At 59.4% G+C, this 104,332-nt stretch carries 96 protein-coding genes, 2 tRNA genes and 2 pseudogenes (2 of these 100 running past the window's edge); 66 read left to right on the top strand and 34 right to left on the bottom strand.

Annotated features, from left to right (window positions below):
* The 3 genes from DY252_RS21245 to DY252_RS21235 form a co-directional block, all read left to right on the top strand.
* Positions 1-3: transfer RNA gene (locus DY252_RS21245), tRNA-Met, on the top strand; it begins 74 nt to the left of the window's first position.
* 171 nt (positions 4-174) lie between these two features.
* A tRNA-Met gene (locus DY252_RS21240) sits at positions 175-251 on the top strand.
* Positions 252-643: 392 nt separating this feature from the next.
* The gene (locus DY252_RS21235) at positions 644-892 is read left to right on the top strand and encodes a hypothetical protein (protein WP_129542786.1); all 249 of its coding nucleotides are present in this window, start codon (positions 644-646) and stop codon (positions 890-892) included.
* A 68-nt stretch (positions 893-960) separates the two neighbouring features.
* On the opposite strand, the gene DY252_RS21230 is transcribed toward DY252_RS21235, so the two are convergent.
* Entirely contained in the window at positions 961-2,544 is a 1,584-nt protein-coding gene (locus DY252_RS21230) for a type IV secretory system conjugative DNA transfer family protein (protein WP_064790234.1), read from the bottom strand.
* A gap of 438 nt (positions 2,545-2,982) precedes the next feature.
* On the opposite strand from DY252_RS21230, the gene DY252_RS21225 reads away from it, so the two are divergent.
* The 5 genes from DY252_RS21225 to DY252_RS22625 all read left to right on the top strand — a co-directional run bounded on the left by DY252_RS21225 (position 2,983) and on the right by DY252_RS22625 (position 8,452).
* Positions 2,983-3,942 carry an ArdC family protein gene (locus DY252_RS21225; protein WP_064790238.1) on the top strand — a complete coding sequence of 320 codons (960 nt, stop codon included), beginning with the start codon at positions 2,983-2,985 and terminating at the stop codon, positions 3,940-3,942.
* A 106-nt stretch (positions 3,943-4,048) separates the two neighbouring features.
* Positions 4,049-5,572, top strand: coding sequence for a PIN domain-containing protein (locus DY252_RS21220; protein ID WP_064790240.1), 1,524 nt, complete (start codon positions 4,049-4,051; stop codon positions 5,570-5,572).
* A 132-nt stretch (positions 5,573-5,704) separates the two neighbouring features.
* Complete coding sequence (locus DY252_RS21215; protein WP_064790242.1) at positions 5,705-5,956, top strand: helix-turn-helix domain-containing protein; 252 nt, start codon at positions 5,705-5,707, stop codon at positions 5,954-5,956.
* Complete coding sequence (locus DY252_RS21210; RefSeq protein WP_064790244.1) at positions 5,956-7,296, top strand: type II toxin-antitoxin system HipA family toxin; 1,341 nt, start codon at positions 5,956-5,958, stop codon at positions 7,294-7,296. The genes DY252_RS21215 and DY252_RS21210 overlap by 1 nt, the downstream gene beginning before the upstream one ends.
* 1 nt (position 7,297) lies before the next feature.
* Entirely contained in the window at positions 7,298-8,452 is a 1,155-nt protein-coding gene (locus DY252_RS22625) for a hypothetical protein (protein ID WP_064790246.1), read from the top strand.
* 50 nt (positions 8,453-8,502) lie between these two features.
* Here the strand turns inward: DY252_RS22625 and DY252_RS21200 are convergent, their stop codons facing one another.
* The 4 genes from DY252_RS21200 to DY252_RS21185 are packed head-to-tail and all read right to left on the bottom strand — an operon-like array spanning position 8,503 to position 12,256.
* The gene (locus DY252_RS21200) at positions 8,503-9,144 is read right to left on the bottom strand and encodes a PIN domain-containing protein (protein ID WP_064790248.1); all 642 of its coding nucleotides are present in this window, start codon (positions 9,142-9,144) and stop codon (positions 8,503-8,505) included.
* Positions 9,119-10,309, bottom strand: a complete 1,191-nt coding sequence (locus DY252_RS21195; protein ID WP_064790250.1) for a helix-turn-helix domain-containing protein — start codon at positions 10,307-10,309, stop codon at positions 9,119-9,121. Before DY252_RS21195 ends, DY252_RS21200 begins: the two co-directional genes overlap by 26 nt.
* Positions 10,302-11,687 carry a 7-cyano-7-deazaguanine synthase gene (locus tag DY252_RS21190; protein ID WP_082923591.1) on the bottom strand — a complete coding sequence of 462 codons (1,386 nt, stop codon included), beginning with the start codon at positions 11,685-11,687 and terminating at the stop codon, positions 10,302-10,304. The genes DY252_RS21195 and DY252_RS21190 overlap by 8 nt, the downstream gene beginning before the upstream one ends.
* Positions 11,684-12,256 carry a hypothetical protein gene (locus DY252_RS21185; RefSeq protein WP_064790251.1) on the bottom strand — a complete coding sequence of 191 codons (573 nt, stop codon included), beginning with the start codon at positions 12,254-12,256 and terminating at the stop codon, positions 11,684-11,686. Before DY252_RS21185 ends, DY252_RS21190 begins: the two co-directional genes overlap by 4 nt.
* A gap of 642 nt (positions 12,257-12,898) precedes the next feature.
* Here DY252_RS21185 and DY252_RS21180 point away from each other — a divergent pair.
* The 3 genes from DY252_RS21180 to DY252_RS21170 all read left to right on the top strand — a co-directional run bounded on the left by DY252_RS21180 (position 12,899) and on the right by DY252_RS21170 (position 14,336).
* Complete coding sequence (locus tag DY252_RS21180; RefSeq protein ID WP_064790254.1) at positions 12,899-13,324, top strand: DUF2958 domain-containing protein; 426 nt, start codon at positions 12,899-12,901, stop codon at positions 13,322-13,324.
* Complete coding sequence (locus DY252_RS21175; protein ID WP_197482601.1) at positions 13,321-13,662, top strand: hypothetical protein; 342 nt, start codon at positions 13,321-13,323, stop codon at positions 13,660-13,662. Before DY252_RS21180 ends, DY252_RS21175 begins: the two co-directional genes overlap by 4 nt.
* A 428-nt stretch (positions 13,663-14,090) precedes the next feature.
* Positions 14,091-14,336 carry a hypothetical protein gene (locus tag DY252_RS21170; protein ID WP_064790256.1) on the top strand — a complete coding sequence of 82 codons (246 nt, stop codon included), beginning with the start codon at positions 14,091-14,093 and terminating at the stop codon, positions 14,334-14,336.
* 69 nt (positions 14,337-14,405) lie between these two features.
* Here DY252_RS21170 and DY252_RS21165 read toward each other — a convergent pair whose 3' ends face one another.
* Together DY252_RS21165 and DY252_RS21160 are read right to left on the bottom strand one after the other, a co-directional pair.
* The gene (locus DY252_RS21165) at positions 14,406-14,705 is read right to left on the bottom strand and encodes a hypothetical protein (protein WP_064790258.1); all 300 of its coding nucleotides are present in this window, start codon (positions 14,703-14,705) and stop codon (positions 14,406-14,408) included.
* 216 nt (positions 14,706-14,921) lie between these two features.
* The gene (locus DY252_RS21160; protein WP_064790265.1) at positions 14,922-15,197 is read right to left on the bottom strand and encodes a hypothetical protein; all 276 of its coding nucleotides are present in this window, start codon (positions 15,195-15,197) and stop codon (positions 14,922-14,924) included.
* A gap of 700 nt (positions 15,198-15,897) precedes the next feature.
* Between DY252_RS21160 and DY252_RS21155 the strand changes: the two genes are divergently transcribed.
* Positions 15,898-16,191: a DUF736 domain-containing protein gene (locus tag DY252_RS21155; protein WP_064790267.1), complete on the top strand. Its 294-nt coding sequence runs from the start codon at positions 15,898-15,900 to the stop codon at positions 16,189-16,191.
* A gap of 83 nt (positions 16,192-16,274) precedes the next feature.
* Entirely contained in the window at positions 16,275-16,763 is a 489-nt protein-coding gene (locus DY252_RS21150) for a hypothetical protein (protein ID WP_064790269.1), read from the top strand.
* Positions 16,764-16,826: 63 nt separating this feature from the next.
* On the opposite strand, the gene DY252_RS21145 is transcribed toward DY252_RS21150, so the two are convergent.
* The 3 genes from DY252_RS21145 to DY252_RS21135 all read right to left on the bottom strand — a co-directional run bounded on the left by DY252_RS21145 (position 16,827) and on the right by DY252_RS21135 (position 17,846).
* Positions 16,827-17,204 (bottom strand): hypothetical protein, encoded by a 378-nt coding sequence (locus tag DY252_RS21145; RefSeq protein WP_064790271.1) that lies wholly within the window; start codon positions 17,202-17,204, stop codon positions 16,827-16,829.
* Positions 17,205-17,260: 56 nt separating this feature from the next.
* On the bottom strand, positions 17,261-17,512 hold the full coding sequence (locus DY252_RS21140; RefSeq protein ID WP_064790273.1) for a hypothetical protein: 252 nt from the start codon (positions 17,510-17,512) through the stop codon (positions 17,261-17,263).
* 133 nt (positions 17,513-17,645) lie between these two features.
* Complete coding sequence (locus DY252_RS21135; protein ID WP_064790275.1) at positions 17,646-17,846, bottom strand: hypothetical protein; 201 nt, start codon at positions 17,844-17,846, stop codon at positions 17,646-17,648.
* 589 nt (positions 17,847-18,435) lie between these two features.
* Here DY252_RS21135 and DY252_RS21130 point away from each other — a divergent pair.
* Positions 18,436-18,954, top strand: coding sequence for a plasmid mobilization protein (locus DY252_RS21130; protein WP_129542785.1), 519 nt, complete (start codon positions 18,436-18,438; stop codon positions 18,952-18,954).
* A gap of 7 nt (positions 18,955-18,961) precedes the next feature.
* Positions 18,962-20,662, top strand: coding sequence for a relaxase/mobilization nuclease domain-containing protein (locus tag DY252_RS21125; protein WP_064790280.1), 1,701 nt, complete (start codon positions 18,962-18,964; stop codon positions 20,660-20,662).
* Between the two features lie 19 nt (positions 20,663-20,681).
* Here the strand turns inward: DY252_RS21125 and DY252_RS21120 are convergent, their stop codons facing one another.
* On the bottom strand, positions 20,682-20,990 hold the full coding sequence (locus DY252_RS21120; protein ID WP_129542784.1) for a hypothetical protein: 309 nt from the start codon (positions 20,988-20,990) through the stop codon (positions 20,682-20,684).
* A 181-nt stretch (positions 20,991-21,171) separates the two neighbouring features.
* Positions 21,172-22,722: a type IV secretory system conjugative DNA transfer family protein gene (locus DY252_RS21115; protein WP_064790282.1), complete on the bottom strand. Its 1,551-nt coding sequence runs from the start codon at positions 22,720-22,722 to the stop codon at positions 21,172-21,174.
* A 209-nt stretch (positions 22,723-22,931) separates the two neighbouring features.
* Here DY252_RS21115 and DY252_RS21110 point away from each other — a divergent pair, with 209 nt between their 5' ends.
* The 4 genes from DY252_RS21110 to DY252_RS21095 are packed head-to-tail and all read left to right on the top strand — an operon-like array spanning position 22,932 to position 32,529.
* On the top strand, positions 22,932-23,132 hold the full coding sequence (locus tag DY252_RS21110) for a helix-turn-helix domain-containing protein (protein ID WP_064790283.1): 201 nt from the start codon (positions 22,932-22,934) through the stop codon (positions 23,130-23,132).
* Positions 23,122-25,989 (top strand): SNF2-related protein, encoded by a 2,868-nt coding sequence (locus tag DY252_RS21105; RefSeq protein ID WP_064790284.1) that lies wholly within the window; start codon positions 23,122-23,124, stop codon positions 25,987-25,989. Before DY252_RS21110 ends, DY252_RS21105 begins: the two co-directional genes overlap by 11 nt.
* 12 nt (positions 25,990-26,001) lie before the next feature.
* Complete coding sequence (locus DY252_RS21100) at positions 26,002-29,268, top strand: DNA methyltransferase (RefSeq protein ID WP_064790285.1); 3,267 nt, start codon at positions 26,002-26,004, stop codon at positions 29,266-29,268.
* Positions 29,269-29,271: 3 nt separating this feature from the next.
* Positions 29,272-32,529 (top strand): DEAD/DEAH box helicase, encoded by a 3,258-nt coding sequence (locus DY252_RS21095; protein ID WP_064790286.1) that lies wholly within the window; start codon positions 29,272-29,274, stop codon positions 32,527-32,529.
* A 64-nt stretch (positions 32,530-32,593) separates the two neighbouring features.
* Here DY252_RS21095 and DY252_RS21090 read toward each other — a convergent pair whose 3' ends face one another.
* From DY252_RS21090 to DY252_RS21080, 3 genes are all read right to left on the bottom strand, one after another.
* Positions 32,594-32,809 carry a helix-turn-helix domain-containing protein gene (locus tag DY252_RS21090; protein ID WP_064790287.1) on the bottom strand — a complete coding sequence of 72 codons (216 nt, stop codon included), beginning with the start codon at positions 32,807-32,809 and terminating at the stop codon, positions 32,594-32,596.
* A gap of 106 nt (positions 32,810-32,915) precedes the next feature.
* Complete coding sequence (locus DY252_RS21085) at positions 32,916-34,037, bottom strand: tyrosine-type recombinase/integrase (protein WP_064790288.1); 1,122 nt, start codon at positions 34,035-34,037, stop codon at positions 32,916-32,918.
* A 211-nt stretch (positions 34,038-34,248) separates the two neighbouring features.
* On the bottom strand, positions 34,249-35,994 hold the full coding sequence (locus tag DY252_RS21080; RefSeq protein ID WP_064790289.1) for a recombinase family protein: 1,746 nt from the start codon (positions 35,992-35,994) through the stop codon (positions 34,249-34,251).
* 36 nt (positions 35,995-36,030) lie between these two features.
* Here DY252_RS21080 and DY252_RS22280 point away from each other — a divergent pair, with 36 nt between their 5' ends.
* The 6 genes from DY252_RS22280 to DY252_RS21050 all read left to right on the top strand — a co-directional run bounded on the left by DY252_RS22280 (position 36,031) and on the right by DY252_RS21050 (position 40,353).
* Entirely contained in the window at positions 36,031-36,267 is a 237-nt protein-coding gene (locus DY252_RS22280; protein ID WP_009573741.1) for a hypothetical protein, read from the top strand.
* 290 nt (positions 36,268-36,557) lie between these two features.
* The gene (locus tag DY252_RS21070; protein ID WP_009573742.1) at positions 36,558-36,860 is read left to right on the top strand and encodes a hypothetical protein; all 303 of its coding nucleotides are present in this window, start codon (positions 36,558-36,560) and stop codon (positions 36,858-36,860) included.
* Positions 36,857-37,288, top strand: a complete 432-nt coding sequence (locus DY252_RS21065; protein WP_009573743.1) for a PIN domain-containing protein — start codon at positions 36,857-36,859, stop codon at positions 37,286-37,288. Before DY252_RS21070 ends, DY252_RS21065 begins: the two co-directional genes overlap by 4 nt.
* A 36-nt stretch (positions 37,289-37,324) precedes the next feature.
* Complete coding sequence (locus tag DY252_RS21060) at positions 37,325-38,107, top strand: DUF5131 family protein (protein WP_064790352.1); 783 nt, start codon at positions 37,325-37,327, stop codon at positions 38,105-38,107.
* A gap of 27 nt (positions 38,108-38,134) precedes the next feature.
* The gene (locus DY252_RS21055) at positions 38,135-39,403 is read left to right on the top strand and encodes a three-Cys-motif partner protein TcmP (protein WP_009573745.1); all 1,269 of its coding nucleotides are present in this window, start codon (positions 38,135-38,137) and stop codon (positions 39,401-39,403) included.
* Positions 39,400-40,353, top strand: a complete 954-nt coding sequence (locus tag DY252_RS21050) for a restriction endonuclease (protein ID WP_064790290.1) — start codon at positions 39,400-39,402, stop codon at positions 40,351-40,353. Before DY252_RS21055 ends, DY252_RS21050 begins: the two co-directional genes overlap by 4 nt.
* 25 nt (positions 40,354-40,378) lie before the next feature.
* Here the strand turns inward: DY252_RS21050 and DY252_RS21045 are convergent, their stop codons facing one another.
* The 3 genes from DY252_RS21045 to DY252_RS21035 form a co-directional block, all read right to left on the bottom strand.
* Complete coding sequence (locus DY252_RS21045) at positions 40,379-43,879, bottom strand: DEAD/DEAH box helicase (RefSeq protein WP_064790291.1); 3,501 nt, start codon at positions 43,877-43,879, stop codon at positions 40,379-40,381.
* Positions 43,866-44,648: a HamA C-terminal domain-containing protein gene (locus tag DY252_RS21040; RefSeq protein ID WP_064790292.1), complete on the bottom strand. Its 783-nt coding sequence runs from the start codon at positions 44,646-44,648 to the stop codon at positions 43,866-43,868. Before DY252_RS21040 ends, DY252_RS21045 begins: the two co-directional genes overlap by 14 nt.
* Before the next feature lie 62 nt (positions 44,649-44,710).
* Positions 44,711-45,931 carry an ATP-binding protein gene (locus DY252_RS21035; RefSeq protein ID WP_064790293.1) on the bottom strand — a complete coding sequence of 407 codons (1,221 nt, stop codon included), beginning with the start codon at positions 45,929-45,931 and terminating at the stop codon, positions 44,711-44,713.
* A gap of 266 nt (positions 45,932-46,197) precedes the next feature.
* Between DY252_RS21035 and DY252_RS21030 the strand changes: the two genes are divergently transcribed.
* The 4 genes from DY252_RS21030 to DY252_RS21015 all read left to right on the top strand — a co-directional run bounded on the left by DY252_RS21030 (position 46,198) and on the right by DY252_RS21015 (position 50,398).
* Entirely contained in the window at positions 46,198-47,160 is a 963-nt protein-coding gene (locus DY252_RS21030) for an ArdC family protein (protein WP_064790294.1), read from the top strand.
* Positions 47,157-47,552: a DUF2958 domain-containing protein gene (locus DY252_RS21025; RefSeq protein WP_064790295.1), complete on the top strand. Its 396-nt coding sequence runs from the start codon at positions 47,157-47,159 to the stop codon at positions 47,550-47,552. The genes DY252_RS21030 and DY252_RS21025 overlap by 4 nt, the downstream gene beginning before the upstream one ends.
* 114 nt (positions 47,553-47,666) lie before the next feature.
* Positions 47,667-48,155 (top strand): JAB domain-containing protein, encoded by a 489-nt coding sequence (locus DY252_RS21020; protein WP_064790296.1) that lies wholly within the window; start codon positions 47,667-47,669, stop codon positions 48,153-48,155.
* 116 nt (positions 48,156-48,271) lie between these two features.
* Positions 48,272-50,398 carry a ParB/RepB/Spo0J family partition protein gene (locus DY252_RS21015; RefSeq protein WP_064790297.1) on the top strand — a complete coding sequence of 709 codons (2,127 nt, stop codon included), beginning with the start codon at positions 48,272-48,274 and terminating at the stop codon, positions 50,396-50,398.
* 143 nt (positions 50,399-50,541) lie between these two features.
* Here the strand turns inward: DY252_RS21015 and DY252_RS21010 are convergent, their stop codons facing one another.
* Complete coding sequence (locus tag DY252_RS21010) at positions 50,542-51,093, bottom strand: TetR/AcrR family transcriptional regulator (protein ID WP_064790298.1); 552 nt, start codon at positions 51,091-51,093, stop codon at positions 50,542-50,544.
* A 94-nt stretch (positions 51,094-51,187) separates the two neighbouring features.
* Between DY252_RS21010 and DY252_RS21005 the strand changes: the two genes are divergently transcribed.
* On the top strand, positions 51,188-52,066 hold the full coding sequence (locus DY252_RS21005; RefSeq protein WP_082923592.1) for an alpha/beta hydrolase family protein: 879 nt from the start codon (positions 51,188-51,190) through the stop codon (positions 52,064-52,066).
* Positions 52,063-52,533, top strand: a complete 471-nt coding sequence (locus tag DY252_RS21000) for a hypothetical protein (protein WP_082923593.1) — start codon at positions 52,063-52,065, stop codon at positions 52,531-52,533. Before DY252_RS21005 ends, DY252_RS21000 begins: the two co-directional genes overlap by 4 nt.
* A gap of 152 nt (positions 52,534-52,685) precedes the next feature.
* On the opposite strand, the gene DY252_RS20995 is transcribed toward DY252_RS21000, so the two are convergent.
* Together DY252_RS20995 and DY252_RS20990 are read right to left on the bottom strand one after the other, a co-directional pair.
* Positions 52,686-55,187, bottom strand: coding sequence for a S8 family peptidase (locus DY252_RS20995; protein WP_064790299.1), 2,502 nt, complete (start codon positions 55,185-55,187; stop codon positions 52,686-52,688).
* Positions 55,180-56,187 carry an AAA family ATPase gene (locus DY252_RS20990; protein WP_114090154.1) on the bottom strand — a complete coding sequence of 336 codons (1,008 nt, stop codon included), beginning with the start codon at positions 56,185-56,187 and terminating at the stop codon, positions 55,180-55,182. The genes DY252_RS20995 and DY252_RS20990 overlap by 8 nt, the downstream gene beginning before the upstream one ends.
* Positions 56,188-56,829: 642 nt before the next feature.
* On the opposite strand from DY252_RS20990, the gene DY252_RS20985 reads away from it, so the two are divergent.
* The 7 genes from DY252_RS20985 (at position 56,830) to DY252_RS20955 (ending at position 65,627) form a co-directional block, all read left to right on the top strand.
* The gene (locus DY252_RS20985) at positions 56,830-56,994 is read left to right on the top strand and encodes a hypothetical protein (RefSeq protein WP_165374935.1); all 165 of its coding nucleotides are present in this window, start codon (positions 56,830-56,832) and stop codon (positions 56,992-56,994) included.
* Positions 56,995-57,194: 200 nt separating this feature from the next.
* Complete coding sequence (locus DY252_RS20980; protein WP_064790355.1) at positions 57,195-57,743, top strand: hypothetical protein; 549 nt, start codon at positions 57,195-57,197, stop codon at positions 57,741-57,743.
* A 65-nt stretch (positions 57,744-57,808) separates the two neighbouring features.
* Positions 57,809-58,069, top strand: coding sequence for a hypothetical protein (locus tag DY252_RS22805; RefSeq protein WP_425451885.1), 261 nt, complete (start codon positions 57,809-57,811; stop codon positions 58,067-58,069).
* Between the two features lie 148 nt (positions 58,070-58,217).
* Positions 58,218-58,862 (top strand): hypothetical protein, encoded by a 645-nt coding sequence (locus tag DY252_RS20970; protein ID WP_064790302.1) that lies wholly within the window; start codon positions 58,218-58,220, stop codon positions 58,860-58,862.
* A gap of 160 nt (positions 58,863-59,022) precedes the next feature.
* On the top strand, positions 59,023-63,345 hold the full coding sequence (locus DY252_RS20965; RefSeq protein WP_064790303.1) for a strawberry notch family protein: 4,323 nt from the start codon (positions 59,023-59,025) through the stop codon (positions 63,343-63,345).
* On the top strand, positions 63,345-64,379 hold the full coding sequence (locus DY252_RS20960) for a DUF7146 domain-containing protein (protein ID WP_064790304.1): 1,035 nt from the start codon (positions 63,345-63,347) through the stop codon (positions 64,377-64,379). The genes DY252_RS20965 and DY252_RS20960 overlap by 1 nt, the downstream gene beginning before the upstream one ends.
* Before the next feature lie 321 nt (positions 64,380-64,700).
* Positions 64,701-65,627, top strand: coding sequence for a DUF2493 domain-containing protein (locus tag DY252_RS20955; protein WP_064790305.1), 927 nt, complete (start codon positions 64,701-64,703; stop codon positions 65,625-65,627).
* 222 nt (positions 65,628-65,849) lie between these two features.
* Here the strand turns inward: DY252_RS20955 and DY252_RS20950 are convergent, their stop codons facing one another.
* The 5 genes from DY252_RS20950 to DY252_RS20930 form a co-directional block, all read right to left on the bottom strand.
* On the bottom strand, positions 65,850-66,794 hold the full coding sequence (locus DY252_RS20950) for an aldo/keto reductase (RefSeq protein WP_064790306.1): 945 nt from the start codon (positions 66,792-66,794) through the stop codon (positions 65,850-65,852).
* 2 nt (positions 66,795-66,796) lie between these two features.
* A complete protein-coding gene (locus tag DY252_RS20945) occupies positions 66,797-67,384 on the bottom strand; it encodes an AAA family ATPase (RefSeq protein WP_064790307.1) in 588 nt (195 codons plus the stop codon).
* A complete protein-coding gene (locus DY252_RS20940) occupies positions 67,381-67,962 on the bottom strand; it encodes a 3'-5' exonuclease (protein ID WP_082923594.1) in 582 nt (193 codons plus the stop codon). The genes DY252_RS20945 and DY252_RS20940 overlap by 4 nt, the downstream gene beginning before the upstream one ends.
* Positions 67,959-69,095, bottom strand: coding sequence for a hypothetical protein (locus DY252_RS20935; protein ID WP_064790309.1), 1,137 nt, complete (start codon positions 69,093-69,095; stop codon positions 67,959-67,961). Before DY252_RS20935 ends, DY252_RS20940 begins: the two co-directional genes overlap by 4 nt.
* Before the next feature lie 68 nt (positions 69,096-69,163).
* Positions 69,164-70,312 carry a DUF3800 domain-containing protein gene (locus DY252_RS20930; RefSeq protein WP_064790310.1) on the bottom strand — a complete coding sequence of 383 codons (1,149 nt, stop codon included), beginning with the start codon at positions 70,310-70,312 and terminating at the stop codon, positions 69,164-69,166.
* A gap of 770 nt (positions 70,313-71,082) precedes the next feature.
* Between DY252_RS20930 and DY252_RS20920 the strand changes: the two genes are divergently transcribed.
* The 20 genes from DY252_RS20920 to DY252_RS22795 all read left to right on the top strand — a co-directional run bounded on the left by DY252_RS20920 (position 71,083) and on the right by DY252_RS22795 (position 86,863).
* Positions 71,083-71,406 carry a DUF736 domain-containing protein gene (locus DY252_RS20920; RefSeq protein WP_064790312.1) on the top strand — a complete coding sequence of 108 codons (324 nt, stop codon included), beginning with the start codon at positions 71,083-71,085 and terminating at the stop codon, positions 71,404-71,406.
* 194 nt (positions 71,407-71,600) lie between these two features.
* A complete protein-coding gene (locus tag DY252_RS20915) occupies positions 71,601-71,849 on the top strand; it encodes a helix-turn-helix domain-containing protein (RefSeq protein ID WP_009573769.1) in 249 nt (82 codons plus the stop codon).
* 105 nt (positions 71,850-71,954) lie between these two features.
* Positions 71,955-72,218 (top strand): DUF2285 domain-containing protein, encoded by a 264-nt coding sequence (locus DY252_RS20910; RefSeq protein WP_258549195.1) that lies wholly within the window; start codon positions 71,955-71,957, stop codon positions 72,216-72,218.
* Positions 72,219-72,324: 106 nt separating this feature from the next.
* The gene (locus DY252_RS22800; RefSeq protein WP_220151441.1) at positions 72,325-72,633 is read left to right on the top strand and encodes a transcriptional regulator domain-containing protein; all 309 of its coding nucleotides are present in this window, start codon (positions 72,325-72,327) and stop codon (positions 72,631-72,633) included.
* A complete protein-coding gene (locus tag DY252_RS20905; protein ID WP_197482602.1) occupies positions 72,593-73,099 on the top strand; it encodes a DUF2285 domain-containing protein in 507 nt (168 codons plus the stop codon). The genes DY252_RS22800 and DY252_RS20905 overlap by 41 nt, the downstream gene beginning before the upstream one ends.
* A gap of 137 nt (positions 73,100-73,236) precedes the next feature.
* The gene (locus tag DY252_RS20900) at positions 73,237-73,518 is read left to right on the top strand and encodes a helix-turn-helix transcriptional regulator (protein ID WP_064790316.1); all 282 of its coding nucleotides are present in this window, start codon (positions 73,237-73,239) and stop codon (positions 73,516-73,518) included.
* An 18-nt stretch (positions 73,519-73,536) separates the two neighbouring features.
* Positions 73,537-74,712, top strand: coding sequence for a replication initiator protein A (locus DY252_RS20895; RefSeq protein WP_064790317.1), 1,176 nt, complete (start codon positions 73,537-73,539; stop codon positions 74,710-74,712).
* A complete protein-coding gene (gene parA / locus DY252_RS20890) occupies positions 74,709-75,362 on the top strand; it encodes a ParA family partition ATPase (RefSeq protein WP_064790318.1) in 654 nt (217 codons plus the stop codon). The genes DY252_RS20895 and parA overlap by 4 nt, the downstream gene beginning before the upstream one ends.
* Positions 75,359-75,613 carry a ribbon-helix-helix protein gene (locus DY252_RS20885; protein WP_064790319.1) on the top strand — a complete coding sequence of 85 codons (255 nt, stop codon included), beginning with the start codon at positions 75,359-75,361 and terminating at the stop codon, positions 75,611-75,613. The genes parA and DY252_RS20885 overlap by 4 nt, the downstream gene beginning before the upstream one ends.
* The gene (locus DY252_RS20880; RefSeq protein WP_064790320.1) at positions 75,610-76,185 is read left to right on the top strand and encodes a DUF2840 domain-containing protein; all 576 of its coding nucleotides are present in this window, start codon (positions 75,610-75,612) and stop codon (positions 76,183-76,185) included. Before DY252_RS20885 ends, DY252_RS20880 begins: the two co-directional genes overlap by 4 nt.
* A complete protein-coding gene (locus tag DY252_RS20875; RefSeq protein ID WP_064790321.1) occupies positions 76,182-76,724 on the top strand; it encodes a S26 family signal peptidase in 543 nt (180 codons plus the stop codon). Before DY252_RS20880 ends, DY252_RS20875 begins: the two co-directional genes overlap by 4 nt.
* Positions 76,725-76,790: 66 nt before the next feature.
* Positions 76,791-77,126 carry a DUF736 domain-containing protein gene (locus tag DY252_RS20870; RefSeq protein ID WP_064790322.1) on the top strand — a complete coding sequence of 112 codons (336 nt, stop codon included), beginning with the start codon at positions 76,791-76,793 and terminating at the stop codon, positions 77,124-77,126.
* Between the two features lie 8 nt (positions 77,127-77,134).
* Complete coding sequence (locus tag DY252_RS20865; protein ID WP_309471288.1) at positions 77,135-77,893, top strand: lytic transglycosylase domain-containing protein; 759 nt, start codon at positions 77,135-77,137, stop codon at positions 77,891-77,893.
* 243 nt (positions 77,894-78,136) lie between these two features.
* Positions 78,137-79,891, top strand: coding sequence for a relaxase/mobilization nuclease domain-containing protein (locus tag DY252_RS20860; protein WP_064790324.1), 1,755 nt, complete (start codon positions 78,137-78,139; stop codon positions 79,889-79,891).
* 27 nt (positions 79,892-79,918) lie between these two features.
* On the top strand, positions 79,919-81,904 hold the full coding sequence (locus DY252_RS20855) for a conjugal transfer protein TraG (RefSeq protein ID WP_064790325.1): 1,986 nt from the start codon (positions 79,919-79,921) through the stop codon (positions 81,902-81,904).
* A 2-nt stretch (positions 81,905-81,906) separates the two neighbouring features.
* The gene (locus tag DY252_RS20850) at positions 81,907-82,335 is read left to right on the top strand and encodes a hypothetical protein (protein ID WP_064790326.1); all 429 of its coding nucleotides are present in this window, start codon (positions 81,907-81,909) and stop codon (positions 82,333-82,335) included.
* Positions 82,336-82,761: 426 nt separating this feature from the next.
* The gene (locus DY252_RS20845) at positions 82,762-83,985 is read left to right on the top strand and encodes an ABC-three component system protein (protein WP_064790327.1); all 1,224 of its coding nucleotides are present in this window, start codon (positions 82,762-82,764) and stop codon (positions 83,983-83,985) included.
* Positions 83,982-84,470 carry a three component ABC system middle component gene (locus DY252_RS20840; protein ID WP_064790328.1) on the top strand — a complete coding sequence of 163 codons (489 nt, stop codon included), beginning with the start codon at positions 83,982-83,984 and terminating at the stop codon, positions 84,468-84,470. The genes DY252_RS20845 and DY252_RS20840 overlap by 4 nt, the downstream gene beginning before the upstream one ends.
* A complete protein-coding gene (locus DY252_RS20835) occupies positions 84,467-86,422 on the top strand; it encodes a DUF3732 domain-containing protein (protein WP_064790329.1) in 1,956 nt (651 codons plus the stop codon). Before DY252_RS20840 ends, DY252_RS20835 begins: the two co-directional genes overlap by 4 nt.
* A 207-nt stretch (positions 86,423-86,629) precedes the next feature.
* Positions 86,630-86,863 carry a transposase gene (locus DY252_RS22795; protein ID WP_064790330.1) on the top strand — a complete coding sequence of 78 codons (234 nt, stop codon included), beginning with the start codon at positions 86,630-86,632 and terminating at the stop codon, positions 86,861-86,863.
* Between the two features lie 65 nt (positions 86,864-86,928).
* Here the strand turns inward: DY252_RS22795 and istA are convergent.
* The 6 genes and pseudogenes from istA to DY252_RS20800 all read right to left on the bottom strand — a co-directional run.
* Positions 86,929-87,837 (bottom strand): annotated as a pseudogene (istA, locus tag DY252_RS20825) (IS21 family transposase); the annotation flags it as partial.
* Between the two features lie 131 nt (positions 87,838-87,968).
* A complete protein-coding gene (locus DY252_RS20820) occupies positions 87,969-91,055 on the bottom strand; it encodes an efflux RND transporter permease subunit (RefSeq protein ID WP_064790331.1) in 3,087 nt (1,028 codons plus the stop codon).
* A 32-nt stretch (positions 91,056-91,087) separates the two neighbouring features.
* The gene (locus DY252_RS20815) at positions 91,088-92,236 is read right to left on the bottom strand and encodes an efflux RND transporter periplasmic adaptor subunit (RefSeq protein ID WP_197482603.1); all 1,149 of its coding nucleotides are present in this window, start codon (positions 92,234-92,236) and stop codon (positions 91,088-91,090) included.
* On the bottom strand, positions 92,223-92,765 hold the full coding sequence (locus DY252_RS20810) for a TetR/AcrR family transcriptional regulator (protein ID WP_064790333.1): 543 nt from the start codon (positions 92,763-92,765) through the stop codon (positions 92,223-92,225). Before DY252_RS20810 ends, DY252_RS20815 begins: the two co-directional genes overlap by 14 nt.
* Positions 92,766-92,920: 155 nt before the next feature.
* Complete coding sequence (locus DY252_RS22790) at positions 92,921-93,169, bottom strand: TetR/AcrR family transcriptional regulator C-terminal domain-containing protein (protein ID WP_366652678.1); 249 nt, start codon at positions 93,167-93,169, stop codon at positions 92,921-92,923.
* 135 nt (positions 93,170-93,304) lie between these two features.
* Positions 93,305-94,660, bottom strand: a complete 1,356-nt coding sequence (locus DY252_RS20800) for an IS1380-like element IS1247 family transposase (RefSeq protein WP_006473457.1) — start codon at positions 94,658-94,660, stop codon at positions 93,305-93,307.
* Positions 94,661-94,747: 87 nt separating this feature from the next.
* Between DY252_RS20800 and DY252_RS20795 the strand changes: the two genes are divergently transcribed.
* Positions 94,748-95,164 (top strand): hypothetical protein, encoded by a 417-nt coding sequence (locus DY252_RS20795; RefSeq protein ID WP_064790334.1) that lies wholly within the window; start codon positions 94,748-94,750, stop codon positions 95,162-95,164.
* 29 nt (positions 95,165-95,193) lie between these two features.
* Here the strand turns inward: DY252_RS20795 and DY252_RS20790 are convergent, their stop codons facing one another.
* Positions 95,194-96,009 carry a hypothetical protein gene (locus DY252_RS20790; protein ID WP_064790335.1) on the bottom strand — a complete coding sequence of 272 codons (816 nt, stop codon included), beginning with the start codon at positions 96,007-96,009 and terminating at the stop codon, positions 95,194-95,196.
* A 343-nt stretch (positions 96,010-96,352) separates the two neighbouring features.
* A pseudogene (locus DY252_RS20785) lies at positions 96,353-97,738 on the bottom strand (IS1182 family transposase).
* A gap of 332 nt (positions 97,739-98,070) precedes the next feature.
* On the opposite strand from DY252_RS20785, the gene trbB reads away from it, so the two are divergent.
* The 7 genes in view from trbB to trbL are tightly spaced (at most 17 nt apart) and all read left to right on the top strand, a layout consistent with a single transcriptional unit that may run on beyond the window.
* Complete coding sequence (gene trbB, locus DY252_RS20780) at positions 98,071-99,018, top strand: P-type conjugative transfer ATPase TrbB (RefSeq protein WP_404969428.1); 948 nt, start codon at positions 98,071-98,073, stop codon at positions 99,016-99,018.
* Positions 99,015-99,347, top strand: a complete 333-nt coding sequence (locus tag DY252_RS20775) for a TrbC/VirB2 family type IV secretion system protein (protein WP_064790337.1) — start codon at positions 99,015-99,017, stop codon at positions 99,345-99,347. Before trbB ends, DY252_RS20775 begins: the two co-directional genes overlap by 4 nt.
* Positions 99,347-99,628, top strand: coding sequence for a VirB3 family type IV secretion system protein (locus DY252_RS20770; protein WP_064790338.1), 282 nt, complete (start codon positions 99,347-99,349; stop codon positions 99,626-99,628). Before DY252_RS20775 ends, DY252_RS20770 begins: the two co-directional genes overlap by 1 nt.
* 6 nt (positions 99,629-99,634) lie before the next feature.
* Positions 99,635-102,145, top strand: a complete 2,511-nt coding sequence (gene trbE / locus DY252_RS20765; protein WP_064790339.1) for a conjugal transfer protein TrbE — start codon at positions 99,635-99,637, stop codon at positions 102,143-102,145.
* On the top strand, positions 102,142-102,924 hold the full coding sequence (gene trbJ / locus DY252_RS20760; RefSeq protein ID WP_064790340.1) for a P-type conjugative transfer protein TrbJ: 783 nt from the start codon (positions 102,142-102,144) through the stop codon (positions 102,922-102,924). The genes trbE and trbJ overlap by 4 nt, the downstream gene beginning before the upstream one ends.
* Positions 102,925-102,941: 17 nt before the next feature.
* Positions 102,942-103,229 (top strand): putative entry exclusion protein TrbK-alt, encoded by a 288-nt coding sequence (trbK-alt, locus tag DY252_RS20755; protein ID WP_064790341.1) that lies wholly within the window; start codon positions 102,942-102,944, stop codon positions 103,227-103,229.
* 3 nt (positions 103,230-103,232) lie between these two features.
* Positions 103,233-104,332: the 5' portion of a P-type conjugative transfer protein TrbL gene (gene trbL, locus DY252_RS20750; RefSeq protein WP_114089511.1), read on the top strand. It continues 253 nt past the right edge of the window; 1,100 of the gene's 1,353 nt are visible here — the first part of the coding sequence; it begins with the start codon at positions 103,233-103,235; its stop codon lies off the right edge, out of view.

Here is a 104,332-nt window from a genome sequence, read left to right as displayed (position 1 = left end):
CCAAATAAATCAAGGGGTTAGCTGATTAGCTAGCCCCTTGTTTTTTGTATTTGGCACAATTTTGGCACAGTAAGAAAAAAATTGGCACAGTTGCCGACAGCAAATCTCAACACGCAGCGGACGAGCTGAGGCGGTTGAAAATTTTGCAAAACCATCCCATATTTTTGTTGATGACGCGGGGTGGAGCAGTCCGGTAGCTCGACAGGCTCATAACCTGTAGGTCGCAGGTTCAAATCCTGCCCCCGCAACCAATTTCAAGGGCTTGGCCTCGCGGCCAGGCCCTTTCTGCGTGTGAGGCAACGTGACCGATGGAGCGGTCATATCTACCCGATTTGCTTCATCCATCGGTCATTCGAGGCGATCCTACGGATTGTACCGAGGGGCATTCGCGCAGAATCCACTTGCAGTCGCACAGCATCAAAAACTTGCAGGCGCGCAGATTGCTTGTCTTCAGACTAGCTGACATCCACCGTTGCAGTGCTCACGGGATTGCACAGGCATTCGCAGCAATCGACAGATGCCGCCATCCACAGTGAGCCCGTCCGTCCCACTGTAAGAACTTACAGGGTCAGGCCAAACTTTGGCGGATTTCTGCCGACCTCCATAAGACTAAGACCATTATGTCAAATGAAAGGGTCTGCTCATGGATGGAGAGAACATCCTGACAATCGACCAGCTGGTTTCGGCCTTTCCAGCCTTTGGCGAAAAGACTGTCCGCTGGTGGATTTACAACGGCAAGAGCAATGGTTTCGAGGCCTGTCTCATTCGTATCGGGTCCCGTATCTACATCGATCGGAACCGGTTCATCGAATGGATCAAGAGCCACCGCCCTGTTCGAGATGTCCCAGATGACTTCTCGAAGTCGGAGGAAGAGCTCGAAGCCATTGAATAGGCCTTCAGACAGAATGATTGGAAGCTGGACCGCATCGGTGGAGGTACCACCGATGCGGGATTCCACGCTCATCGATGGTAAGGGTTGGGATTATAGTGTGGCTGCCCGTTCTCGTCCTTGAACAAATCGTCGGTCAGATAATTGATCTTAGCCGCGCTCACCACCTGTTGCCCCTGAAAGAATAGCAACTGCGCATCCGAAGGCAGGCTCATGACTTCATTCGGCGTTACCAGTGGACGCTCGCCCGTGCCCGTTGCCAAGCTGGCTGGCTTGAACACGACACCGCTCTCGCTGGAATAGCTGATATGCGGGATCGTCGTTGACCCGCACATATGGCTCACCAGCTGTGCTGTCTCGAAGTCCGATACACCGAAGAACTGCTTGACCGTGCAATTCGCGATGATCGATTCCGCCTTGTCGCCATAGGTGGCAACCAGCTGCTTCAAATCCTGAGCGAACAGCCAGAAATTGATGCCGTATCCAGCCATGTAGGTGATACCGTCTTCGACGACTTTCATGCGTCCGAGGGCGGGGAACTCATCCAACATAAATTGGACCGGATAATCGCATTTTCCACTGTAGCCCGAGAAGTGCTTGATCAGCGTTCCCATGAACAACCGAATGACAGGTGCGTAGCTATCCAGTTTCCCAGGCGGGATTGAGAAATAGACGGTCATCGGCTCAAACAGCATCCTTGGGAGCCGGTAGCTGTTTTTCGACATCATGTGCTTCAGGCGCGGGCTGTCCCAGATCCCCATATGGGAATTGAGCGTACTCATGATGCCATCGCGCACCTTCACATCGGCGCGGAGAAACGTCGAAGCCGCGCGCTGAACCATCGCCTGATTGCTGGCGGCCATCTCCGCTAACAGCAGGTCGAATTCTTCCTGTTCCTGGGTCAGCAAATGACGCAACTGCCACATGGTCCGCTCTTCTTCGGGCAGCGTGTTCACCATGTGGAGAATCACCCCACTCAGAAGATTCTTTGCCTCACTGTTCCAGAATTCCTCATTCTGCGTCCGCTCTGGCAACAGCAGTTCGGCAAAGGTTCTTGCTTCCTCCCAAGCGTCTTCATCGTCTTCTTCGATGAAATCGAAGGGGTTCCAGAAATCCGTATCACTTTCAAAAGGTGCAAACCTGAGCACACGGTGTCCTAGTCGCCGACGCCAATCTGACGTCACAGCGTAGAGCTCCCCCTTCACGTCGTTCACGACCATCGAGCCTGTATAGGTCATGAGGTTCGGTATGACGGCCGACACACCCTTGCCCGATCGCGTCGGCGCAATCGTCAAAATGTGGCCATCCCTTTCAAGTACATTGACCGCGAACTTCCCGTTGAAGCCCGACAAACCCAGCAGCCGGAATGTCCTTTGCTCATCGGCAGCGACCCGTTGCTGGAAGGTTTCCCCCGACATGCCGATACCCGCAGCAATCATCTGCTCGGGGATCATGAAATAGGCCGAGCCGTAGGTCTGCTCCCACGGAGCGCCATACGGCTTCTTTCCTTCAGCAGCCTGCCGAGCGAGACCTTGCCGCTTCGCCTGATTGTAGCTGTCTTTATACACAGCGCCGAGGCTTCGAAAGTATGCGGGAGAGAGGAACACCAATGCGACAATCGCTGCGATGACGATCAGAACAATGAGCCCGTCCATCGTTCAACACGCCCGCGCCATTGAATAGTCTTCGCGGTGCAGTTTGCATTGGCACATTTACATTCTCCTCTAGCTTAAGCCGATGGCCTCTCTTTCTTGAAACGATGTCTCAGCTGAGCATCCGGCATAATCGTAAGCATTCCGTTGCGGTTGGCAAATCTTCGCCCATCCTTTGCCTGATGCCGTGCTTGGCGGCCTTTCCCTTGTGATGGCTGTCTAGCGTCCGGTTGACTTCCGGCGCGCAAAGGCGCGGCGGCAGTTTCTTCCCCGCCGTTCCAGAACGGCTCCTCGCGCCGCTTCGCTTCAAGAAACAGCCTTCTTGCCCTCGTTCGCTTCGCTGCCGCCCTTCGGGTGCGCGCAGCCAGCCCGTCCGCTTGGTCGAGCCTCACGAAAGGCCGCGATCAAGCGCGGCCTCCAACAGCAAAGGAGGCAAGACCAATGACAACCAAAACGAAATCACGTCGCTCACGACGCACCAATGTGGAACGCCGCGACGTTCATCAGCAGGTGACGGATAACATTATCGCCGCGATCGAAGCGGGCGCAGGTGAATGGCAGATGCCTTGGCACCGCTCAGGCAAAGGGCTCAATCGCCCGGTCAATATCGATACGCGCGCGCATTATCGGGGCGTCAATATCCTCAATCTCTGGGTCGCGGGCGAAGCCCGAGGCTATACCGAAGGCGTCTGGGGCACCTATCGCCAGTGGCAGAACCGTGGTTGCCAAGTCCGCAAGGGTGAGAAGGGCTCGCTTGTCGTTTTCTACAAGGAGCTGGAGTTCGAGGACCAAGATGCCGACACTGGCATGACCTCGACAGAAACCCGCCTGATGGCGCGGGCGTCTACCGTCTTCAACGCGGAACAGGTCGATGGCTATGAGCGTGAACCGCTCCCCATGCCGGAGAATCCCGCAACGCCGATTGAGCAGGCTGAAGCCTTTGTAGCTGCGAGCAAGGCTCTTGTGCGTCACGGCGGCGGACGTGCCTACTACAATCCCAATCAGGATTTCATCCAGATGCCCGAGCGTGAACGATTTCTCGGCACCGATACCAGCACGCCAACTGAGGCCTACTATGGAACGCTCCTTCACGAGCTGACCCACTGGACGGGGCACAAGAACCGCTGCGAACGGGAGTTCGGCAAACGCTTCGGTGACGAAGCCTATGCCATGGAAGAGCTGGTCGCTGAGCTGGGGGCGGCGTTCCTGTGCGCTGACATCGGAATTTCACCGCAGCCACGGCCCGACCATGCAGCCTATGTGGATCACTGGCTGAAGGTTCTGAAGGCTGACAAGAAGGCCATCTTCACTGCCGCGTCGCAGGCCTCGAAAGCCGCCGACTTTCTGGCTGGGCTTCGCGAAAAGGCTACTACAGCTGACCAGTTCGAGGCCGCCGCTTAGGCGGCCTCATTTCATGCTTTGAAACCCATCAGTCTCCCGTGAAACGTATGTCATTGTTCACTTTCTGTTCTTAAATGGGTATAATACAAAAAAGACGGGAGACTACATGAGGTCAGGATTGGCGGGGCACGTTACTTTCATTGTTGATACAAATCTGTTTTTAGAATGTCGCAATCTAAGCGATATTCCTTGGCACGAACTCGGCTTTGCCTCCATTGATCTGCTTGTTACTCCTACAGTCCAACAAGAAATTGACGCGCACAAAAAGAATAGAAACGGACGGACGTATAAAAAGGCTCTCGCTGCGGCGAAGCAAAATAGAGAATTGGCGATCAGCGGAGCTGAATTCCTTGTAATTCAGGAAGAAATGCCGCGCGTTTTGCTGAAGTTGATGCCATCCTCAGGGATTGATCCGGATTTGGCCCCAGAGCTTGATCGGAAGATGAACGATAACGTTATTATCCTGGGAATGCTGCAATTTTGCCGTGAGAACGCGGAGGCCGACGTTCGTCTCCTTACGCATGACACCGGACCAATGGTCACTGCTCGGAGCCATCGCCTCCCGTATTTGCCGATACCAGATACCTGGCTCTTGAATGAGCAGGACGATCCTGTCGTCCGAGATAATAAAAAGCTCCGAGCAGAAATTAAGCGGTTACAGTCTCAGGAGCCATGCATTCGAGTTGAAGCACAAGACGGAATGGGGGCGGTCGTCGATCGGATAGTCGATATTTTGGACTTCTACCCGCCGCTGACTGGTGGACAGGTTGATGCGCTGATGGATGAACTAGAGACTTTGTGTCCTGTTGAAACAGATTTTGGCTCCGCCGAAACCGTCCCAAAGCCAATTTATACGGGATTGTGTCATCAGTTTCTCGACACCGAATTCAAGCCCGCAGCAGAAAGCATAATTGAGGAATACTCCAAAGAGCTGTATCCTAAATGGCTTGCTGAGTGCCGGAATTTCCTTGATAAGCTGCATCTTAACCTAAACGGCAGAGCGAGCTTGCCGAACATCGCGTTTAAGGCTGAAAATACCGGGACCCGGCCAGCGGCGCGCTGTCTTATTCGGTTTACCGCTTCGGGCAACTTTGAGATCGAGGTTCCCTCACAAGAAGATGAAGAACCGTCGTGCAAATCGACTCGGGAACTCGCTCTTCCTAGGCCCCCCAAGCCCCCGCGCGGAGAATGGACTACGTCATGGGCGGGCGATGCTGTCAGAAGCCTAGCTACGATGATGGCGTGGAGTAATGACCCCTTTGGCCTAAATTCGCCTCATTCAAGTCTGGCAGACCGCTTGCATTTGGCGACCCAAGTCTCGGCACGAGATCCTGACGGCTTTTATTGGAAAGAGGGGAAACCCTTGATTCCGAAAAGCGAGATCGCGCTCACCTGTGAAAATTGGAGACACGGGCTTGAACCGGAGTTGTTTGATTTCCGCATCGTTCCAGCCGGTGATGAGAAGATAACAGGTGCTATCGAATGCGAAATTCATGCTGAAAACCTGACCGACCCCTTTCGTATTAAAATTCCTATTTCGATTGAATTGGTCGAACAATCTACACACGATGTAGCTCGCAACCTCTTGGGTCGCCTCCAGCCCCTCAGCTTCTCTGAAGACCGGAGTTAGGTCCGCAGAAGCTCACCAAGTGGTATATCACTCTATGCGCCACAGCGTATAAAATCACTTTATACGCTATAACGCATATTGACGCTGTATACGCTCTGACGTATAATTCTCAAAACAAGTGGGAATTATGCCATGGCGGAACTCGTCAGATCACCAAAGCAGTTAGGCGTCGCATTGCGGCGTTTTCGGCGCACGCACAACCTTACCCAGGCCGAACTGGCCAAGCGGGCAGGGGTGCGGCAGGGCACCATCTCTCAGGTGGAAACTGGGCTCGAAACGGTCAAGCTGACCACAGTCATGGACATACTGCGCGCGCTCGACCTTGAGGTCGTCATTCAGCCGCGCACCAAAGGCTCGCACAGCGACATTGAGGATATGTTCTAATGGCGCGCGCGCGCAAAAGTGCCCGCCTTTCGGTCGCTCTCAACGGGCGGCCTGTCGGCGTGCTCGACCGCGCAGCGAATGGCGCCATCTCGTTTGTCTATGACAAGGAGTGGCTCGCGGACGAACGCCGCGCCATTCCTGTCTCGCTTTCCCTCCCACTGCGGGAAGAACGCTATTCAGGGGCGGAGGTGTCGGCTTTCTTCGACAATCTCCTTCCTGACAACGACCAGATCCGGCGCAAAGTCGCCGAGAAGGTCGGGGCGGAAGGAACTGACGCCTTCAGTCTGCTCAACAAAATCGGCCGTGATTGTGTGGGCGCTCTACAGTTTGTGCCTGAAGGGGGCGAGATTACCCCACCAGGGCCACCGGAGTGCGCCCCTCTCAGTGATGCCGACGTGGCCGACATCATTCGCAACCTTGCCACGTCGCCGCTGGGCATTCGTCCCGATGGAGAGCGCGAGCTTCGTATCTCTATCGCGGGCGCTCAGGAGAAGACCGCGCTGCTCTGGGATAATGGCTGGTGTTTACCCAAGGGGACGACACCCACCACGCATATCCTAAAGCCCGAACTGGGCAAGCTGCCCAACGGGCTGGATATGACCCTCAGCGTTGAGAACGAGCATTTTTGCCTCACGCTCTGTCGGGAGCTTGGGCTCGATGTGGCGCAAAGCCAGATCGTCACTTTCGACGATGTGCGCGTGCTTGCCGTCGAGCGCTTCGATCGCTTGAAGGCCAGCGATGGCCGCTTGCTGCGCGTGCCGCAGGAAGACTTCTGTCAGGCGCTCTCCGTGCCGCCCACCATCAAGTACAATAGCGATGGCGGTCCTGGCATTCGGGAATGCCTCAACCTGCTCAACGGAAGTGACTATGCTGAAGAAGATCGCCTTGCTTTCCTCAAGGCGCAGGTCGCCTTCTGGTTGATTGGCGCACCCGACGGACATGCGAAAAATTTCAGCCTCTTCCTCACGCCCGGTGGGCGATACCGCATGACGCCGCTCTACGACATTATGTCCACGCAGCCGAACTACGCTGCAAAACAACTTCAGCGGAGGGAGTTTCGTCTCGCCATGGCCGTCGGCGACAAGCGCCATTATCACATCGACGAAATCATGCCGCGCCACTTCCTGCAAAACGCGAAGGCCGAAGGTGTGGCAGAAGAGAAAGTCGAGGCGCTCTTCGCGGAGTTGGCCAAGGAAACCGGCAACGCGATTGATCGCGCCATCTCACAAATGCCGAAGGGCTTTGCGCCCGATATTGTCGAACCCATCGCTGAGGGGGCTCACTCGCGGGTCAGTCGCATCGAGCAGCACCTTGAGCTTGCGAAAGAAGCGACCTCCTGACGTGGATATCGAAACTGTAAGAGCACGCGCCCAGAGGGCTATATCTCCTCTGAAAGCGGCGGATGCCAGCACATGCGCGCCGAAAGGATTTCTCTTCAACGCCAAGCGCACTGACGCCGGACGCACGCTGCCACCATACTATCTGGTCTACTTCCTTCTCGTCGATTTGCTGGGCTTCAAGAATCTCGGCCAATTCGAAAAGGTGGCCTGGTCCGTCCCCGTGGAATACGATGGTCAACCCTTCCTCGTGGAACACCGCAAATTTGGGCTGGGCGTGTTTGCAGCCAATGTGCCCGAGGACGAAGCGGCTGCGACCGAAATTGTCCGATTGATCCATAAGGCCACCAAAGCGGCCCAACCGTATTTTGATTGGAGGGCCGAACAGGCCGCAAAGGCCTCCAAACTCAATGTCGTCAACCGCTCGCCAGAGCTGTTTGAACGGCTGAATTTCTACCTCGATCTTTATGATGATCGGCAACGGGAAGCGGACGCACGGAAGGCCGAGAAGGTCGTCACTGATCTCAGCAAAATGAGCTACACGATCGCTTTTCCATCCGCCGAACTTTATCGCGAAGCCAAATGGCTTGGACTCTCTGCCATCGAGTGTTTCTTCAGTTGGACTGAGCACGTCTTCATCCACATCGCTATTCTTCGCGGTAGCTGCGCGACGGGTGAGGATGTCGCCAAGCTCGCAAAGGCGGAATGGTCCGAGAAATTCAAGGCAGCGCTGGATATTGCAGACCCCACCACGAAGCGATTTTACGATCAGCTCGCAATCGTACGGCGTCAGCTTCGCAACTTCGTTGCCCATGGGGCATTCGGGAAAGACGGCGAGGCGTTTCATTTCCATTCCACCGCCGGGGCTGTGCCGATGCTTTTACCCCATCGGCGTGATCGCTCGGCTTTGAAGTTTGGGCAGGGCGTTGATTTCGTGGCCGCCGAGGCCATCGCGCTCATCCGTGATTTCATTGACCATCTTTGGTCCGGCCCGCGTGAGCCTGCGAAAATCCACATTCAGGACTATGGACTGCCGCTCAACCTTACCAAGGTGGTCAATGGCGATTATGCGCGTGCCATGGCTTCAGTCGAGGCCATGGAGAGTTATGCGGATTACCAAGCGCACCTGAACGATCGCTACGCCAACATGGATTTTTGACGGGGACTAAAGCGGCGGCTGTCGCAATGCCTCCTTGCCGTGCAGCGCGTTCAGCTTTTGTCTGTTTGAGACCAGCGCCGCCAAATCTCCCTGCGCGCTTTGAACCCTGGCAGGCTCGTGCAGCATAACGCCCGTTCGGCACCGATGAGTCTTACGACGGCATCGCAGCGGGCTTCATCAATTCTCATTCGGCCTTCGCTCAACGCTCGATAGACCGCTTCGACGTATCCGCCGTTGGGCAATTCCGCCTGCACCTGGGGGTGCAGCAGAAGGTCAAGTGACCATGCAGCCGTGCTTTCGCGGACCAAGATCGCAGCGCTTTTTCGGCCTTTGCCATCGTCGATGACGGGGCGGAAGCCACTCGTGGCTGCTAGCGCAATCGTAGCCGCCTCACCGTCACCCAAAGACGGCGAGGCAGTCGTCAGCTTACCGAAAACCTCCCATCCGGCGTCGTCGAGAGACACAGCTCGCGCGACATTCTGCGCGAGGATGTCTTGGATGAACTGATGCTCGCCATTGGTCCGGCTCGTCTCGTGGCTTAACTCCCGCACCACAACGTCAGGGATGGCAATTTCGTTCGGAATAGCAGTGAGAATCCGCACGCCATGGGAGCAGGCGTGCAGGTTTATCAGTACGCTCGTATCAAGAACCAGCGGCGTTAAATCATCAGCGAGGGAGCTTGAACAGGTCATCCGTTTCGCTCTCCTCCAGTTCGAATTGATCGAGCAGGGCGCGCAAATCCAGACGCCGAATGTTCAACAGCTCCGCTAATTGCCCCTCCGACATAAGTTCGCGCTTCCAAGCAGCATATGCCATCAAGCCCATCCGATGCGACACCGGTTGGTCTGCGTCGTCCTTTATCGGGTCAGCTTTCGTGGCTGCATTGCCCAGCACATCGCGCGCCTGTGCATTAGTTATCCCGCCGTTGGCTTCAAACCACGCCCAAATGCCTTTTTTCACCAGCCCCAGTTCTTCCAGCCGGCGCACGCAGGCTTCGCGGGAAATGTTGTGCTGGTGGGCCAGCAAAATCACATGCCTTCGAGTGAGGGAGTCCGAACCAGCAATAAGCTGGCGAAACGCCTGCTCGAAACTCTTGCGGGGGGTCAGGAATGCTCGCCCAAATGCGTTCGCATACCGCTCTTCACGCGACAGGAATTGCTCGTTCTCTTCGAGAACTTCGGGGGCCTGCCGCGTGCCAATGAAATGTCCTAGCTCGTGTGCTGCTGACTGGACACGACGCTCCCACGGATGATTGGCATTCAAGAGAATGCACGCGCCCAAATTCTGGTCAAAAGTGAACAGCCCTGCGACTTTGGATTTAGATGACAGCCGTCGCTGGTACAGCCGGATGCCGAGATCCAGCTCCATCAGCGTGAAGATGTCCGCAATCGGACCTGAGCCCAAGCCAAGCCAGTCGCGCAGTCCTTGCGCATGGCTCTCGGCAAGCTCAATCACATCGCCGTCATTGATACCTCGTTCCGGCGGGTAATTTTTCGGACGCTCTATACCGAGTATGTTCTCGAGCTCGACTTCCGCTTTCACCAGATCGTTTAGAAGCTTCACGGCTTCGCCCGTGTGGTCTTCCTCGGTTTCGCGGAGGCGACGGAAGCGTGGCACAAGGTCGGTGTGCACCGCCTCTCGTCTGAGCAACGCATTGACCGAAACGCCGTAGTGGTTGGCTAACGCCTGAAGTTCTTGAATGCGAACCCGCCGGTCGCCCTTCTCGATGGAAACGAGAGTCGGGCGAGACATGCCAATCACCTTAGCCGCCTCGTCCTGACGTATTTTCACGTTTTCACGGGCAAGGCGAAGGCGACGACCGATTTCTTGTGCGGTCAGATCATTGAGATCAGCCATAACGGCCTCCCTTCGTCCATAGTGTTAGAAAACTCTCATCCCCCTGAGCTGCGACGAATGCTGCCCATTCCTCTGAGTGCCGGTTCAGCATGTCTCGGAGATTCGATTGAACGTCGACCATCGATGTTCCGAGAGCTTCCGCCAGCTCAAGCACGTAGGGCTTATGCTTCGCGTCCGGCTCTGCCGCGAAATCCGTAAGCTGTTGCAGGTGCCGCGTCCCCATAAATCCATACTCGTACAGGGTCGAAGTCGGCTGGAAACTGTTCTGCTTTGGTAGAGCACTCTCAAAGCGCGAGGCTTGAAGGTCAGAGACGCTGTACGCCGCTAGAGGCTCTTCGACGCCAGCGGCGTGCAAGCTCATGCGCCGAAGCTGGCAAGCGGCACATATACCACATTGGCGCGGCTTACCGCCACCGACACGGACATTGTGTCGTTGCTGCCAGCATGAACGAGTATTGATGACCTGTTCGGCGCTCACGCCCGGTTTTGCCAGAAATGCCGCTATCGTCTGACCTTTGGTATGCCACAGCCGAGGCTGCTCATAAGTTAGGTCAACACCCAGCAAGGCTTTGATGAACTTCTCCATGCGACGAAAGAAGGTGGGGTAATTGCGATAGTCGGGGTAGATATTCCGCAGCGGCAACAGCACGGGACCAAGCGCCCCTTGGCCACTTTCTGGCACGATGATGCGGCTGACCTTGGATAGGTGAGCCGCGATCGCGGTGATCGCTGCGAATTTGAAGCCGCGAGAACGGGCGCTGTCTTCCTGACTGGGCTTCACAGTCACGTTGAACGGCAGCCGGTCAAATGGCTGCTCGTCTTTGCGTCGTCGCGCCCGGTATTTCGAGACATGAACCCGCACCGCCACATCGTTTTCGTTGTAGAGCCCAGATACGCACCATGAGTCCAAGCCCTCGCTATAAGCGATGGCGAACTCTTTCCTCTGGTTCGGGAAGAGGGGCGGTTGACGGTCTTTGTCACTCGCGGGCGCTTCGTTTTGCACGAAGGTAAATCGCCAATCATCGCCGGTCAGATGCCGCAGGGTATCGCGGAGATGTTGCTGCACATTAGCATCAAGCCAGGTCGCAAGCTCTAACACCGGAATCGTTGCGTGTATTGGCCGCGACCACTGACGAGCGCTCCGCGCCCAGCGGCGGTCAGCATACTCGACCGCCGCGCAAACAATCAGCAAGTCGTGATGAATGTCTTTCCAGCCCTCATATGAGTAGCTGTCAAAGATATCCTTATCGCACTTTATCTCCGATCCTATGGTGGCGAAGACGCACTCTTTACGCCCGCGACGCGGCGCTTGCTTGCCAGTCTCAAGAATATGGAGATGGCGCTCCGAAACTTTCTGAAAATCACTAATCACATTCACAACTTGGGCCCTTCATCTAGACCTTCTTTTTTCTTAACGTCCTCTTTGAACGCGCCTCTGTTGCCCTCCTTGAGAGCCTCCAAAATTCGATTTCGGTCGATGCCTTGGAGAGCCTGATTGCTCCCCTCAACAAACCTATCGAACTGATCTTTTCGCATTTCGCCGCTTTGGTGAGCTTCTAGACAAGCCTCATGAGTACGGGTGCGAAACTCCCCGATACCGCTTTCAAGCGCCGCTCCGAGGCCGTTATCTATTGCCGCCTGCGATGCCTCTCCCTCGTGAAGTCGAAGTCCGATTTCACGTTGTAGGTGATCGCCAAACTCTGACTTCGGGCAGGCGTCGAATATTGCTTTGATCGACGCTTTTGGATCGAGGTCAAGCTGGCCATCTTGGCCGTATGCTCGGAGGGCCCGAATGAGCGCTTGGGTTTCGCGCAGAATACCACGCAGGATTGCGTCGTTCGCAAGGGCGCAACGGGTTTCGTGATCGACGGCGTCAGTCTGAACGGCTTCAGCGAACCGCTTAGAGCGGCTGTCGAGCTTTAGATTCTTGAATGGGCCGTCAGTCATTTGCACCCTCCTATGTTTACAATATGGGGGTATAAGCTGACAAAGTCAAGCTATATGATAAAAAAGCTGACATTATGCTTTTGCCGATGCCTTTTGGGGGTGGGGAACGCCTTCCCCTGCCTGCAACCGCCGCAAGCAGATTCTTGCGCCGTTTTCCGTCACCCCTTCGAGCGGGGAGACCCCGCAACGCCCCCGGTTTGTTACAGTGCCAATGGATTTCGACATCAAAACCGAAAATCGGTACAGCACTAAAGCCGAAAAATTATACAGGACGGGATGGTCGCAGCGCGAGCGCTGCGGCGTTCTTTGCTTGACCCTCACCTTCGAGCTTATGCCAGCCACGACCGCTTGCAAGGTCGCCGTCCGCCGCTGCCCGCGACTGTGATCGACTGGGTGGCTTAGGCCACCATTCGGGTGGCGGCGGATTTCACCCCTTCGAGCCAGCTTATGGCTGCCCCGTGCGGGGCGGTTTTCTTGCCGCTTATCGTTGGGCTGGCGCTCGCATCACCTTGGATACTGCTGTCACCGATTGTGACGCTCGCCGCTGGGCAGAGGGTCAGGCGCGATCGGCTTTGCCGATTGGGCGGGTCGGCATGGAGCCGACCTGTCTTTCGCCTTGAACCATCAAGGAGGACTGCCCCCATGAAATTAATTACTAAAGACCAACGGCTCGAGCTTTTAACGAACGGCCTGCTGAACGCACGACGCTTAGCTGAGGGCGAAGAAATCGTGCACGTCAAGCCTGTCGTGAGGCTCTTTGCACCTTGGAACGCAGCCACATGGCTGCTTTCCGAAATTGACCCTGAAGACGAAGACATCGCCTTCGGTCTGTGTGACCTCGGCATGGGCTGCCCCGAGCTTGGCTCGGTGCGCCTAAGTGAGCTGGAAAGCGTGCGCGGCCCTGCTGGGCTGCGCATCGAGCGCGACCGCCACTTCAAAGGCGAGGATTGCCTCTGGGTTTATGCGCGCGCGGCAACCGTCGCAGGGCGCATCACCGAGGACACGCGCGCGCTCAATGCCGCCCGCGACCAAGTCATGAACGACCTCAGAAAGGAGGCGCGGGCATGAGTAAGACCATGAGCACGACTAATCGAAGGGCGGTCGAAATCCATCAGATAGACTGGCAGGGGTATCGCATCGAGGTGCGCTACTGCCCCAGCTGGTCGCCATCCTACGAGGAAATCTACGGTGAGCGCATGGCGCACCTGGAAATCAGGGTGCTTGATGAGCCTCGCAGTCCGCTGCCCATGACCGAGACGGGGTATCGGTCTCATTTCATCCACGCCAAGGCCATCGAGCATGAAGGAGGCCCTGTCGCCTATGTGCGCGCTTGGCTGGAAGAGGAGGCGAAGTCGCCCAAGTGGAAGGAGCTGGAAGCTGCCTCGCGGCAAATGTCGCTTCTATAATAGCTTCCATGGCCTGAATTGCCCGTCTCAGCCCAATGCTGAGGCGGGCTTTTCTTTGTCGCAGAATGTGGAGGAGGGCGCGGCGAAGAGGTCGCATCATGGCTACCGTGTCCAAAACGCCGCTTTCCACGTCGGTTTTTGTCGGTGGGATGGCGTCTCTGAGGATCCTTTCGACTTCTGGCCGAAGTCGCCCTGGCCTTTACTTACTGGCACCCTTGCGGGGGCGGCGTCCGATGCAACGGTGCGCTCGCCAGTTTCTTCCCCGTCGCCTGACGGCGACTTCCTCGCGGAACAAGAAACAGTCCGCTTCCCGTCCTTCACTGCGTTTCGTCCCTTCGGGTGCATTCGTCCGCCTGAAGCCCCCGCCCTTTGGTTGCCAGAAAGGCCGAACGACCCCGGCCACAACCAAAATCGAAAGGACGAGACCAATGGCTTACACCAACGAAAAACACCTCGACATGAGCTGGGATGAATACACCTACGAAGTGGACATTATGCTGATTGCCGAATTCGGCGAACCCGCCACCCACGAACAGCTTTGCGACATTACCACCGCCTACAACAACGGCGTTGCACCGGGAGATGTGTTCTCAGCCATGGCCGAGGCTCAATATGGCAACGAATATGACGACCGTTTTGAAGGCTTCGGCACTTGGATTGGCGCAGCCGCTTAATCCGCACCGCTTTCAATAAAAAAACCGCCCCCATTTCTGGAGGCGGATTATCGAGAAGTGTGGCTCGGGCTACTTATCAAGGGGCAGGCCGTAGCCCATGATGGCCATGAAACCTGCGACGGGTAAGCCAACGACGATCAGAAACGGATCATCAAACCCATGGAGGAACGTCAGGTATGTCATGAAGCCAGCTGGTAGACCAAAGGCAGTCCCTACGAACCAGGCGTTCTTTTCGAGATAGGCGATAAACAGGGTCGCAAGAACTCCTGCGATGTAGAACGGTGCGTAGAACATCGTCTCGGTTGCTAGACCGGCGCAGAACCATAGCAACACCAACGGTGCGCTGAACCAATTATTGTCAATCGTCATAATAATTCCAGCCGTACTCTTTCCAAAGCAGGCTCTCCATAAGAAGAAAATATAGATTTCGGGAAAAGAGAAGAAGAAATAGTCTGAGTTAAATATATATTTTTATAATATAATTTCAACCATTTTTGCAGTTGTGAATTTTAATTCCATTCTTTTAGCGCACAGACGCATCAAATCCCTCTCAGGAATGAGAGGGCTTTTCTTTTGCTGGTGAGGTTAGCGGCGCATGGTCAGGATGAAGATGCAGCCTTTGGCAACCAGTGCAGCGAATGGTGCATCCGGCAGGATGTCGGGATGCAGGTAGACGACGAAGCAAGTGATGCCATCGCCGCTGGGGCGAGGCTCGGCATGGCCGACCGGCTGGCCGTCAATGCTGGCAATAAGAATGCCCTTGCTGTCAGACGCAAAGGTCAGGCGCGCCTGAGTGGTTGAAGTGCGAATGATGCCAGTCAGGCAATCACCGTCTTTGAGGAAAGTGCCGAGGATTGGCATGAGCTTACCCTTTCGTTCGTTGCTGCAACCTCCGCAGTGGCGGTCGCTCGCAAAGAAACAGGGATGGTCACTCAGTCATGCCACCGATGACACAATCAGCGGGGAACCCCTCCGCCGCCCGAATGGGCGAGCGGGACGGGGTTGGCGGGGCTGGGGGCTATCGCATATCTGCGACAGGCGATCCGTCAAATGTGGGAGGTTGGGAACGAGCAGGCGCAAAGCTCTTGTTACGCGGTGCGATCCGATGGTGTTGCGCTGGCTAGGGCACTCAGCACCAATCTCTCATCCGTTCTGATAACGACTATCAGAGCGAGGCTTGATTGCCTTTGGCGGGATGCGGGGGCGTCATGTCGGGATCGAAACTATCGCGGCTTCGCTCGATGGCCGTCACTGAGCTTTCAGATCGACGGGCGGTGCAGGGGTGTCTCTCAGGGGCGTTTTGTCCTGGCCGCATCCCATCGCTGCCTTTCCTCACATGGCCAGTCATTGATCCCGTCGCCAGTCGCCGCAACGGCGCACTTGCCAGTTTCTTCCCCTGACCTTCAGTCATTCCTCGCGAAACAAGAAACAGGCCGCTTGCCGTCCTCCACTGCGTTTCGGCCCTGCGGGTGCAGCGCCCGGCTGAGACGGTCTCTCATTTTGGCCATGGAAAGGCCCGCGACGGTCGCGGGCTTCCGAACCAAAACAGGAGACACATACCATGACCACCATCGCAACCTTTACCAAAACCGAGACCGGCTACATCGGCGAAATCCACACGCTGGCTCTGAAATCGAAGCTGACGCTGAGTCCCGCAGACAACACCAAGGGCAAGGCTCCCGACTTCCGCGTCATCGCTGAAGACGGCATCGAGATCGGCGGCGCTTGGAAGCGCAAGAGCAAGAGCGGCAACGCTTACCTCTCAGTTCGCCTCGACGACCCGAGCTTCACCGCTCCGGTTTACGCCAACCTCATCGAGCGTGACGGCCAGCACCTGCTGATCTGGAAGCGATAATGCCCCGCCGCCAGCCCGTCGTCCGACCTTGATCGGAGCGACGGGCGACGTGGCCAATAAACATAATCGGAAGGAACCGAACCATGACTGAAACCCAAAAACCTGAACTTGTCGAAATCACCATCGAGCAGCTCACTGTCTATCGCTACCACGTCGAGATGGGCGATGATGTGACCGACCCCGAAGCCATCGCACTGGAACGCTTTCGTGCTGGCGAGCTGCCGGATGCTGGCCCAGCTGAGGGCGAGGAGCACGAGCTCACCACCTACTTTGTTGGGCCTGTCGAGCCAGAAGCCGAGCCTTCATTGACCTACGATCAGTGGTGCGAAAAGTATCGCCCCATCGCCAATGAGCTTTGCCAGGGCGCGCCCTACGACGGGCTCATGTTCGAGACCTATGGTGCCGAACAAGAATACGTTCGCCGTCAAAATAGCGAGTGCATTTGGACACTGGTTCAAGCTGAAGACGAGCTTGTCATTTTGAGCGGCTGGCACCTCGTGAACCGCCTCGGCTACTTCATCACCGAGCGTCCTTGGGGCGGGCTTGAGGTGGCTGAAGTTACGCTGGACTGATGCCATGCGAAAACCGCCCCCATCGCTGGGGGCGGTTTTTCAACTGCCGGGTGTGGCGTCCAATTATGCGTAAGAAATACCGGCAGATACGTTTCCGCCAGTCTCCATATTGAACCAGTTGCAGAATGATGTCGTTATTTTGATAATAAGCTCTTCATCGTCTTCAACAAATTGCTCAAAAGGCGTTTCAAGAAACGCTGAAAGACCCAGGCGCACCGCCTCAACAACATCGTTTTCAGAAATCAAACGCCGCGCGGCAACCATTGCATAGTCATCAACTATCTTTCTGAGAGATTCACTATCAGGCGCGCCATTTTGGATGAGCCAATCCAATGTTTCTTTGGCCAGGAAATCAGAAATAACTTCTTCTTTTTTGTCCGCAATTAACCAATTCCATACAGTTGTGGGTAAATCACATTCGCGCAAATCAATTATACTCATAACGATATCCAGAAATTAAAATAGCCGAGAGTAAAAACTCTCGGCTATATTTTACGTTATTTCCAGTTGTTTAACCAACTCTTTTTCTTACCGCCTTTCGCGAAAAGTCCATGGCCATGGGTCTTCCCGCTTTTGTGGTAAGTTCTCTTGCCGGAAGAGAAGATGCTGCTTTTGCCGCCTGGTTCGAGGGGGAAGTGGAATTTTTCCGTTCTGCCCGAGGGGCCTTTCGTCCACTCTGCGAGCGTTTTCCCGCCTTTTCCGCGCACAATAAGGCTCTCGTTAGCCCATGGGCGTTTCTTCTTTGACATAGTTTGTTCCTACGAATGTCGTAAGGTTTAGAAAAAATGCAGAAGATGAAGTTATTTGTTTATATATTGGCATTTTTTTCAAAAATTCAATTGAACAAAAACCGCCCTCATTGCTGAGGGCGGTTTTCCGATATCAGTTTTTGTAGACGTCAGCGAGGCTGAGGCCGGTCATTGCGCCAATGCCATTATGAGGCATCGGGTCCGAAAGGCCTTTGCCCAACCGGCGAGTGGTGACGTATCCAACGGCAAAGCCGGTGCCGAAAGCTGCCATGTGCAGCAACGGGATGATGGCCAGGCCGAGGACGAATGAAAGCAGGTTAAATTCAAGTTCCATAGCAAAATGCCGCGCACGTTTCCGTGGCGGTTCCCTGTGTTTGAGGTTTGTGAAAATCAGCGTTCAAGCGCAGGCATAAGCCATGGCGTTTGAAACGGTACTGAAGGAGTGTTGATACCTAAGGTGTGGTCACGATTCTGAACCGCTTCAACCCCCGCATGTCAGTTTTTTCCGCCGCGCTTCCGCTCGCCGCGCGGCTTTTTTGGGCCGCCTCTAGGGGTGTCAGGTGTGGCCTGGTGATTTCTCCTGACGGTGTTGCGGCTCTATGTGGGGTGTTGTTCGTTGCTGGGGCTTGTGGCCTCTTGCTGTTTTCGTATGCGTATTATAGAGTGTTTCTGCGGCTTATAGCGTTGTCGTTTCTGCTATTTTCCATACAGCAGGGAGGTGCTTTGCAGCTCACGCTGACGGCAAGATGTATTTTCGCATACGAAAACCCTTTGCCCCTGACGGGCGCGGGTTTTCTAGCGAAAAGGCTCTTATGGCATTCGACCATCCCTTCGGGAGGTCTCAAGCCGAGCTCCCATCTTGCGCTTGCAGCGGGCTTGAAGGGCTGCCCAGGCACCTTGTGAAATGGCATTGGAGGTAGCCCATGGCGCGACCCAGAAAGGCTCCAGAAGACCAGCGCACCCGCGTGCTCAGCGTGCGGCTGACGGCTGATGAATACGCCCGCGTGGAGGCCATGGCGCGAGACGCTGGAATGCTTGCTGGACCCTATGCCCGCACCACCATTCTGGACAAGCGGCCGCGCTCCAAACCCGTGACCAATCTGGTGTTCGAAAAGCTCCTCTACGAGCTGACATCCATCGCCACGAACTTCCGCCAGCTTCACGATGCGACCGGCGACGAACGCTACCTGAAAATGGCGCGCTACGTTGGCGGTCACATGGTGGAAAGGCTGCTTGGTCGGAATGATCTCATCGGCCTCATCGAGGAACAACTCGAACCACTCAACGGTGCTGGTCATGCAATCAATGGGCTTGCCCGCCGCGCCAACTCAGGTGCTGACCTTGACCCCGAAGATCGCAAATGGGCCATGCAAGGTTTGAAGCTGGCGCTCGCACCGTTGGAAGAAGCGCTGGGCGAGGGCAGTCAAGAGACAGACGGGTAGGGGAAGGATGCGGTTCAAGATTCCATCCAAGCAGCCTGCTGCCTTTAAATCATCGGCGCTATATCTGGCGGGCCGCACAAACGGGCTCTCCACTGATCGCGTGGCATGGATGGAAGCCCGAAACCTTGAGACGACCGATCCCTTGGCCGCGTCCGCCATCATGGAAGCGACCGCCGCGCAGAACCTTCGCTGCAAGAAGCCTGTCTATCATTTTGTCCTGTCCTTCGATCCGAAGGATGCGCGACGGGGCAAGCTACCGCCAGAAGTGCTGCGTGAGATTGCGGGCGAGGCCATCGAGCGCATGGGGCTGACCGAGCATCAGATGCTTGTCTATGCCCACAAGGACACCAAGCATCCCCACATGCACTTCCTGATAAACAGGGTGCATCCTACCATCGGCAAAGCTTTCGACCGTCACAATGATGGGCGTAGGCTGACGGAGCTTTGCAGAGAAATTGCCCGAGAGCGTGAGCTCAATATCCCGCGCGATAAGGAACGCATTCGCGAACTAGAGAAGGTGGACGACTTCGATTTGGTCGAAAGCCTCGATACGCCAACAGAGGGTGAATATTGGCAGGCCAAGCGCGAAGAACGAGAACCTCAGATTGCCATGGGCAAGGGTGAGGTCAAAGCCCTACGAGAGAAGGTGCAGGGCCACTTCTATAATGCAAAGGATTGGCATGACCTCACCGCACGGTTGGGGGCGCAAGGCGTCTTCCTGCAACGCAAAGGTCAGGGGCTTGTGCTCGCCAAGGGTGAGCGCTTCGCCAAGCTCTCGCAGATGGGCAAGGGCGTTCGGCTGACCGAGCTGGAGGATCGCTTCGGTGAGCGGTTCGACGTGTTCATGGCCGAGCGCATGAAAGACCTCGCACGGGATGACGCGCCGGAGGCGCAGATCCCAGGCTACGAGAACATGACGCCTGCCGAACAGCGCCGTGCTAAGAAACTTCGCGAAGCCCAGCTTGCCGTTGAGCGCAAGAATGCAGACGCCGTGCTGGAGGTGGATGCCGCTGACTTAGACTACAACTACTGGAAAGGGGTCGAGGCGGTCTATCGGGCTGGTGAGCGTCGCATCTCGCGGCTTGAGCGTGATCGCGGCTGGCTGAAGAAGACGTTGCCGAATTACGAAGCCCGCGAAAAGGCTTCAGAGGCTCAATTCAACCAGTCCTTGTTCGACATCTTCCGCAACCCGGAAAAGGCAGCGGAACGCTGGTTGAAGCTGGAACAGACCTTTGGTGTCGCCGACGCCGAGCGCATGGTGAAGAAAAACGCCAACCTGCTTGGTCGGATGAACGGGGCACGATACCTAGGGGCAGACACCGAGGCGCGAGGGAACGCGAAACGAGCCTTCCGAAAGCTGCATCTGAAACGCCGTCGCTGGCGGGAGCAGCAACTCAAACTTGGGCATCATCGCGACCGTATCGAGGCCAACCGCCGTGCCTTGCGGATTGCACTCAATGACTTCGCCATGCTGCGATTGCGCGCCGATGTGCCGTTTGAATTGCGGGAAATCATGAAGGAGAAGGCGATGCGCCGCGCCAAGGCACTGACGCGCGCCACGGATAAGGCCATTCTCGCCAGCAATCTTGCTGAAGATCGCAAAATGGAATTGCTCCGCGCCCGTCGCACCTACATGGAGCGAAAGCGGGAACGCGAGCGTGACCGGGACTACAATCGCACCCAGGGGCTCGACTATCTGGATCGATAGGCCAAGCTTTTCGCGCTCCTTATTTCTCTTCGAATGGCATATTTAGGCTGAAGTCCCACAGGTCAAGTTTCTGCTGCGTAGAGGTAGGTTTGACTGTCTTCCGTGGCTTATCCAAACTTGGCTGGGGTGGCTTTGCTACTTCTTTGGCGGCTATCGTGATGCGTCCTGTTTCGTGTTCGATAATTAGCCACGGCTCGCCATAGTTGATTGTTATGAATTCTGCTGAGGAAAGACTTTTGATGAGCTGCGAAAATTGACGAAAGTTGACTGAAACTCGCTCGCTCAGACTGCCTAATGCTTTGCACTCAGAGCCAATCGCACCGCTCACGCTATCTTCGAAGGATAGGCGGCGACTTTGCGGAACCGACCACAAGTCAAGGCTCTTGAGCTTCCCAAGCTTTGACAAAACCTCGTGGAGTTCTCTTGGGTTCACGCAAATTGTCATTACAAAATACCAAAATCATAGTTACATTCATTTGTAATAATATAACAAAGCGGTGAGTGCTTTGTCAGCGATTTTCATTCTTGAGCCTCGCTCTTAATTGCCACTCCCACCAGTCGAAGTAGCGGATTTTGCGGGCACGAAAGGCCGGGAAGCCTTGAACGAACACCAGTTGGTTCCTGGCTTTCATCGTCAGAATTTCACCGGTCGTCATCAGCTGGCGCGCGCCTTCAAAAGCACCTGAATGGAAAGAGCCAGCGACGAGATTGAACGGTAGGGACGAGCTTTGGCCTTCTGAGTGCATCCGAACCGTTGCCGTTCCCAACATGTCCGACAGTAGCTTGGCGGTTTCGGGGTCTTGCACGTTGAAGGCCTGCCGCACCGCGCAGTTGGCGATCATCGAGCGCGCTTTCGGATAGGTCTTCTGGAGCTGATCCAAATCTTGCACGAACAACCACAGTTTCGCGCCATATCCGGCCAAATAGCCAATGCCTTCCTCGATAGGGCGCATATACCCAAGCGCTGGCAGCTCATCGAGCATGAACAGCACCGGCTGAGCTGGCTTGGCCATGTTCCGTGTCATCGCCACGGTGGCCAGGCCAGTCATTAGCCGCAGGAATGGGCGGTAGGCTTCGAGATACTCTGGCGGCACTATGATGAACACCGAACCCACATCATCCTTCAGGCTCTCAAAGCTGAAGGATGAGCGTTCCGTTGCTGTCCGCAATTCAGGACTCTCGAATAGTTCGGTCGCCCCTTGTGCCGTCGAGATTACCGCCGACCGTTCCTTCGGCTCTTTCTGACTAAACCCGCGCGCAATACGGGCGACGTTTTCCTGATGGCTCATTGCCATCTTCGCCAGCAGCAGTTCGAATTCCTCGCTGTCCTGCATCAGCAGGTCACGCAGCGTGCCGAGGTTCTGCTCCAGCAAGTCCCAATGGTGCCTGATATAGAGAAGCAGGCCGGTGATAAGCGTTCGCGCTTCGCGTTCCCAGTGGTTCGGCTGGGCGTGTTCGGGCACCACCAGCATTTCGGCGATGAGGCGTGCGTCATCGACCTCATAGGCAGTCGTTATGCGGATGAAATCGAGCGGGTTGAACGTCGCGCGGTTCGCCTTCGCGCCGCCGAGTGGTGCAAGCTCGTAAACTGGCCCTAGGGTTGCGCGGTATGCGCGGGCAATGTCGCTGTTCTCACCCTTGATGTCGGTCACAACCACCGAGCCTTGGTAGTCGAGCAAATTGGGAATGACACAGCCGACACCCTTACCGCTTCGCGTTGGTGCGAAAGTCAGCAAGTGGCCTTCACCTCGGTAGCGCAACATTCGGCCATGCTTGCGGCCCAAAATAAGGCCCTTGCCGGTCAGCAGCTTACCCTTTCGGGCATCCGCCAGCCCCGCGAAGCGCGCCGAACCATGGGTGTCAGGCTTGTAGAAGACGGCAGAAGCCGTGCATTTTGCAAGATAGCCAGCAAGACCAAGCACAGCGGCCATGATCCCGCCAAGCCACGCGGGTGGCGCGAAAAGGGCATAGCCAGCTAGTGCGCCGACAATCGGCAGAAGTTTCCAGCAAAGGGTCAGCATCGCGTAGAGCGACAGGATAAGGGTGCGTATGAAGCCCATGACAAAAGCCTCCAGTTTGTTGTTTCTGAAGACTTCTGCACCGCAACCCGAACCGGAAAACTGGACGGAACCAGCCAGACTGACTGATTACTGTCCATGATGGTCAGAATGGCAATTTTGACGCACTACACGCTGACAATGGCGAAATTTTCTTGGTTATTCCGATAATTTCCCGTATTTTCTACGAGGAGATGACCGAAAGGCGGTCCATGACCGACGATATTTGGACGATCAAAGAGCTGTCAGCCTACCTCAAACTGAAGGAGAAAACCGCCTATGCGCTTGTCGCAAAAGGGGAAATTCCCGGCTTTAAGGTAGGAGGAAGCTGGCGCTTCAGGCAGTCTGCGATTGACGAATGGATCGACGAGAAAGCGAAACAAACCGGAGGAAAGAGCGAGCATGGCGACTGAGTATCACGCAAAACTGTTTGCGCATGAGCTTAGCCGTCGGCATTCTGCGGCTGATTCAGAGAAGCTTGCCAGCACACTTCTAGACGCTCAGGTCGATCTCAACCCCCATCAGGTCGAGGCAGCTCTCTTCGCCTTTAAGTCGCCATTCTCGAAGGGTGCGATCCTTGCTGACGAAGTCGGCCTAGGGAAAACCATCGAAGCTGGTTTGCTCCTCTCCCAAAAGTGGACTGAGGGTAAGCGCAAAATCATCATCATTGGCCCTGCAAACTTGCGCAAGCAGTGGTCTCAGGAGATCGAAGAGAAGTTTTTCCTCCCGACCATGATTTTGGAGGCCAAGAACTACAATCGTATGATCAAGGACGGGGTGCGAAACCCATTTGAGCAAAAGGCCATTGTCATTTGCTCATTTCAGTTTGCTGCCCGTCACGCTGATGAGCTTATGCTTACCACTTGGGACCTCGCGGTCATCGATGAAGCCCATCGCCTGCGGAACGTCTATCGCGCGGACAACAAGATCGGAAAAGCCCTCAAGACAGCTCTCGAAAATTCCCCGAAGGTCTTGCTTACCGCGACGCCGCTCCAGAACTCTCTCATGGAGCTCTATGGGCTCGTTAGTCTTATTGACGACTACGCATTTGGCGATGCCAAGAGCTTCCAATCTCAATACGCCCGCTTGAGTGCTGACCAGCAGTTTGCCGAGCTAAAGGCGCGACTGAAGCCGATTTGCCATCGGACGCTACGCCGTCAGGTGCTCGAATATATCCGCTATACCAACCGCATTCCCATTACCCAGGAATTCGTTCCGAGCGAGCAAGAGCAGACGCTCTATGACATGGTCTCAGACTATCTTCGTCGTCCTTCGCTGAATGCGCTCCCAAGCAGTCAACGTACGTTGATGACACTGATAATGCGGAAGCTATTGGCATCGAGTACCTTTGCCATCGCTGGCGCGCTCGATAGCCTTGCCCGGAAGCTTGAGCGACAGCTCAAAGATGATGCTGCGCTTCGCGAGGCCGCAGATGATGATGCAGCTTCTCAAGATGAAATCTCGGCTGACTATGATGGATTTGAGGAAGAGGCCGAGGAGTGGCTCGAAGACGAGGGCGAGCCAGAGCTTCTGACTGAAGATGATATTGCAGCCATCTCAAGCGAGATCGATGACCTCCGAGCATTCCGTGATCTAGCCGTTTCAATTTCCGAGAATGCTAAAGGGCGTTCGCTTCTACAGGCTTTGGACGCCGGTTTTGCGAAGGCTCAAGAGCTCCAAGCCCCGCGCAAGGCGATCATCTTCACGGAGTCTCGCCGCACCCAGGATTACCTTGTTCGACTTCTCTCGGAGAACGGCTTCGAAGATAAGCTCGTGCTCTTCAACGGATCGAATGCGGATCCGCAATCTAAGGCTATCTACAATGCGTGGCTGGAGGCGAATAAGAATACCGACAAGGTGACGGGCTCACGTACGGCTGACATGCGTGCGGCTCTCGTGGACTACTTCCGCAACCGCGCTGAAATCATGATTGCTACGGAAGCGGCAGCTGAAGGAATCAACCTTCAGTTTTGTTCAATCGTCGTGAACTACGATCTTCCGTGGAACCCTCAACGCATTGAGCAGCGCATTGGTCGATGCCATCGCTATGGTCAGCAGCATGACGTTGTTGTGATCAATTTCCTCAATAAAAACAATGCGGCGGATCAGCGCGTTTATGAGCTCCTAGCGGAGAAGTTTCAGCTCTTTTCGGGCGTCTTTGGAGCGAGCGATGAGGTTCTGGGCGCTGTTGAGTCTGGAGTCGAATTCGAGAAGCGAGTGGTGGGCATCTACCAGAGCTGTCGGACGGCTGAAGAAATCGAAACGGCTTTTGAGCGCCTTCAGGAGGAGATGGCGGCTCGCATCGACGAGACGATGCAAGACACCCGCAAGAAGCTCCTCGAAAACTTCGACGCCGAAGTTCACGACCGCCTCAAGGTCAATCTCGATGAAGCCAAGGAATATGTGAACCGCTATGAGCGTATGCTCTGGCAGCTCACCAAGCACGAATTGCGCAGGCACGCTGATTTTGACGACGCATATCTGAGTTTCACACTCAAGAAGCCGCTTGCCGGCGTGTCATCTCCTGTTGGCGGCTATCACCTTACAAAGAAGGGGCTAGATGGTCATCGCTACCGGCTTGGTCATCCGCTCGCTCAACATGCTGTTGACCAGGCTCTTGGGCGCGACCTGCAAGGCGCTCACTTGACATTCGACTATACCTCTTGGCCACAGAAGGCCGCTGCTTTGGAGCCGTTTGTGGGCCAGTCAGGCATTTTGTCGATTGAAAAGCTATCAATCACTGGCATCGACAATCAGGACCATACGATTTTCTCAGGCGTGACTGATGAAGGCGCTACCTTGCCGAATTCGGCCGCAAAGCGCTTGTTCGAATTGCCTTGCAAGTCGTCTTCGCCTCAAGATGTGGAAGCACCCGAAACCGTGCTTCAGGAGCTGGAGGCTCGGAAGGCCGAAGTCCTCGAAGAGCTGAAGCACCAGCGTTCGGCATGGCTGGCCGAAGAGAGCCAGAAGCTGGAGAAGTGGGCAGAGGATAAGGTCGCTGCGGCTGAGAAGGAGCTCGTCGACGTTAAGAACAAGGTCAAAGAGCTCAAGCGTGAAACCCGGTCGGCTACCGATCCAGCGATGCAGCACAAGCTTCAAACCCAAATCCAGACACTCGAAAAATCGAAGCGTCGGCTTCGTCAGCGTATTTTCGAGGTCGAGGACGAAATCTTGGATAAGCGGGACGCGATGATCGCAGAAATCGAGGTGCGCCTCAAACAGACAATCAAATCAGAGCAGCTTTTCACCATCCGGTGGACGGTTGTTTAAGGGAGCCCATTCATGAGTCAGGTCGAAAAACAACGTACGAGATTGATTAGCCTATTGAAGGAGCTGTTTCAGCTCGACCAACCAGATCTCGACTTTGGCTTCTATCGCATCATGCACGCAAAGGCGGGGCAGGTGTCGAAGTTTCTGGAAGAAGACCTTCTTGGCATCATTCGCGAAGCATTTGGCGAAGCAGACGATGCCCGCATCGCGGAAGCCAAGGCAGCCTATGACGCCGCGCGCAAACAGGCCGTTGACTATGGCGCACCCGATCCTGACGCCACTGAGCCGGTAAAGAAAGCCAAGGCCGCGTGGGATGCTGCGAAGGACAGCGGCAGCAATGAGGGAGACGTTTACGACCATCTCTACCGCTTTTTTGAACGCTACTATGACAGCGGTGATTTCATGTCGCGCCGCTATTTCGCGCGCGAAACCGATGGCAAGGCCGCTCCCTATGCCGTGCCCTATGACGGGCGCGAGGTATACCTCCACTGGGCCAACCGTGATCAATACTACATCAAGACATCCGAATATCTGACGAACTTCACCTTCGATCCAACGCAGGCGAAGGAATTCAAAGAGCATCACGGAGAGCTGTTTGGCGAAAAGCCACTGAAGGTGCATTGCCGCGTCGTTTCGGCTTCCGAAGGCGAGCACAACAACGTCAAAGCGTCAGAGCAAACCGAGCGATATTTCGTCATTCACGGTGACGAACCTGTGAAGGTCGAGATCGGCGAGGCCGGAGCGCCAGAATTGGTGATCCAGTTCGAATATCGAGCCGATCCAGAGAAAACTGGACAGGACGGCACTTGGCGCAAAAAGCGCCTCGCCGAAGCCGTCGAAGCCGTGGAAGCCGCGCTACCACAAACTGACCAGGCGGAAGACTATGTGAAGGCGCTGCTAACGCCCGCGCCGACTGAGGCGGAGAAGGACCGAACGCTTCTGGCAAAATACCTGGCCCAATATACCGGCCGGAACACGATGGATTATTTCATCCATAAGGACCTCGGCGGATTCCTGAAGCGCGAGCTCGATTTCTACATCAAGAACGAAGTCATGCGGCTTGACGACATCGAAGCTGCGGAAGCTCCCCGCGTGGAAACCTACCTTGCGAAGATCAAGGTGCTGCGTCGCATCGCCCAGCATCTCATCGAATTTCTTGCGCAGCTGGAGGAATTCCAAAAGAAACTGTGGCTCAAGAAAAAATTCGTTGTCGAAACCCAGTACTGCATCACGCTCGATCGCATTCCTGAGGAATTGTATCCTGAGATCGCTGCCAACCATGCGCAGCGACAGGAGTGGGTTCGCCTTTTCGCTATCAATTTAATCGAAGGCTACGGCGAGCCATTGACCGAAGAGTTTCTGAAGGAAAACAATCGCCTCCCGTTAGACACGAAATTTTTTGGCGAAGACTGGGTGATGGACCTTCTTGCATCAATCGAAGACTTCGAACGTGAGTGCGACGGCGTTTTGATGTTTTCGGAAAACTTTCAGGCTCTTCGACTGTCAAAGGCAAAATATCAGAGCTCGGTGGATTTAGCTTACTACGACCCTCCGTATAACACCGATGCGATCCCGATCATCTACAAGAATGGCTACAAGTCATCATCTTGGGCTTCTTTAATGCAAGACAGAGTTCTCGAAGGCGGCCGACTGTTGTCTTCGTGTGGTGTCGCGGCATTCGCGATTGATGATGCCGAGCTCGTAACTCTGGACTACGTTGTGCGCGCTGCCTTGAGAAATATTGATGTCCACCGCTGCGTAGTCGAGCATTACCCTGGATCGGGCACTGGCCGATCAAATGTGTCGAGGACGCATGAATATTGTCTATTCGCCGTCCCCGATGACGTCGACGTATTGCGCGGTGAGGCTGTTGAAGATGGTGAGCGTACACGCGGCTTCAGGCGAGCTGGCACGGGTGACAATAACTTCAGAATTGGGAACCCAGGGCGTCCAGAGAGCTTCTTTGCTGTCTTGGTAAACCCGGAAACATTTGAGGTGGTTGGGGCAGAACCACCACCTGCAATTGGAGCGGAATATCCAAAGGGAGAAACCTCTGAAGGCCTTGTCCGAGTTTACCCAATCGGAGAGGACAATTCGGAACGCGTTTGGTCGCTTTCATATCTGGGTGCGCTACAGGCCATCGCCGATAAGAAAATCATATCGTCAGAAAAATTCGTTATAAAAAGAGTATTTGAGGATAAGGACCGGCGCCTGCTTCTCCCTTCTATTTGGAAGGGGAAAGAATACAATGCGACCACTGGTGGCACCAATGTTCTTTCCGCGATGTTTGGCTCAACTGGGGAATTCTCTTACCCTAAATCGGTCGGAACGATGGAACGGGTATTGGATGCATCGCTACATTCCGTAAGCAACCCTGTAGTGTTTGATGCCTTTGCCGGTAGTGGTACGACCGCACATGCCGTTTACAACAGGCAGCGAAAGCACGGCGCTAAAACCAAGTATGTTCTTGCAGAAATGGGTGGTTATACTGAGGATGTTTTGAAGGCTCGCGTCCTCAAGTCTGCGTACTCTTCAGATTGGAAAGACGGCAAACCGATAACCCGAAAAAGCCTTTCTCATGCTTTGTCCTACGTCCGTTTGGAATCATATGAGGACGCACTTAACAACTTGTCTTTGCATAACATTGTACCAGTCTCTGGCGAAGCAGAATTCCTGCAAGATTACATGCTGCGCTACTGGCTCGATTTCGAGACCAAGGGAAGCCCGTCGCTCCTAAACATCGAATGGTTTGACGATCCGACAAGCTACAAGATGAAGGTCAAGAAGCCGGGCACAGACGAGTATGTGGAGAAGTCCGTTGACCTCATTGAGACTTTCAACTGGCTGATCGGTTTGCACGTCGAGCACATTGACAAATGGCGCGGCTATGACGCTGCGTTCAAGCGAGAAGAGGATGCCGAGCTTCCGGGCGATACGAGCACCCGCTTGATGATTGACGGAAGTTTGAAGGAAACCGAAGACGGTGCATGGCGCTTCCGCAAGATCGAAGGATACACGCTTCGCACTCCCGGCGACCAAAGTGACCGTGAGCGTGCTCTCGTCGTATGGCGCAAGCTGACCGGCGACCTTGAGCAGGACAACTTGATGCTGGACGAGTGGTTCAGGAAATACCGCTTGTCGGCCCAGGATACCGAGTTCGATGTGATCTACGTGAACGGATCGAACAATTTGCCAAACCTCCGCCAGGAAGAGGAAACTTGGAAAGTCCGCCTCATCGAGGAAGCGTTCCATCAGGCAATGTGGGACGTGGAGGGCTAATCGATGGCAGGACGAAAGAAGGGCGCAAAGGCCAAGCAACTGCCATTCGGGCACAAGCTGGTTCTTAACCAATGGATTGTCAGCCTCTTCGGCTTTGATCCCTTGAAAGACCATAAGGACGGAAAGCGCACTTTGCGCCCCATCCAGCCATTGGCGAAGACCGTGAAGGATGCGCAGGAAGGCATGACGCCGGAGAACCTGCACCACTTCTACAAGGCGCTTGACCTGCATCTGCAAGATGGCGCGCAAATCACGCAGGCAGACTTGCTGCGTTATGAGCACAACATCGTAAGCCACACGCTCGCCATTAACGAGAAGCGTGATCGCCCGATCGTGTGGAAGTACTATCAGTGGCTCTCATTGCTGTTTGCGGAAATTTATCTCGACCGCTTTTTTGCGGATCGGGATGCGTTGCTGGACTCGCTCAACGCCTACGTCGCTGACTTCAACAAGTATTGGACCGACGAAGGATATGAGACGGGGATTACGCCGTACGAGCTCGCAGACTTGAACAAGCTCTGCCTTCAGAACGCAACGGGTTCGGGGAAGACGTTGCTCATGCACGTCAATTTCCTGCAATTCAGGCATTATGCTTCGAAGTCGAGCTTCAAGCATGACCTAACCCGAACTGTCCTCATTACGCCCAACGAGGGGCTTTCGCTTCAGCACGCGGGCGAGATGCGAGGGAGCAATATCTCAGCTGCGCGGCTTCTGACCGATACTGGCGACCTCCTTTCTTCAGGCAAGAACGGCCTTCGACAGGTGGACTACACTGAAGTCACCAAACTGGGGGACACGGATGGCCCCAATGTTATCGCGACACGAAACCTTGGCGACCAGAACCTGCTGCTGGTGGACGAGGCACACCGCGGCATGGGAAGCCAGGAAGAACGCGGCTGGTTCGCCAGCCGAGCACGTCTTTCAGAAAAGGGCTTTGTGTTCGAGTATTCCGCGACACTGAAGGAAGCCGTCACCGCTGCCAAACGCCCGGACATTGAGGCGTCATACGCCAAAGCGATCCTGTTCGACTATTCGTACCGCTATTTCTACGAGGATGGCTACGGCAAGGATTATCGCATCTTCAACCTGCCTCGCACATTTTCCGAGCTGGAATTCTCCTACCTGACCGCCTGCCTTTTGAGCTTCTACCAACAGCTCAAGCTCTATGAAGACAATCAGGCGATCTATGCGCCCTACAACATTGAAAAGCCGCTGTGGGTGTTTGTCGGCTCAAGTGTCACCAAGGCCATGGGCACGAAGGCTGAAAAGGCGACTGTTTCTGACGTTGGGAAGATCCTCGCCTTCATTGCAAAGTTTTTGAAGAACGAGGCGTCGTCGGCTGCTGAGATAAATCGCATCCTGACCGGGAATGCAGACCAGACAGGCCTCTTAGATGAAGATGGCGGCGACATATTCGCAGGCGGCTTCGTCTATCTCCAGCAGCTCATGCATCGCCAAGGCTGGGAACCCACTGACCTGTTCCGCGACATTCTCGACAAGCTGTTCCAGAACAAAGCTGGTGGTGAATTGTCAATCGCTCGGATCAAAGGTGACGACAATGAAATTATGCTACGCGTCGGGCAGGCTGAAGAGCCGTTCGGCCTAATCAACGTTGGCGACGCATCTGGCCTCGCAAGCCATATTGCTGATCAAGAATTCGAAAACGTAGCGGTCCTAGAGTCCGAATTTGCGGAAACGATGTTTGGACACATCAACAAGTCCAGCTCGCCGGTGAACCTCCTTATTGGTTCAAAACGCTTTGTCGAAGGTTGGGACTGTTGGCGTGTCAGCACGCTGGGCCTTATGCACGTTGGCAAAAGCGAAGGTGCGCAAATCATCCAGCTCTTCGGGCGCGGTGTTCGCCTCAAAGGTTACAACTGGTCGCTTCAGCGCAGCGGATTTGCGACGCCCACCCATCAACCTGAGCTCATTCAATACGTCGAGACATTGAATGTCTTCGGGATTGAAGCTGACTTCATGGAGCGCTTCCGCAAATTCCTGGAGGAAGAAGAGCTGCCCCGAAACGATCAGAAGCAGGTCTTCACAGTACCGCTCACTGTTACATACGATTTCGGCCAGCGTCTTAAGATGCTGCGTCCTCGCAAGAAGCGGGCAGATGGAAGGGAGTACGATTTCAAACGCGACGGCGCAGTTCCCGCATTGTCCGCTGTGCCAGAGAAGCTTCGGCAAAAAGGCGTGTCGATTGACTGGTATCCGCGCATTCAATCTTTGGAATCAAAGAAAGGAACCAAGCTGGGGGCCAAGGAAACCACTACCTTTAGCGACGCTCATTTGAGCTTTCTCGATTATGATGACCTGTTCTTCCGCCTTGAGAAGTTCAAGCGCGAACGGACATGGCATAATTTGAACATCGCGAAGCCGATGATCCAAAGCTTACTGGCAGACCGCACTTGGTACACCGTTGTGGTTCCGTCAGGGAAAATGGGCTTCTCTGAATTTTCCAACGTGGCTTTGTGGCAGGAGATGGCCGCTGAACTGCTGCAAAAATTTGCAGAAGAGTATTACAACTTTTGCAAAGCAGCCTTCATCGAGCCTCGACTTGAGCTCCGCGAGATTGAACCGGGAGACGGAAGCCTGCCCGAGACCGATGAGTATCAGCTCATTGTGGATGCCAGTGAGGCCGCGCTCATCAACGACATTCAAAGCCTGACCAAGGAAATCGCTGCCCGCAAGGCCGGAATCCTCAGAGCGGGTGACTTGAAGGCCTGCATCTTTGGAACCCATCTCTACGAGCCTGTCTTGCATGTCGCGAAAGGCAGCAAAGTGCAGATCGCGCCCGTCTCATTAAACGAAAGCGAGTTTCAGTTTCTCGACGATCTTCGCGAATACATTGAGGCTGAGAAGGACAAGCTAGCTCAAGATGGTGTTGAGCTCTTTCTGTTGCGAAATGAAAGCCGTGGCAGAGGTGTGGGCTTCTTTGAGGCTGGCAACTTCTATCCAGACTTTCTTCTCTGGCTTGTAAAGGGCGGTAAGCAACATCTCGCCTTTGTTGAGCCGCACGGCCTCCAGCATGAAGGGCCAGGCCACAAGAAGATCGAATTTCACAGAGTGATCAAGGAAATCCAAGCGCGGCTCGCCAGCGAGAATGTGGTGCTGAACAGCTTCATCGTCACACCGACGCGCTTCGGGAAGCTGAACTGGGGTAAGACCATTCAAGAGCTAGAGGAGATGCATGTCCTCTTCATGGAAGACGATGCAGACCAATACATTTCCAAGATTGTTCAGGAGATGTGCCACTAAGCGTTATTGTGAAGAGCCCCACCATTTCTGGCGGGGCTCCCGTCCAAAAAAATTGGACTGTTCGCTAGGCAGCTTCGCTGTCTGGGGCAGCCAAGCGTTGGCCTTCGAGCCATTTGTTGAACGCGCGTTTGTCGATGTAAACGCGGCCTCCGATTTTAATCAGAACGGTGTCAAAACCGTTGCGGTTCGCATGGTAAATCCACCACCTGAGCGTACTCTCGGTCACAAACGGCGCCTCTTGGGCGAGCTGCTTCACTGTCCGAAGGTCGGTATAGTCCACCGGCCATCCTCCATGGGCAAAGAAAAAGCCAAGAAAAGAAAAATCGGACTGACCGCAGCATAGCCGAGGACGGCTAAACAGACAATGAAGCGCGCGTCTGAGGTGTTCAGTCGGCCATATTGAAGATTTTGTCGTTCATCTTCTCGACCACGTCGCGGGTATGGTCTTCTGACAGGTGCGAGTATCGCTTCACCATCTGGAGGGTCTTGTGACCCAGCACTTCGGCAATCTCCAACTGGCTTGCGCCATTCATGGCAAGGTAGCTTGCCGCACTGTGGCGTAGATCGTGGAAGCGGAAGTCGATGATGCCCGCCTTTTCGCGTGCATTCTCCCACGCCTTGCGGATGTCGATAGCGCCTTTGCCGTCGCTTCGAGGGAAAAGGTAATCCGACTTGATGTCGCGCTTCGTGAGATACTTCTCTCGCCACTTGAGGTGCTCTTCGAGAACCGCCTTGAGATAGCTCACTATCGGTGCCTTGCGGGTTTCACGGTTCTTGGTCTCTCGCAGAACCGCCACTTGGCGTTCGAGATCGAGATCGCGAAGCGTCAGCTTCAAAATCTCATTCTTTCGCGCACCCGTCGAAAGGGCAAACACGACGACCGGATATAGCTGCTTGTTCGGGCTCGCCTTGCACGCTGCAAGGATGGCTTTGCGTTCGTCGTCATCGAGGAAGCGTACACGCTCTTTGGTTGCCTTCGTAATCGGGTTTACACCTTCCATCGGGTTGGCAGAACCGATCCATCCCCACTTCTGAGCGAACTTGAGCAGTATCTCCAGATTATCGCGATAGTGCTTCACTGTTTTGCGCGACTTCGGCTTGGCAGGCTTCTCGTCATCCTCAAGCTGCGCCCGTTGATCACCCGCGTTTGTCAGCTGGGCAATCTTTCTGCTGATAATCTCATGCGTCAGGAAGGAGAGGGCATACTCGCCTAGCTCTCGCTCCCAATGGTTCAGGTAAGTGGTTTCCACTCGCTGGCTCGATGGAGCCTTGTGGGGGAGAATGTCCTCTTTGTATTTTGTAATCACGTCACCGAGGGTGCGCTTCTTCGCCTCGCTCGCGGTTGAGCGGATATCGCCCCGGCGCATCCCGAGCTCAGTTTCCTGTGCCCAGGCCTTTGCATCGGTAAGTCGCTTAAAACTACGCTGAACTGGTGGATATCCGTGCATTCGGATCATCACACGATAGGTTTGCCCGTTCTTGCCCTCTCTTTTTTGAATGGTCGCCATTTACGTTTATTTTCCAGCTAGTTAAAATTTATGATACATTCTAACTGCTTATGGGGTAGGGCGCAAAGAAAATTTGGCACAATTTTGGCACAGTAAGCCCCAAAAATTGCCCGTAATTGACAACAAGCCACAACAACGGAAATGCATTAACATATTGAAAAATATACTGCCGCTTGTTGAGGATTGTTGAGAATTTTGTGGTTCTTAAATCTCATAACCTGAAGGTCGCAGGTTCAAATCCTGCCCCCGCAACCAACGATACTTGCGAAACCTCCAAGGCTCCCGCCGCGGAGGTTTTTGCATTCCAGGACCCATTCCGCAGAGATCGTTGGTTGCGCCCTCCCGCAACCAACGATCCCTGCGATAGCAGGTTGTCAAAAGCCTCGGCCTCCGAAAGGAAGTCGGGGTTTTTCTTTCCTGCAGCAAAGCGCAGGATGGCACCCAGATCTCCACGCAGTACAATGGCAAGTTCGCCGTCCTCCGGGATAAGGGTCACCTGATCCACAAGGGAACGAAACACCTCGGCAGCTTGTGCTCGCTCTTCTTCGCGCTGGAGATTCTCATAGAGCTGTCTAATTCGGTCCTGGTAGATCTGCGCCATGTTCGGGTGCAGAAAGGGCGGTGGCTCGTCGGCATTGGCCAAGAGTTCGGTTAGTTCGGCTTTGCGCGCCTCAAGCTTCTCGGCCTTGTCCTTCAGCTTGGCTGGCGGAAATCCCTGCAAAATGGCATCTACCATTTTGTCCAGCTCCCGATCGGTGCGCTCCAGCTCACTCTTCCATACTTCCAGATCAGCTCCGCGTTCCATGCGAAGGCGGTTTACCTCCTTTGTGAACTCGGCACAGAATTCCTTGAACAGTTCAGGTCCCATCAGATGCTTCCTGAGGCCGTTCAGTATGGAAGCCTCCAGTGCATCGCGTCGGATGTTCACTCGGTTGTCACAAGTGCCCTTGTTGCGGGCTGTTGAGCACCCCATGAGGTCTTTTGAGATCATCGAGTACCCCCCTCCGCAGCAGCCGCACTTTATCAGCCCCCCGAACAGGTGCTTTGGGCGACGCCGGTTGTTCATAGGGTTTGAACTCTTCTCGGATTTGTCAAAGGCAAGGCTGGCTTGCCGCGCCTTCACGGCATCCCATAGGGACCGGTCAATGACTGAGAGCTCCGGCACCTCTTGAACGACCCATTCGCTCTCCGGGTTTGGGCGCGAGACGCGCTTGCCGGTATCCGGATCCTTCATGTAGCGCAGGCGATTCCAGACCAGCTTGCCGATATAGAGCTCATTGTTCAGGATACCTGTGCCACGCTTGGGGTTTCCGTGGATTGTGGAGGGCCCCCATTCTTTGCCTTGCGGCCCAGGGACGCCCTCACGATTCAGCGTCATGGCAATGGTGCGGGAGGACTTGCCTTCAAGATAATCCTTGAAGATGCGCTGGATGATGCTTGCCTCGGCGGTGTTGATCTCCCGGTGACCGCGCTCGTCCGGATCGGCGGTGCGTACGACGTTATATCCGTAGCAGAGACCGCCTCCGGATTTTCCGCTCTCAACCCGGCCGCGCAGGCCACGGCGAGTCTTGTCGGCGAGATCCTTGAGGAACAGCGCGTTCATTGTACCCTTAAGGCCGACATGCAGATGCGTGACCTCGCCTTCGGAAAGGGTAACGAGCTTCACATCAGCATAGGACATGCGCTTGAAGATACCGGCGATATCTTCTTGGTCCCGGGAGAGTCGGTCCATCGCCTCTGCGAGGATCACATTGAAGCGGCCGTGTGTGGCATCGGAGATTAGGGCCTGAATGCCTGGACGGAGCAGTGAGGCGCCCGAGATTGCATGGTCCGAGTATTCCTCGACGATCTGCCAGCCCTGCTTCTCGGCGTAGAGCCGACACATCCGGAACTGATCTGCGATCGAGGCATCGCGCTGATTGTCGGACGAATAGCGAGCGTAGAGCGCGACCTTCATACGGCGGCCTCCTTACTTGGGGAGGCGGTCCTGTTCATGATGGGCCGTCTCGGCGTTGACAAAGTCGCGGGCGGCCTGACGGGCCAAGAGGCGGACCAGATCGCGGAGGCGGGCATCAGGCTCGGCGCCCGCGAGACACGCGGCGTCGGTGTCCGCCGCTTCGACGGAGAGATGCAGTGTCTCCGCTTTGGTTTGTCGCTGTCGTGCCAAGAGGTCGCCATCCGTTTCTCGCGCGTTGAGGTGCGCAAGACAAAGAATGACATCTCGAAGTGATCGCTCAAGGAAAAATAGTATGTAAAAACAGCGTGTTGTCGGTTTTTCTGGCGCATTACGTCGTGCCGGATCGTAGAAACGGATATAGCCTCGTCGTGAATAACGGCGGGCAAAATCGCTATTGTCTGTTTGATCGCGATGTACATCTAACCCATGCTGCCTTGACGTCGGACCCTGTGGCACATTCCGGGCTCGCGTCCATCTTGGCGTGACTGCTTGCTCTTCGGCACGGCAGTTGAAAAGCCAATGTTTCTTGGTATATATATCCTGATATAGCATGGAGATCGGCGATGAGCAACGCTGCACAGAAACGAGCGATCAAGAATTACCGCGCGCGCCTGACACAGCGCGGCTTCAAACGTTTCGAAGTCATGGCTCTCGAATCCGACCGCGAACTGATCCGCTCGCTTGCTCGCCGTTTGGCCGAAGAGGGGCCAGAAGCGGAAGAGGCGCGCGCCGCGGTGAAGGCCGTCGTGGCGGAGGAGCCGCCGAAGTCCGGTAGTATTCTGACCGCCTTGCGCCGTTCGCCCCTGGTTGGAGCCGAAGTCGAGTTCTCGCGCTCGCGCGATGAAGGGCGAAGGGTCGATCTGTGAGCCGTTACCTTCTAGACACCAACATCATCAGCAATATCGTCAAGCCGAAGCCATCTGAACTTCTGATGAAATGGATGGCAGCTCAGCGGGATGAGGACCTCTTCATCGCATCGCTGACCATAGCCGAAATCCGACGCGGCATTCTGGAAAAACCACGTGGCAAGAAGCGCGATGCACTTGATGCTTGGTTTTCAGGGCCGGAAGGCCCGCAGGAATTGTTCATGGACCGAATCTTAGCCTTTGACGACAAGGCTGCCTTGATATGGGCACGACTTATGGCGGATGGGACGTCTACGGGTCGTCCGCGGAGCACGTTGGATGTGATTATCGCCGCCGTCGCGGGAGCCAACGATTGCGTGGTGGTAACAGAAAACGAAAAAGATTTCTCCGATATCCAGTTCATCAACCCGTTACGCGGTACTGACTGATGTGCTGCCGGAACGATGAATGCGCGGGAGGCCGACATGGCTGAAACACAGATTGAATGGACAGATGCCACGTGGAATCCGGTAGCGGGGTGTTCGATCGTTACAGCCGGCTGCACCCATTGTTATGCGATGGAAATGGCCAAGCGGCTCGAAGCGATGGGTGTCCAGAAATATGCAGGACTAACTCGCAAGACGGGTCGGAGGACCGTTTGGAATGGAGTCGTGCGTGAGGATCGGCAGGCACTGACGATTCCCCACAGATGGCGCAAGCCCCGAAAGATCTTCGTTAACTCGATGAGTGACCTCTTCCATGACCGGGTGACTGATGAATTCATATTGGACGTTTGGCAAGTCATGCGTGAAACGCCACGCCATAACTACCAGATTCTGACTAAGCGTCCCGAGCGTATGGCAGAGTTGGTCAGCGACCGCATCGGAGAGGTCCTGCCCAACGTTTGGCTTGGTACGAGCATCGAAAACGCTGAAGTCGTTGATCGCATCGATGACCTCCGCCGGTCACCTGCAGCGATCCGCTTCATTTCTTTTGAGCCGCTGATTGGTGCCGTTGGCGCAATTGATCTTCAGGATATTCACTGGGCGATTGTGGGCGGCGAAAGCGGAAAGTCCGCCCGTCCAATTCGCGAAGAATGGATTGATGAAATACATGCCCAATGCCTTAAGGCAGGGACGGCATTTTTCTTCAAACAGTGGGGAACTTGGGGCAAGGACAACAAGAAGCGCTCGAAGAAGGCCAACGGGCGAGAATATCGTGGACGCACCTGGGACGAAATGCCTGCCGCCCCGCAAGCGGTTGTGTAAGAGTTTAGAGATAGGCGGGGAGGCAACATGGTCGAAAAAAGATACGAATGGGCAGATGGCGCGAAGCTCGAAGAGCATTCGCGGCGCAAACACAAGATTCTTCGTGAGTACGTCTTTGATTATCTTACCGTTCGCTGCAAATTACCCCAACAGGAACGTTTCAGGCTTGCAATAGTCGATGGTTTTGCTGGTGGGGGGCGTTACCAGTGCGGAACGCCCGGGTCCCCGCTGATTTTCATTGAAGAACTCAGGCGCGCGACTGAAGCGGTCAACACACAGCGGGCGGCGCAAGGCTTGGGCGCTATTGAGGTCGAGTGTCTTCTCATTTTTAATGATGCCAGTCGGGATGCGATTGAACTATTGAAGACCCATGTCGCACCACTGCAGGCAGATATCGCGGAAACATGCCCGAAGCTGCATCTTCGCGTAGAGTACTTGAATGAGTTCTTCGAGAAAGCTTACCCGAAAACCAGGGCGTTGCTGGAGCAGGGCCGTTATCGAAGCGTATTGTTCAACTTAGACCAGTGCGGGGATAGCCACGTCGAGCGTGACACGATCGTCGACATCATGCGGACCTATCCAGCGGCTGAGATCTTCTACACGTTCATGATCAGTTCTCTTTTGGCCTTTTTGAAAAAGGACCAACCAGATCAACTCACTGCCCGACTGGACTATCTTGGGCTCAAGACCACCGATATCGGTGAACTGAACGGGGTCATGAGCAAGAATGACTGGCTCGGCACGGCTGAAAAAATCGTTTTTGACGTCTTCAGGAGATGCGCTCCCTATGTAAGCCCGTTCTCGATTAATAACCCTGGTGGCTGGCGGTATTGGCTCATTCACTTCGCCAACGCTTGCCGTGCGCGGCAGGTCTACAACAACATCCTGCATGACAATGCAACGATGCAGGCACATTTCGGTCGGTCTGGCCTCAACATGCTGTCTTATGATCCGCGGCATGACGAAGGCATGCTCTATCTGTTCGACAGTGATGCCCGTGCGTCCGCGAAGAGCCAACTCCTGGGAGATATTCCGCGTCTTGTGACTGAGACTGGTGATGCGATGCCCGTCATGGATTTCTACGAGAGCATCTACAACGTCACACCTGCTCACGCTGATGACATTCATACGGCGATTATCGAGAACCCCGATCTTGAAGTCATTACACCTGCAGGCGGTGAGCGACGGAAAGCAAACACGATTGGGGTCAATGATGTCATCAAGGTGAAGACACAGCGCAGCTTCTTCCCGATGTTCCTCGATGCCGGTGCGGACGGAAAGCGTCGCAAAAGATGAGCGCCAGCGAAGGCCAAGATCCTGAATGGCGTGAATTCGAGCGTCTGGTTGCGCGAATAGAGGCTGATGCAGACCCCGGAAATGTGACTGTTAACTCTCCTGATCGTATCAGATGCAAGATTACAGGTCAGCTACGAGAGGTCGATGCAAGTATCCGTACGCGGATTGGAACCGCCGAAGTCCTTTTGACGATCGAGTGTCGGCGAAGGACTGCAATTCAGGATGTCACCTGGATCGAGCAACTGGCCGCGAAGAAAAAGGCGATTGGTGCAGATCGTACGATCGCGGTGAGTGCGTCTGGTTTCACCGACAGTGCCCGGAAGGTCGCCGAGCAAAGCGGTGTTTCTCTTCGAGAGCTCTCGGAAATCGCGAGTGAGGATGTCAATTCATTGCTGCAGGTAGACTTCGTGCTCTTCTGGCACAAAGCGTGCGTCATCTCACGAGTCGGCATTCGAAAATTTCGCTCGCTCGATTGGAAGATGCCAGAGCCGTCGGATGTTGACTGCACGCTACCCGAGGATACGGACCCTTTCGCATCCATCTTTCGTAACGAGGAGACCGGCGCGGCCTGGTCTTTGAACGATCTTTGGCTCCAGCTTCAGGAGGCAACTGATCCGTTTGAAGGCATAGAAAAGGCCCAGTCACCCGTTTTCCGAACGGTGTGCTTTCCCTACCCCGGCGAGGTGACCGTCACGACTCCCGACGGACCCGTTCGGTTGGGAGACGTAATACTCACCGTTGCTCTCTGGGTAGAGGCAGAACACATTCCTTTCGATGAGGCCAACAGGGTCGAGTATTCATCCGGCGATATCGATGCCATCCAGCGCGTAGAATTTTCTTCGCAGCGGCGGATGGGAAAGAATCAGCGCATCTCCTTGCAGCTGCCTAAGCACTCGGAAAGTATTCGTGACCTAAGAGCAGGATTTTTTCAGCCTTCCAACGAAAAATAGCGGAAATTATCTCGTAGGTTCTCCTCTACGTGTTGGCCCGTGGCCAGCGCAGTTTCCCACGGCCGACGCGCAACGCTTCCACCAACCTAGTATTGCCCGGCAGCCGCCCCGAGAACAGGCTGGGCTTCGGATCAAGTGCCGATTTCTTGAATGCCGCCACCCGCTGATAGTCAGGCGTCGCCATCCAGGTCCGCCCATCTCCATCGTCTGTGACAATCCGATAGAGGCCGGCAGGTGGGGCGGTCGCGGTGTCGAGCAGGCGCTTGTAGTGTTCGACCGACCATTTCTGAATGCCGCCACTCAGGGCCTCCGTTCGGAACCGCGCCCATAGCGCTGCCGTGTCGGGGGTCGGCCAATCACCAGCATCGGTGTAAGCTGTGATCTCGTCGGATTCGAGCCAGGCCCTCATCTCCGCGGGCGTGACGAAGGCTGGCTCGGCATCCTCGATTGCCGCCATGGCTGCGCGCCGTGATGGAAGGCCCGCGCGGATCAGCATCGACATCATGAATTGTGGAACGCCGGTTTCGACCGCTGCTGCGGCGCCCCCCACCACTGTTTCTGGAGACCAGCCGAGGGACATGCGGCGGGTACGAACAGCTTCCAAGGCCCAGACCAAACGATAGGTGAAGGCCTCTTCGACAGCCCGCATATTCTGAGGCCCAATATTGGCGACATCGTCGCCAGACACCCAACGGCGCAGGATGTCCTTCCAGTTGGCCGGTAGCGCGTTGGTCTTGTCGGGAATGAACGGCCGCATAAACAGCAGGCGTTCCCCGAGACCTGAAAGGGCGTCGACAAGTTCGCCGACATCTCCACTCAGCGCGGCAGCGTCAGCTTGATCGAGGAGATCGGCCAACTCGTCTGCCATGGCATCAATGGCGAGCCCAGCCTCAAGCCCGACACCCATCGCGAAATGTCCGCGCCGCGCCTCCGTTGTAGTGGACTTCCATATGAGTTCAGCGCGCGCCTCGAACACCTTCTTGTGCAATGGCGCGATGTCCTCGTCTTCTCGGGCTATCTGGCGCGCCCAGAGCGACCCTTTGAGCGCCTCGTCCAAGAGCGTTGGCAGATCCGCCCGGTCGGAGTCCAGCGCTTCAATCAATCCGAAGACAGTCGCATCGAGACGTTCGACGATTTGCGAAAGCGGTTCCTCGTCGATTGTCTCCCCCTCGTCATCACCGCCTTCATCTTCACCGTCATCTGCGTCATATTCCGCGCCGGCCGCCAAGCGCTCGGCGACTGCGGCTTCCTCCGCGGGCGATCTCCAGGCTTCGCGGGCGTTGGCGAGATATTCCCATGCGTCATCGCGCTCCAGAACGCCTTCACGGGCCAGGCGCTCAAGGATCTCTGCGACGATTTGGATGAGGCCGCTCTTCAGTGTGCGGGCCTTGGCGGAGGCAACCAACTCACGCCACTCTCTTTCTCGCCATTTGATCTTGTCGAACATCACGTGAACGATGAGGCCTTCGACGTCCACGAAAGCGCGGCCGGCTCGCCCGGAGACATTTGCGAACTCCTCGCCTTTGATCTTCTCGCCTCTGCGGACCAGATACGGCACCAGCATAACTGCAGCGTTGAGATTGAGGCCTTGCGAGAGCGTCGGCGATGCAACGATGACCTTCAAGACGCCCTCGGACAGCAGCGTTTCCAATTCGCGCAGGAATGGGCTCGGAAGCCGACCGTGATGGATTGCGACACCTACCTTCAGACTGGCAACGGCGGGGTGGTCTTCTCCCAACCACTCCTTGCCGACCTCAAGAGCGCGGGCAATCGGTGCCTCATCCTCCAGCAGCGAGCCCAAATATCCACGCTTGCAGAGGTCAACGACTTGTTTGCCGAAGCCTTCGACCCAATTGGCTTGGGTTGAAAAGATCAGCGTCCTCTTACCTTGGCCGGCGAACTCCCATGCAGCGAACAAGGTGAGATGCGACGTCTTGCGCGGATAGGGTAGTTTTTCTTTGCCTCTAGCCGGTCTCTGCACTACGAATTTATCGATGAACGGACCATTGCGATTCAGATCGAGGCGAAGCAGTGCGTCTTGGCCCCGCCAAGTAAGCGTGCCAAATCGTTGTCGGGTCGGACGCCAGTCTGAGAGCACCGGCGCGCCGGGTTCGTCGGAGCGTATCCATGCCGTGAGATCGTCTAGCTCTTCGCCACTGGGCAGAATGGCGGACAAACAGACAATCCTACGGCTCTCCGCGTCCGAGCGCCGAAGCAGGCGTTGGACCAGCGTCTCATAACGGATTTCACGCTCGCTCGGGCCGATCATATGGCCTTCGTCGAGGACGATGAGACCGACATCGTCTATCAGAGATGGGTCGCTTCGCAGTGCGAAGTCGAGCTTCTCAGGTGTCGCGATGATGATTTCGCGAGTGCGCAATGCGTCTTCATCGCCTGCCGAAAGGCCGCTGGCACCGTAAAGTGAGGAGACGCTGAAGCCGAGGGGCGCGAAGGTTTTTCTGAAGGATCGCTCGGTTTGTGCGGACAGCGCACGCAGCGGCGTGACGATCAGGACCCGGCGCGCCGACGACAGGGTCATCAACGCGGCAATCTCGGCTACCCGCGTTTTGCCTGCGCTGGTCGGTAAGGCGACAACCAGATCGTCCGTGACGTCGGTGGAGCGCCGGGCTGCTTCGCGCTGCGATGGCCACAACTCCACCTCGGAATTCTTGCGAGCATAGAGCGATGAGATGAATAGCCTGCGCAGGTCCGGGTATTTTTCCTCCGTTCCCTCCGGTGGCTCGGTCGGCAGACTTTCGTGCAGGGAATGCTGCCACAGGTCATCGATAAGGTGGCGACAGAGGTTCGATATCCACCACAGGGGGACATTCTCCGCATTGTCTGCAAGACTGACCGCGGCGTCGAGCAATGCCCTTGCTGTCTCGATCGGCTCGGCTTCGCCCGTCTCAAGCGCGAAATCAAAATACGCCAGCGCCCGGCAGATCGTCGTGTTGAGGATGGTCGACAGAACCTCATCGACATCGGGCTTTTCACCCCGCAGCATCTCGGCGATCTGCTCATCCTTGTGATCGTCGTTGTCCAGCCACTCGCGAACGAAGCCGCGCAATTGGCCGAGATCGCGCAGGATCAGATGTTGGATCGCTGTTTCGCCGGGTGAGGTGTTGAGATCGCCCGCAGTCTCATTGAAGAGCGAATAGGCAACGGCTGAAAATCCGGCGAGATGATAGGCTGCGGCAGCGATGGTGCGGCGGAAGCCTCGATCAGGCGACCCCGCATCACCATTGCGAACAAGGGCTTCGAAGGCATTGGCTGCACGCTCGAATGCCTTACTGGTCAGGTCCGAGGTGCCGGCCTGAGCACGCAGCGCCATTGCGCCCCTAAGCAAAGCAAAGCCGTGTTCCGCAAGATCCGTTTCGATCGTCGCGCCGAGCGGCGGCGCATTCGGCGGCAGTACACCGTTTTCGCGCATCAGCGACCATGCCGCGCCGCGATACAGGAGGCGTCCGAGGATGCCATCGACGGTCGCGTCCGTCAGGAAAGTTGTCAGCTCGTCAATCGTCTCCAAGATCTTCCGCCTCCTGGTACATGGCCGCGATGAAGTCCTGGTGGTCTTTGACGTGAATGTTCACGACATACTGGTCTCGATTGCTGCCGGTCGCCTCGAGATCCTGTTTCAACGAAGCGTGTGGACCGTTGCCCGATATAGTGAAAAGCATGTGATCGATGCGATCCGCCCGGAGAGACTTCAGGCCCACCTCGTCGCGAAGGCTGCGGCCCAGTGCGTTGTCGTCCGGGTCGTTGCTTTCCAGCAGGCGGTTTGCAACGAACAGCAGCGAGTCCGGCGTACACCGACCGCTATCGCGGTTGAGTACCTTGCGGGCGCTCGTGACCGTTGACTTTCCCAGTACCTTGTTGCTCTTAGCTTCCCCTTTCAGGAGCCAGAGTTTCTCGCCTTTACTGTCATACCCGGCCCCGATGAAATCATCTCCGCGCATGGCCATGTTGCGCCCGTCCTTGTAGCGGAGACGGCGCACAGGGACACGCAGGCCAATCTCCTCCTCGACGAGCTCAGTCGCGAGAATTTCGCCGAGATCGCCCGAACGACCCTTGGACGTCTGAGGCATCGCCTCGCTGAGGATCTCGGCGGCGACCTTGTATCCGAGCCGGTCCACGTCCTCCGCAATGCGTTCCAGTCGGTCGTAATGCGAACGGATCGTTTCAGCCAAGTCCCCCTGGATTTCATCGCGGCCACCATGCTTCTCGACATAGGTCCAGTAGTACTTGCGTTTGTCTTTTTCTCTCGTGGCGTCGCACCACCTCTCATACAGGCTCACGTAGGCCTCCCACGATCATTGCATCGCGAAGGTTGATCAGTCGGCAATCTTTGCACATCCGCTCAACTCCACAGACAGGACAATGGCGCCGCAGCCAGCCGGTCACCAAATGGCACAACATCCGTGCTGTCATAGAGCACGGTGCCAAAAGCAAAGCGGTCTCCGCAGGCTTCGGCCAAGGCGCGCAGCCCAGCGAAATCGCCGGACTTGACCGTGGCGCTCGCCTTCACCTCGATGCCGGCGATCATGCCGTCGTCACGCTCCAGCACGATGTCGACCTCGCGCATGTCGCGATCGCGGAAGTGATAGGGTGTCAGTCGCAGGTCCGAGGCTGTCGTCAGCTTGAGCACTTCCGAGAACACGAAGCTTTCCAGCAGGGCGCCGAACGTCCCGCGATCCGCCTTCACCCTGTCGAAGGTCAGGCCCCGCGTGCTCGCCAGCAGGCCGGAATCGAGGAAATATAGCTTCGGTGTTTTGACGATGCGCTTCAGCGCGTTGGTGAACCAGGGCTGCAGCGTCGCGATCAGAAAGACCTGTTCGAGCAGCCCGACGTAGCGCTGTCCCGTCTTGTGGCTGACATTGATGCTGGCTCCGAACTGCGAATAGTTGACCAATTGGCTGGAATGCTCGGCCAGCAAACGCACGAATTTCGGGAGCTCGGTCAGCTTCTCGACCTCTGCGATGTCCCTGAGATCGCGGGTGAGAACCGAGGTGAGATAGGATCGCGCCCAGTCCTGCCGGCGCCGCTCGCTCTCACGGGCGATCGCCTCGGGAAAGCCGCCGAGCAGGACGGAGTGGACGAGATCGTCGCCGACGATCGCTTTGCTTGGCTTTTGCAGCTTTCCCTCGAAGAGACGCTCCAGAAAGGTCGGCGTCCTGCCCTCGATCTCGGCCCGTGCCAGCGGCAGCATCTCGAGCGTTTCCATCCGGCCGGCGAGACTATCGGCGACCCGTGGCAAGGTCAGCACATTCGCTGAGCCGGTGAGGAGAAATCGGCCCGGACGATAGTCCTCGTCGACCGTCTTCTTGATCGCCAGCAGCAGGTCGGGCGCGCGTTGAATCTCGTCGATGATGGCCCTATCCAGTCCCCGGATGAACCCGGCCGGATCGGACCGCGCAGCCTCCAGCACGGTCTGGTCGTCCAGCGTGATATAGGTGCGGCCGGCTTCCCCCATCTTCTTGACGAGCGTGGTTTTGCCAGCCCGCCGTGGCCCTACAATGAGAACCACGGGCGTATCCGAAAGGGCTTCCTCCGCCCGGCGCTCTACAAACCGCTTGAACATCCCGTCCTCTAGTCTCCGACATTTGGAACTATCTGTCTCGGCTGATTGGAAGTCAATGGGTCGCTAATTGGAACCAAGAAGGTCGCGATCTGGAAGGGGATGGGAGGGGAAAGCCTTCTCCCTGGTCGGCACTGGCATTGCCGACACACCCCCATCAGCGGGGAGGCCCCGCAACGCCCCCTGAGAGTGAGAGTGCGGGCGGGTTTTCCGTGACGGGTTGAGGGCTGGAGGAGAGGCCTCCGGCGCCCGTCGCGGAGATCATTCCGATGACCATGGAGCATCGCGCGGCCCGCAAGAGCGGCCCGCGAACGAACCTTTATGACGACATTACCGACAAGATCATCGCCGAGCTGGAGGACGGCCGGCTGCCATGGGTCCAGCCCTGGGGGACGGCGGCGGCGCAGGCGCCGCTCGCCATGCCGCGTAACGCGGCCACCTCCCGGCAGTATTCCGGGATCAATGTCCTGATCCTCTGGGGCGCCGTGATCCAGCAGGGCTATCCAACCCAGCACTGGCTGACCTTCCGCCAGGCGCTGTCACTCGGCGGCAATGTCCGCAAGGGCGAGCGCGGCACCACCGTCGTCTACGCCGACCGTTTCACGCCTGAAGACGAGAAGCGCCGCGCCCGGGAGACCGGGGAAGACGCCAATAGCATCCCGTTCCTGAAGCGCTTCACCGTGTTCAACGCGGCGCAATGCGAGGGTCTGCCCGACGATATCACCGTCGAGGCACCGCCACCGCCGCCCGGGCTGATCGAGCCGCGGGTCGAGGAACTGATCGCCGCGACCGGTATCGACTTCCGGATCGGTGGCAACCGCGCCTTCTATGTCCCTTCGCAGGATTATGTGCAGGTGCCACCTCCGCAGGCTTATTTTGAGCCGATCAACTGGCACAGGACCGCCCTGCACGAGATGGGGCACGCAACGGGCCATGCCTCAAGGTTGGGGCGGGACTTCTCGGGCGCTTTCGGCACGAAGAAATACGCCTTCGAGGAACTGATCGCCGAGATTTCGAGCGCGTTCTGTTGCGCCTCGCTCGGGATCGTCCCGACTGTGCGCCATGCCGATTACATCGGCTCCTGGCTGGAGGTGATGCGCGAGGATTCGCGGGCCATCGTGCGTGCCGCCTCGCAGGCCAGCAAGGCGGCCGACTGGCTGCTGGCCCATCTGCCCGACGCCGGCACCGATGTTGAGCGGCAGACCCCGACGGAAGGGAGGACTGCGGCATGATCCTCCTGACCGACACACAGCGTGACCGTTTGCTGGCGAATGGCCGCGATCGCGATCAGGATCACATTCCGATCGTGAAATTTTTCAATCCCTTTGGCGCCGGTGTCTGGCTCGCGACCGAGCTCGACGAGGACGGCGACATCATGTTTGGCCTGGCCGACATTGGCTACCCCGAACTTGGCTCATGGAGCCTCAACGAACTGCGTTACATTCGGCTGCCCTTCGGCATGGGCATCGAGCGGGATCTGCTCTTCACGGGGGACTTCCCGATCTCGGTCTGGGCCGAGGCCGCCCGCGATGCCGGCAGCATTCGCGATGCCGAGCGCCTGCTTTATCGCTCGGGCCGTCTGCCAGGCGGGACACGCCCCGATGCGGAGCCCCGGCGTTCCTGAGATCCACGCTCTTCAGCTTCGGCGCCGCTCTCTTCGAAGGAAGAGGGCGGCGCTTCTCCTCGTGACACGGTGAAAGTTCGGCGCCCGGCCGACTGCCCGTCGGAGAACAGCACCATGACACGAAACACGAGAACACCCGCCATCGAACCGCAGCCGCTGCGGTTCTCCGCCCAAGAGCAAGCCGTGGTCTACGAGGCCCGGCAGATCCTGCTGCGCCACCTCAATCAAAACCCTGTCCTGTCGTCCTGGCAATCGGTGCTCGATTATTGTGCCCTCACCATCAGGGGCGATGTGGAGCGTTTCCATGCCCTCTATCTCGACCGGAGGAACCGGCTGATCTCAGACGAGTGCCTCGCCATCGGCACCATCGATCACGTCCCGGTCTATCCCCGGGAGGCGCTGCGGCGCTGCCTGGCGCTCAATGCCTCGGCGCTGATCATCGTCCACAATCATCCGGCCGGTGATCCCGAGCCCTCAGCCGCCGACCTCGCGATGACGAAGGAAATCCGAAATGCCTGTGCGTCCCTAGGGGTGATGCTGCACGACCACATCATCACCGGTGCTGGCCGGGAGATCAGCTTGCGTGCCCGCGGTGAGTTCTGATGGGTCTGCGTGTTCATATGCGGCTCGGCCATGAGAGGGAAAGGAGGGTGGAGGTTTCATGACGGGCTGGTTGCCGGAGAGAGAGGCTCCCCGGCGTCCGTCATGGAGACACTGACATGGCCACTGCCACGCAGAAAATCACCCTGTCGTCCTCGCGCGACATCCCCTTCAACAAGCTGGTGCTCAGCCAGTCCAACGTCCGGCGGGTGAAGGCCGGCATTTCGGTCGAGAAACTGGCCGAGTCCATTGCCCGGCGTGGGCTGATCCAGTCCCTGCATGTCCGGCCCGAGCTCGATGCCAAGGGGCAGGAAACCGGCCTTTTCGAGGTGCCGGCTGGCGGCCGCCGCTACCGGGCGCTGGAACTGCTGGTCAAGCAGAAGCGCCTCAACAAGACCGCACCGGTGCCCTGCATCGTCTCGGACGCCGGAGACGATATCCTGATCGACGAGGTCTCACTCGCCGAGAATATCGAACGCGCGCCGCTGCATCCGCTCGACCAGTTCCGCGCCTTCCAGGTGCTGCGAGAGAAGGGCATGAGCGAGGAGGAAATCGCCGCCGCCTTCTTCGTCGATGCCAAGGTGGTGAAGCAGCGCCTGCGCCTGGTCTCGGTCTCGCCGGCGCTGCTCGAGATCTATGCCGAGGACGGCATGACGCTTGAACAGCTCATTGCCTTCACAATCTCCGACGACCATGCCCGGCAGGAACAGGTCTGGGCGGCGATCAAGGATGGTTGGCAGAAGGAGCCTTACACGATCCGGCGTATGCTAACCGAGACCACGGTGCGGGCCTCCGACAAGCGGGCTCTCTTCGTCGGCATCGAGACCTATGAGGCGGCGAGCGGCTATGTGCTGCGCGATCTCTTCCAGCAGGACGATGGCGGCTGGCTCCAGGACCCGGTGCTGCTCGACCGGCTGGTCGGCGAGAAGCTGAAGGCAGAGGCAGAAACCATCGCCGCCGAGGGCTGGAAGTGGATCGAGGTCGCGGCGGATTTCCCTTATGGCCATACCAGTGGCCTGCGTCGCCTGACCGGCACCACAGTCGATCTGACCGATGACGAACGCGCCGAGCGCGAAAAGCTGCGGGACGAGTTCGACGCGCTGGAGGCGGAATATGCTGAGGCTGACGAGTTCCCCGACGAGGTTGATGCTCGCCTCGGCGAGATCGAGGAGGCGCTGGAGGCCTTCGAGGCCCGTCCGATGCGGTATGACGCGGACCAGATGGCCCGTGCCGGTGTCTTCCTCAGCATTCGTCACGACGGCCAACTCGCCGTCGAGCGCGGCTATATCCGTGCCGACGACGAGGCGGTGGAAGGTCAGGAAGGGCAGGGTGCCGATGGGTGTTCTCCCGAGGGCGGCGAGTCCGGTGGTTTGCAGCGCGCTGTCATTACGGTGGGTGGTACGGCCACCGAACCCGAGGAGGACGAAGAGCTTGAGACCATCCGGCCGCTGCCCGATCGGCTCGTCAGCGAACTGACCGCGCACCGCACGCTGGCGCTCCGGGACGTTGTGGCGATGAACCCGCATGTGGCGATGACGGCGCTCCTGCATCGGTTGGTCACCGATTGCTTTCTGCCGCATTCCACCAGAGGTTGCCTGGAGGCCCATGTCCGGGAAGTTCATTTCCCGGCACAGGCCGACGATCTGGGCGAAAGCGCCTCGGCGAAGTCCATCCAGGATCGGCATGAACGCTGGGGCGATCATATCCCCGCTGACGATGCTGCGCTCTGGGACTGGCTGGTCGATCAGGACGATGACACCCGGATGGAGTTGCTCGCCCATTGCGTCAGTTTCGGCGTCAACGCCTTGCACGAGAAGCCCAACCCCTATGGCGGCATGGGCGTCAGCCAGCACGGGCTCGACCTGCGCCTGTCCCAGGCCGACCGGCTGGCGCGGGCGACGGGCCTCGACATGGTGGCGGTGGGCTGGCGCCCGACCGTCGCCAACTATCTCGGCCGCGTGACAAAGCCTCGGATCATCGAGGCAGTGCGCGAGGGCGCTGGCGAGCGGGCGGCCCAGCTCATCGACCATCTGAAGAAGAGCGACATGGCCACCGAAGCCGAGCGCCTGCTGGCCGAAACCGGCTGGCTTCCGGAGCCGCTGCGCATGGTGGATCGCGATGCCGATATCGCGATGGATGCCGGGGTCAACACTGAGGCGGATGATCTGCCTGAATTCCTTGCCGGCGATGGCGAGGATGAAGACGCCACGGAGGACGAGGAGCAGCCAATGGTCGCCGCCGAATGATCTTCAGGTGGGGCGGCGTTCGCTGCCCCGCCTCATCTCTTCCGTTTCCGCAACTTGTCTGGTCCTCGTGACCGGGCTTTTTCTTTGGAGAACCCTGATGCCCGCAGATATCAAAAATGATAAGTGCTTCCCTAGGTCTGACATCAGAGCTTTTGATCTAATGTTCGCGCCAGTTGGGCGAAGGGCGCGTTGGATTGCTGGGCAAAGGCGATGATCCACGCCCCTTGGAGTTTGCAGTGCAAAGAAAAGGCGGCGTCGTTGGGCCGGGGATGACCCAACCGTTTGGCGTGTTTCTCGATACATTTCGTCCAGCTGCCATAGACCTCCTGCGCGGTGATCTGGAGACGCGGTTCCAGCGGGGCGGCTTGCAGGATGCTGAGCACGGGACAGGCCGGGACATGAGGTTGCGACGTCACCTCGGAGGCAATGGCGTCGCAGACCATGAGCGCACCTTCGTCAAAGCTTTCGGCCTGCGCGAAGGTCGTATCGAGCAACCGTTCCAGCCACGCCCCGGCCCAGCGTGTCGCGGCTTCGGCCAATTCCTGTTTGCCGTTCGGGAAATGGTAATAGAGCGACCCTTTCGGGAGCCCCGCCTCTTTGAGAAGCTCCGAAAGACCAACGCCCGAATACCCCTTCTGGCGAAAGAGGTTCGAGGCGGTGCGGATCAGCTTGTCGCGAGACGTTGGGTCACTCATGACAAAACAGATAGCGCCATTGGACCGATTGGTCTATTGATTGCGTAGACCAGTCGGTCCAATACAGAGGAAGAATGCAAGGAAAGCGAGAGTTTTGGAACAGGCCGCGCAGACAATCACCATTCCGGCGGACGGAGCCACACTTATCGGGACCTGGTATCCGGCATCCGATGCACCCCGGGCCAGTCTGCTGCTGCACGGGGCCACTGGTGTGCCGCAGCGCTTTTACCGCCATTTCGCCGCTTGGGCTTCCGCGCGCGGGATCAATGTCCTGACCTATGACTATCGAGACTTCGGCGCGTCCCAGACCCGACCGATGCGCGAAAGTCAGGCGAATTTCGCGGATTGGGCCGTGCACGATCAGACCGCAGCACTCGATACGCTGGCCAAACTGGCTCCGACAGGCCCCTTGTGGGTGCTCGGGCACAGTTTGGGCGGGCTTGGTCTTCCGTTCCAGAACCTGCCCGACCGCGTCACGCGGATCACCACCATCGGAGCCGGGATCGGACATTATACCGACCATCCCTGGAGCTACCGGCCCAAGGTTCTAGCCTTCTGGTTCGCGCTTGGCCCCGTGGCGACCGCCCTTGCGGGCTATATGCCGGGTAAACGATTGTCGCTAGGGGCCGATCTGCCCGCCGGTGTCTATTGGCAGTGGCGCAGATGGTGCACCCGGCGCGATTTCTACGCCTCGGACATCGGTGTCACCCTGCCGGAGCCGAATTACAGCATCGAGGGCAAGGACATCCGTATTTGCGTCGCCGCCGACGATGTCGTCGTCCCGCCGGTTGCGGTGCGACGCTATGCGGAGGTCTTTGCCTCCTCAGATGCCGAATTTCGCATCTTCGATCCCGCCAACTACGGTCTGCCCGCGCTCAAACATATCGAAGCCCTGTCCAAAGAGAGCGCGCCCGTCTGGGCCGACCTACTTGATCTGCCTCAGCCCGATCTGACCTGCAAGGCCCGCCCATGACTGATAGTGCGACACAGGATGGAACCCGCTCAGAAGTCCTGAGCACCCGCGCCCGGAAAACCATTCTCTGGGCCAATATCGCCATGATTGCGATGATCGTTATCCACGACAGCGATCACGTTCGGCAGGCCGCGAACTGGTGCTATACCATCAGCGCGCAGCTTTGGCTGGTGAATGTGTCCGTCTATGTACCGAGCCTGATCGCACTGGCGCTTTTGTGGCGCGGCAAGGGCGCGGGCGTTGCGACAATGATCAACGGTCTGCTGGTCGGCGCGGCCTTCTCCGAAGTTCACCTGTGGCGCCCCTCTATTCCGGTCTGGGGCATCTGGAATGACAATTTCTTCATTCTGGGCGTGGACTGGATCAGCTGGACGATCCTTGCGCTGACGGTGCTGGTGGGGGCGCTGGTGAGTGCTGCCGGGGCCTATGCGCTTGGCCTGCAATGGGCGGCGAGGCAGGGTGGATGACCGTTACTGTTCGTTGTCGCTGTCAGTCTGGCGCCTAAAGGCCTGCGAAATGTAGCCTAGATGTAAAAGGCGTCATTTTGCCCGTGATGTCAGATGTTAATGACCCAAAGGCGCTCGCAGAACAGAGCATGTCGTCTCAGCAAGAACACAAACTAGATTTCGATATCAACTCCAGTTTGAAGCAACGCCGCAACTTCGGTCTGGATGGGCGTCATCAGATCGACGTCGACCTCCGCGGTCTCGATGCCGACAACGAGCGCATAACGGGCCTTGCTGTCCGCTCGCCCCAGGGCTCGCCTTTCTCGCCACCAGCCCGAGATCGGGTAGACATAGAGGAAATCGCGCTCCACGAGCTCGACAGCGCTGCCCTCCCAGATATCCATGTGAATGGAGCCGGCTGAGATCGACTTCGGTCCGAAGAACCAGCCGTCATTGCCTTCGTTGATAGGGCGAGGGTCGTTTTCGCCACGGTCATCCTTGTTCACCCGGCGCAGGAAATTCCCGTCAGTTTCGCGTGCCCGCTTGAGGTCGAAGCGCAGCCCAAAAGACTGATATCGGGCAGGATCGATCGCGCTTGCAAAGCTTGGGTTCGGCTCGACAAAATATGAGAGCGTCACCTTGAGGCGCACAGGCTGGTCGCCCAAATCCTCAAGGACTTGTCGGGGCCAGGGCAAGCGGTAGACATGAGCATCCGAGAAGCGCACGCTGCCATTCTCGACCCGGAACGGTTGGATATATTGCTCGGCGACCAACGCAAGATCATCGCGGGCCGAAGCAAGGGCGCGCCGAACATCCGGTACCCCGTATCCGTATTTTCTTGCGAGCGCCTTTCTGTCCGACTTTGACGCGGTCGCGTTGAATTCCGTAAGCATATGCGGCGTCCACCGGGCGCTGTGCACGGTCAGGGCGCGGATGGTCTCTGGCCAATACTCCGGGTGCTCAGCCATGATCCGCGTCGTAAGCCGTGCCGCTTGCGCTGTCGCTGCGCTGGTTGCCCAGAACGGTGTCACCGGATGCGGAGCGATCGATTTCGCCGTGGTGAGCACCGAGAGGGAAGGGAGGCCGGACAGTGCTTCGAGCCCTGATCTGCTCAGCGCGCGGTTTCCAGCTTCAAAGACGATCTCCGGCTTGATCGGTGACTGCCCCGCGCGCCAAAGCGCGCTCGTCCGACTGTAGGGGCTGCGGTCCCCGGGAGGAGACCATCCGCGCCAGTCTCGGTAACCGGCTTCTGCGATTTCTGATTTCAGAGTTGTGCCGCCGACCGTTAGGACATTCCATGCCTGTGCAGGATCTTCTCCCGGAAACGCGTCGCCATCGGCAATGTCCTCGGCGCGCGAGCTGTCCGCGATGTTGCCGATCGCCTGGACGAAAAGGCGCCGAATATGGTCCGGGCCTTCCTCGATTGCGTCCACGCCCGCCGAGATCTGGTCGAGAGCAGAGCTCCAAGCCGTTGGCTCCGCTCCCGACCGGTTTTCATTCGTCACGGCCATGCAAAAGACCCTCGGCCGCTCGGCAGCCGATATCTCCGGAAGCGAGCTGGCGGAGGTTGTGATCGCACCATAGGAGCCGGGATCATTCTGCTCGAAGCCGTCCGGCGGAAGGATTTTGACGGACTCGAGGCGATGCGCAAGCATTGGATGCGACGCATCTCCCAACGGCATTGTCAGGTCGCCGTGGAGCGCCAGCCCGGCCATTCCGGATCCATGCCCGCTGGGACTATCATCATCCACCCCCCAATCTGCATGCACAGCGTGCATGTCACCGGGAGCTAGGGCAGGTTCAATCAGCGGATGGCCGCGGTTCACACCCGTATCGAGGAGGCAAACCGCGGGCACGTCGCGGCCTGGCCAGGTGATCCTTTCGGCCAGATCATCCACGAACGCGTTCGCCATCTCCTCGAGTTCATCCGTGAATACCGTCGGCGTATCGCTCGCTCGCCGGATCTCGGAAATGCCTCCCGTTGAAAACAGCAGCATCTCGATCGCTGCTCTGCGCCCATGCACTGGAAGAACCACGACTTCGGGGAAGTGCAGCCAGCTGTCTTCTCCCCCGACGGTCAGGCCGAGCCGCTGAGCGCTGGTCTCAACACGTTCGAGGCGGTCGGCAAAACACCATAAGGCCCACCACATTTCCGCCTGCGGATCATCGGGCAGAGCCAGAGGATCGTCGCGCCAGAACGTTCGCAAGCGCGCGGCGCGGATATGCTCGACAGGCTCGACGCGGGACTTCTTCGGGGCCTCGGCACCTTCGTCTACTTCCGTAAAGGCGTAATCCCTGAAAACCGCCTCAAAGACATCTCTGGTTTCGTCAGGGACGAAGAGGGCGATGCGACGGGCGCCTGTTTCGGAAAGTGTGACGGCGCCCTGGCGTGTCCCCTCGCGCGTCTTCTCCAGCGTGGTCGGCCCCACAGAGGGTGCGAGCTCCACCTCAAGGTAGACGCCGTCCGATGCTGGAATTCCCTCGGGTGCCCCCAAATCCTCTCGTCCGAGATCAGACGCCTCGAAGGCGGCTTCCAGCTCGCCGACAATGCGCTGCCCATGTTCCTCACGGATACGCTGAAGCGGCCGTTGTCGGGCGCTACTGCCTGGGGACTTGTAATTGCGGATAGTCGAAAGACCGCTCAGGTCGATATGTCGGTGCTCGTACTCAGCCAATGTGTCCCTGTTCTTCAGAGAACACCGTTCTCATGGCCTGGCGTTTGCGAAGTTCGCGCGTCAGATCGGCGGTGGAAATCTGATTTCGTTCTGAAAGGATTGCCGCTTTCACGGTCTCTTCTGCTGCATGGACAATCTCCGCCTGACTGAGGCAGGTGGCCGCGGCAACAATGGTTTTCCAATTGATCTTGGGATATTTCATCGGCGACAGATGGGCCTTGATAATGGCGCGCACTTCATCTGCTGATGGCATCTCGAACTGCAGAACTTCATCGAAGCGCCGTAGTAACGCGCGGTCGAGAAGAGAGGGGTGGTTCGTGGCAGCCACCAGAACACTGTCGGTCGCAGAAGGCTCTTCCATGAACTGCAGGAAGCTGTTCAGTACCCGCCGCATTTCCGCGACATCATTCGTCGCCAACCTGTCGCTGCCCACGGCATCGAATTCATCAAAGAGATAAACACCTCTGCGCTTCTGCGCTTCGTCGAAAACCAGACGCAGTTTGGCGGCCGTTTCCCCCATAAAGCGCGTAATCAGGGTTTCTAGGCGGATCACGAACAGAGGAAGATGGAGTTCGCCCGCGAGCGCCTCGGCGGTCATCGTCTTCCCCGATCCCGGAGGTCCGGCAAAGAGGAGGCGGCGGCTCGGTGTCTTCCCATGTTCCCGGAGCCAATCCCGACGCTGTTGCTGAAGCACAACCGCTTCGAGATGACCTTTCACGTCTGCATTCAGCACCACATCGGCAAGATGGATCTGCGGGTCCCGCAGATCGAGAAGGCTGTCGAGGTCTCCACGGGGTCGAGAAAAGGCGATCGGGACAGACGCCCGCGTGCCGCGCTGTGAACGTGCGGCATCCACTGCCGCACGGATATCCTCTGCGGTCGCACGGTGTCCTTGGCGCGCCTCGCCAGCCGCAACCTGAAGCGCGATGGAGAAGAACTGTTCTTCATCGCCTTCCGCCTGGCTTCTGAGCATCGCCAGTATCTGTTTCGCATTTGACACCGCGTCGCCCCAGTCGTCTGTCTTTTCGTCGAATCCTAATTGACTCTCGCGGTTTTGGAAAGATCGGCGTGATCGAAACAAGTCGCACATGGGCATATTTGTTGTGCCCACAGGTGCGCGTTGCGGGGCTTTGCCCGGCGGATCGCCCTGTATTTACATCATTCGAGCGCTGTGACCTGGCCTTCAGAACCACTGTCGCACCTCCGTCCATCAAACGGTCAGGTCGCATGACCGTCATACCGTGTACAGGGGGCGGAGGGTCACGCGGCGGCTCCAGTTCCAACTTCACCATGTCCCCGTCATCCCATGAAGGCGCGTGCCATGGGTTCGGTTCCGTCTCGGGCTTGTAACGCGGTTCCTCTGTTGATGCGGCGGCAAGGGTTGGCCGGGCGAAGCATCTGCAAGGGATATCCGGCACCTGTCAGATGCGAAAAACCAACCCCGCTTCCATTCGCAAACCTTGGTCCGATCCGTCTCTTTGACATTCAACCCCGAAGGGGTCGGCTTGACGCTTCGCGTGCCGCCCTCGGGGATTCGGAAAAAGTCCGAACGCCCTCGGGTGATTGCAGATCCGGTCAGACACTTCGGGCACCTGTCGCGCGGGGGATGGTCCCTCGCCTCCAAAGACAGGAGCCGGAACCCATGTCCTATGCAGATGCCACCGCCTTCGCCGCCAGCCTCGCCACCACTCTGATGGTCGTGATCGTCGTGTTCCAGGCCGGAGACGGCACCCACGCCGCTTGCCCCGCCGCCGAGTTCGACGGCGACGACGACATGGTGAAGCTGGAGCTGGACCCGTGGGAGTAAGGCGCGAAAGCGCCTCATCCCCGACGGCCCGAGCGCGGAGACCCGCGCTTCGGGCCGTCGGCGCCTCACGATGGTCCCCCATCGTCGGCGGCGGAACCGGGAACAAGCCCGGTCAGAGAGGAAGAGTGTGGGCCGTTCGGCCGTGACGGGTTGAAGGCCGGAGAGAGAGGCTCACCGGCGCCCGTCATGGAGTGATCCCGATGACGTTTGCCCGTTCCGAAACCTTCCGCTCCATCGGTCATATTCTGGCGGCCGATGTTCTGCCCGCGCTTTATCGGTCGCAAAAGCTGCCGCTGCGCATTTCGTGCCTCGGTGTGGCCAGCTATGACGCCAGTGACGCGGCGAATAGCTTTGACCGCGTGATCTCGCTTGGGGAACGCCCATCACCGGAAGAGGCCATTCAGGCCGGGGCCTTGCGCCTGTCGTGCGGTGATATTTGCACGGGGCCGGACAGCTTTCCGTATTTCCAGCCGCGCGTCATGCTCATTCAGGACCGCGATCAGCGCCTGGTCCTCGCCGGTGAAATCCGCGCCGGCATTATCCTCTGGCAACAGCCGGTCGCATCCGATGCCGAGGCACGCAGGATCGTGACCGAGGCCAGCCGCCTGCGCGGTATGGCATTCCGGGCATCAGATCCCGCCGAGGCGCGACGGCTGCGTTACCGCGCCGCTGCGCTGGAGGCCCGACTGGTCGATCCCTTCTGGCGCGACGCCGCGGCTGATTTGCTCCGCCTGCCACAGGTCGCATGAGCTTCATCATTTTTTACCCATTCGGCCCGGTCGTGCATCGGGCGATGTCTTCTCAGGAGACCATCATGGCCGACTATTTCACGCACTTTTCTTGCCTGCTTGACGTGGGCACCCCCGAAAACGCTGCCCGCGCACTCGATCTCTACAACGCACTGGCGGATGACACTGCCGCCGAAGATCCGCCATCGGACGGCTTCGTGCTCTCCATCCAGCCAGAACATGGTGGCACTCAGCTCTGGATGGGTGATGACGTCACCGGCGATCCCGAGCATGTCATCCAGTTCGTCAAACGCTGCGCCACCGAGTTTGGTCTGACGGGTCTATAGGGCCTTCAATACGCAAACAGTTGCTCTCGGCCGAGAATCGACGGCTTCGGCGGCGGCGCGCATGTCCTTGATCTTGCTACCGGCGAAACGGTGGACTGGATCTATACCGATGGCTGGCTGTCCACTGTGCTGGACGGAGGCGACCCCTATGCCTGACATCATCGAAACCACCGTCTATCGGTTCGACGAACTGTCCGATGCGGCGAGGGAGAAGGCTCGCGCCTGGTATCGCGAGGGCGGCTTAGATTATGACTGGTACGATACCGTCTACGAGGATTTCCAGCGTATTGCGGAAATCCTCGGGCTGAACCTCAAGACCCGAACCGTCCGGTTGATGGGCGGCGGCACACGGCAAGACCCCTGCATCTGGTTCCGGGGCTTTTCCTCGCAGGGGGACGGCGCGTGCTTTGAATCCTGGTATTCCTACCCGAAGGATGCTCCGCGCCTTATTCGGGAGCACGCACCACAGGACACCGAATTGCATCGCATCGCCGATGCCCTGCAGACGGTCCAGCGGCGCAATTTCTACCAGCTTCGCGCCGAAGTCAGTCATCGCGGCCATTATTACCACGAATACTGCATGTCGATCTCGGCCGAGCGCGACAGCCCGACCGGGCAGGACATGACCGCCGATACCGAGGAGACGATCATCGAGGCGCTGCGCGATCTGGCCCGCTGGCTCTACCGCCAGCTTGAGCGCGAATATGATTATCTGTCCTCGGACGGAGTGGTCGATGAAACCATCGCTGCCAATGAATACACCTTTACCGAAGCCGGTCGCCGCTTCGGATGATCCCGGGAAGACACTGCCAAGCGCCCCGCCGTCCGGTCGGGGCGCTTTTTTTATGCTGCGCTTTGAGAGTGAGAGGTGGGCCGGAAGTGGTCAGGTCAGGGCGGTCGAGAGAGAGAGCGCCGTCCGGGCTTGTCCTTCCCACTCTCCTGAGGTTCCCGACATGAACATGGTTTTCCCCGTGGCCGATCCGGTCACGCCGCTGGCGGCTGCGCCAGCGATCCTGGCTGCGGCCAATCATCTGCTCCCCCATCTCGAACGCGGTCAGCGCGTCGATGCCGTGACATTGCGCGGTGCGATGGAAACGGCTTTCAGCGCGTCGGACGCTACCGGCGCCTGGGACTGGAAGCTCGCCTATGAGGCCGGTGAGGTCGCTACCGTCCTTTTCTTACGCAAATACGGAAAGGCGCTTTTCCGTAAAGCCGCGTCTCCGGCTGCACGGATTTCCGTGTTGGCAAAGATCGCGGCGCTGTTGCCCACGCAGACCCGGCGTTCCGAGGAAAGCCAGAGCTTCCAGCAGTTTTCGACGCCGATCCCGCTCGGCCTTGCCGCTCTGACGGCTGCCGCCATCACGCCTGATGATAGGGTGATGGAGCCCTCGGCTGGCACCGGCCTGATGGCGATCCTGGCACAGACTGCCGGCGGTTCGCTGATCCTCAATGAACTCGCCGAGATCCGCGCCGATCTTCTCTCGTCCCTCTTTCCGGCCTGTCCCGTCACCCGATGCGACGCCGCCCAGATCGACAATCATCTGGCACCGGAGGCCGTGCCGTCGGTGGTGCTGATGAACCCGCCATTCTCGGTAATGGCCAATGTCGAGGGACGGATGGCGGATGCTGCGCTTCGCCATGTCGCCTCGGCGCTGGCCCGTCTTGCTCCGGGCGGTCGGCTGGTGACGATCACCGGCGCTGGCTTTGGCCCCGAAGCTCCGGCATGGCGGGACGCGTTCATCCGCTTGCAGGCCCGTGGTCGCGTGGTGTTCAGCGCCGCCGTCGATGGCGCGGTCTATGCAAAGCACGGCACCACGATCGACACGCGGCTGACCGTGATCGACAAATTACCCGCCGAATATCCGGCGAGTTTTCCGACCTCACCGGGAATCGCCCCCGATGTAGCCACGCTGATCGGATGGATCGAGGCGCTGGTCCCGCAGCGCCTGCCGGTATCACTACCGAAGATCGTCTTTCCCGCTTCGACCGCCGCGCCGAAAACCGTGCGGGGCTATCTGGCCCGCGCGACTGCTGCTCGGCCTGTCGCTGCTCCCGCCAAAGATCCCGAGGGCGTCGAACTCGCCTATGAGACCGTGGACTGGACGCCACCCGAAGGCGCTCGCCTGTCCGACGCGATCTATGAGGAATATGCGCTGCAATCGCTGCGCATTGCTGGCGCGCAGCCGCATCCGACCAAACTGGTGCAATCCGCCGCCATGGCCTCGGTCGCACCGCCGAAGCCCTCCTACCGGCCCATGCTGCCCGCTGACATCTGCGCGCGTCTGTCGAACGCCCAGCTTGAAACGGTGATCTATGCCGGTGAAGCCCATGCCGATCATCTCGCCGGCGCATGGACCGTGGACGAGCATTTCGACAATGTGAGCGCTGCGCCCGAGGATGCTGCGGGATCAATCCGCTTTCGCCGGGGCTTCATGCTCGGTGATGGAACCGGCGCTGGCAAGGGACGCCAGTCCGCCGCCATCATTCTCGACAACTGGCTGCGCGGTCGGCGCAAGGCGATCTGGATCTCCAAATCCGATAAGCTGATCGAGGACGCGCAGCGCGACTGGTCGGCGCTCGGCATGGAACGGCTGCTTGTCACGCCTCTGTCACGCTTCCCGCAAGGCAAGCCAATCACGTTGTCGGAAGGCATCCTTTTTACCACCTATGCCACGCTACGCTCCGACGACCGGGGCGAGAAGGTTTCGCGCGTCAAGCAGATCGTCGAATGGTTGGGGTCCGATTTCGATGGAGCCATCATATTCGACGAGAGCCATTCCATGCAGAATGCCGGTGGCGGAAAAGGAGAACGCGGTGATGTCGCCGCCTCGCAGCAAGGAAGTGCGGGCCTGCGGCTTCAGCACGCGCTGCCCGACGCCCGCGTGGTTTATGTCTCGGCGACCGGCGCCACCACAGTTCACAATCTCGCCTATGCGCAGCGCCTTGGCCTCTGGGGCGGTGAGGATTTTCCGTTCCAGACCCGCGCCGAGTTCGTTGAGGCGATCGAAGCCGGTGGCGTTGCGGCCATGGAAGTGCTGGCCCGCGATCTGCGATCCCTCGGCCTCTATACCGCCCGCTCGCTCTCCTATGATGGCGTTGAATATGAACTGATCGAGCATCAGCTCACGGATGAACAGCGCCGCATCTATGATGCCTACGCCGGGGCTTTCGCCGTCATTCACAACAATCTGGACGCGGCAATGGAAGCCGCCAACATCACCGGCAGCGAGGGAACGCTGAACCGGCAGGCCAAATCCGCCGCCCGTTCGGCCTTTGAGAGCACCAAACAGCGCTTCTTCGGCCATCTGCTGACTTCCATGAAAACCCCGACCCTGATCCGGTCCATCGAGGCCGATCTGGAAGCGGGCCATGCCGCCGTCATCCAGATCGTCTCGACCGGCGAAGCCCTGATGGAACGGCGGCTTTCCGAGATCCCGACCGAGGAATGGAGCGATATTTCCGTCGATGTCACCCCGAGGGAATATGTTGGCTCGTATTTGCAGCATTCCTTCCCGGTACAGCTCTATGAGCCGTTTACCGATGGCGAGGGGAACCTCTCGTCACGCCCCGTCTTCCGCGATGGTCAGCCGGTCGAAAGCCGCGAAGCCGTAGCGCGGCGCGACGAGATGCTGGAGCAGCTGGGTTCGCTTCCCGCCGTGCCGGGGGCGCTCGATCAGATTGTCCAGCGCTTCGGCACGGATATGGTGGCGGAGGTCACGGGCCGCTCGCGCCGGATCGTGCGCAAGGGCGACGGGGCATCGGCGCGTTTGGCGGTCGAGAACCGTGCACCTTCTGCCAATCTTGCCGAGACCTCGGCCTTCATGGATGACCAGAAGCGCATCCTCGTGTTCTCGGATGCGGGTGGCACGGGGCGCAGCTATCACGCCGAACTCTCGGCGAAAAACCAGCGGCTGCGCGTGCATTACCTCCTGGAGCCGGGCTGGAAGGCAGATGCCGCCATTCAGGGGCTGGGCCGCACCAACCGCACCAATCAGGCTCAGCCGCCGCTGTTCAGACCCATCGCCACGGACGTCAAGGCCGAGAAGCGCTTTCTCTCTACCATCGCCCGCCGCCTCGACACGCTGGGCGCGATCACCCGCGGCCAGCGCCAGACCGGCGGTCAGGGGCTGTTCCGGCCCGAGGACAATCTGGAATCCGCCTATGCCCGCGATGCGTTGCGCCAGCTCTATCTGCTGATTGTGCGCGGTAAGGTCGAGGGATGCTCGCTGGAACGGTTTGAATCCGCCACCGGCCTGAAGCTGATGGACAGCAATGGTGTGAAGGACGAACTACCGCCGATCACCACCTTCCTCAATCGCCTGCTGGCGCTGACCATCGAATTGCAGGGCATCCTGTTCTCGGCCTTCGAACAGCTCCTGCAGGCGCGGATCGACGGGGCGATTGCATCCGGCACCTATGACATGGGACTGGAAACGCTGAAGGCGGAAAGCTTCATCGTCACCGACCGGCAGGTGATCCACACCCATCCGGGCACCGGCGCGGAAACGCGGCTCCTGACGCTCACCGAGCGCAAGCGCAATCAGCCGGTCACGCTCAATGCAGCCCTGGCGGAACTGGATGATCCCCGCGCAAGATTGCTCATCAACGAGCGATCCGGTCGCGCCGCCGTGCAGATCCCCACCACCAGCGTCATGCTGGATGATGGCGAGATCGAGCGCCGTGTGCGGTTGATCCGGCCGATGGAAGCGGTGAGCATCCCCATGCGGACAATGGATGAGACCCATTGGGGCGAGGCGGACCAGGCTTCCTTCGCCACGGCCTGGAACGCGGAACTGGCAGAGGTGCCGGAGTTCACCGACAGCATCCTGCATATGGTGACTGGGCTTCTGCTGCCGATCTGGAAGCGCCTGCCGCAGGACTCCTCCCGGGTCTATCGGCTCCAGACCGACGAGGGCGAACGCATCATCGGTCGCCGGGTCTCGCCGGCATGGGCTACCAATGCTTCGACCAGTGGCGTCACCAGCAGCCTGACGCCGGATGCCGCTTATGCCGCGTTGATCGAAGGCCGCACGATCCTTGATCTCACCGAGGGGCTGCAACTGCGACGCGTCCGGGTCATGGGCGCCAACCGGATCGAGCTCACCGGCTTCACCGATACCATGCGCGATCGGCTGCGAACCTATGGTCTCTTCAGCGAGATCATCTCCTGGAAGCTACGATTCTTCGTGCCGGTGGGCGCATTGGGGCCGGAGATCATCGGCAAACTGCTCGACCGCTTCCCCGTCGAGCGCATCTCCGAGCGGGTGGCTGCGTGATGGCGCGTCTCAACGCTTCCGAACTGGCGCAGCGTCTCGGTCGCCAGGCCGAGGCGGTGTGCCGCCACTATCTCTCGAATGGGCGCAAACAGGGCAATTACTGGCAGGTTGGGGATGTACGGAACACTCCCGGCCGTTCAATGTTCGTCCGTCTGACCGGGCCGGAGGCTGGTAAAGGGGCTGCCGGCAAATGGACCGATGCTCAGAGCGGCGAGCATGGCGATCTGCTCGACGTTATCGGCGAAACCCTTGGCCTCATCGATTTCGCCGATATTGCTGAAGAAGCGCGCCGCTTCCTCAGCCTGCCGCATTTTGAACTGGAGCCTCAGTCCCGCAGGGCTCAAACACCGCCAGCACCATCGGGATCGTCCGAGGCGGCCCGTCGCCTTTGGCGCATAACGCAGCCTTTGATCGGCAGCCTCGCGGAGACGTATTTACGCGGACGCGGCATTACGGATTTACGCGGAACCGCGAACCTGCGGTTCCATCCGACCTGCTACTGGCGACCCGAGGGCGATGCGCCGACAGAGGCATGGCCCGCCATGATTGCCGCGGTGACCGACCTCGATGGCAAGATCACCGGCGCGCATCGCACCTGGCTCCAACGTGACGGCTCTGGCAAGGCGCCTCTTGATCCGCCGAGAAAGGCAATGGGAGACCTGCTCGGAAACGCCGTCCGGTTTGGCGAGGCGGAGGATGTCATGGCGGCAGGCGAGGGGATCGAAACCATCCTCTCGCTGCGGCAGGCATTGCCGATCATGCCGACGGTCTCCGCACTCTCGGCCGGACATCTCGCTGCTATCCTGTTCCCGCCGCATCTGCGCAGGCTCTATATCGTCCGCGACAAGGATCCGGCAGGTGACGCCGCGCGGGACAGCCTGGTGGACCGGGCCATCGAGGCCGGGATCGAGGCCATCACGCTCTCGCCCATGCTGGGAGATTTCAACGACGATCTCGTCAGCTTCGGCCTGGAGGCGCTTCGGGCGCAGATCCGGGTGCAGATTGCCCCTGAGGACGTCAGCCGTTTCACATAGCGCGCACAATATCCAGAGAGGGCCGTGCTCGGAGATGACCGATCCCGCCATGGGCAAGGGGTTGCGGCACCTCGGCAAGGGGGCCGCGCCTTGGCCTTCTTGAGAGGGCGAGCGGCCCACAAACGCTCCGGCCCAGCAATGGCGGCGCCCGACTGATTTCCGTCGGCGGGCAGGCCCGCCTTTACAGCGCGAAGCAAATCAGCCGGGCTTTGCCATCAAGGTCCTGAGCCAAAGGGCTCGGACTGCCAGGCCGGAGCGCCCGTGGGCTTGTCGTCGCCATGAAGGCCGCGACGGTCGCGGTCCAGCCGAAGGACACATCCCATGTATGCCCATGACGAATTCGACCCCGATCACAGCACGTCTCCCACCGGCCATGTCGTCGAAGAGCTCGAACTCTATGGCTACCGTCCCGCCGAGGGCGAGGCCGATCCCCGGATCACGCCCGAGGACAACGCCATCCAGGGCGCAGTTGCCGACATCTTCGATGCTCTGATCTCCACCATGGCCGACACCAGCCTCGATTTCGACCTAGACGAGATCATGTGGTCCACCGTCAACACCTTCCACCGCGCCGTCGAGCGGATCGAACGCAAACTCGACGACAACGAGCAGGCTCAGAAGCGTCTTCAGCGCGAACAGGACGGAAGCGAGGTGAAATCCGTCCAGTTGGAGACCCTGGTCGGCATAGGACAAAACCTGATCGAGCGCCGGGACAGCATGGAGACTTTCCGGGACACTGCCGCCGACCTCTTCCTGCGCACAACCGGCACGCCCTGGTCGCCGCGCTCCGGATCACGGGTCAACCATCGCCAGGTGACCTCGGCCATGATCGACAGCCGTGACTTCATCGCCGCAAAGCGCAGGGCCGACAACGAGGTGCTGCTACCCGCCGGGCCGAAGATCGCCTTCTCGGGCGGCGACACCACCGATCACCGGCTGATCTGGGCCAGGCTCGATCAGGTCCATGCCAAACACCCCGACATGGTGCTCCTGCACGGAGGTTCGCCGAAAGGGGCGGAACGCATCGCGGCCACTTGGGCCGACAACCGCAAGGTCGCGCAGGTCGCTTTCAAGCCCGACTGGACGAGACACGCTAAGGCCGCGCCCTTCAAGCGCAACGACCGGATGCTCGATACCATGCCGATCGGGGTTATCGTCTTCCCCGGAACCGGCATTCAGGAAAACCTCGCCGACAAGGCACGCAAGATGGGCATCCCGGTCTATCGCCTGGCGGAAGGCGGCGCGTGAGCGCTGCCTTTCTTTGAAACACACTGGAACGACAGGTTTGGGGCAGTCTCCAGCCTGTCTGTTTGACGGAGCCCGATCGGGTTGCCATCACTCACAACCTCCGCTCTTCCGCGCTGGCCGTCACCATTCCCCGGGGCCGCTCTTGGGAACCTATCATGCGTTCATTCACTAAGGAGAGGACCCCAACTGCAGGAGATTCAGCTCAGGGTATATCGGGTGCCTTCAGTCTGACGTATTCTGAGCGATCTTGTCTTGGATGAAAGGGAAACGGACCGTGGTAAGGCTATCGAGATCGTCAAAAATCACGGAAACTTGGCTTGGGGACCGACAGCCGGGAATCGCAACGACGTTGGCACCCTGAGCCAAAACCCATGCCAACGCCTGGGGCGCGGAAACCAACTCCCTAAACTCCATTTCGTTACCAGAACCATCGCGATGCGGATGCCCGCTTGTAGAGCGCTGCGCAAAAGCCAACATTGATGTCCTGAGATCATCTGGCTCTGAAGGTTCTGAACCTGTTAGGAAACCTCTCCCTAATGGGGAGAAGGCCATGAAGCAGGCCCCCCGCGCCGTGGTGGCAGCGACTTCCTCGATCTTCTGGCCGGTCACCAAGGACAGCTCGTTTTGCACAGCGCTAAGGGTGTGTTCCATCGGTCGCCCTGCGATTTGATCGGCAGAAACGCTGGAGAGCCCGAACTCGCCGACCTTGCCTGCGGAGATCAGATCCTCGATGCAGGCCTGAACTACGTCGTCCGGCGTATCGGGATCGCTACGATGCTGGAGTAGAAGGTCGATACGATCACGCTTTAGGCGCCTCAATGAGGCCTCGACAGACTGCCTGATCGCTTCGGGCCGACTATCGCGATATAAACTACCCCCAGCATCGGAATAGAGGCCGAACTTGGTGACGATGGTCGTAGTGGGGAGGCCGCAGAGCACTTCGCCCAACAACTTTTCGTTCGCGCCGTTGCCATACAGCGGTGCTGTGTCAAAAAGCGTGACACCGTTATCTAGGGCCGCGGTGATCGTCGCGACGGCTTGCTCACGGTCAACGGCTCCATAAATCCCGGTCAGCGCCATGCAGCCGAGGCCTAGGCGGCGCTTTCCCGCGAGTGCGATCGCCCGGTCTTCAGCGATCCTAGCAGGATCATTATGCTCGCGAGCCATATTCAGACACCGCGGTGTTGGTCGTCGAAAGCTGCGATGGCGAGCGCCAACGCTGCGTCCGCGCCGCCATAGCGAAGAAGGTGGCGGTCGGGCATGAACCTATCGACCACTCGGGCCACCTCCTCGGCGGCCCTCACGCGAAAAAGCACATCCCCGTCTCGCCCCTCACCGAGTTCGACGGATGGATCAAGTACCGTAACGAAAGCGAGGTCGTATTCGGGCGCCCAAGCCTCGCAGATCCTCTCCAGTGCCTGTAAGCGGGCCGGTGCTATCGACCTGGAGGTGTGCAGGAGCGCAGCCTGAAGGTATCCGAGAGCGTCCGTCACAGGACGGTCCACGAGGATGACGTCTGCCGAGATGGTGGCCTCGGTTTCCAGCTCGATGGCCCTCGCAATCAGCCAGGCCGTGCTTTCAAAGGTGTGGTCCGTAAGGATCGGGAAGCCTTTCTGCTTGGCATTGGCCGCGCTGTCGTGGACGTAGACCACGGCAAGCCCGCGCTGCTCAAACAGCTCCTTCAGCCGTGTGAGGAAGGTCGTCTTGCCGGTGGAATGCGTTCCTGCGACCGCAATGCGGAATGGTGAGCGTCTCATAGAAACGAGCCCTGGGCGCTGTCGAGAATGTCCGCACCGGCAAGAATCGCGCGCTGGTCTTCCTCTGTCCGGTCACGCAGCATGTGGTCCAGAAGGATAGCTGACAACACCGCATCAAAGGGAGCAGAATGGCTGTTCCCGCCGGTGATTTTCTCAGCCCGTGGGCTCAGGCCCAGCTTGGATCCGAGGTACTCCAGCCCGTGCTTCTCCTCTGCGGGGAGTAGGCGCCGCGCGATCTTTAACGTGTCATAGGCCGCTGTGGGTTCCCACCCTTCAAGTGCCTGGCTGAGGATGTCTACCTCGACTTTGACATTATGACCGACGATGGCCTTGTCCTCCAGCCACATTAGGACGTCATCGGCCACATCCTCGATATCGGGCGCATCGACCACGTCCTCATCCCAGATGCCATGGATGTGGGATGCCATCGGGGAGATGCCCTTCTTCGGCTTGAAGCGCCAATGCTTGCGGCGCCCGGTCAGGGTCAGCCCCTTCATCTCGGCGATCGCCAACTCGACGATCTCAGGGGGAGATTTTCCGCTGCCCTCTACATCGACAGCCCACATTATCTCGTTCAATTCCAGCCCTCCTCGGCGCGGCCGTGTCGCTCAGGCAGATGCGGCTGCGTACGATCATGTACCTGGAACCCTAAGGAATGCTGGATGAAATAGCGCTGCTGCTCGGTGCTGCCCTCAACAATCACCTTTCCTTCAGATACTTCAATCCGTCCAGGGTCCAGACCGACCATCTGGACGAGCGATGACAGCCGGTTGGGTGAGGGCCTCCGATGCCCCGCCGCGCAGATCCTGATCTGGTCCGGCGGGCAGATGTCGCATATTTCCCGGATGCCATAATGACCGTTGTAATCGGCTTCGCCGTGCGCGTAGGCGATACCACAAGAGGTCTTGCGGAAAATCGGAGCGCCAAAGTATCGACGCAGGATGTGTTGCTCGACCTCGCGCGGGAGGATCTTGCGCCTAGGCACGTCATGATAGATATCTTCGACACCTGCGGAGCGAAAGTGTGCGCGGATTTGCTCCCGATGAAACAGGCCAGTGAAGACGGTGGCGTCTGCGAAGCGCGACAGCGCACTAGCCCTGGCGATACATTCATCGGTGTCGTTCACACCGGCTATTATAGGGCGCCAGTAGAGGATCCTCTTTGTACGGCTGGCATGCTTACAAAGTACCTCAAGCGACCTTTCCGCGATTACGCTATCGACCGGTTCGAGACGAGGGTCCGCAATGCCAGACCAAGTCACCAGAACCGTGACCTTGAGATGACGTAGGCGCTCAAGGCGCTCGGCATCCTCAGGCGTGACCTTCCAGCGGGTGATTACTAGCACGTGATTTCCAAACCCATGCCCATCTAGCAGTTCGAGAGTGTGCAGCATGTGCTGCTTCACGAGAGGCAGAAAGGGGTCAGTCGCGCGATTGAATATTTGGACGGGGGTGACATGAGGAACAAATGCCCAATGCGAGATCAACGCGCTTACAGCCTCTTCATCATCCACCACGAGGTGGGGCCGCTTCATCTCGAAGTTGTCGAACATATGCCGTACGCAGTAGCCGCAATCGAGCGGGCACCCGACAACGTGGTTCAGACTGAGGCCGGACTTTCGGTATTCTACGACATTGCGAAGGGAGGCGGGTAGATTCCTGGGTGCTTTTCTAAGATGCCTTTCCCGCTCCAGATCGCCAACCGCTTCCATTGCAACTTCCTCCTCAATCCCGTGTCCTTTTCGCCAGAAGGGCGGACATTTCTATTCCGTAATGACGGTTATATATAATTTGCTCGTGGCGAAATGCCGAGAAAACGGAGCAGACTTTCGGGGGCTACGATGTTCATCCCTGTACCTCGCTCGCGCTCACCGGTATCTACAATTCTGTTAAATATGGCCATTCTGTTAGCATCCATCTCTATTCCACCCCAGACAGCCTGCTGGATGTATCTAGAAACAAAGCCAGCGAGGACATCGGCAATCTGAATGCCGATGCTGTCGTGAGAGCAAACGAACTCCAGCTCCGCTGATGCTGAGAACTCGAAATCCGCCGTCTTTAGCGGCAGCTGCATGTTTAGAGCGTTGAAACTCTCCATCACCCCCTTATTCTGGCGCAAGACGTCTCCGAACTGAAGCTGCTCGTCATGGAAGAGCGTCACGCCCGAGACCTGCTTTTCTAGGAAGCGGTTGATCCGGGCATAAACGTGGGTGAAGGATGTCAGATTTGGCAAGACCCATAGAAGCTTGCCCTTTGGTGAGGTGTCCGGGATTGGCAGTGCATTCTCCACCGCCTTTGCCTTCGGAAGCTTTCGAAAATCCTTGAGGCTGTCACGGGTAAAGCGGACGAAAGCATCGGCAACCCCTTCAGTTGGAAGCCGGCTTGTCTCAGCCCACCGGATGATCTGCTTGTAGAAGTCGCGGACCTCGGCGTAGTCACGGCTCTGGCAGCAAGCGACGAAGGCCTGGGCTAACTCAGGCGGCCCATAAATCGCCATATGATCCGCCATTACCCCCTTTATCCATAGCGAGCGCGGCTGGACGTCGCATGCCCCGAGATAGGGAACGACGATCCGATCTATGATATTCGCGATAACGAAATAGTGTTTGTCAACGGCCTCGATGAAGATCGGGCAACCGCGCTCCTCGAGCAGATCGAGAAGGTCGGAGACGAATTGTGGCCGTTCATAGGCTTGTCGAGATTTTACTTCTGGAGATTGCATGCGATGCGCTGTCCTGAGGACATTGAACCTCTCCATGAACGCATCGTCGAGCTCGCAGCCCACAGCGGCAAGCGTGAACATACGCTGCTCAAAGCCATAGGTTTCGCCCCCTGCCTTGGTCAGGTCGCCAGTATTTCCGCTTTCATCGATATAGTATGCCAAGGGCGCAGAATGGGCACGGTCGATGAAGGCTTCTGTCTGTCCCATGGTTTGACGGCCCTCTTATGCCTGTTCGAAAAGTCACTTGTTCCAACCTGAACGATCATTGATCATTTGACCAGCTAGTAGCCATCGCACTTTCAATTGCCCAGTTCGACCCGGTTGAACTCCCGAGGTCCGTGGTGAGCTGGACCACCCTTGGTCTTATGATTTCTGTAGCACCCGTGGCATTATGGCATCCATCACGCGCGTTTCACTGCGCCACTCATCGCAAGAACGTTTGGACAAATGTGGCAACGCAGCATCCCGGTCATTCGAATGCTGGTTTTGGGCGGTATGCGGATCGGCACGAGGCAGGCATCGAGGACGTGGTCGTGCAGTGGAGGCGATGGACCGTTCGAGCGGCAAATCGCACCTGTGATCGGGGGCGTTACGTTGGGCGGGGCGCCTGGAGCGTGATGCGCATGGCCTGTCACGGGTAAGCAAATCCGCCGGTGAATTCGTTGCCGGTCAGGCTGATGAGCATCCGCCGTTGCCATCGTCTCCGTTCCTTGCTCGTCCCATGTCCGCTCCATACGGCCCTTTCAATGGCCTGATCTGGCCGAAGATCGGCTACGCCTCGACCGGCTTGGCGCAACAGCGCCGCCATAGCTTTCTTCCCCTGACGGCAGAGCCGCCATTCCGCGCGGAACAAGAAAGTTCTGCCTTTGCTGTCCGGCCCCCGGCACGCCGGGGGTGCGCCGTCGGTCGTCTCCGGCCTGTCGATCGCCATCGGGCCGCAATGGTGCGGACCCGGAAACGGAAAACGGAGACTTAAAATGGCAACCATCGGCACCTTCAAGAAGGCCGGCAACGAATTCACCGGCGAAATCGTCACCCTCAGCGTCCAGGTCCAGGGCGTGCGCATCGTTCCCGACACCCGCGCCACCGGCGAGAACGCCCCCAGCCACCGGGTCCTGGTCGGCCGCGCCGAGATCGGTGCCGCCTGGTCCAAGCGGTCCAATGAGGGCCGCGACTATCTGGGCCTCAAGCTGGACGATCCGAGCTTCACCGCCCCGATCTACGCCAACCTCTTCGACGACGAGGACGGCGAGAGCTACGCTCTGATCTGGTCCCGCCCCAACGGTCGCCGCGGCGAATAACGCCGTCGCGAGGCCCCGGTCGAAAGGCCGGGGCCGACCGCCAAGCCGGGCAACCGAATCAGTTCCCGAAATTTGCAAGGCCAAAGCGGAACCGCGATGTAAACACGTCAGAATTTTAGTGGCGAATTTTCATTATGCGACTATAATAGTCGTAGTTCTGGCGTTTGCGCCGGGCCGGATGGGAGGTGATCTGCATGATCACCGCCCGACAATCACGGGCCGCGCGGGCGCTTCTTGGCTGGACACAGGAGCAGCTTGCGGATGAGGCCCGGGTATCTTTGACCGCGCTCAAGCGCCTCGAATCCGAAAGCGGGCTCGAGGTCTATGAGACCACGCGCGATCAGGTCCGACGGGCTTTCGAGGCGAATGGCATTCTGCTCCTGAATTCCGACCAGGGGATTGGAGTGATGCATGTTCAGGCGAAGGCCGCCTCAAAGGCCTGACCTTTCCGGCGGGTTTTGCAGGGAGCCGAATTGCGCTAACGCCGTGCTCACAAAACTGTCGACTGGCTGTGTTAGGTTTGTGCAGCAAACGCCGTGGGGATGCGCGTGACGATCAGCAGCTTGCAGGGTGTGCCGCCGCAGGGGGGCGTGGTCACGGAGTATGACCGTCGCCACATGGCGCAGTATATGCGTTTGCTCGATGCTGCAGACGAGGGCGCGAGCTGGCAGGAAGCGGCGCAGATCATCTTGGGCCTCGATACGCAGAAAGAGCCGGAGCGGGCGCGCCTGGTCCACGACGCCCATCTTGAACGCGCGCGCTGGTTGAGTTCCGAGGGCTATCGGCAGTTGGCGGCGGGGCGAACCGGCTGAGGAGGTGATGCGCCGTGCGCATCACCTGATGCCTTGTAGCGGGCTTCCCAAGTGATTGATCTCTTGGAATCCTTTCTCATGATCAACCTAGGGGAGAAGCGATGCCATGCAACCTGATCGCTCGAATTGGCGTGACCAGGCCGCCTACGACTATCTCGATAATCTGGCCGCGCCGGACCTCGGCTGGGAATGCCTGCGCCGCAATCCCGAATATCAGCATGATTACGCGAAGCTCGCAGGAGAACCCCCGGAGAGGGTTGATCTGATGGATCAGGTCGGCCGTCGATGGGGGTTGTGCTTTCCCGATCCGACCCGGGCTGCCCGCTTGCGTAGCGGAGGTGTTCTGGTGTCCGGCGGTCGACACGAGTGCCGTGGTGCTCGTTGCCGCCCCCGAGGCACTTGGCGGAGAGGCTGATCGTCTCAGCGAGGACATCGTCGCCTCGACGGACAGACCGTCCCCGATGGGGGAGCACCTGCGCCACAGGCTGCCGGACGGGACGTACCTGCATCTTGTCGCCCCTTCTGGGTCCCGCCACAGGCTTGTGGCCACCGTTCCTCTCGGCCCTGAGGGTCTCGACCGCATCGAGGCAATCCAGCGGCTCCTGGCGAACCAGCACCGCCGTCGATCCATCCCCCGCGACACCCGTCTGACCGCGCAACAAAAAGCGCGCCTCCGGCGTGTCCTTCAAGCCTCGGACGCCGCCTTCCATGGTGCGACCCAGAAGCAGATCGCCGAGGTCCTGTTCCGGACCGGTCGCCTGGACCGCGATGAATGGCAGGTCTCCTCGGCCCGCTTTGCCGTCTCCAGCCTCCTTCGCGAGGGGCGTGACCTGATCGCTGGCGGCTATCGCAAGCTCCTTCGCCACCAGCGCCGCCTCTAGTTCGGCGATCCCGCGCCGCGGTGTGCGGATTTACCCCTGCTACCTTCCCACTGCATCTGACCGGACGCGCTTCGCCATCGTGACCGTCATCAGCCGCTGTTTCGCGGCACTAGTCACACACAGTAGGGAGACGCCCGATGTCCGCCATCTCAACCGAACTTCCCCCGCGCTATCTGCGCACCAAGGAGGCCGCGCAGTTCCTGAGCCTGTCGGCTCGGACGCTGGAGAAGCACCGGACCTATGGCACCGGTCCCGCGTACCACAAGCTGGGCGGACGCGTGGTCTATGCGATCGAGGACCTGCAGGCCTGGGTCGGACGCGGCGCTGTCACCTCGACATCCGACCCGCGCGGGCAGGTGTTGCCGGCGAAACGCCACACGCTCGCCAATCTGCCGCAGCCCCGCCGCTTCGTGCGCTGACGCAGCGGCAATGCCGTCATGACCGATGGACGCAAACCCCGTTCCGAGCGCGGACAGCTCGATCTGTTCCGCGCGCTGCCCGGGGATTTCGCCCCCAGAGATGCGCAGGACCTCATGGCCTATCCCTTCTTTTCTCTCGCCAAGTCGAAACGGGTCGCACCGATCGACTTTGCCGCTGGCAGCGTCAGCATCCGGGTCGAAGCGGTTCCCGATCACGGCATGGCCACAATCTGGGATGCCGACATCCTGATCTGGGCGGCGAGCCAGATTGTCGAGGCGCGTGACGCGGGGCTGCGCACCTCCCGGCTGATGGCGGCCACCCCATATGAGATCCTCACCTATGTCGGCCGCGGAACCAGTGCGCGGGATTACCAGCGCCTGAAGGCGGCGCTGGATCGTCTCCAGTCGACGACGATCTCCACCTCGATCCGGCAGCCGGCGGAAGGACGCCGCCATCGCTTTTCCTGGATCAACGAATGGCAGGAGCGCAGCGACAGGGATGGGCGGCCGGACGGCATCGAGTTGATCGTGCCCGACTGGTTCTACCGGGCCGTGCTCGACAATGCGCTCGTCCTCACCATTGATCGGGCGTATTTCGACCTGACCGGCGGACTTGACCGCTGGCTGTATCGCCTGGTGCGCAAGCACGGTGGTCGGCAGCGGGATGGCTGGCGTTTCGACTTCCATCATCTTCACCAGAAGTCCGGGGCACTGTCGCCCTTCAAGCGGTTTGCCTTCGAGCTTCGCGACATCATCAGGCGGCAGCCGCTTCCGGGCTACACGCTCTTTCTCGAGACAGAGGTTGGTGGCCGCAAGCTGTTGGCTTTCGAGCCTACTCCGGGCTGTAGAAAACCTGTGAATGGGCTCGTGCTATCGGGAACCCGGGCTATCGTGCTATCGGGAACCGGAGACTCGTGCTATCAGGAACCCAAACAGGGGGTAACGCACGGAAACGAAATAGGAAACCGCCCCCTTAACTTAGAGTCTAACAAAGAGTCTAACTTTGAAGAGCGCGCGCGTGATGTGGAAAACCTCATCCGTGCCACCGCAAAAAGCCTCAGCCAGGCCGGTAAGACGAAGGCAGCCGTCGCCCCATCGGTGCCGCGAACGGCTTCCGATCAGGGTGTCGCAGCAGCCTCCGATCATCCAGATACGCCCCGCCTTCCTCTCGAATTGCCGGGAGGTGGCGAATGATCATCGCTCTGCTCAATCAGAAGGGTGGCGTCGGCAAGACGACGCTGGCGCTCCATATTGCTGGTGAATTGGCGATACAGGGCAAGCGTGTCACCCTGATCGATGCCGACCCGCAAGGCTCCGCCCTGGACTGGTCGCAGCAACGCGCCCGCGAAGGTCTGCCGCGGCTCTTCGGCACCCTCGGCTTGGCCCGTGACACCCTGCACCGCGAAGTCCCTGAACTTGCCCGCACAGTCGATCATGTCGTTATTGATGGCCCACCGCGTGTTGCTGGGCTCATGCGCTCAGCGCTGCTCACCGCCGATCTGGTGCTGATCCCGGTACAGCCCTCGCCATTCGATGGCTGGGCCTCTGTCGAGATGCTGTCCCTCCTTGGGGAGGCCCGCATTTATCGGCCGGAACTTGTCGCCCGCTTCCTGCTCAACCGCTGCAGCGCGCGCACCGTCATCGCCCGGGACACCGCCGAGGCGCTGGCGGATCACAATCCTCCAGTGCTTGCCAGCACGATTGGTCAGCGCGTCGTCTTTGCAGATGCGGCGCAAACCGGTCGCCTCGCCAGTGACATCAACCGTCAATCGCATGCTGCCCGAGAGATCGCGGCGCTGACATCTGAGATCGGGCGCCTCGGTCTTGGAAAGGTGGCGGTATGAGCGGGCGCAATGACAAGCGTGGTTTCGCCGCGCGGCCAGTCGATGCCGAGACCTGGATCAAGGTTGGCGAGGCGCCATCTGCACACGGTCGCGCGGCGGCGATCTACACGGCCCGGCTCACCATCGACATTACCCCGGACCTGCGCGGTCGCATCAAGGTCGCAGCTTTCAGCCGCGGCGTCACTGTCGCTGACATGCTGCGCGAGTTGCTCGGGCGCGAATACCCGGAACCCGAAGGAGAACCACAATGACCGGCTTTGTGATCCCTGGCGTGACCGGAGACGGATCTTTCGACGCCCATTCCGGCGGCGCGCTGACGCGCGTAGAACTGACCTGGGTGGAGAAGCGGATCGAGTTCTGGATCCGGTTCGGCCAAGAAGCCGGAACGCAGATCCTCGACCGCAGCCGCCGCATCGTCTTTTTCCGTCCCGGCGCCGTATTTGGCTTCGTCCGCTGGACGTCGAATGACTATGGAACCGTTGTTTCGCGCATCGACATCGTGCGCGCGATCGCGGCTTGTAACTCCTATCAAACGCTGCCTTTCGTACGCCCCGGTGGCGAGATTTTGTTGAAGATCGAAGGCTGGCCCAAGGTTGAGAAGGTCCTCCGCCATGTCGATGCCATCGAGGGTCTCGGCATCGGTCCTGCCGACGTCGATCCCGACCACTGGCGCCATGTCGCGCATTGGATGAAGGCGGGCGAAGCGCCGCGCGCCTATACGGCGGAACGCCATGCCGCATGGCTCCGGCGTCAGGAGGTGAGCTTCGGTTCGCGCAGCGTGTCGAACGCTCCGGTGAGGCTTTCGAAGAGGCGAACGCAATGAGCCGCGCCCGCTACATCATGGTGACGGTTGCCGCGCTCGCCGCTGTCATCGCCGGCAGCATTCCGACTGCGCCACGGCTGGTCTGGAACGCCTCGGCCAGTGTGCCAATTGGTCTCTACACCATTGCGCCGGTGGGCCGACTCGCGGCGCCAGATCTGGTCGCGGTCATGCCGCCCGAACCCTTTGCAGGTTTCATGGTCGCGCGCGGCTATGTCGGTCGCGATGTGCCGATCCTGAAGCACGTCACCGGGCTGCCGGGACAACGGATCTGCCGTGACGGCGCTGCGATCACCGTCGATGGCAGACACCTGGGGGAGGCGCGAGAGCGCGACAGCCAGGGCCGCGATCTTCCCGTCTGGCAGGGCTGCCGCACCATCGTAGAGGGCGAAGTCTTCCTGATGAACCCGGCGGTCTCTGACAGCTTCGATGGCCGCTACTTCGGTCCGTTCCCCACCTCGGCAGTGATCGGCCGAGCCAGTCCACTGTTCACCGACGAGGGTGGCGATGGCCGCCTCGTCTGGGACGCGCCGGAGCGGTGACGCGCGTCCATCGCGGGGCGCGCAAGCGACCCGCCTCCCATTCACCGCATGAGGAAGGAGCCTCCAATGCCACAGATCGGTCAATTCACCCGCACCCCGTCTGGCTATGCCGGACAACTGCGTACGCTCTCTCTCGACCTGGAACTGACCTTTGTTCCCACCGACGCCGTCGATACCGAGAAAGCTCCCGCCTATCGCATCCATCTCGGTGACGAGGAGGGTCCGGAGGTTGGCGCGGGCTGGAAACACACCGGCGAAACCGCAGGGGCTTTCGTTTCGGTCCTGCTCGATGATCCGGTTTTCCGGCATCCGATACGCGCGCGCCTGTTCCAGTCGGACGAGGAGGGCAGGGCGTGGGGGCTGCACTGGACCCGCCCTAAGAAACGCGACGAGCGGGACTGACGATGATTATGTCCCGCACCCGTCCCGCGTCGGGGAGAGGTGGCATCTGCCGCCGCCTTCTCCTCCTTCTTCTTTCCGGCCTCCTCATCCCGGTCACCGCCACGCAGCCGCTCTTGGCGCAAACCAGTGTGCCCGAACACGCAATCGCCGCGCATCCCTACGCCGCCCAGGTCACCGAGGCGTCGCAGCGCTTCGGCATTCCGACGACCTGGATCATGGCCGTGATGCGGGCAGAGAGCGCGGGCGATCTGCGTGCGGTTTCTTCCGCTGGCGCGATGGGGCTGATGCAGGTCATGCCCGACACCTGGACCGGGCTGCGCATCCGTCATGGTTTTGGCCGAGACCCTTACGATCCGCGTGACAACATCCTCGCGGGCACGGCCTATCTGCGCGAGATGTGGGACCGCTATGGCAATGTCGCGGCGATGCTGGCGGCCTATAACGCCGGTCCCGCCCGCTACGACGAATACCGTTTGGCGGATCGTCCGTTGCCGGCCGAGACGCGCGCCTATGTCGCTGCGCTTGCGCCCGTGCTGCTTGGCGAGCGGCCATCGGGCGGCACTGTTGCTGCAGCCCGGCCGCTCGATTGGCGTGAGGCGGCGATCTTCATCAGCCGCGACGACGGCGGGTCTGCGATCGGTTCTGTGTCGCCTCACCGGACGGTCGGCGGCGCTCCTTCGCCCGTCCCGGCGTTGCCGCAGGCGGGCCTCCCCCCGCAATCTGAGGGCCTCTTCGTCCATCCGGAGACTGGTGAGGTCCGGCCATGATCCGCGCGACGACACTTCGCATGCTATCGTGCTCTGGAGTGCGTTTGAGGGGACGGCCGGTGGTGGCGGGCACCACGACCGAAGGATGGCAGGATAAAAGGGCGCACGGTGCGCGGCGGTTGGGCGGTTGTTTTTGTTCATGTTTTTGCCGCGCTCCGCACCGTGTGGCGCGTGCCTGCACCGTGCGAGATGTGCCTAAGGTTCTGATATTCAGTGTAGTTTCGCACTGTGTGGGGATTTGCCATGCGCGGTGATCGCGAGTTCCGCATCCGCCCGGGGCGTATCCGCTCTACCCGGGCGCAGCAGGCCCGGCCCTTCATCGCACAGGCTCTGGCTGCCGCGAAAAAGGCCGGCGGTGGCGTCTCGCGGGCCGGGCGCGTCACCACGGGCAATCGGTCCAGATTCGGGCGCGGTCAGCGTGCCAGCATTCAGGCCAACCGCCTCATCACCGCCCGCACACGCGGCGCGGTGTTCAAGGCGCGTGTGGTCCGGCACAGCGGGAAATCCGCGCCCCTCGGAGCCCACCTCGATTACCTGCGCCGGGACGGCGTGACCCGGGACGGGGAGAAGGCCAGGCTCTTCGGGCCCGGAACGGAGGATGCCGATGGCCGGGCCTTTGCCGGGCGGTGTCGCGATGACCGTCATCATTTCCGTTTCATCGTCTCACCCGACGACGCGCCGGACATGTCCGACCTGCAATCCTTCACCCGCGATCTCGTCCGGCGGATGGAGCAGGATCTCGGCACATCTCTTGACTGGGTCGGCGTCGATCACTGGAACACCGCCCATCCGCATGTCCATCTGATCGTTCGGGGTACGCGCGACGACGGCCAGGATCTCGTGATCTCGCGGGACTACATCAAGGAGGGCATGCGGGACAGGGCACGGGATCTCATCACCCAGGAACTGGGCCCACGTAGCGATCTCGACATCCGCCGGACACTTGAGCGACAGATCGGGGCCGAGCGCTGGACGCAGCTCGACCGTCAGTTGCTGCGGGATGCAGGGCGTTCGCGCATCCTCGACATGGCGCCGGATGCGGATCGGCAGCCGGATGCGTTTCACACACTGAAGGTCGGGCGGTTGCGCCGGCTGGAAATGCTCGGCGTCGCCGACCAGATCGGACAGTCGCAATGGCACATCAGGGACGATGCCGAGGCAGTCCTGCGCGAGATGGGGGAGCGTGGCGACATCATCAAGCGGATGCATCGTGCCCTGACGGACCGGGGGATCGAGCGCGGGGCCTCGAGCTTTGTGCTTGCCGCGGAGAGGCTCGATGTTCCCGTCATCGGTCGTCTGGTCCAGCGGGGTCTCGATGACGAGCTGAAGGGGACAGCCTATGCCGTCGTCGATGGTGTCGATGGCCGGAGCCACCATGTCCGTCTGCCCCATCTCGACGCTGCCGGTGACAGCGCCGCCGGCTCGATCGTGGAACTCCGCACCTATGACGATGCGCGCGGCCAGCGTCGTGTCGCACTGGCGGTTCGGTCAGACCTGGACCTCGCTGCGCAGGTGATCGCGCCCGGGGCGACCTGGCTCGACCGGCAGGCCATCGCGCGGGAACCGCTTGCGCTGTCGGACCAGGGCTTTGGTGCCGAGGTCCGGCAGGCCCTGGACGCCCGGGGCGATCATTTGACCTCGGAGGGGCTGGCCGAGCAGCGGGGCGGCAGAGTGGTCTTTGCCCGGCGCCTGCTCGGAACCTTGCGCGACCGGGAGCTGCAGGCGGTTGGCGCGCAGCTCTCGGGGGAGACCGGGTTGCCGTTCAACAAGGCGGAAGCGGGCGACTACGTCAGCGGCCTATATCGCCAGCGTCTCGCGCTGGCTTCGGGGCGCTTTGCAATGATCGAGGGCTATGGAGCTGACGGCGCGCTCGGCTTCCAGCTGGTGCCCTGGTCCCCTTCCCTCGAAAAACACCTCGGACGGGACGTTACCGGCGTCGCGCGCGGAGACGGCGGGGTCGATTGGGACTTCGGCCGCAAGCTCGGTCTTGGCCTCTGATCAAAACACAGGAAAGGAGCGACAGTCATGTCCGCAACAAAAATCCTTTGGGGGCAGATCTCCATCGTCTTCCTCATCATTCTGGCCACCACCTGGGGCGCGACGCAATACGTGGCCGCGAGCCTCGGCTATCAGGCACAGCTGGGCCCGCCCTGGTTCGTGCTGTTCGGGACGCCCGTCTACTATCCTCCCGCCATCTTCTGGTGGTGGTATTTCTATGAGGCCTACGCGCCACCGGTCTTTGCGACAGGTGGGATCATCGCCGCCTCGGGGGGCTTCATTGCTATCGGGGTGGCCATCGCTATGTCGGTCTGGCGCGCCCGCGAGGCCCGCAACGTCGCGACCTATGGATCTGCCCGATGGGCGGAGATGGGCGAGGTGAAGGCGGCCGGACTTCTTGATCCGGATGGCGTGGTCCTCGGTCGCTATGACCGGGAATACCTGCGCCACGATGGGCCGGAGCATGTGCTCTGCTTCGCACCGACGCGCTCCGGCAAGGGCGTAGGGCTGGTCGTGCCCACTCTTCTCACTTGGCCCGGCTCGGCCATCGTTCATGACATCAAGGGCGAGAACTGGCAGTTGACCGCCGGGTTCCGGGCCCGGCACGGTCGGGTCCTGCTGTTCGATCCGACCAATCCGAACTCTTCGGCCTACAACCCGCTGCTGGAAGTGCGTTGCGGGGAATGGGAGGTTCGCGATGTCCAGAATATCGCGGATATTCTCGTCGATCCCGAGGGAAGTCTGGAGCGGCGAAACCACTGGGAGAAGACCAGCCACAGCCTGCTCGTCGGTGCGATCCTGCACGTCCTCTATGCCGAGAAGGACAAGACGCTGGCCGGTGTCGCCAACTTCCTGTCCGACCCGCAGCGTCCCGTGGAGTCCACACTCCGCGCGATGATGCGGACGTCACATCTGGGCGGGGCGGGGCCGCATCCCGTGGTCGCCAGTGCCGCCCGCGAATTGCTCAACAAATCCGAGAATGAACGCTCCGGTGTGCTGTCGACGGCGATGTCTTTCCTTGGCCTCTATCGCGACCCTGTCGTCGCCCAGGTCACGCGCCGCTGCGACTGGCGGATCGGCGACATTGTCGGGGGAGCGCGACCTGTCACGCTGTATCTCGTGGTGCCGCCATCTGACATCAATCGCACCAAGCCGCTCATCCGCCTGATCCTCAACCAGGTCGGCCGACGCCTGACCGAAGACCTGCAGGGCAAGGATGACCGGCATCGGCTGCTGCTGATGCTTGATGAGTTCCCGGCGCTCGGCCGGTTGGATTTCTTCGAGAGCGCGCTGGCCTTCATGGCGGGCTACGGGCTGAAGAGCTTCCTCATCGCCCAGTCGTTGAACCAGATCGAGAAGGCCTACGGCCCGAATAATTCGATCCTCGACAATTGCCACGTCCGGGTGAGCTTCGCGACCAATGATGAGCGTACGGCCAAACGGGTTTCTGATGCTCTTGGCACGGCAACCGAGATGAAGGCGATGAAAAACTATGCCGGGCACCGTCTGGCGCCCTGGCTCAGCCATCTCATGGTGTCCCGGTCGGAAACCGCGCGGGCCTTGCTCACCCCCGGAGAAATCATGCAGCTGCCGCCTTCAGAAGAGATTGTCATGGTGGCAGGCACTCCGCCGATCCGCGCGACGAAAGCACGGTATTACGAAGATTCGCGGTTTACCGAACGGGTCTTGCCGCCACCCGACTTGGTGGAGGTGGGCGCCTCGGGGAAGGATGACTGGAGCGGTCTGGCCGTACCAACGCAGGACGTCGAGCTGGAGCCAGTCTCCGAGACGGGACCGGAGGATGAGGACCCGACAGCGTCAGAGCGCCGTCTTCAGCCGGAGCTGGCGCAGCCTCAGCCGGTCGACAAGCAGACGCTTCTCGAGAACGAGTTTGAATTCGACCCACCCGAGGATGAGGAGGATGGCGCCGTCCGTAACCGCAGTGTCATGCAGCAGATGCGTGGTGTTGCACGTCAGATCTCCCTCAATCCCGATGATGGCATGGAGCTTTGATCATGACCACCAGCCGCAAGAAGACGAAGATTTCGGTCTACCTCGATCCTGAGGTCATGCAGATGCTGGCGGAGTTTGCCGCCCGGCGTGATCGATCCCAATCGATGGTGGCCGAGGCAGCGATCGCATCCTTTCTCTCCCCGGATGACGCAGAGCGCCGCGAGGCGGTTCTGGCCAGGCGCCTGGATCAAATCGACAGGCGGATCACCCGGCTGGAACGCGATGTCGGGATCTCCGTCGAAAGCCTGGCGGTGTTCATCCGTTTCTGGCTTGCGACAACACCGGCTCTGCCGGAACCCGCGGCCAAAGCGGCGCGGGCAAAGGCTGGGGAGCGCTACGAGGCGTTTATCTCAGCTCTCGGTCGGCGCCTCGCACAGGGGCCGAAGCTGCGGCAGGAGGTGTCGGAGGATGTGGACGGGGGGCTCAGGTAGCTGAAAGGATGTCACCTGTCTCAGCCGCAGACGTCGGAACTGTAGCCGTGATCACCGTGTCCGGGTTGATCGGCCCACTGCCGCCGTTCAGGATCGCGCCTCGCTGCTATGCGGCATTCACCATACCTGCCGTTCGATACACAGTGCAGCATTTTCAAAGGTCAGACGGGAGCGATGCGGGACGAAGCTGCCGGTCGCTCTGCATCATGCGGATCAGCATTCTAACGCGCGGCGATAGAGATCAAATCAAGCCCTGCCGCGAAATTTCCATCAGCACCTTGTCGAGATATCGCGTGTTGGTTGGCCAAACTGACCCATTGATTTGGTCTACACATTCGGCCACGGTGGCGTCAGGCAGGCTAAAGAGTAGAGCAGCTTGTTCGTCGTTAGGCTCAGCGCACAGGGTATTAGCATGAGCAATTTCTTATGACCAATGCGCATACCGATAAGTATTCAGCCGGCGAGCAAGGTCTTGGATATATCTATCAGGCGCGTCTTTCCCTGCTGCACCTGCTTCAGTTGCCGGAGGATACGACCGTTTGTCTCGAAAAGGACGATGATCTCGATTTCATTGCTACCGACGGTGGCAAGTCCCTCGCTTCACTCAAACACAAAGCAGTCGGTGACAAGTTAACCGATCTGTCGACCGATTTCTGGAAGTCCGTCAATATTTGGCTGCTGCGGTATAAGCGGGATGGTCGTGCTGCATCAAATTTGCGGTTCTTCCTGTTCACCACCGGCACGGTATCGTCGGACTCTTTCCTTGCTGGCCTCCTCCCGGATCGACCAGTCGCTTCGGGTGATGCGGCAACACTGGCCCAGCTTGCCAACGAAGCACTCAGCAAGTCGAGGTCGAAACTTATCACGCCGATTGCCGTATTATTCAATGAACTTAGCGATTCAGAGAAGCAGGACTTCCTGGAACGCGTCCTGATCCTCGATGGTAGCCCGCGCATTGTCGACATCCCGACAATCATAAGGGACAAACACATGCGAAGCATCCGGCGCGAGCACAGGGAGTTCGTCTTTCAGAGACTGGAAGGCTGGTGGACCGACGCAGTGATCAAACACTTGACTGGTGCCAGACCGGAAGGGATCTTCGGCTACGAAGTGTCGGACAAGCTCTCAAGCTTCGCCGAAGAATACAAGGCAGACAACCTTCCTATCACCTTCCGCGGAAAGCTGCCTGCCGACGAGATTGACACCGATTCAGATCCACGCCTGTTCGTGGCGCAACTGCGCGAGATTGGTATTTCCTCCAATCGGATCAGGAGCGCGATTCTGGATTATTATCGGGCGTTCGAACAACGATCGGCCTGGGCCCGCGAGAATCTGCTCGTATTGGGAGAGGTCGAGGAGTACGAAGATCGCCTCACCGATGAATGGGGTCGCTATAAAGACGTCGCCTTTGAGAAGCTGACGGACGACAGTGCGGAGGATGCGCTGCGCGAAGCCGGCGCGACTCTCTACAACTGGGCGGAATTTGAGACTGGAAAGATCGAATCTCTACGCATTCGCGCACGGGTGACGGAGCCCTATGTCCTTCGCGGCAGCTTTCACATTCTGGCGGATTCCACCCCCGGACCCAAGGTTTATTGGCACCCAAGATTTCTCGACCGACTTGGCAATGTCCTGGGGGTCGCCTCGTGAAGCGATGGGATCAGCGCCCCTTTGAAATTCGGAACCTTTTCAATCCTGCATTCTGCGGCTTGGTCCTGTTCCGTGCCCTGCACGGCTACGAGGAAGAAGACGATCGCGGCATGCCCTTTTCGCTGTCGCTGCTTGTATTGCCACTGTGCCTACACAAGGATTCGCGCGAGATAATCGCCGGCAGTCCACGCAGTTACCTGCTCAAGACCGCAGAGAAGAACCAGCAAATCATGGTGGGCTTCGCCGACCGTGTCACGCAGATGCTGCCGTATGCCTTCGAGGGGTTCGGTCTGCTTATGGAACGGGGCTGCATCGACGTCTCGGACGACGGTCGCATCCAGACCGTACCCAAGAAGGTCCGCAAGAGCGTCGATGGAACCGCCGAAACCGTCGCCTGCCAGAAGGTGGCTCGGATCGTCGGAAAGGAATTTGCACGCATTGCCGACCGGGCGACGGTTTATGCGACTTTCGGGATTCGACCATGAAGATCAGATCCATCCACATCTACAGCCATGACGGCCAGCGCCGTGACATCCGGTTTAAGGTAGACGGGCTCAACGTCATCACCGGTCGCTCCTCTACCGGCAAGTCTGCGCTCTCCGAGATCATCGAGTACTGCATGGGACGCTCCTCGTTCAACGTCCCCGAAGGCATCATCCGTGACAAGGTGTCTTGGTTTGCCGTGATCTACCAGTTCGAGAAAGAACAGGTGCTGATTGCCAAGCCAACCCCGCCAGGAGGTGGCGCGAGTTGCAGCACGGCGATGTTGCGAAGGGGTGCCCAATTGGAGGTGCCCGAGTTCAAGGATCTGGCGGTCAACACTGACGATGACAGTATTGTCGAACTGCTGTCGCGCTTGCTCGGCATTCCCGAGAACCGCACGGAAGTCGCGCCTGAGCACAGCAGAGTTAGCTACGACGCGAACGTCAAGCACACGTTCTACTATCTGTTCCAGAAGCAGGGGCTGGTCGCCAACAAAGATCAACTTTTCTATCGCCAGAACGAGCAGTTCCAACCGCAGGCGATCCGCGACACGTTGCCAATCTTGCTTGGCGTCTCGTCACACGATCGCTACGAGTTGGAATCCAGGCTGCGCTTAGCGCAGCGCGATCTGAGGATCAGCAACAAGAAGCTGGATCAGGCACGCGACGCTGTCGACACGTCGCACGAACAAGCTATCGGCCTCTACTCGGAAGCCAAGACAGTCGGGGTCATCGGCAACACCGACGAGAACCCGAATGCCGACGGGATCATCGACGCATTGAGGTTGGCTCTGTCGTGGAAGCCCGAAACCGTGCCAGACGACGACGGCAGCCGGGTTTCGTTTCTGGAAGATGAGCTGGCCCAACTGCGTCAGGATCGCCGTGATACGCAGGCCCGGATTGACGCGGCACGACAGTTCGCCAAGCGGGCGCGCGGCTACGAAAATGAGGCCGCCGAACAGATAGACCGGCTGGCCTCAATCAAGGCACTGCCGAAGAACCCCGACAGCGGCGAATGGCGATGGCCGTTCAGCGAACAAAACTTGGCGCTGGAATCCCCGGTCGCCGTCGTTCTGCTCAATGAATTGGAAACGCTCGACAAAGAGTTACGCATCGCCACCGGCCAGCGCCCCAAGCTCGAAGCCTACCTAGCCGAACTGGTCGGCAAAGCGGATGGGATCGCGGGCGATATCAAGCAGAAGGAAGCGGAGCTATCCGCGGCGATCTCAGCCAACGAAGTCATCGCCCAAATGGGTACCCGCAACAACGCGGCCGCGCGCGTGGTTGGCCGTATCAGCCTGTTCCTGGAAACGCTCCTCCCGAATGAGGATCTTGCCAAACTGGAATCGGAGAATCGCCGTCTCAACAACAAAGTTAAGCAGCTTGAGGAGCAGATAGGCGCTGACGACAGCAACGAACGCCTGACCTCGATCCTCAACAACATTTCCGCACAGGTGTCGCAATACATCCAGAAGTTCAACGCCGAATTCGGTCCTTACCCTGCGCGGCTCAACCTGCCGAAGTTGACAATCGTCTTCGATCGACCCGAGCGTCCTGTGCCAATGGGCAGGACTGGCGGCGGCGAGAACCATTTGGCCTACCATCTGTCAGCATTGCTCGCCCTGCATCTATTCGCGGCTCAGAACAACCGTCCGATTCCGCGCTTCCTGTTGATCGACCAACCAACCCAAGTCTACTTCCCCTCCGAGCAGGTATACAGGGATGCCGATGGTTCGGTGCAGAAGACGGAAGCCGACGCCGACCTCGATGCTGTGCGCCGGTTGTTCGAGCTGTTGCTGAAGTTCACCCAAGACGATGTTCCAGGCTTCCAATTGATCGTCACTGAGCATGCGAATCTTCGTGATCAGTGGTTTCAGGACGCACTCATCGAAATACCATGGACTAAACCCCCCGCATTGGTCCCAGAGGATTGGCCGCAAGAAAAGGAGAACTGAGCAGTTGAACGATCGCAATGCCCTGAAGCGCATCCCATCGTTTTCGTCGACCCGGTTTCCTCTCTTGATCACCTGCACCGTGATCGAGTTGCCGCGCGCTTGGCCGAAGTGGGCGCCAGCCGCCAGGTGATCGTGTTTACGCATGACATGGCCTTTCTGCTGCTACTCGACGAAGCGTAAGCATGCGCCGAGGGCCGTCTGGCGGGAATGCTGTCTTTCAGGCTACCGGACGCCCTTATGGACGCACACGAAGCCCCCCGCATTCAGGTTTTGGCGGTTTCCGACTTTGGGCGCCGTCGCCGTTGGACGGATGCCGAGAAGGTCCGGATTGTTAAGGAGAACTACGGTCCAGGCTTGAAGATGGCCGAGAAAGCGCGACGGCATGAGATTTCGCGGTCTGTGCTCGCCGGCATTCGAGTTCGCCAAGAGAAGGCCGCATGATATTGCTCTGTCGTGCCAATGAGATTTCTGAGAGGCTCTCACAGAGTGGAGGTGTTTTATGCAATACAATCGGGAAATGGCTGATTTGGCGTCGGAACTTTTCCGTGTCTTCGCCCAGTTTGAACGCCGATCATCTCCGTGTGCCCACGCAAGGTGTCGCCCTGACGGGCACGGCACTGCTCTTCAAGGTAGGCGTTGAAGCTCTCCCAATCCGGGAAGTGGGGGATCGGCACCATGTGGTTGCGGCGCACGTAGCCCACCATCCCCTCGACATTGCCCTTGTCATTCCCTTTGCCCGGCCGCCCGTAGCGGTCTCGGAACAGGTAGTGCGACAGCAATCCGCTGAACTGCGTCGCGCGGACCCGTGTCCCATCCGGCTGGATCTTCGAGACCAGGCAACGGTCGTTGTCATAGAGAACCGACAGAGGCACCCCGCCAAAGAAGGCAAAGGCATGCACATGCCCGTCCATCCAGGCCTCCGCCGTCGCCGCCGGATAGGCCCGCACGAAGTAGGCATCGCTGTGCGGCAAATCCAGGACGAAGAAGTGGGCCTTTTGTTCGACACCCCCGATCACAACCAACGCTTCGCCAAAATCGGCTTGCGCATGGCCCGGCGGATGCGCCAGCGGCACGAACATCTCACGGGTGCGTCGTTCACGCTGCCGAACGTAGTCCTTGATAATCGTATAGCCGCCGGTGAACTCGTGTTCCGCCTTGAGCCGCTCGTGGATCCGCTTCGCTGTGTGGCGCTGCTTGCGAGGCAACTTCTTGTCCTCTTCAAGCCAGCCGTCGATGATCTCGCTGAACCCATCAAGCTTGGGACGCTTGATCTCCTTCGTGCGCCGGTATCCCGGCGGCGATGAGAACGCCAACATCTTGCGAACGCTGTCGCGCGATATGTTGAAATGGCGCGCCAGATCCCGCTGGCTCATCCCCTCGCTGCGCGCCAGCCTGACCTTCAGATAAAGTTCCACGGTGTAAATCTCCTCGCCCTCCCTGCTGCCGCAAGAAGGGAAAAAGTGGACGACTTTTACGCCGCCCGCACCGCCAATACGACGGCGCTACCGTGGTCTAATTTTGCACCGCCGTTCTCACATGAACCACTTCAACCAGAGGCTGTTCCGGTTTTCGAGTCGGTGCTTTCTTCTTTTGGTGGACGGATACGGAAAAGAAGTGCGTAAAGTACCGGCACGGCGACAAGGGTCAGCACCGAGGCAAACGCGAGGCCACCCATTATCGTCACCGCCATAGACGCGAAAAACGCATCCGGCAGCAGGGGTATCATGCCGAAGATCGTCGTGCCTGCGGCGAGCACCACAGGGCGTAGACGACTGACCGAACCGTCAATCACTGCCTTGTAATCCGCCACACCCTCTGCGCGCTGAACGTCGATCTCTTCGACCAGAACGATCGCGTTCTTCATCAGCATTCCCGACAGCGAAAGGAAGCCGAGCAGAGCAGTGAAGGTGAAAGGCAGGCCGGTGAAAAGCAGCCCGAGCACCATGCCCGTCACGGACATTGGCACGACAAGCCAAAGGATGAGGGGTTGGCGCACCTTGTTGAACATGAGAATGGAGATTGTCAGCATGACAAGGAAGCCTAGGGGAAGCTGTTTGCCAAGGCGGGTCTGGGCGTCGGTTGAACTTTCATACTGGCCACCCCACTCCATGCTGTAGCCGTCGGGACGCGGGAGTGCCTCGATCTCGGCCCGCACGCTTTTGAAGGCCTCATCGGCGGTGAGATCCGCCCGTGCACCGCCAAGGGCAGTAATGGTGCGTTCGCGGTTGCGCCGGTGAATCAGCGCCTCGACGAGGCGCGGCTCGAACCGTTCCACAAGGTTGGCCATGGGAACGTAGGTGCCAGCACCATCGGACCAGGCCGACAGATCCCGAACGCGGTCAACCCCGTCCCGTTCGGTCGCGGGCAGCCGCAGGTGGATCGGGATGACCTCGTCGCCTTCGCGCAATTCACCGACCCGCAAGCCCGACGTTCCGTAGCGGACGGTATCGGCAATCGCGCTGCGCGTGGCCCCGGCCAGCCGCATGCGCGACTCATCGACGATCGGCTCAACAAGGATTTCGCGCTGGCGCCAATTGGTGCGCGGGTTGGTAATTGTGCCGGCGGCCTCGTATATCCGTAATGCATCGTCGGCGAGTTGGCGCAGAACGACCGGATCGGGACCAGAGAACCGGACCGCCACATCGGCACCGGAGGGCGGGCCGAAGACAAGCTCTTCGACCCGGACGAGCGCGTTGGGAAATTCGGCCGGCAGATCACGATTCAATCGATTGGCCATAGCCGGGATCGCCTCGGCGTCGGCCACACGAACGATAAGCTGGCCATAGCTGGCATCTGCCTGCTCCGGGTTGTATGTCAACATGAATCGGCTCGCGCCGCGCCCCACCAAGGTCGTCACGTCGGTCACCTTGTCTTCAGACAGGATCAACTGTTCGAGCCGTTTCATTTCACGGTCGGTGACGTTGATGTCGGTCCCTTGCGGCATCTGGAATTCGACATAGAAAAGCGGGGTATTTGACGCCGGGAAAAAGGCCTGCTTGACCTGCCCGAAGGCCATCACCGACACAATCGTGATTCCCACGATTACAAGCACAACCAGCACACGCGCGCGCAGCACGAGCCAGAGCAACCCGCGATAGATCGCGTAGAACGCGCCCTTGTAGGGATCATCCGAGGTATTTTTTTTTGGCGCCTTGAGCAGCAGCATGCCGAGATATGGCGTGACCGTAACAGCCAGAATCCAGCTCATCAGCAGCGAGATGGTGATCACCGCGAAGAGCGAGAACAGAAACTCGCCGGTGGAGTCCGGCGAAAGTCCGATCCCGGAAAAGGCCATGATCCCGATCACGGTGGCTCCAAGCAGCGGAATGGACGTGGAACTTTCGGTCTCGGCCGCAGCTTTTATCGCGCTCTTTCCGCGCGCCATGCCGATCACCATTCCTTCGGTGATCACGATGGCGTTGTCGACCAGCATCCCCATCGCGATGATCAGGGCACCAAGGCTGATCCGTTCCATCGCGATCCCGAAGACCGACATGAAGAACAGCGTGACGAACACAGTGAGCCCGAGCGTCGTGCCGACCACCAGGCCGGCGCGCCAGCCCATTGTGATCATCAGCGCCCCGACAACGATGGCGACCGACATCGCAAGGCTCAGGAGAAAGCTGGAGACGGCCTGATCAACGACGACGTGCTGTTCGTAGATCGGCGTGACTTCGACACCTTCCGGCAACTCAGCCTTCAACGTCTCAAGCCGGGCCGAGACTGCCGCGCCAACTTCGACCACGTTTCGGTTCGTCAGCGCCGACACCCCGAGGGTGAAGGCCGCGGTGCCGTTCTGCCGGATGATCTGACTGGGCTGTTCCGCCTCGTCGCGGGCGACGCGGGCAATATTATGGATCGCGACCTGCCCAACCTCTCCGGCCGCGCCAAGCCGCAACTCCTCGATCCCTTCGGGGGTCACGTAACCTGGCGGCACGGACAGTCCTATCCGGGCCGGCCCCTCGGTGATCTCGCCATTATCGAAGACAAGGTTCTCATCGTTCAGCACGCTCAGAACCTGGTTGGGCGGAAGGCCCAGCTCTGTCAGGCGCGCGGATGGAATCGAGATCGTGATCACCTCTTCGGTGAGGCTCTGAACCTCGACCTTGGCGACACCGTCGACGGTCACCAGCCCCAGCCGCAATCGCGTAGCCAGATCCCGCTCTTCGCGCGGGGTCAGACCTTCGGTTTTCACCGCGTAGAACATGCCGTAAACATCGCCGAAATCATCGTTGACGATGGGCGCGCGTGCGCCTTTCGGAAGGTCACCCTCCACGTCGCGGATGCGCAGGCGCATCTCGTCCCAGACCTGCGGAATCTCATCCGGGCCATATGTGCCCTCGATCTCCACGGTGATTTGCGCCATGCCCGGCATCGACTTGGATTCGACCCGGTCAAGCTGCTTCATCTGCTGCAGCGCGTTTTCGATGACGTCAGAGACCTCTTCCTCGACCTCGACTGCTGTCGCGCCGGGATACGGCACGAAGACTAGCGCGGTCTTGAGCGTGAAACTCGGGTCTTCAAGGCGGCTCACGGTGTTCAGCCCCCAATACCCGCCAAGAAGGCAAAAAAGGATGAGGAGCCAGACCGCCACGGGCCTCTGGATGCTTGCGCCGGAAATGCTGAATGCCATGGATCTGTTCGTGTCCTGTCAAGGGGGCGGGATCAGAGCCCCGCAACCGTCACGGTCTGATTGTCGCGAAGCCGCCACCACCCGCCGGAGACGACCAGTTCATCGCCTTGGAGACCTTCCAGAACCACGATCTCGTTATCGACGGGAAGGCCCAGACGCACGGTCCGGCGCGTGACCTGCCCCGACTCTTCGTCGTAAATCCAGACCGAAGGCTCGGTTCGGCTAGAGGTATCGATCGCCGACACGGGGACCATGGCGGATTGTGCACTGGCTTCGGCCGCCGCATTTGAAAGACGCACCCTGGCCGTCATCCCCGGCAGAAGACGCGAGTCGACATCACCCCGGATGGCAAATTCCACATCGTAGGTCTGCGCCGTGCGGTCGGCATCGGTTGCAAAAGACCGAAGCATGAGCGGAGCCGTGTAGCCGGGCACGGCTGGAAAACTTGCCACGAGATCGAAGGCGTCGGGTGCGCTGCGTGCGACCGCCGCCAATTCTTCCGGCAGAGAGATCATGATCCGCATCTCGCTGACATCCTGAAGACGCGCAACCGGCGCCGCGGAGGTGACGTTGACATATTCCTCGATGAAGGTGCGCGCCACGATTGCATCGAAAGGCGCGATGATCTGCGTCTGTGAGAGGCGCCGCTCGGCCTCGCGCAGCGCAACTTCGGCCTGCGCGTATTCGGCGCTGGCCGTTTCGAAGCGCGCTTCGGCCGCAACCCCCCGTTCGGCAAGGCTTTTCGCGCGCTCGAGCTCGGATTTCGCCAGGTCAAAGGCGGCCCGCGCCCGATCCACCGCAAGTTCGAAATCGACCGGATCGAGTTCCGCGATCAGATCGCCTTCGCTGATCTTGTCGCCCGGATCCACCTCGAGGCGCAGGACCTGTCCAGAAACCTGGAAAGCGATGTCTACGGTGCGGGCTGGCGCGACCCGCCCGGCAACGGTGCGGCCACGCGTGACGGTGCGACTTGTTGCTCGGGTCACTTCTACTGTGACCTTCCGGTCGTGTTCAGCCCCCTCGCTGGTTTCGGCCGCAGGCTTTGTCGCGTCAGTCGTTGTCTGGGCCCGGACATCGGTCCGGAGCGCCGGAAACACCGACAAAACCAGCAGCGCCGCAGCCGCGATCACGGTAACCGATGCGATCCGTTTCCAGCTCTGCTTCATTCTATTCGAGTTCATCGATCAGGGTCCTTAATCTTTCGATGACGCGACCACGGAGATCCGCCCCGCCGTCTGGCAGCTTGAGAAGTTTCTGGAAGCGCACCCCCTGAATCGCCCAAAAAACCACCATGGCACCCTGCGGGTCTTGTGTGTCGGACAGGATACGCCCGATGTCGTCGCTCAATTCTCCCCGCAGCGGATCGAGCAGTTGCGGATCTGACGCCGCTGTCGCGAGGATCGCCATCGACAGGTCATCATCCACCTCTTGCGATTGCAGAACCGTTTCGAGATGACCACGCAGGGTTCGCGCGGGGTGCCGCTCCGGCACGCTCTCCAGCAGCTCCCGGTGTTCGGCCAACATCGCATCGAGCAGCCCCGAGAGCAGGGCCTTCTTTGTCGGGTAATTGTAAAGCACGCCCCCCTTGCTGAGGCCCGCCTCCTTTGCAACCGCGTCGATCGTTATCTTTCCCGCACCTGCACGCGCGGCGATCACGCGCGCAGCAGACAGTATCCTGCGAGACGCGCTTCTGGTTTCTGCTGGGGTCATGTGTTCACTCAAAACTGTACCGTCCGGTCGGTGCATCTGCGTGGGTAGCTAGTGTCCGGCACCATCCGGGTCAAGTGTTCAACCGGATCCGTCACCTTGAGGCGCGGCATGGCACCTGTCGAAGCACCAGAAGGCAAGCTGTTGGGCCTCCCACGCTATAAGTCATTGCGTCGGCCATATACCCCCAGAAAAGCGTCAACCGCCCTCTTTGAATGCTCAGATGCATCGACGGGCTGGTCGACGGCCAGCAATCGCGGCATGATGACGCCGGAGATGGACAGGTGAATGAACTGACTGGCGGCGTTTTGAACGTTTTCACCTGCATTCCCCAAGTGGCGTGTCGTTTGAGGTGAAGATCGCCTATATCCGAGCGCTAGACAAGGATTTTCTGCCGCAAGCGGCACTTGCGGTCGCGCAGACTGCTGGATCTGGACGGATCAGACCGCGAAGCCGCTGTTTCCTTGCCCAGGGGCGGCGTTTTTCAGCGCAGCGGACAGATCTGTCCAGCCGCTTTCGTTCAGTTTGAGCGTGGATCGCGATCATGCGCATAGCGGTGGCGCTCGCAATCGGCGGATAGCGGCGAGGATGGCGCGTACCATCGTGCCGGTGACAGCGACCTCGGCCAGCTGGAAGGTGATGGTGCGGGCGTGACGGACCACACGTGCCCCGATCTTGATCAGCTTCAGTTGCAGGCTGGTCAACGACCAGTCGGCCATGGCCTCGGGCAGCTCGATGCAGCGCAAGAAGGTGGCCAGGTTGTACGCCAGGGCGTGCAGTTGCAGCCGCACCTCATTGTCGCGGAACTTCCGGCACGACAGCCGCGTCCAGCGAAAGGCGTATTTGCCCTCTTTGATGTGCTGCTCGGCGGTGCCGCGCTGGTTGTAGAACCGCACCACCCAGTCCGGCTCCATCGGCAGGTTGGTGACGATGAAGCCGACACGCGGGAACAGTTCGCCCGGATGCCATTCGATCTTGGCGATCACCCGGCGTTCCTTGTCCCAGGACGCCGCCTGATACTCGAATTCCTCGAAGAACCGCTTGACCTTGGTCAGTGACGGCCGCCCGACAGGGCGCGTTAGCCGATGCGCGATCTTGTCCTTGAGGACCGCGTTTGCGGGCAGCCGGATGGCGTAGAAGAACCGCGCTTCTTCCAATCGCTCATAGATCGCCGGGATCGCGTAGGCAGCATCGGCCCGGAAGAACCTGCCACCAAGGTCGCGCTCCGCGTAGCGCGCAATGACGGGGTCGAGAACATCACGCCAGCCATCGGCGCTGTGGACGTTGCCATGGCGCAGGGCGCAGCGTTCCAGCATCCCGAACTGGTTGAACAGAAAGTTGGGGTGATAGCAGCTACAGTCGAAATGGCCATTCCAGGCGGACCCTTCCTGGTCGCCATGGGTCGGGCTGACCGAGCTGTCCATGTCCAGAACGATGTACTTCAGCCCGTTACGGTCATGGAACCGGTCGATCCATTGCCCGTTCAGGTCGGCCAGCGCGGCACGGTTCCCGGCCAGAGCCAGCGTCTCGGTCTCGAACCGTCCCATCTGCGATGCCGAGGCCGCTTGTGCATCGACCGCTCTGCCGCCGACAACTTGGCGCATGACCGGATCGCAGGCGAGACGGTTGGCGTCGTTGACATCCTCGTATCCGGCCAGCCGCCCAAAGACTGATTGCCGGAACAGGCCGTCGAGCCGATGGACCGTGTTCTTGCCAGAGCGAGTATCGCGCAGCGCCGCTGACGCCAAATCGGACAACCCGAGCGCGTCATCAAGCTCGCGCATCACCAGAAGGCCGCCGTCGGAACTGAGCTGCGTGCCGCGAAATTCCAGCCGCACGCGAGGGTCGAAATCCACCCGATCTGCCCGTTGCAAGCCCGCACCCTCTGGGTGATCCATGAAACGCGCCCCTCGCAGCCTTCAACACCATGTTTTATATAGGAAATATAATGGTCAGGACAGCGAAATCAGCGCCTTACTTGGGAAATGTGGGTTGAATACTGTCTGAAGGTAACCGGCTACTGCGTTGCTGGCCCTGGCAATGCCGCTAATCCCGACTGGACACGATTTGCCCGTGAACTGCCTCCCCTTACAGAACAAGCGGGTGCGGACGTTGCAGTAGCCATCGCCTACATGCTGGGACATCCTCCGAAAAAGCAGGTCTATGTGGATGATGTGCTTCAATGGCGCATTGTTGCTCCGCAGGCGCAGAACGAAAACGACCTCATCTTCCTCTATGTCAGGCGCGTCCGGAACAACCTGTTTCACGGGGGAAAGTTTAATGGGCGTTTCTTCGACCCTGAGCGGAGCAGGGAATTGCTGGAATATTCCATCACGATTCTGATGGCAGCGATCATTATGTCACCGCGCATGTTGGAAGCCTACGAGCATAGAACCGACTGATGAATTGAAGCTGTTCTTGTCCCCGTGCTTTACCAACCTCCCATTTCGTCATTCAGCATCCGTACTTGGGCTTCGCGCAGTTCTTCCATCGTCTGGATCGTCGGGGTGATCTCAAGCTCATACATGGGGATCTGCCAGCGCTCATACAGGGTCATAACGTCCCCATCCTCCGCGCTCTCGGAGATCAGTCCGGTCGCTTCCATCTGTTCCAGCGTTGCCTGCATTAGCGCTTTTGACGTGTGCAGGGTTTGTTTCTCGGTGAACCGTGTCCCGCTCCAGATGGATGCGACGATGCGCAGGCCATCGAGGCTGAGCACCCCAAGCCGCTGCATAGCATTGGCAACCCGCAGCGCGTCGGATTCTTCCGGCCCAAACAGTGACGGCCGGGTTCGCGGTTCGTGCCAAGCCAGTTCGCCGTTGTCGTATGACTGAATGTCCGCGTACAGAGCGCTTTCCCGTTCGTGGACCGGCCCGCCCGGCAGGATAAACTCTCCCGCGAATCCCTCCAGCGTGTGCTCTTCGCATTCGGTTTGCAAATAGTGCTGGAGCTGGGCAACGCTCACAGGCTTCCAACTCGTCGCCTTCGCGTAAATGAGCCGTGCCAGATGATCGTAAAACCAGCGCATCAGCTTGCCGATATGCTGGTTTACCTGGGCCGGGGGGCAACGAACAATGTCCATTAGGATCAGGATTTTCGCGGCTTCTTCATCCGAGAAGCTGACCATCACGTCTTCTTCCCTAGGACGATCATGTAGGCGAGCGGCAGCATCCTGAAAGCCCTGAGCGCTCGCAAGTAAAATAGGCAAACCTTCAGCAATGAAGGCCAGCCGGTCCTCGTGCCTCATCTGGCACAATCGTAGCCCCTTTCGAAGGCCTATGTCGGGTTTTCTTGCCATGCTGCATGTATAGCGGGAAGCTGCCCGTCACGTCGATCCAAAGGGTGCCTGTGAACGACGGCTATCACCGGTCTTTGCGGGTGCGATGCTGCCCCCTCACCGGCAGCTATCCGCCCGACGGGTCGGTCACGGCCAAGGTCTCGCTGCGGCGCGCGCGAACGGCGGCAATTGCCAATTGCTGCAGGTGCTTTGCTGCTGCGCCGCAAGTCGGCTCACCGCCGATTCTGTGGAAAAACACCCGTTTGCTGGCGCAGAATGCGGCGCCCAGATTTGAGCGCGAGCGCCTTTCCTGTCAGGCTTTTCGCGGTTGCTGCGGTGCAGGAAGGAGCTTGGCCATCTTGCGGAGGTTTTGGGCGGTTGCGGCCAGGAGGAATTCGTCATTTGCGCCGCATGGGCCACGTAATCGGAGCCGGTTCAGGCCCAAGATCCGTTTGAGGTGGGCGAAGAGCATCTCGACCTTCTTCCTCAGCTTCATCGAGATGACGTATTGCTCGGTTTTGGCGATGTCGCGGGCGACCTGCCGGGCATCCTCATGTTATTCACGGGTGATCTTGCGCGCATCCGCGTTGGGGCAGCACTTTGCCTTGGATGGACAGGCCTGGCAGACCTCTTTCAGCGCCCGATAGCGCGCTGTTCCCTTGCCTGTCGGCCCCCGGTTCGGGTCGGAATAGTTCCGGCGGAATTGCTTCAGCTCGTGCCCCTCGGGGCAGAGGTATTGGTCGTTTGCAGCGTCCCACTCGAAGTCGGCGCGGGTCCAGGTGCCATCGCTGCGTCCAGACTTGTCGAGGACAGGAATGTGGGGCGCGATTTTGCGGTCGACCAACCAGCCCAGCATTGGAGCGGTTCCGTAGGCGGCGTCTGCAATCAGACGCTCGGGATGGAGGTCGAACCTGGCTTTGACGCGCCCCAACATGGTCTTGGTTGAACCGACTTCGGCTTGCCGGTTGGACCGCGTCGCTTCAACATCCACGATGACGCCGTGGTCCGTGTCGATCAGGTAATTGTCGGAATAGCTGAAGAATGCCGGTCCCTTACGGGCGGCCGTCCATTGGCTGGCCGGGTCGGAATGCGACGTGAACTTGGGCTGCACCTCGCTGGCGGCACCGAACGCCGCCTCATCCAGGGTGGCGAGATACTCACGCACAGCGCGGGGCGCGTCGTCCGGATCGACCTGCGCCGGATCCCACTCTTCCTTTGGTGTCGAGTTCTGCTTGTTGGCATCGGCCTCAATCAGACTGGCGTCGATGGCCATGCGCTGGCCGCTGACCAAGCCCTCTTCGATACAGCGGGCCACCGTGGTCTCAAACAGGTGCCGCAGCAGTTCGCTGTCGCGGAACCGTCCATGCCGGCTCTTGGAAAATGTCGAGTGATCCGGGACGCGATCGCTAAGGTCGAGGCGGCAAAACCACCGGTAGGCAAGGTTCAGATGCACCTCCTCGCAGAGCCGCCGTTCTGACCGGATGCCGAAGCAATAGCCCACCAGAAGCATCCGGATTAGCAGCTCGGGATCGACCGAAGGCCGACCGGTGTGGCTGTAGAAATCGGCAAGGTAGGTGCGGATCCCGGACAGGTCGACGAACCGATCAATGGAGCGCAGCAGGTGGTTCTGCGGAACATGATCCTCAAGCGAGAACTCGTAGAACAGCGCCGGTTGCGCCTCCTGCCGCGGTCCCATCATCGCCGATCCTCCCACCCTCTTCAGGAATTGAATCAGCCGACGGCCCTTCGATCAAGCGCGAGTTTTTCAACAAAATACGCCCGAAACCACCAAGTTCGCATGACGGTTGCCACGACGCCTTCCTTCTGAAGTGGATCTGGAGGCAAAGTCGCCGTTTTCCTGTCTTTACACGCCACGCTACTACCCCCTCGGAAACCTGTTGAGCTGTAGGCATTTACGGCTTTCTTAATCGACCCCGATCCAGGGCGGCCTGTTGGAGGCGCCCGCAAGGGAACGGGGCCGGCATGGGAAAGACTGATCAGAGACCAGAGGTGATCCGGAGAGGCGCGCGGATGCTGCGCACCGCGCTCGGGCCGGCGATCGCCGGGTTTCTGGACGACCCCATGACCGTCGAGGTGATGCTCAACCCCGATGGGCGGCTCTGGGTCGACCGACTTTCCGAGGGGCTGGCCGACAGCGGCAAGATGCTGAGCGCAGCAGACGGCGAGCGCATCGTTCGACTGGTCGCGCACCATGTCGGCGTCGAAGTTCATAGCCTGTCCCCGCGCGTTTCCGCGGAACTGCCGGAAACCGGCGAGCGCTTCGAGGGGCTGTTGCCTCCCGTGGTCGCGGCGCCGACGTTCGCCATCCGCAAACCCGCCGTCGCCATCTTCACCCTCGAAGATTATGTCATCGCCGGAACCATGACCTTTATGCAGGCCGAGGCGCTGCGCCAGGCGGTTGCGACCCGTGCCAATATCCTGGTGGCGGGGGGTACCTCGACCGGCAAGACCACGCTGACCAATGCACTGCTCGCCGAGGTGGCCAAGACCTCCGATCGCGTCGTGATCATCGAGGACACCCGAGAGCTTCAATGCGCCGCGTCGAACCTCGTGGCGATGCGCACCAAGGACGGTGTTGCCAGCCTGTCCGATCTGGTCCGGTCCTCGCTGCGCCTGCGCCCCGATCGTATTCCGATCGGTGAGGTGCGTGGCGCCGAGGCGCTTGACCTGCTCAAAGCCTGGGGCACCGGCCATCCCGGCGGCATCGGCACCATCCATGCCGGTACCGGGATCGGCGCGCTGCGTCGTCTCGAGCAACTCATCCAGGAAGCCGTCGTCACTGTGCCGCGGGCCATGATCGCGGAGACCATCGATCTCGTGGCCGTCCTGGCCGGGCGCGGTTCCGCGCATCGTCTGGCCGAACTTGCCCGCGTCGAGGGCCTGGGGCCGGAGGGCGACTACCGGATTTCACCTTTCATTTCAGAACCCACCACTCACGAACCAGGAGACCTCGAATGATCCGTCACGCCCTGCGCATCCGCCAGCACATCGCCACCGCGGCCACCGCCACCTATGTCAGCCTGTTCATCGCCCCGGTCGCTCATGCCTCCGGTTCTTCCATGCCCTGGGAAGCGCCGCTGCAATCCATCCTCGACTCCGTCGAGGGGCCGGTGGCCAAGATCGTGGCGGTGATCATCATCATCGTCACCGGTCTGACACTGGCCTTCGGCGATACCGGCGGCGGATTCCGGCGCCTGATCCAGATCGTGTTCGGCATCTCCATCGCCTTTGCGGCCTCGTCCTTCTTCCTGAGCTTCTTCAGCTTTGGTGGCGGAGCGCTGATCTGATGGCGGTGAGTTTCGAGGTCCTCGACGCAGTTCCGGGGTTCAGCGTTCCGGTCCACCGCGCGCTGACCGAGCCGATCCTCCTCGGCGGCGCACCGCGCTCGGTTGCCATCCTGAATGGCACGCTCGCCGGTGCGGTCGGCCTCGGGCTTCAGCTCTGGCTGGTCGGAATCCTGATCTGGGCCGTTGGCCACATCGCAGCTGTCTGGGCGGCCAGGCGCGATCCGCTCTTCGTCGAGGTCGCGCGCCGCCATTTGCGCATTCCCGGTTATCTCTCGGTGTGAACCCCCATGATGAATCTTGCTGAATACCGCCGCACCGCCTCGCGCCTCGCCGACTACCTGCCCTGGGTGGCGCTGGTCGGGGAGGGCGTGGTCCTCAACAAGGACGGCTCGTTTCAGAGGACGGCGAAGTTTCGGGGGCCCGATCTCGACAGCGCCGTCGCGGCCGAACTGGTCGCGGTCGCCGGCCGGCTGAACAACGCTTTCCGTCGCCTCGGTTCCGGGTGGGCGATCTTTGTGGAAGCACAGCGCTCTGAGGCCGCGACCTATCCGGTGAGCACCTTCCCGGATGCGGCATCGGCGCTGGTCGATGCCGAGCGCAAGGCCGGTTTCGAGGAGGAGGGGAGCCATTTCGTCTCCGGCTATTTCCTGACGCTCCTCTGGCTTCCGCCTGCCGAGGACGCGGCGCGTTCGGAGTCCTGGCTCTACGAGGGCCGCGAGACCTCGGGTGTGAACCCTTGGGAACAGGTGCGCGGCTTCATCGACCGCGCCGATCGCGTGCTGGCGCTGCTCGACGGCTTCATGCCGGACTGCCACTGGCTCGATGACGCCGCTACGCTGACCTACCTGCATTCGACGATTTCGACCAACCGGCACAGCGTGCGCGTGCCCGAGGTGCCGGTCTATCTCGACGCGCTCTTGCCTGACCAGCCGCTGGCCGGCGGCCTGGAGCCGCGCCTGGGCAATCACCATCTCCGCGTCCTGACGATCACCGGCTATCCCGGCGCCACGACCCCGGGCCTGCTCGACGAGTTGAATCGGCTGGCCTTTCCCTATCGCTGGTCGACCCGGGCCATTCTCATGGACAAGCTGGACGCAACCAAGCTGCTGACGCGGATACGCCGTCAGTGGTTTGCCAAACGCAAGAGCATCGCCGCGATCCTCAAGGAGGTGATGACCAACGAGCAATCCGCGCTGGTTGATACAGACGCGGCGAACAAGGCCGCTGACGCAGATATGGCCTTGCAGGAACTCGGCGCGGATCTGGCTGGCATGGCCTATGTCACGGCCACGATCACTGTCTGGGACGAGGACGTCCGCCGCGCTGACGAGAAACTGCGGCTGGTCGAGAAGATCGTCCAGTCCCGCGATTTCACCGTCATGGTCGAGACGGTCAACGCCGTCGATGCCTGGCTCGGAAGTCTGCCCGGCCATGCCTATGCCAATGTCCGGCAGCCACCGATCAGCACATTGAATCTCGCCCATATGATCCCGCTCTCGGCGGTCTGGGCGGGGCCGGAACAGGATGAGTATTTCGGCGACGCTCCGTTGCTCTACGCCAGGACCGAAGGCTCCACCCCGTTCCGGTTTTCTCTCCATGTCGGGGATGTCGGTCACACCCTCGTCGTCGGCCCGACCGGCGCGGGAAAGTCCGTGCTGCTGGCACTGATGGCGCTTCAGTTCCGCCGGTATCCGCGCAGCCAGGTCTTCGCCTTCGACTTCGGCGGCTCGATCCGCGCCGCTTCGCTCGCCATGGGAGGCGACTGGCACGACCTCGGCGGAGAGCTGACCGAGGCGGACGAGAGTTCCGTCTCGCTACAGCCGCTGGCCCGCATTCACGAGACGTCGGAGCGCGCCTGGGCGGCCGACTGGATCGTCGCCATCCTGACGCGCGAGAACATCCAGATCACTCCGGATGTGAAGGAACATATCTGGACCGCGCTGACCTCGCTGGCCTCGGCCCCTGTGGGCGAGCGGACCATGACCGGCCTCGCGGTCCTGCTGCAGTCCAACGAACTGAAGCAGGCGCTTCGCGCATACTGCGTGGGTGGACCCTATGGCCGGCTGCTCGATGCCGAGACCGAACAGTTGGGATCGGCGGATGTGCAGGCTTTCGAGATCGAGGGGCTGGTGGGAACCGGCGCGGCGCCCGCCGTCCTTTCATACCTGTTCCACCGGATCGGTGATCGGCTTGATGGACGCCCCACGCTGCTCATCATCGACGAGGGCTGGCTGGCCCTTGATGACGATGCCTTCGCGGAGCAGCTCCGCGAATGGCTGAAGACGCTGAGAAAGAAGAATGCTTCGGTGATCTTCGCGACGCAGAGCCTCAGCGACATCGACGGCAGTTCCATCGCGCCGGCGATCATCGAAAGCTGCCCGACACGGCTCCTGCTGCCGAACGAGCGGGCGATCGAGCCGCAGATCACCGCTATCTATCGTCGCTTCGGCCTCAATGACCGGCAGATCGAGATCCTCGCGCGGGCCACGCCCAAGCGCGACTACTACTGTCAGTCGCGGCGTGGCAACCGGCTGTTCGAGCTGGGCCTCAGCGACGTCGGTCTGGCCCTCTGCGCGGCGTCGTCCAAATCGGCCCAGGCGCTGATTGCCGAGATCTGCGCCGGACACGGCCAAGACGGCTTCCTCGCCGCCTGGCTGAAGGCGCATGGCCTCGATTGGGCCGCCGAGCTGATCCCCGACCTCACCAATCTCACCATCGACGCGGACGGGGCCTTTCCGGCCACTGCTGTTGTTGAGGACGCCGACATCGACCTTGAAGAAGAGGAAGTCACACCATGACACGCAAGATTACGTTTCGGTTCGCCGGCCCGTCGCTGTTCGCCCTCGCGCTGGCGATGCCCATGGCCATGTCGCCCATCGCAGCGCCGCCCGCACACGCGCTCTTCGGCATCGGCGGGGGACCTTTCATCGTCTACGACCCGACCAACCACGCGGAAAATCTCCTGACCGCAGCGCGGGCTCTGGAGCAGATCAACAACCAGATCGCACAGCTCCAGAACGAAGCGCAGATGCTGATCAACCAGGCGCGCAATCTCGCCAACCTGCCGTATTCCGCGCTCCAGCAGATCCAGCAGAACGTCAGCCGCACGCAGCAGCTCCTGGCGCAGGCGCAGAACATCGCCTTCGACGTGCAGAGCATCGACCAGATGTTCCAGCAGGACTATGGCAACCTTTCCCTGACGGCGACCGACCAGCAACTGATCGCCGAAGCCCGGTCCCGTTGGGAGAACACCGTCGTTGGCCTGCAGGATGCCATGCGCGTGCAGGCCGGAGTCGTTGGCAATATCGAAGCCAATGGCGCCGAGATGTCCGCGCTCGTGGGGCAGAGCCAGAACGCGGTCGGTGCTCTGCAGGCCACGCAGGCGGGCAACCAGCTCCTCGCGCTGCAATCGCAGCAGCTCTCAGATCTGATCGCGGTGATCTCGGCAAACGGCCGCGCCAACGCGCTGACTGAGGCCGAGCGCGCCACCGCTGCTGAACAGGGCCGCATCCAGCGCGAGCGCTTCCTGACGCCGGGCTCGGGCTACCAGCCAGGCAACGCGCAAATGTTCAACTGAGGCCGGGAGGGGAGACGATGGAGGGGAAGGTGCTGGCCCGGATCGCGGCCATCGTATTCGTAGCGATCGCGATCACAGCCACGGTGATCGAGATGACACGCGAGGAAGCTCCCGTGTCGGCCAGCAGTGCGCCCGCGCTCCAGCCGTCTGCCGATCCTCTCCGCGCGACGCTGCGCCGGTGCCAGCAGCTTGGCGAGGCCGCTTCCAGCGATGCCGATTGCCTCGCCGCCTGGGCTGAGAACCGTGACCGGTTCCTCGGTCGGACGCCTGCATCTGACGCGCCGCAGCATTCGGGAGATCACTGAGCCATGGGTGGAACCGGCGTCATCGACAACTTTCTGGGCATCTTCACCAGCTACATCGACAGCGGGTTTGGGCTGCTTGGCGGCGAGGTCGCCTTCATCGCCACCACGCTGATCGTCATCGACGTGACGCTGGCGGCCCTGTTCTGGGCCTGGGGCGCCGATGACGACATCATCGCCCGGCTGGTGAAGAAGACGCTCTTTGCCGGGGTCTTCGCCTATATCATCTCCAACTGGAACAACCTCGCCCGGATCGTCTTCGAGAGCTTCGCGGGCCTCGGTCTGATGGCCTCGGGCACCGGGTTTTCCGCCGCAGATCTTCTGCGCCCTGGCCGCGTGGCCCAGACCGGGCTAGAGGCCGGGCGACCGCTGCTCGAAAGCATCTCCGATCTGATGGGCTGGGTCGCGGTCTTTGAGAATCTCGTCCAGATCCTCTGCCTGTTCTTCGCCTGGGCGCTGGTGATCCTCGCCTTCTTCATCCTCGCGGTGCAGCTCTTCGTTACCCTGATCGAGTTCAAACTCACGACCCTCGCGGGCTTCGTGCTGATCCCCTTCGGCCTCTTCGGCAAGACCGCCTTCATGGCCGAGCGCGTGCTGGGCAACGTCATTTCGTCCGGCATCAAGGTTCTGGTCCTCGCCGTGATCATCGGCATCGGATCGACGCTCTTCGGCCAGTTCACCGCAGGTTTCGGCGGCGTGACGCCGACCATCGATGACGCCATGGCGATTGTTCTGGCCGCCCTGTCTCTGCTGGGCCTCGGAATCTTCGGCCCCGGCATCGCCTCAGGTCTGGTGTCCGGCGGGCCCCAACTCAGCGCGGGGGCGGCCATAGGCACCGGCCTTGCCGCTGGTGGCGCTGCGATCGGGGCCGGAGGGGCAACCATGCTCGCAGCACGCGGAGCTGGATCTGCACTCTCCGGAGGCGCCGCCCTGGCACGTGGCGGCGCCTCCGCGGCGGGTGCTGCCTCGAGCGCCTACACGCTTGGCTCGATGGGCGGAGGTGGTCTCCCCGGCGGGATGGCTGGTGTGGCGCGCGCCGGGGCCGCTGCCGCGGCATCACCGCTCAAGAAGGCGTCCTCTCGCGCGGCTGGCGGGATCCAGTCCAG

The sequence above is a fragment of the Thalassospira indica genome (genome assembly GCF_003403095.1).
GTDB lineage: Bacteria > Pseudomonadota > Alphaproteobacteria > Rhodospirillales > Thalassospiraceae > Thalassospira > Thalassospira indica.
Note: the sequence above shows the minus strand (reverse complement) of the source record. Positions and strands in the feature narration are given on the sequence as shown.

What these genes read in the sequence shown, in the direction of transcription:
- DY252_RS21235 (WP_129542786.1), top strand. Translation starts at nt 644, where the DNA reads ATGGATGGAGAGAACATCCTGACAATCGACCAGCTGGTTTCGGCCTTT.
- DY252_RS21230 (WP_064790234.1), bottom strand. Translation starts at nt 2,544, where the DNA reads ATGGACGGGCTCATTGTTCTGATCGTCATCGCAGCGATTGTCGCATTG.
- DY252_RS21225 (WP_064790238.1), top strand. Translation starts at nt 2,983, where the DNA reads ATGACAACCAAAACGAAATCACGTCGCTCACGACGCACCAATGTGGAA.
- DY252_RS21220 (WP_064790240.1), top strand. Translation starts at nt 4,049, where the DNA reads ATGAGGTCAGGATTGGCGGGGCACGTTACTTTCATTGTTGATACAAAT.
- DY252_RS21215 (WP_064790242.1), top strand. Translation starts at nt 5,705, where the DNA reads ATGGCGGAACTCGTCAGATCACCAAAGCAGTTAGGCGTCGCATTGCGG.
- DY252_RS21210 (WP_064790244.1), top strand. Translation starts at nt 5,956, where the DNA reads ATGGCGCGCGCGCGCAAAAGTGCCCGCCTTTCGGTCGCTCTCAACGGG.
- DY252_RS21200 (WP_064790248.1), bottom strand. Translation starts at nt 9,144, where the DNA reads ATGACCTGTTCAAGCTCCCTCGCTGATGATTTAACGCCGCTGGTTCTT.
- DY252_RS21195 (WP_064790250.1), bottom strand. Translation starts at nt 10,309, where the DNA reads ATGGCTGATCTCAATGATCTGACCGCACAAGAAATCGGTCGTCGCCTT.
- DY252_RS21185 (WP_064790251.1), bottom strand. Translation starts at nt 12,256, where the DNA reads ATGACTGACGGCCCATTCAAGAATCTAAAGCTCGACAGCCGCTCTAAG.
- DY252_RS21180 (WP_064790254.1), top strand. Translation starts at nt 12,899, where the DNA reads ATGAAATTAATTACTAAAGACCAACGGCTCGAGCTTTTAACGAACGGC.
- DY252_RS21175 (WP_197482601.1), top strand. Translation starts at nt 13,321, where the DNA reads ATGAGTAAGACCATGAGCACGACTAATCGAAGGGCGGTCGAAATCCAT.
- DY252_RS21170 (WP_064790256.1), top strand. Translation starts at nt 14,091, where the DNA reads ATGGCTTACACCAACGAAAAACACCTCGACATGAGCTGGGATGAATAC.
- DY252_RS21165 (WP_064790258.1), bottom strand. Translation starts at nt 14,705, where the DNA reads ATGACGATTGACAATAATTGGTTCAGCGCACCGTTGGTGTTGCTATGG.
- DY252_RS21160 (WP_064790265.1), bottom strand. Translation starts at nt 15,197, where the DNA reads ATGCCAATCCTCGGCACTTTCCTCAAAGACGGTGATTGCCTGACTGGC.
- DY252_RS21155 (WP_064790267.1), top strand. Translation starts at nt 15,898, where the DNA reads ATGACCACCATCGCAACCTTTACCAAAACCGAGACCGGCTACATCGGC.
- DY252_RS21150 (WP_064790269.1), top strand. Translation starts at nt 16,275, where the DNA reads ATGACTGAAACCCAAAAACCTGAACTTGTCGAAATCACCATCGAGCAG.
- DY252_RS21145 (WP_064790271.1), bottom strand. Translation starts at nt 17,204, where the DNA reads ATGAGTATAATTGATTTGCGCGAATGTGATTTACCCACAACTGTATGG.
- DY252_RS21140 (WP_064790273.1), bottom strand. Translation starts at nt 17,512, where the DNA reads ATGTCAAAGAAGAAACGCCCATGGGCTAACGAGAGCCTTATTGTGCGC.
- DY252_RS21135 (WP_064790275.1), bottom strand. Translation starts at nt 17,846, where the DNA reads ATGGAACTTGAATTTAACCTGCTTTCATTCGTCCTCGGCCTGGCCATC.
- DY252_RS21130 (WP_129542785.1), top strand. Translation starts at nt 18,436, where the DNA reads ATGGCGCGACCCAGAAAGGCTCCAGAAGACCAGCGCACCCGCGTGCTC.
- DY252_RS21125 (WP_064790280.1), top strand. Translation starts at nt 18,962, where the DNA reads ATGCGGTTCAAGATTCCATCCAAGCAGCCTGCTGCCTTTAAATCATCG.
- DY252_RS21115 (WP_064790282.1), bottom strand. Translation starts at nt 22,722, where the DNA reads ATGGGCTTCATACGCACCCTTATCCTGTCGCTCTACGCGATGCTGACC.
- DY252_RS21110 (WP_064790283.1), top strand. Translation starts at nt 22,932, where the DNA reads ATGACCGACGATATTTGGACGATCAAAGAGCTGTCAGCCTACCTCAAA.
- DY252_RS21105 (WP_064790284.1), top strand. Translation starts at nt 23,122, where the DNA reads ATGGCGACTGAGTATCACGCAAAACTGTTTGCGCATGAGCTTAGCCGT.
- DY252_RS21100 (WP_064790285.1), top strand. Translation starts at nt 26,002, where the DNA reads ATGAGTCAGGTCGAAAAACAACGTACGAGATTGATTAGCCTATTGAAG.
- DY252_RS21095 (WP_064790286.1), top strand. Translation starts at nt 29,272, where the DNA reads ATGGCAGGACGAAAGAAGGGCGCAAAGGCCAAGCAACTGCCATTCGGG.
- DY252_RS21085 (WP_064790288.1), bottom strand. Translation starts at nt 34,037, where the DNA reads ATGGCGACCATTCAAAAAAGAGAGGGCAAGAACGGGCAAACCTATCGT.
- DY252_RS21080 (WP_064790289.1), bottom strand. Translation starts at nt 35,994, where the DNA reads ATGAAGGTCGCGCTCTACGCTCGCTATTCGTCCGACAATCAGCGCGAT.
- DY252_RS22280 (WP_009573741.1), top strand. Translation starts at nt 36,031, where the DNA reads ATGATGGGCCGTCTCGGCGTTGACAAAGTCGCGGGCGGCCTGACGGGC.
- DY252_RS21070 (WP_009573742.1), top strand. Translation starts at nt 36,558, where the DNA reads ATGAGCAACGCTGCACAGAAACGAGCGATCAAGAATTACCGCGCGCGC.
- DY252_RS21060 (WP_064790352.1), top strand. Translation starts at nt 37,325, where the DNA reads ATGGCTGAAACACAGATTGAATGGACAGATGCCACGTGGAATCCGGTA.
- DY252_RS21055 (WP_009573745.1), top strand. Translation starts at nt 38,135, where the DNA reads ATGGTCGAAAAAAGATACGAATGGGCAGATGGCGCGAAGCTCGAAGAG.
- DY252_RS21050 (WP_064790290.1), top strand. Translation starts at nt 39,400, where the DNA reads ATGAGCGCCAGCGAAGGCCAAGATCCTGAATGGCGTGAATTCGAGCGT.
- DY252_RS21035 (WP_064790293.1), bottom strand. Translation starts at nt 45,931, where the DNA reads ATGTTCAAGCGGTTTGTAGAGCGCCGGGCGGAGGAAGCCCTTTCGGAT.
- DY252_RS21030 (WP_064790294.1), top strand. Translation starts at nt 46,198, where the DNA reads ATGACCATGGAGCATCGCGCGGCCCGCAAGAGCGGCCCGCGAACGAAC.
- DY252_RS21025 (WP_064790295.1), top strand. Translation starts at nt 47,157, where the DNA reads ATGATCCTCCTGACCGACACACAGCGTGACCGTTTGCTGGCGAATGGC.
- DY252_RS21020 (WP_064790296.1), top strand. Translation starts at nt 47,667, where the DNA reads ATGACACGAAACACGAGAACACCCGCCATCGAACCGCAGCCGCTGCGG.
- DY252_RS21015 (WP_064790297.1), top strand. Translation starts at nt 48,272, where the DNA reads ATGGCCACTGCCACGCAGAAAATCACCCTGTCGTCCTCGCGCGACATC.
- DY252_RS21010 (WP_064790298.1), bottom strand. Translation starts at nt 51,093, where the DNA reads ATGAGTGACCCAACGTCTCGCGACAAGCTGATCCGCACCGCCTCGAAC.
- DY252_RS21000 (WP_082923593.1), top strand. Translation starts at nt 52,063, where the DNA reads ATGACTGATAGTGCGACACAGGATGGAACCCGCTCAGAAGTCCTGAGC.
- DY252_RS20985 (WP_165374935.1), top strand. Translation starts at nt 56,830, where the DNA reads ATGTCCTATGCAGATGCCACCGCCTTCGCCGCCAGCCTCGCCACCACT.
- DY252_RS20980 (WP_064790355.1), top strand. Translation starts at nt 57,195, where the DNA reads ATGACGTTTGCCCGTTCCGAAACCTTCCGCTCCATCGGTCATATTCTG.
- DY252_RS22805 (WP_425451885.1), top strand. Translation starts at nt 57,809, where the DNA reads ATGGCCGACTATTTCACGCACTTTTCTTGCCTGCTTGACGTGGGCACC.
- DY252_RS20970 (WP_064790302.1), top strand. Translation starts at nt 58,218, where the DNA reads ATGCCTGACATCATCGAAACCACCGTCTATCGGTTCGACGAACTGTCC.
- DY252_RS20965 (WP_064790303.1), top strand. Translation starts at nt 59,023, where the DNA reads ATGAACATGGTTTTCCCCGTGGCCGATCCGGTCACGCCGCTGGCGGCT.
- DY252_RS20960 (WP_064790304.1), top strand. Translation starts at nt 63,345, where the DNA reads ATGGCGCGTCTCAACGCTTCCGAACTGGCGCAGCGTCTCGGTCGCCAG.
- DY252_RS20955 (WP_064790305.1), top strand. Translation starts at nt 64,701, where the DNA reads ATGTATGCCCATGACGAATTCGACCCCGATCACAGCACGTCTCCCACC.
- DY252_RS20950 (WP_064790306.1), bottom strand. Translation starts at nt 66,794, where the DNA reads ATGGCTCGCGAGCATAATGATCCTGCTAGGATCGCTGAAGACCGGGCG.
- DY252_RS20945 (WP_064790307.1), bottom strand. Translation starts at nt 67,384, where the DNA reads ATGAGACGCTCACCATTCCGCATTGCGGTCGCAGGAACGCATTCCACC.
- DY252_RS20935 (WP_064790309.1), bottom strand. Translation starts at nt 69,095, where the DNA reads ATGGAAGCGGTTGGCGATCTGGAGCGGGAAAGGCATCTTAGAAAAGCA.
- DY252_RS20930 (WP_064790310.1), bottom strand. Translation starts at nt 70,312, where the DNA reads ATGGGACAGACAGAAGCCTTCATCGACCGTGCCCATTCTGCGCCCTTG.
- DY252_RS20920 (WP_064790312.1), top strand. Translation starts at nt 71,083, where the DNA reads ATGGCAACCATCGGCACCTTCAAGAAGGCCGGCAACGAATTCACCGGC.
- DY252_RS20915 (WP_009573769.1), top strand. Translation starts at nt 71,601, where the DNA reads ATGATCACCGCCCGACAATCACGGGCCGCGCGGGCGCTTCTTGGCTGG.
- DY252_RS22800 (WP_220151441.1), top strand. Translation starts at nt 72,325, where the DNA reads ATGCAACCTGATCGCTCGAATTGGCGTGACCAGGCCGCCTACGACTAT.
- DY252_RS20900 (WP_064790316.1), top strand. Translation starts at nt 73,237, where the DNA reads ATGTCCGCCATCTCAACCGAACTTCCCCCGCGCTATCTGCGCACCAAG.
- DY252_RS20895 (WP_064790317.1), top strand. Translation starts at nt 73,537, where the DNA reads ATGACCGATGGACGCAAACCCCGTTCCGAGCGCGGACAGCTCGATCTG.
- parA (WP_064790318.1), top strand. Translation starts at nt 74,709, where the DNA reads ATGATCATCGCTCTGCTCAATCAGAAGGGTGGCGTCGGCAAGACGACG.
- DY252_RS20885 (WP_064790319.1), top strand. Translation starts at nt 75,359, where the DNA reads ATGAGCGGGCGCAATGACAAGCGTGGTTTCGCCGCGCGGCCAGTCGAT.
- DY252_RS20880 (WP_064790320.1), top strand. Translation starts at nt 75,610, where the DNA reads ATGACCGGCTTTGTGATCCCTGGCGTGACCGGAGACGGATCTTTCGAC.
- DY252_RS20875 (WP_064790321.1), top strand. Translation starts at nt 76,182, where the DNA reads ATGAGCCGCGCCCGCTACATCATGGTGACGGTTGCCGCGCTCGCCGCT.
- DY252_RS20870 (WP_064790322.1), top strand. Translation starts at nt 76,791, where the DNA reads ATGCCACAGATCGGTCAATTCACCCGCACCCCGTCTGGCTATGCCGGA.
- DY252_RS20865 (WP_309471288.1), top strand. Translation starts at nt 77,135, where the DNA reads ATGTCCCGCACCCGTCCCGCGTCGGGGAGAGGTGGCATCTGCCGCCGC.
- DY252_RS20860 (WP_064790324.1), top strand. Translation starts at nt 78,137, where the DNA reads ATGCGCGGTGATCGCGAGTTCCGCATCCGCCCGGGGCGTATCCGCTCT.
- DY252_RS20855 (WP_064790325.1), top strand. Translation starts at nt 79,919, where the DNA reads ATGTCCGCAACAAAAATCCTTTGGGGGCAGATCTCCATCGTCTTCCTC.
- DY252_RS20850 (WP_064790326.1), top strand. Translation starts at nt 81,907, where the DNA reads ATGACCACCAGCCGCAAGAAGACGAAGATTTCGGTCTACCTCGATCCT.
- DY252_RS20845 (WP_064790327.1), top strand. Translation starts at nt 82,762, where the DNA reads ATGACCAATGCGCATACCGATAAGTATTCAGCCGGCGAGCAAGGTCTT.
- DY252_RS20835 (WP_064790329.1), top strand. Translation starts at nt 84,467, where the DNA reads ATGAAGATCAGATCCATCCACATCTACAGCCATGACGGCCAGCGCCGT.
- DY252_RS22795 (WP_064790330.1), top strand. Translation starts at nt 86,630, where the DNA reads ATGCTGTCTTTCAGGCTACCGGACGCCCTTATGGACGCACACGAAGCC.
- DY252_RS20820 (WP_064790331.1), bottom strand. Translation starts at nt 91,055, where the DNA reads ATGGCATTCAGCATTTCCGGCGCAAGCATCCAGAGGCCCGTGGCGGTC.
- DY252_RS20815 (WP_197482603.1), bottom strand. Translation starts at nt 92,236, where the DNA reads ATGAACTCGAATAGAATGAAGCAGAGCTGGAAACGGATCGCATCGGTT.
- DY252_RS20810 (WP_064790333.1), bottom strand. Translation starts at nt 92,765, where the DNA reads ATGACCCCAGCAGAAACCAGAAGCGCGTCTCGCAGGATACTGTCTGCT.
- DY252_RS20800 (WP_006473457.1), bottom strand. Translation starts at nt 94,660, where the DNA reads ATGGATCACCCAGAGGGTGCGGGCTTGCAACGGGCAGATCGGGTGGAT.
- DY252_RS20795 (WP_064790334.1), top strand. Translation starts at nt 94,748, where the DNA reads ATGTGGGTTGAATACTGTCTGAAGGTAACCGGCTACTGCGTTGCTGGC.
- DY252_RS20790 (WP_064790335.1), bottom strand. Translation starts at nt 96,009, where the DNA reads ATGAGGCACGAGGACCGGCTGGCCTTCATTGCTGAAGGTTTGCCTATT.
- trbB (WP_404969428.1), top strand. Translation starts at nt 98,071, where the DNA reads ATGCTGCGCACCGCGCTCGGGCCGGCGATCGCCGGGTTTCTGGACGAC.
- DY252_RS20775 (WP_064790337.1), top strand. Translation starts at nt 99,015, where the DNA reads ATGATCCGTCACGCCCTGCGCATCCGCCAGCACATCGCCACCGCGGCC.
- DY252_RS20770 (WP_064790338.1), top strand. Translation starts at nt 99,347, where the DNA reads ATGGCGGTGAGTTTCGAGGTCCTCGACGCAGTTCCGGGGTTCAGCGTT.
- trbE (WP_064790339.1), top strand. Translation starts at nt 99,635, where the DNA reads ATGATGAATCTTGCTGAATACCGCCGCACCGCCTCGCGCCTCGCCGAC.
- trbJ (WP_064790340.1), top strand. Translation starts at nt 102,142, where the DNA reads ATGACACGCAAGATTACGTTTCGGTTCGCCGGCCCGTCGCTGTTCGCC.
- trbK-alt (WP_064790341.1), top strand. Translation starts at nt 102,942, where the DNA reads ATGGAGGGGAAGGTGCTGGCCCGGATCGCGGCCATCGTATTCGTAGCG.